Source organism: Streptomyces sp. NPDC033136, from assembly GCF_055578235.1.
In genome coordinates this window covers 308,593-412,666 of record NZ_JBVIPD010000001.1, presented here as the reverse complement: position 1 = coordinate 412,666, position 104,074 = coordinate 308,593, and the positions used below count along the sequence as shown (strand labels likewise).

The following is a 104,074-nucleotide window of genomic DNA, read 5'->3' as shown; positions in this document are numbered from 1 at the left end:
CGACTACACTGTTACCCGGACCCCCGTGGAGCCCCCCATCCTCCCCCCCCCCCCCCCCCCCTCTCCCCTCCCCCCCCCCCCCCCCCCCCCCCCCCACTCCCCACAGATCGCCTACTTCGGCTGCGGCTTGCGCACCGACAGGTGCAGCTCCTTCAGCCGCGCCTCCTCCAGCTCCGTCGGCGCGCCCATCATCAGGTCCTGGGCGTTGCCGTTGAGCGGGAAGGCGATGGTCTCGCGGATGTTGGGCTCGTCGGCGAGCAGCATGACGATGCGGTCGACGCCGGGGGCGATGCCGCCGTGCGGCGGGGCGCCGAAGCGGAAGGCGCGCAGCATGCCGGCGAACTTCTCCTCGACGGTCTCCCTGTCGTATCCGGCGATCTCGAAGGCCTTGAGCATGATCTCCGGCTCGTGGTTCCGGATCGCGCCCGAGGACAGCTCGACGCCGTTGCAGACGATGTCGTACTGCCAGCCGAGGATGTCCAGCGGGTCCTGGGTCTCCAGGGCCTCCAGGCCGCCCTGCGGCATCGAGAAGGGGTTGTGCGAGAAGTCGATCGCGCCGGTCTCCTCGTCCTTCTCGTACATCGGGAAGTCGACGATCCAGCAGAACCGGAAGACGCCCTCCTCGAAGTGCCCGGCGCGCTTGGCGGCTTCCACGCGGACCGCGCCCATGATCTTGGAGACCTCGTCGAAGTCGCCCGCGCCGAAGAAGACGGCGTGGCCGGCCGCCAGCGACAGGCGCTTGGTCAGCTCGGCGACGTTCTCCTCGGTGAGGAACTTGGCGATCGGGCCGGACAGCGAGCCGTCCTCGGCGACGCGGACCCAGGCCAGGCCCTTGGCGCCCTGCGAGACGGCGTAGTCGCCGAGCTGGTCGAAGAACTTGCGGGGCTGGCCCGAGACGTCCGGCACCGGCAGGGCCCGCACGTGCTTGCCGGCGAAGGCCTTGAACTCCGAGCCCTCGAAGATGTCGGTGATGTCGACGAGTTCGAGCTGGGCGCGCAGGTCGGGCTTGTCGGAGCCGTACTTCAGCATCGCCTCGCGGAACGGGATCCGCGGGAACGGCGAGGTGACGTGGCGGCCGCCGCCGAACTCCTCGAACAGCTCCGTCATCAGCTTCTCGACGGGCCGGAAGACGTCCTCCTGCTCGACGAAGCTCATCTCGACGTCGAGCTGGTAGAACTCGCCCGGCGAGCGGTCGGCGCGCGCGTCCTCGTCACGGAAGCAGGGCGCGATCTGGAAGTAGCGGTCGAAGCCGGAGATCATCAGCAGCTGCTTGAACTGCTGGGGCGCCTGGGGGAGGGCGTAGAACTTGCCCGGGTGCAGGCGGGACGGGACGACGAAGTCGCGGGCCCCCTCGGGGGAGGTCGCGGACAGGATCGGCGTCGCCATCTCGTTGAAGCCCAGCGCCGTCATCTTGTGGCGGATGGCCGAGATGACCGCCGTGCGCAGCATGATGTTGCGGTGCATGCGCTCGCGGCGCAGGTCCAGGAAGCGGTACTCCAGGCGCCGCTCCTCGTTGACCCCGTCCTCGGCGTTGATCGTGAAGGGCAGCGGGGCGGCCGCGCCGAGCAGCTCGACCTCGCCGACCTCGACCTCAACCTCACCGGTGGGCAGGTCGGGGTTGACGTTCTCGGCGCCGCGGGAGACGACCTTGCCGTCGACGCGGACGGTCGACTCCTTGGAGAGCTTGTCGAGGGCCTCGTAGGCGGGGGTGCCGGGACGGGCCACGAGCTGCGTGATGCCGTAGTGGTCGCGCAGATCGATGAAGAGGATGCCGCCCAGGTCGCGCCGATTGTGCAGCCAGCCACTCAGCCGGACGTCGGTGCCGACGTCAGAGGAGCGGAGCTCGCCGCAGGTGTGGGACCTGTACCGATGCATCGTCGTTCATCCAGTCTTCGCTGATCGGGGTCTGTGTTTCACGTGAAACTGGTCCCCAGCGTACCGGGCAGGCGAAGATCGGCTCTCCACAGTTATCGATACAGTTGTCGTTCGCGCACGCCGCGGAAGTGATCGTGCGCGTGCCGGCCTTCGGTGGCAGTGTTCGATCGACTCTTCTTAAAGTAGGTCAATGCGCACTGGCGAGCCCCTGCCCGCCGTGGGGGAGGCCCTCGCCGCCCTCGCGACCGGCCTGTGGCACTGGGACACCGCCACCGGGCTGGTCACGGTCGACGCCGAGGCGGCTCGGTTGCTCGGGCTGCCCGCCGAGCAGGTCAGCCTCACGGAGGCCCAGGCCCGGGCCCGGCTGCACCCGGTCGACTGGAACGAGATCACCGGAGTGATCCAGCTCGCCGTCGCCGAGGGCACCCTCGCCGAGGTGCGGATCCGGATCATGGACGAGCAGGGCCGGGTCGTCCGGGTCGTCCGCAGCCGCTCCAAGCCGGCCTTCGACCGGGTCCGCAAGGCGTACCGCCTGATCGGCACCCTCCAGGAGGTCACCGAGCCGACGCCGGGCACTCCGGCCGGGCGCAGCGCGGTCACCGGCGACTGGCGGCGCTCGCGGGAGGCGTTCCTGCTGGACGCGGGCCGGGCGCTGGCCGAGGCGCGTTCCACCCAGGAGGTCCTGCGGGTCACGGCCAATCTGTCGATGCCCGGGTTCTCGCCGGACGGGCTGGCGGTGTTCGGCGTGGAGGGCGACCGGCTCACGGTCATCGGCCATCACGGGCAGCAGCGGGGCACCGAGAGCCCCTTCTCGGACATGCCGCTGGACACGGACTACCCGGCCGCCGAGGTGGTGCGGACCGGCCGGGCCGTGTACCTGTCCTCCGCCGAGCAGTACAAGGCCCGCTATCCGCTGACCTGGCCGCTGGCCGAGCGCTTCGGCCGCCGGTCCTGGGCGTTCCTCCCGCTGACCGTGGCCGGCCGCACGATGGGCGCCTGGATGGCGGCGTTCACCTATCCGGTCGCGTTCACCCCGGACGAGCGGTCCGTGCTGGCGACCGTGGCGCGGATGCTGGCGCAGGCCCTGACCCGGGCGGGCGTGGCCGAGAGCGAGCGGGCGCTGACCGACGGACTCCAGCGGACGATGCTGCCGAGGCTCGGCCCGCAGCGCATCCCGGGCATGAGTGTCGCCGCCCGCTACGTCCCCACCGGCGGCGGACTCCAGGTCGGCGGTGACTGGTACGACGTGATCCCGCTGCCGAGTGGACGGTTCGCGCTGGTCATCGGTGACGTCCAGGGCCATGACGTCCGGGCGGCGGGTCTGATGGGCCAGCTGCGGATCGCCCTGCGGGCCTACGCCTCGGAGGGCCACCGCCCGGACGCGGTGCTGTCCCGAGCCTCCCGTTTCCTGCACGGCATCAGCGACGAGGACCCGGCCGACGCACGCTTCGCGACCTGCGTCTACGTCGAGGTCGACCCGGCGACGGGCCTGCTGGACATCGCCCGTGCCGGGCACCCGGACCCGGCGATCCGGATGGCCGACGGCACGGTACTGACGCGGCCGACGTCGGGCGGTCTGCCGCTGGGCATCGACCCGGACGCCGACTACCCGACGACCCGGCTCGCGCTGGAACCCGGCGAGACCATGCTGATCTGCACCGACGGCCTGATCGAGACCGGCGGCCACGACCTGGACACCGGCTGGCGGCGGCTGCGCGTGATCCTCGAGGAGCACAAGGGGGATCTGGAGGAACTCGCCGACACCCTGGTGCAGGCCGTGCACGGGCCGTCCTCGCACCACACCACCGGCCCGCTGGCCGACCGTCGCGAGGACGACATCGCGATGCTGCTGCTGAGCCGGGACGGCGAGGGCTGCGGCTGCGGTGGGTCCACGTCCGTACGGCCTCCGGTCCGGCGCTCGGTGCTGACGGTCGCGCAGGCCGAGCCCGAGCGGGTCGCGGTGTCCCGGCAGCAGCTGCGGGAACTGCTGCACGACTGGACCACGCCGGACCAGGTCGACTCGGCGGTGCTGCTGCTGTCCGAGCTGCTGACGAACGTCCTCGTGCACACCGACTCCGACGCGCTGCTCGTCGCCGAGATCACCGGGGAGGTGGGGGAACGGCGGCTGCGGATCGAGGTAGCGGACACCGGCGACGAGCTGCCGCACAAGCGCAGGCCCGGGGAGCTGGCGTCCTCCGGCCGCGGCCTGGTGCTGATCGAACTGCTCGCGCACACCTGGGGGGTGGACCCGCGCGGCCAGGGCAAGAGCATCTGGTTCGAGCTCTACGAGTCCGTGAACGGTTCGGGCGACGGGTCGTGGCCGCCGTAGTGGGGCACGGCTCCCCGGGCGGCGTGGCGCCGGGGCGGCTTCGGGCAGCAGGGGGTGAAGCCCCGCACCGGCCCACCCGAGCACCCGCCTGGCGGGCCGTCCCGTCAGGAGGGCCCGCAAGGGTGACAGGGCGTCAGCGGCCCCGGGTGCCGGCTCAGTCCTGCGGACCGCTCTCCGTCATCCCGTGCACCGCCGGGACCGTGCCCAGGCGGCCCTTCTGGAAGTCCTCGAAGGCCTGCATGAGTTCGTCCTTGGTGTTCATCACGAACGGGCCGTAGTGGGCCATCGGCTCCCGGATCGGCTGCCCGCCGAGCAGGACTACCTCGAGGTCCGGCGTGTGGGAGTCCTGCTTCTCGTCCGCGCGGACGGTCAGGGAGCCGCCCGCGCCGAAGACCGCCGTCTGGCCGAGGTGGATCGGGCGGCGCTCGGCACCGACCGAGCCCTTGCCCGCCAGCACGTACGCCAGGCCGTTGAAGTCCTCCCGCCAGGGCAGCGTGACCTCCGCACCCGGCGCCACCGTCGCGTGGATCATCGCGATCGGCGTGTGCGTGATGCCGGGGCCGGCGTGCCCGTCCAGCTCACCGGCGATCACTCGCAGCAGCGCGCCGCCGTCGGGCGTGGTCAGCAGCTGGACGTTGCCGCCGCGGATGTCCTGGTAGCGCGGAGGCATCATCTTGTCCCTGGCCGGGAGGTTCACCCACAGCTGGAGGCCGTGGAAGAGACCGCCGGACATGACCAGGTGCTCCGGCGGGGCCTCGATGTGCAGCAGGCCCGAGCCGGCCGTCATCCACTGGGTGTCCCCGTTGGTGATGGTGCCGCCACCGCCCTGGGAGTCCTGGTGGTCGAAGATCCCGTCGATGATGTAGGTGACGGTCTCGAAGCCGCGGTGCGGGTGCCAGGGCGTGCCTTTGGGCTCGCCCGGCGCGTAGTCCACCTCACCCATCTGGTCCATCATGATGAACGGGTCGAGATGGCGGTAGTTGATTCCCGCGAACGCCCGGCGCACCGGGAAGCCCTCGCCCTCGAAACCGCTCGGAGCGGTCGTGACGGCGAGCACGGGACGTGCCGCGGCATCGGCAGGCGCGGTCACACGGGGCAGCGTCAACGGGTTCTCGACGGTCACAGCAGGCATGTCGGTTCCTCCTCGGGTACACCCAGTTTAGTTGAGCGTTGAACTTCCTGCCACCCCAACAGAGAAAACCGGGCCGGCATTCCCGGGCGACGGCGCAGCGAACCACGGGGCACCGGCATGACGAAAGGCCGCCGCCCCGCTGCGGGGTGACGGCCTTCGTACATCCCGTGCCCAGGATGCCCAGCGCCACGGCCGGGACCGGCCTGGAGCTCGGCCTGGAGGGCCTGGCGCTACGCCTGCCGAAGCCGAAGGAGGTCAGCCGCTCTCTGCGCGGCGATGGCGTCAGCCGTACATCCGGCGCATCGCGAACTCGACCATCTGCTCCACGGCCTTCGCGTCGAACACCATGCGGTGCTCGCCCTCCATGTCGATGACGAAGCCGTAGCCGGTCGGCAGCAGGTCCAGCACCTCGGCGCCGGTGATCACGAAGTACTTGGACTCCTTGCCGGCGTACCGGCGCAGCTCCTTGAGCGTGCTGAACATCGGGATCACCGGCTGCTGGGTGTTGTGCAGCGCGAGGAAGCCGGGGTTGTCGCCGCGCGGGCAGTAGACCTTCGACGTCGCGAAGACCTGCTGGAAGTCCTCGGCGGCCATCTGCCCGGTGGTGAACGCGCGCACCGCGTCCGTGAGCGAGGGCGGGGACGGCTCGGGGTACAGCGGCGGCTGCTGCCCGTACCCGCCGGACATCGGCTGCTGCGGAGGGGCGTACTGCCCTTGCGGGCCCGCTGTCTGGTCGTAGCCGTACATGGGCGCAAGCGTACCGAGAGCGACCGGGCGCCGGGCCGGTACGGGCTCCCTGGCAGAACCGACAGCGGCTTGACAGCGAACCGACAGCGGCCGCCCTGGCTTCCCACAGTTGCCGCTCATAGCGTCTGCCGTGCACGGGCCAGCACCTGAGACGGCAGCACACAGCGAGGAGACAGCCATGCACCGACACCACGACGACGAGGTCCACGAGCACGACAGAGGGCTCTCCTACGACCTTCCCGTTCTCGCCCGCCGCCGCATGATCCGGCTGCTGGCCGGCGCGAGCCTGGTCCCGCTGGTGGGCTGCGCCTCGGACGAGGGCACCTCGGCGTCCTCCTCTTCCTCGTCCGCCTCGTCCGCCGAGTGCGCGACCATCCCGAGCGAGACCGCCGGCCCCTACCCCGGCGACGGCTCGAACGGCGTGAACGTCCTGAAGGAGAGCGGTGTCGTCCGCAGCGACATCACCAAGAGCTTCGGCGACTCCGCGGGCGGCACCGCCGAGGGCGTGCCTCTGACGGTCACCCTGACGGTCGTGGACGCCGCCTCCGGCTGCGGCACACCGAAGAAGGGCGCCGCCGTCTACCTGTGGCACGCCGACCGGGACGGCAAGTACTCCCTGTACTCGGACGGCGTCACGGACGAGAACTACCTGCGGGGCGTGCAGGAGACGGACGACAAGGGCCAGGTCACGTTCAAGAGCGTCTTCCCCGGCTGCTACGACGGCCGCTGGCCGCACATCCACTTCGAGGTCTACGGCAGCCTGGCCGACGCCACGGCGGCCACCTCCATCACGAACACCTCGCAGCTCGCCTTCCCGAAGGACACCTGCGAGGAGGCGTACGCGGCGGAGGGCTACGGCCAGAGCGTGACGAACCTCGACCGGGTCTCCCTGGAGACGGACAACATCTTCAGCGACGGCTACGGCCGGCAGCTGGCGACGGTGAAGGGCAGCGCGACGGAGGGTTACACGGCGACACTGACGGTTCCGGTGTGACCTGTCACAGATGACCGGATCGGGGTTGCGTCTTATTACTGACGGGTAGCATCATCGTAGCTACTTGTTGGTATATGACTAGCGCGAGGATCCAGTGCCTCGCCGATCTCTCTAGGGAGCCGGGAGCCGTCGCCATGGGGCACTACAAGTCGAATCTCCGCGACATCGAGTTCAACCTCTTCGAAGTACTCGGGCGCGACAAGGTGTACGGCACCGGCCCGTTCGAGGAGACGGACGTCGAGACCGCGAAGAGCATCCTCGAGGAGATGACCCGCCTCTCGGAGAACGAGCTGGCCGAGTCCTTCATCGACGCCGACCGCAACCCGCCGGTCTTCGACCCCGAGACCAGCACCGCGCCGGTCCCGGCCTCCTTCAAGAAGAGCTACCAGGCCTTCATGGACTCCGAGTACTGGCGCCTCGGCCTGCCCGAGGAGATCGGCGGCACCACCTCGCCCCGCTCCCTGATCTGGGCGTACGCCGAACTGATCCTGGGCGCCAACCCGGCCGTGTGGATGTACTCCTCGGGCCCGGCCTTCGCCGGCATCCTCTTCGAGGAGGGCAACGAGGTCCAGAAGCACATAGCCAAGTTCGCCACCGAGAAGCAGTGGGGCTCCACGATGGTGCTCACCGAGCCCGACGCGGGCTCCGACGTGGGCGCCGGCCGCACCAAGGCCGTGCAGCAGGAGGACGGCTCCTGGCACATCGAGGGCGTGAAGCGCTTCATCACCTCCGGTGAGCACGACATGTCCGAGAACATCCTCCACTACGTGCTGGCCCGCCCCGAGGGCGCCGGCCCCGGCACCAAGGGCCTGTCCCTCTTCCTCGTCCCGAAGTACCTCTTCGACTTCGAGACCGGCGAGCTGGGCGAGCGCAACGGCGTCTACGCCACCAACGTCGAGCACAAGATGGGCCTGAAGGCCTCCAACACCTGCGAGATGACCTTCGGCGACCGGCACCCCGCCAAGGGCTGGCTGATCGGCGACAAGCACGACGGCATCCGCCAGATGTTCCGCATCATCGAGTTCGCCCGCATGATGGTCGGCACGAAGGCGATCTCCACGCTGTCCACGGGCTACCTGAACGCGCTGGAGTACGCCAAGGAGCGCGTCCAGGGTCCCGACCTGGCGAACTTCATGGACAAGACCGCGCCGAAGGTCACCATCACCCACCACCCGGACGTGCGCCGCGCGCTGATCACGCAGAAGGCGTACGCGGAGGGCATGCGCGCCCTGGTGATGTACACGGCCTCGATCCAGGACGCGATCCAGATCAAGGAGGCCGCGGGCGAGGACGCCGCCACCGAGCACGCGCTGAACGACCTGCTCCTGCCCATCGTCAAGGGCTACGGCTCCGAGAAGGGCTACGAGCAGCTCGCCCAGTCGCTGCAGACCTTCGGCGGCTCCGGCTTCCTGCAGGAGTACCCGATCGAGCAGTACATCCGGGACTCCAAGATCGACACCCTCTACGAGGGCACCACGGCGATCCAGGGCCAGGACTTCTTCTTCCGGAAGATCGTCCGCAACCAGGGCGCCGCGCTGAACTCCCTCGCCGAGGACATCAAGAAGTTCCTGGCCCTCGGCACGGGCGGCGAGGAGCTGGCCGGTGCCCGCGAGCACCTCGCCAAGGCCGCGGTCGAGCTGGAGGCCATCGTCGGCGTGATGCTCACCGACCTCGCGGCCACCGAGCAGGACGTCAAGAACATCTACAAGGTCGGGCTCAACACCACCCGCCTGCTGATGGCCTCCGGTGACGTGGTCGTCGGCTACCTGCTGCTCAAGGGCGCCGCGATCGCCGCCGAGAAGCTGGAGACCGCCTCCGCCAAGGACAAGGCCTTCTACACAGGCAAGATCGCCGCGGCCAAGTTCTTCGCCGCGAACGTGCTGCCGGGCGTCACCCTGGCCCGCAAGGTCGCCGAGGGCGTCGAGCTGGACCTGATGGAGCTGGACGAGGCCGCGTTCTAGGACCCCTCACGTCCGCTGTTCGAGGGCCTGTTCCCTTCCCGGGGGAACGGGCCCTCGTCCGTCGTTAAGGTGAACCCATGACCGAACCAGCCCGCTTCGACCGCGGCCACACCGACGACCTCATGACCTTCCTGGCGGCGAGCCCCTCGCCGTACCACGCCGTGGCCACGGCTGCCGAACGGCTGGAGAAGGCCGGCTTCCGGCAGGTCGCCGAGACGGACGCCTGGGACGGGACCACCGGCGGCAAGTACGTGCTGCGCGGCGGCGCGATCGTCGCCTGGTACGTGCCCGAGGGCGCCGCGCCCCACACGCCCTTCCGGATCGTCGGCGCCCACACCGACTCCCCCAACCTGCGCGTCAAGCCGCTCCCCGACAGCGGGGCGCACGGCTGGCGCCAGGTCGCCGTGGAGATCTACGGCGGACCGCTGCTCAACTCCTGGCTGGACCGCGACCTGGGCCTCGCCGGCCGGCTGACCCTGCGCGACGGCTCGACGCGCCTGGTCAACGTCGACCGGCCGCTGCTGCGCGTGCCCCAGCTCGCCATCCACCTGGACCGCTCGGTGACGGCCGACGGCCTCAAGCTCGACAAGCAGCGGCACATGCAGCCCGTCTGGGGCCTGGGCCACGACGTCCGCGACGGCGACCTGATCGCCTTCCTGGAGGAGACGGCCGGCATTCCCGCGGGCGAGGTCACCGGCTGGGACCTCATGACGCACTCCGTGGAACCGCCCGCCTACCTGGGCCGCGACCGCGACCTGCTGGCCGGCCCGCGCATGGACAACCTGCTGTCGGTGCACGCCGGCACCGCGGCCCTCGCGGCCGTCGCCTCGTCGTCGTCCCAACCGGCCTCCATCCCGGTCCTGGCCGCCTTCGACCACGAGGAGAACGGCTCCCAGTCCGACACAGGCGCGGACGGGCCGCTGCTCGGCAACGTGCTGGAGCGCTCGGTGTTCGCCCGCGGCGGCTCCTACGAGGACCGGGCCCGCGCCTTCGCCGGCACGGTCTGCCTGTCCTCCGACACCGGCCACGCCGTCCACCCCAACTACGCGGAGCGGCACGACCCGACGCACCACCCGCGCGTCAACGGCGGCCCGATCCTCAAGGTCAACGTCAACAACCGCTACGCCACGGACGGTTCGGGCCGCGCGGAGTTCACGGCGGCCTGCGAGGCGGCCGACGTGCCCTTCCAGTCCTTCGTCTCCAACAACTCCATGCCCTGCGGCACCACGATCGGCCCGATCACCGCCGCCCGGCACGGCATCAGGACCGTCGACATCGGCGTGGCCATCCTGTCGATGCACAGCGCACGCGAACTGTGCGGCGCCGACGACCCGTTCCTCCTCGCGGGCGCGCTGACCGCGTTCCTGGAGAAGTAGAACAGGCCACCACCGCATGGGTGTTCCCCGCCGGGGTACCCGGTGTGCGGGACCGGAACGACCGGACCGTACAGGGAGGCGACACTCATGGGCCTCGGCGGATGCATCATCCTCATCGCCGTGGGAGCCATCCTCACGTTCGCGACCGACTGGGACATGCAGGGGGTCAACCTCGACCTGGTCGGCATCATCCTGATGATCGTCGGACTGATCGGCGTCACCACGTTCAGCAGCATCGCCAGGCGTCGGCGCGTGGTGGTGCCCCCCACGACGCAGGTCGTCGAAGACCCGGCGGCACACCACCGCCGCGACGGATACAGCGACGGATACGGCGTGTGACGCCCGAGGCGGTCAGGCATCCGTCCCGGCCTGCACGAGGGAAAGCCGGTCCGCCCCCGCCCCGGTGAGGCGGACGGGCACGCTCCAGGGTTCGGGTTCGAGGGCGCGGGGACACATCCGTCCCCGCGCCCTCGCCGCTGCCCGGCGGCTCCGGCGGGGTCGCCCCAGGCCGGCGACTGACCTTCCGGCACCTGCGGTCAGCCGAGCGCGTGCCCCGTCGTGGCGTCCACGTGGCCGGGTACCTCGTCGTGACGGTCGCCCACCGTCAGGGTGCCGGTCGGTTCGAACATGAGGATCGCGGTCGGGACGGGGGCGTACGGCTTGTGTTCGGTGCCGCGGGGGACCGTGAAGACGCTGCCCTTGGGGAGGACGACCGTGCGCTCTCCGGCCGGCTCGCGCAGGCCGATGTGCAGCTCGCCGTCGAGGACGAGGAAGAACTCATCGGTGTGGTCGTGGACGTGCCAGACGTGCTCGCCCTCGACCTTGGCGATCCGGACGTCGTAGTCGTTGACAGCGGTGGCGATGCGGGGGCTCCACTGCTCCGAGAAGGAGTCCAGGGCAGCGGCGAGGGAGACGGGTTCCTGGGTCATGAGGCGATCCTGCGGGGTGCCGTACGCGGGGCGCGAGTGCTAGGAATCGCACATGCCGCAAGAATCCTCGCAGCGCCTCCAGCGTCTCCACCGGGTCGTGCTGCTGGTCGACGAGAACTCCAACCCGTTCGAGATGAGCTGCGCCATCGAGGTGTTCGGGCTGCGCAGACCGGAGCTGGGGCGGGAGCTGTACGACTTCCGGCTGTGTGCCGCCGCGCCGCACACCCGGATGCGGGACGGTTTCTTCACGCTGACCGGCGTGGCCGGGCCGGAGGCCGCCGAGGACGCGGACACCCTGATCGTGCCGAACCGGCCCGACACCGGCACGCCCCGTGCGCCGCGCGTCCTGGACGTCGTACGCCGGGCACACGCGCGTGGTGCGCGGCTCGTCGGATTCTGCTCGGGCGCGTTCACGCTCGCGGAGGCCGGACTGCTGGACGGGCGGCGGGCGGCCTGTCACTGGATGTGGGCGCAGTCGTTCCGGGCGCGGTTCCCGGAGGTCCGGCTGGAGCCGGACGTGCTGTTCGTGGACGACGGCGACATCCTGACCGCGTCCGGCAGCGCCTCGGCGCTGGACCTGGGACTGCACCTCGTACGGCGTGATCACGGCGCGGAGGTCGCCAACCACGTCTCCCGCCGGCTGGTGTTCGCCGCACACCGGGACGGCGGGCAGCGGCAGTTCTTGGAGCGGCCGGTGCCGGAGGTGCGGGACGAGTCCCTGGCGCCCCTGCTGGCGTGGGCGCAGGAGCGGCTGGGCGAGCCGCTGACGGTGGCGGAGCTGGCCGCACGCGCACGGGTCAGCCCGGCCACGCTGCACCGCCGTTTCCGCGCCCAGCTCGGAACGACGCCGCTGGCGTGGCTCACCGGGGAGCGCGTGGCGCTGGCCTGCCGGCTGATCGAGCGGGGCGAGGAGCGGCTGGACGTGGTGGCGGCCCGGAGCGGGCTCGGTACGGGCGCCAACCTGCGGGCGCGACTGCGGCGGGCGACCGGGCTCAGCCCGTCGGCCTACAGACGGCGTTTCGGAACCGGTGGCGGGGAAGCCCTGGTCTCATGAGATTCCTCGTGTACGACCGGCTCCTCGGCTTCGGTGACGACTACTGGATCGAGGACGAGCACGGCAGCAAGGTGTTCCTCGTCGACGGCAAGGCCCTGCGGCTGCGGGACACCTGGGAGCTGAAGGACACCCAGGGGCACGTCCTCGTCGACATCCACCAGAAGATGCTCGCCCTGCGCGACACGATGGTGCTCCAGCGCGCCGGGGAGCCGCTGGCGACGATCCGCAGGAAACGCCTGTCCCTGCTGCGCAACCACTACCGGGTCTCCCTGGCCGACGGCAACGAACTCGACGTCAGCGGCAAGGTCCTCGACCGGGAGTTCGCCGTCGAGTACGACGGGGAGCTGCTGGCGGTGATCTCCCGGCGGTGGCTCACCCTGCGGGACACCTACGGCGTGGACGTCGTCCGCGACGACGCGGACCCGGCGCTGCTGATCGCGGTGGCGGTGTGCGTGATCCACCTGGCGGAGAAGGAGCGGGAGGACTGAGGGGTCCTCTCACCATGAACGCCGGTCAGGGCCGGCGCGGGGGCTGGAGTCCCAGCACCCGGTCCTTCAGCGCCGGGAACTGCTCCCGGGTCGTCGCGACCTTCCCCGGGTCGAACTCCACCGTGAGGACCTCCTCGCCGGCGCCGGCCTCGGCCAGCACCTCGCCCCACGGGTCGACCACGATCGAGTGACCGGCCTGGGGAACTCCGGCGTGCGTCCCGGCCGTTCCGCAGGCGACGACGAACGACTGGTTCTCGACCGCGCGGGCCTGGGCCAGCAGCGTCCAGTGGGACCGGCGGCGTTCCGGCCAGCCCGCCGGCACCACCAGCGTCTCGGCACCGGCGTCGACGAGAGAGCGGAAGAGTTCGGGGAAGCGGAGGTCGTAGCAGGTGGCCAGCCCCAGGGTGGTCGACGGCAGACGAACCGTCACCGGTTCGGTGCCCGCGCCCATGAGCACGGCTTCGCCCTTGTCGAAGCCGAAGCGGTGGATCTTGCGGTAGGCGGCGGCCAGATCGCCGGAGGGCGAGAAGACGAGGGAGGTGTTGTACAGGGGACCGTCCGGATCGCGCTCGGGAATCGACCCCGCGTGCAGCCACACGCCCGCGTCGCTCGCGGCCTTCGCCATCGCCTCGTACGTCGGCCCTTCGAGCGGCTCGGCCTCGCGCCCGAAGTCCTCGTAGGCGAAGGCGCCCGTGGTCCACAGCTCCGGCAGGACGACGAGATCGGCTCCGGCCTGCTCCCGGACCGACGCGACCACGCGCCGGCGGCGCGCTTCGACCGATTCGTCCTCGTTCACGGCGATCTGGATCACAGAGGCGCGCACACTACCACCGTCCTGGCATTCGAGCCGTCCACACGGGCCTACGATCGTCACACGAAAGCACTGCCGGGGTGCCTCACAGCAGCGTAACTTAGCTCGCAAGACGCCCGCCGACAGCCGCCACCTCCCACTGGCAACGCCGCCACCACCTGCCCGTGCACCGACCGCCGAGGGGTCCCGTTCCGTGAGTCTGCATCCCACCCTCCAGCCCTACGCCGACGCCTGGACCCACTCCATCGAAGCGATATCCGAGCTGGTGGGGCCGCTCGCGGAGGCAGAGTGGAACCGGCGCACGCCCTGCCCGGGGTGGTCGGTGCGGGACGTGGTCTCCCATGTCATCGGCCTGGACTGCGAGATGCTCGGCGACCCGCGCCCCATCCACAGCCTCCCGCGCGACCTCTTCCACGTCACCAACGAGCACCAGCGTTACATGGAGATGCAGGTCGACGTCCGCCGCCACCACACGGCGCCGGAGATGACCTCCGAGCTGGAGTACGTGATCATCCGCCGCAACCGGCAGCTGCGCAACGAGTCGCGTGACCCGGGCACGAAGGTGCGGGGGCCACTCGGCAGCGAGCTCACGCTCGAGGAGTCGATGCGGCGCCACGCGTTCGACGTGTGGGTGCACGAGCAGGACCTGCGCACGGCCCTCGGCCGGCCCGGCAGCCTCGACTCCCCCGGCGCGCACGTCGCCCGTGACGTGCTCCTCGGCGAACTTCCGCGCGTGGTGGCCGAGGACGCGCAGGCACCGCGCAGTTCGGCGGTCGTCTTCGACGTCCACGGTCCCCTCGAGTTCCTGCGCACGATCCGCGTCGACATCCAGGGCCGGGGCACCCTGGAGACGGCCCCCGCACTCGGCCCCGCCGCGACCCTCACCCTCGACTGGGAGACGTACGTACGCCTGGCCTGCGGCCGCGTCACGCCGGAGTCGGTGACCGACCGGGTGAAGACGGAGGGCGACCCGGAACTGACGGCGGCGATCCTGCGCAACTTCACGGTGACGCAGTAATCCCGCTGCGGGCAGTCGTGCCACTGGGGCGTCGGGGTCCCCCCTGCTGGAAGAGCTTGGGGGGAGGCCCCCCCGCTTTGCCGGGCGGCGCATCCACCCGCCCCCAGCACCGGCGGACAGTGCGGCAAAACCCCGTGCCGGCCACTCGCCGGTCCCCGTAGCGTCCCTGAGCATGACAACCCCACCCCGCCACACCCGTCTCACCTTCCACGGCCCCCTGTCCGAGGCACGGGCCGAGCAACTCGTGACCCGCCTGACGGGCAACGCCCCCACAACCGTCCTCGACATCGGCTGCGGCTGGGGCGAGCTGATGCTCCGCATCCTGGCCACCGCTGCGAAGGCAACCGGCACCGGCATCGACATCAACCCCGAGGACCTGGCCCGCGCCCGCCGGGCCGCCGAGGAACGGGGGCTGACCGACCGGGTCCGTTTCCTCGAGGAATCCGCCACCGAGACCTCCCACGGCCCCGCCGACCTCGTCCTGTGCGTGGGCGCGAGCCAGGCCCTCGGCAGCCACCTGCCCCAAGCCCTCGGCGAACTACGCGGGCTCGTCTCCGACCACGGCCGTGTCCTGCTCGGCGAGGGCTTCTGGCAACGCCCTCCGACCCCGGCCGAACTGTCCCGCATGTGGCCGGGCGCCGCCCCCACCGACCACCACGACCTCGCGACCGTGGTGGACCTGGCGATCGACGCCGGGTTCCGGCCGGAGTGGACGGAGACCGCGAGCCTCGACGAATGGGAGGAGTTCGAGTCGGCGTACCTCGCGGACGTCGAGGTGTGGCTCGCCGAACACCCGGGGCACCAGCTCGCGGCCGAGACCCGGGAGCGCGCCGACCGCCACCGAGCCGCCTGGCTCACCTACCGCGGCGTCCTCGGCCTCGCCTACCTCACCCTCGTACCCGTGGCGGCCCGCTGACCTACGCCGGGACGTGCACCGTCTCCACCCGGCTCGCCACCAGCCGCTCCCGCTCCCGCCGGGCCGCCTGCCGGCGCAGTCGCAGGATCTGCGCGGCCCCGAAGGCCTGGAGCACGAACACCGCCGAGAAGGCCACGGTGTAGTCGTCGCCGGTGGCGTCCAGCAGCATCCCGATCGCGAACAGCGTGGTCATGGAGGCCACGAAGCCGCCCATGTTGGTGATGCCGGAGGCGGTGCCCTGCCGCTCGGGCGGGTTCGCCGGGCGGGCGAAGTCGAAGCCGATCATCGACGCGGGCCCGCACGCCCCGAGCACCGTGCACAGCACGATCAGCAGCCACATCGGGGCGTGCGCGCCGGGGTAGGCCAGCGTCGCCGCCCACAGGGCCGCCGTCGTCCCGACCGTGCCCAGCGCGAGCGGCAGCCGCGCCCCGTGGTGCCGGGCGACGACCTGCCCGTAGACCAGGCCGACGACCATGTTCGAGAGCACGACGAGCGTGAGGAGTTCGCCGGCCGCGGCGCGGGAGAGCCCCTGCGCCTCGACCAGGAAGGGCAGGCCCCAGAGCAGCAGGAACACCATCGCCGGGAACTGGGTGGTGAAGTGCACCCACAGGCCGAGCCGGGTCCCCGGCTCCCGCCAGGCCGCGGCGATCTGCCGCCGTACGTAGGCGGCGCCCTGGTGCGGGAGCGGCTCCGGCTCGTGGCCCTCCGGGTGGTCCTTCAGGAACAGCAGCACCAGCACGAACACCACGGCCCCGGCGATCGCGCTGCCCGCGAACGCCGCCGTCCAGCCGATCCCGTGCAGCAGCCGGGCGAGGACGAGCGTGGAGACCAGGTTGCCCGCCATGCCGACCAGCCCCGCGAACTGGGCGACGAGCGGCCCGCGCCGGGCCGGGAACCACCGACTGCCCAGGCGCAGCACGCTGATGAACGTCAGCGCGTCACCGCAGCCGAGCAGCGCCCGGGAGGCGAGCGCCATGCCGTACGAGGGGGAGAACGCGAAGCCCAGCTGCCCAGCCGTGAACAGCACCGCGCCGAGCGCCAGCACCTTCTTGGTGCCGAGCCGGTCGACCAGCAGCCCGACGGGTATCTGCATGCCCGCGTAGACCAGCAGCTGGAGGATCGAGAACGTGGCGAGCGCGGAGGCGTTGACGTGGAAGCGGTCGGCGGCGTCGAGGCCGGCGACGCCCAGGGACGTGCGGAAGATGACGGCGACGAAGTAGACCGAGACGCCGACGCCCCAGACGGCCAGGGCCCGCCGGCCGCCCGGAGGATCGTCAGGCAGCGTGGTGGAGCTCATCGGACCTCCCCCCGGGCCAGGTGCGAGAACCAGCCGACGTGCCGGTGGACGAGCCCGACGGCCGCCTCGGCGTCCCCGGCGCGCAGCGCGTCGAGGATCTCCCCGTGTTCGGCGAGGGTCTTGGCGATCCGGTCGGGGTGGGAGTGCATGACCGCGACGCCCATGCGCAGCTGGCGGTCGCGCAGCTGGTCGTAGAGGCGGGAGAGGATCTCGTTGCCGCCGCTGCGGACGATCTCGGCGTGGAAGCAGCGGTCGGTGACGGCGGCGCCCGCGAGGTCCCCGGCGGCGGCCTGCTTCTTCTGCCGGGCCAGCAGCTCCTCCAGTCGCTCGATGAGCCCGGGGGGCGCGGGGACGGCCTTGCGCGCCGCGTGCTCCTCGACGAGCAGCCGGGTCTCCACCACGTCGGCGATCTCCTGCGCGGAGACGGGCAGTACCAGGGCGCCCTTCTTGGGGTAGAGCCGGATGAGCCCCTCGGCCTCCAGCCGGAGCAGCGCCTCGCGTACCGGTGTGCGCGAGACCCCGACGGCCTCCGCGAGCTCGCCCTCGGTGAGGAGGGTGCCGCCCTCGTAGCGGCGCTCCAGGACACCCTGTTTGACGTGGGTGTAGACGCGGTCGGCGGCGGGCGGTTGCTTCACGGCCAAGGTCATGCCCACAGCATAGATACAACAGGTGTGCATGGATGCATCTGTCCAGTATGCGGAAGCGAATGTCACACGTCTGTGGCAAAGGAGGGGACCCCCTCGTCAACGGCGCATCCTTCTGTGCTAGTTACGAGTCAGACACGTGCGGCCTCCTTCCCCTCGTCCTCAACTCGGTCGCACCCTTGGGGCACTCGACATAATCGGGGTACTTCACTTGATAACCGGCATTCAGGGCACCCGTCTCCGCAGAGCCGCGGCCGTCGCCGTCACCACCGGCGCCATGCTCGCGACCGGTGCCCTCACCGTCGCGCCGGCGCAGGCCGCCTCGGCGCCCACGATCGCCGCCAAGGGCGGCTACGTGATGAACAGCGCGACCGGCAAGTCGCTCTACACCAAGGCTGCCGACACGCGCCGTTCGACCGGCTCGACCACCAAGATCATGACCGCCCTGGTGGTACTGAAGCAGTCGAACCTCAATCTGAACAGCAAGGTCACGGTCCAGAAGGCGTACAGCGACTACATCGTCGACAACAACTGGGCGTCGAACGCCAAGCTGATCGTCGGCGACAAGGTCACCGTCCGCCAGCTGCTGTACGGGCTGATGCTGCCGTCCGGCTGCGACGCGGCGTACGCCCTCGCCGACAAGTTCGGCTCGGGCTCGACGCGGGCGAAACGCGTGAAGTCGTTCATCGGCAAGATGAACACCACCGCCAAGGACCTGGGTCTGAAGAACACCCACTTCGACTCGTTCGACGGCATCGGCAAGGGCGCCAACTACTCCACGCCGCGCGACCTGACGAAGCTCGCCCGCGCGGCGATGAAGAACTCCACGTTCCGCACGGTCGTCAAGACGAAGAAGTACACGGCGAAGACGACCACCAAGTCCGGCGGCACGCGGACGATGGCACCCTGGCAGAACACCAACCCGCTGCTCGCGAGCTACACCGGCGCGATCGGTGTGAAGACCGGTTCGGGCCCGGAGGCCAAGTACTGCCTGGTCTTCGCCGCGACGCGGAACGGCAAGACGGTCATCGGCACGATCCTCGCCTCGACCAACGCGACCACGCGCAAGTCGGACGCGACGAAGCTGCTCAACTACGGCTTCACCAAGTAGGACAGCGCGCGAAGAGGGGGGCTCACCGCCGATGGCGGTGAGCCCCCCTTCCGCTGGTCAGGCAGCGGTGCGCTGGCGGCGCTCCAGCGCCCTGGCCGCCTTGCGGCGGCCGCCGGACAGCACGTTCACCGGGGCGCCCGCCCCGGCTCCCGGCTCCAGCCGCCACCCGCGGATCCGCGCCGCGGCCTGGGCGAGGCGCCGGTCACCGGGCCGTACGTCGATGGAGAACAGGGACTCGTCCGGCGTACGGTCGTCGCCGCCCCAGCGGACGACGCCGTCGAGCTCGGCGAGGATGTCGCGGATCACGACCTCCTGCTGCGGGAAGAAGCCGCCCCGGGCGCCGCGCGGGTAGAAGCCCGGCCGGATCCGCACCGCGGTGCCGGACGCCAGGTTGGACTCGGGCCTGCCCCGGCCGAGGCCGGACGGGTCGTGCCAGCCGACGACGTCGCCCCGGCGCAGGGTGTCGACCTCGTAGTGGAACCGGCGCAGCAGATGGACGAGGACGGTCTCCACGTCGCCCATGCGCACGGCGACCCCCTTGAGCGGGGTGCCGGGCACGGGGCGGGTGTAGACGGTGCCGCCGTCGTCGGCGACGTTCTCCATCTCCCAGCCGTTGTGGGAGCGCGTACCGGCCAGCACGCGCCGGGCGCGGTCCTGCGCGCTGCGCAGCGCGTCCCGTACGCGGGCCGGTATGGGGTTGTTCGCGTCGGCGTAGGCCTGGGACAGGAAGTGGGAGAGGGGCAGGGCGGCGACTCCCACGGCGCCGCCGACGGCGGCGACACGGCCGAGCAGGGCCCGGCGGGACAGACCGCGGCGGTGCGCGGCACCGGACACGGAGGTTCTGCGGGGAAGGAGGTTGAGCTTCAACGGAGTCTCTTCCTGGAGTTCTCCGCGCACACGCGCTCAGGCGTTGCGGAGGATGCTGTTGTACTTCTCGAAGATCTGGTAGACGGCCAGGCTCTGGTGCGTCTGGGACTCCACGTCGGGGTCCCAGGCCCGGTAGCGGCGCAGGAGCTCGGTGATCTCGAACTCGGCGAGGCCGAGGCGCATGGACCGCGGGGTGGTGACACGGTCGCCGGGCGGCAGTTGGCCGCCGGGCCTGCCCCGGGTGCCCCACAGGTGCATCAGGGCCGCGGTGCGCACGCTGAAGGCGTTGTCCTTGTTCAGCTGCCGCCACACGGCCCAGAGGTCGGCGTCCTTGGCCGGGTCGCGGTGGTCGCCGGTGGCGAAACCCCAGCCGACGCAGTGGTTCCAGGCCTGGATGGCGTCGGCCGCGCTGATCTCGCCGATGCCGGTGTGGGAGTCCCGCACGGAGCCGGAGCCCGTGAGGTGGTGGTCGGCGACCCGCTGGTCGGTGGCCTGGTCGGCGAGGCTGTAGTCGCGCATGGCCCAGTAGACGGCCGTCTGGATCAGCGCCTTGCGCATGGAGTACGTGCGTGACAGCTCGGTGATCAGCTCGTCCTGGCCCTGGATCGCCCCGACGGCCTGGGCGTTGGTGTAGAGCCGCGCGTCGTCGCCGATGCCGCCCAGGTCCGGGCGCCCGATCGACCGCATGTACCGGGCGAGGTCGGCCCGCAGCGCCGGTACCTGGCGGGCGTCGAAGGCGACGTCCGGGACGGGCGGCCGCGGCCGGTCGAAGGAGCCCTGCCCGGTGTCCCGCCCGGAGGTGATGTTCGCGTCGATCTCCAGCTGCCCGTCCCCGGAGCCGAGGGTGCGGATGACGAACTGGTCGTAGGCCCAGTCCTGCGGCAGCGGGTGCCCGGCGTTGCCCTCGAAGCCCGAGGACATGTCGGCCACGAAACTCGCCGTCGAGTAACCGGCCGCCCCGACCCGCGCGCACACGTTCCGGGAGCCGTACACCCCGATCTCGTACGGGTGGCCGGAGTCCGCCATCGCTTCCTTGATCCCCTTGAAGTGGGGCAGGACGTGCGCGGTGATCTCGGCGTCTATCGCGTCGAAGTCGACGGCGAAGAAGATCCGGGTGCCCTTCTTGAAGCCGTGGTCGAGGGCGGCGTTGACCGCCGCGTACCCGGCGGTGCGGCCGGCGACGTAGTCGAAGTCGGCTGCCTCGTTGTTGACGGTCTGGTAGATCGGGAAGCAGCGCAGGCCGTGCTGGGCGATGGTCTGCAACTCGCCCGGTTGGACGGCCTTCTCTGGCAGGGACTTGGCGCTCGGGTTGGTGAGGTAGCGGCCGACGTAGGCGATGCCGGCCGCCTTGAGGGTCGCCGCACGGGCCGGGGTGATCTTCGTGATGGTGTCGCAGGCCCGGGCGGGGCGGGACTGGTCGCCGTGGGACGCCAGGAGGGAGGCGAAGGTGGCGAAGTCGCCGTCACCGGTGACCGGGAGCGCCGCGAAGGTCTGGAAGGCCCGGACGGCCGAGGCGAGGGCGGAGTCGAAGGTGTCGGTGAGGGCGGCGGGCCGCCGGTTGAGCACCATCCCGGCGGAGAACAGCTGCACGTAGGCGCCCTTGTCGCCCTGCTTGACCGGGTGCGACTTCAGGGCCGACTGGGTGCCGGGCCCGAAGTTGCCGTTGGCGGTGCCGTCCGCCATGCCGGCCTCGTACTGCACGCCGAACACCAGCGCCCGGACCGTGTCCCGGGACACGCGCCCGTCGCAGGCGATCGCCAGGAAGTCCTGCCGGCCCAGGCAACGGCCGTTGAGCCACCGCTGGACGTCCCGCACCTGCTCGCTGCCCGAGGGGGCGAGGACGTACGCGTCCATCGTGAGCAGCGCCTTGAACACCTTGGGCGTCAAGCCGGCGCCCGGGAAGGCCCGTTCGACACCCATGTCCGTCTTGAGCCGCGTGACGGCCGCCCGGGTCCGGGCGCCGTAGGTGCCGTCGAGGTCGCCGCCGTCGTAGCCCTTGCAGTACAGGCCGGACTGGATGATGCGGCAGAAGTCGGGTGAGGGGACGGTGTCCGCGTTCAGCTCGGGATACTTCGCGGTCAGCGTGGAGAGCGTGGTGGGGCCGAAGTTGTCGGAGAGCGCCGTGATGCCCAGCTCGTACTGCAGAGCACGGGTCAGGGCGTACAGGGTGGGCCAGTCGGCTTCGCCGGTCTCCTCGACGGTCGTGCCGATACGGCTGCCGTAGACGGAGTTCACGAATCTCTGGGCCTTGAGCACCATAGGGTCGCGCATGGGGGGTTTGACTCTCTGTCAAGGACCGGGTTTCCCCCCTGGACACCGGGCCAGGTCCATCTTCTGGTGAGAGTGATCGTATGTCCGGCCAAACCGCTTACTGGTGGGGTACTTGGGCGGATCCGAGGAGCTTCCTGTGTGCATCGGCCCCCTCCCGTCAACCTCGCGGACACACGCCTGCGGCCCCCCGCCCGGCTGGGGCAGGGGGCCGCACCGGCGGGCTCACGCCCAGGTGATCAGGCGCTTCGGCTGCTCCAGGATCGCGGCCACGTCGGCCAGGACCTTCGAGCCCAGCTCGCCGTCGACCAGGCGGTGGTCGAAGGAGAGGGCCAGGGTGGTGACCTGGCGGGGCTTGACCTTGCCCTTGTGGACCCACGGCTGGAGCTTGATCGCGCCGACCGCGAGGATCGCCGACTCGCCCGGGTTGAGGAGCGGCGTGCCCGTGTCGACGCCGAAGACGCCGACGTTGGTGATCGTCACCGTGCCGCCCTGCATGGCCGCCGGGGACGTCTTGCCGTCCCTGGCCGTCGACACCAGCTCACCCAGCGACTCGGCCAGCTGCGGCAGGGTCTTGGCGTGCGCGTCCTTGATGTTCGGCACGAGCAGGCCGCGCGGGGTGGCGGCCGCGATGCCCAGGTTCACGTAGTGCTTGATCACGATCTCCTGGGCGGCCTCGTCCCAGGAGGCGTTGATCTCCGGGTGGCGCCGGATCGCGACGAGCAGGGCCTTGGCGATCAGCAGGAGGGGATTCACGCGCAGGCCCGCGAACTCCTTGTCCTCCTTCAGCTCCTCGACCAGCTTCATCGTGCGCGTCACGTCGACCGTCACGAACTCCGTGACGTGCGGCGCCGTGAACGCCGAGCCGACCATCGCCGCCGCCGTCGCCTTGCGGACCCCCTTGACCGGGACGCGGGTCTCACGGGCGGTGTCGTAGGAGGCCGGGGCCGAGGCGGAGACCGAGGCGGGTGCCGCCGGCTCGGCCGCCGGGGACGTGGCGGCGGCCACCGCCGCGTGCACGTCCTCGCGCGTGATGATGCCGTCCGGGCCGGTCGGAGTGACCGTCGTCAGGTCGACTCCCAGGTCCTTGGCGAGCTTGCGGACCGGGGGCTTGGCCAGCGGACGGTCCGCGCCCGCCGGGGCCGGGACGGTCGCGGCGGGCGCCGGGGCCGCCGGCGTGTGGCCGTTCAGCTCCGCCTGGATCGCCGGCGAGGCCTGCTGGACCGGGACCTCCGGGCCCTTGCGGGGGCGACGGCGGGTGGACGACGTCGCCACCCCGTAGCCCACCAGGACCGGCTGGCGGCCCGAGCCCGCGGCCTTGGGCTCCTCGGCGGGCTTCGCCGCGGTGGGCTGAGCGGTCGCGGACTGAGCGGTCGCGGTCTGCTCGGCGGCGGGCTGTTCGGCGGCGGGCGCGGGGGCGCCGCCGCTCACGTCCACCGCGATGATCGCCGTGCCCACGTCGACCGTGGTGCCCTCGGGGAAGTGCAGGTCCCGGACCACGCCGTCGTACGGGATGGGCAGCTCGACGGCCGCCTTCGCCGTCTCGACCTCGCACACCACCTGGCCGTCGGTGACCGTGTCACCGGGCTGGACGTACCACTTGAGGATCTCGGCCTCGGTGAGTCCCTCGCCCACGTCGGGCATCTTGAACTCGCGTACGGACGCTTCCGTCATCGTCGTCACGACCCTCTCCTCAGTACGCCAGCGAGCGGTCGACGGCATCCAGCACCCGGTCCAGGTTCGGCAGGTACTCCTCCTCCAGACGGGCCGGCGGGTACGGCGCGTGGTAGCCGCCGACCCGGAGCACCGGGGCCTCCAGGTGGTAGAAGCAGCGCTCCGTGATCCGCGCGGCGATCTCCGCGCCCGAGCCGAAGAACACCGGCGCCTCGTGGACGACGACCAGGTGGCGCGTCTTCTCCACCGACGCCTGGATCGAGTCGAAGTCGACCGGGGAGACCGAGCGCAGGTCCAGGACCTCCAGGTTCCTGCCCTCCTCGGCGGCCGCGTCGGCGGCCTCCTGGCAGAGCTTCACCATCGGGCCGTAGGCGGCGAGGGTCAGGTCGGTGCCCGCGCGGACCACCTGGGCCTTGTGCAGCGGGCCCGGGATCGCCTCCGTGTTGACCTCGCCCTTGTCCCAGTAGCGGCGCTTGGGCTCGAAGAAGATCACCGGGTCGTCGCTCTGGATGGCCTGCTGCATCATCCAGTACGCGTCCGACGCGTTCGACGGGCTGACCACCTTCAGGCCCGCCACGTGCGCGAAGAGCGCCTCCGGGGACTCCGAGTGGTGCTCCACCGCGCCGATGCCGCCGCCGTAGGGGATGCGCACGACGACCGGCATCTTGACCTTGCCCAGCGAGCGGGCGTGCATCTTCGCGAGCTGCGTGACGATCTGGTCGTACGCCGGGAAGACGAAGCCGTCGAACTGGATCTCCACGACCGGGCGGTAGCCGCGCAGGGCCAGGCCGATCGCGGTGCCCACGATGCCCGATTCGGCGAGCGGGGTGTCGATGACGCGGCTCTCGCCGAAGTCCTTCTGCAGGCCGTCCGTCACCCGGAACACGCCGCCGAGCTTGCCGACGTCCTCGCCCATGATCAGGACCTTGGGGTCGGACTCCAGGGCGCGGCGCAGCGACTCGTTGATCGCCTTGGCCAGAGCCATCTTGTCGGCCATCTCAGTTACCCCCCTCGTCGGCGAACGACGCCTGGTACGCGGCGAACTGGGCGCGCTCCTCGTCGACGAGCGCGTGGCCGTCCGCGTAGACGTTCTCGAAGATGGCGAAGTGGTCCGGGTCCGGCATGGCTCGGACCGCCTCGCGCACTCGCCTGCCCAACGCCTCGGACTCGGTCTCCAGTTCCGCGAAGAATCCCTCGTCCGCGTGGTTCGAGGCCTCCAGGTAGCGGCGCAGGCGCAGGATCGGGTCCTTGGCCTCCCAGGCCTGGCGCTCCTCGTCACCCCGGTAGCGGCTGGGGTCGTCGGAGGTGGTGTGGGCGCCCATGCGGTACGTGAACGCCTCGACGAGGGTCGGGCCCTCGCCGCCGCGGGCCCGCTCCAGGGCCCACCGGGTGACCGCGAGGCAGCCGAGCACGTCGTTGCCGTCGACCCGGACGCCCGGGAAGCCGAAGCCCTGCGCGCGCTGGTAGATCGGGACGCGGGACTGCTTCTCGGTCGGCTCGGAGATGGCCCACTGGTTGTTCTGGCAGAAGAACACGACCGGGGCGTTGTAGACCGCGGAGAAGGTGAACGATTCGGCCACGTCGCCCTGGCTGGAGGCGCCGTCGCCGAAGTAGGCGATCACCGCGCCGTCCGTGCCGTCCTTGGCGACGCCCATGGCGTAGCCGGTGGCGTGCAGCGTCTGGGAGCCGATGACGATCGTGTAGAGGTGGAAGTTGTTGCCGTTGGGGTCCCAGCCTCCGTTGTTCACGCCGCGGAACATGCCGAGCAGGTTGGTCGGGTCCACCCCGCGGCACCACGCGACGCCGTGCTCGCGATAGGTGGGGAAGACGTAGTCGTCGTCGCGCAGGGCCCGTCCGGAGCCGATCTGCGCGGCCTCCTGGCCGAGCAGCGAGGCCCACAGGCCCAGCTCGCCCTGACGCTGCAGGGCGGTGGCCTCGGCGTCGAAGCGGCGGGTGAGCACCATGTCGCGGTACAGGCCGCGGAGCTCGTCCGGGGTGACACCGGCGACGTACTTGTCGAACTCGGCGTTCTTGACGCGCTTGCCCTCGGGCGTCAGCAGCTGCACGAGCTGGGGCTCGGTGCCCTTCGCGCCGGCGTCCTTCTTGGCGGTGGTGCGGGTGGTGCGCTTGGTGCCGGTGGTGCCGGCCTTGCTTCCGGCGCTGCGTCGCGGTGTGCGCGCGGCAGTGCTCTCCACGGTCACGTGTGCTCCTCCGTCGGTCCGGGCCACGGGGTTGCCGGTAGGCCTGGGGGTCCCCCCTGCTCTTTTGAGCTTGGGGGAGCGGCTCACCTGTTCTCGACCACCGGGGCACGGGGTGGGTGCCACTCGGCCGGGAACAGGTGTGACAGGTGCCCCGGCGAGCGCCCTGCAACAGGCACGTTACCCAGTGCTCCACATTTCTGTGAAACCCCACCTGACCTGCGATTTTGCTTGGATATCCAAGTAAATCGGGAAGGCGCGGAAGGGGCCCTGGTCACAGCCTTGCAGGAGGCCGGAGCTACCGCACGTTAACCCGGTGACCCAGGTCACGGGAAGAGTCCACTTTCCGGCGCGGCGAAACGCCACGCGCGCGTGGGTCCCGTTTCCGGGTCCCACGCGCGCGTGGATCATCGGTTTCTCGTGCCGGCCGTCCGGCCCGGGGGCCGGGCTTTCTCAGCTGCCGCCTTCGCCACCCGCGCCGCCGACGACACCGGTCGCGCCGCCCGCGTCGGCGCCGCCCGTGTCGTCCGGCGGCGTCTCCGGGTCACTGGGCGCCTCGTCGGTCGGCTCGCCGCTCGGTTCCGCGGAGGTCGGCTGGTCCGACGGCTCGCCGGTGGGCGACTGGGGAGCGCTCTGCGACGGCGTGTAGGACGGCGTGGACGACGGCACCCAGTTGCCGTTGCCGTTGCCCGTGCCGGTCCCGTCGTCCGTGGACGTGTCGGTCGGCTCGTCGCTCGGCTCGTCGCTCGGCGTCTCGCTGGGCGTCTTCTCCTCGGCCGTCTGCGAGGAGGTCGGCGACTGCTTCTTGCTCGGGTCGTCCGTGTCACCGCCGCCGTTCTGCAGCGCCAGGGCGACGCCCGCGGCGATCGCGATCACCGCGAGCACGGCGAGGATCCACAGCTTGCCGCGGCCGCTGCCCCGGTTGCCCTGACCCTCGAAGCCCCCGTCGTCCCCGTTGCCGTAACCGGCGGGCAGGATCGGCGAGGGGATCTGCGTGGTGCCGGAGACGTCCCCGGGGTGACCCATCACGGCGGTCTGGGCGAAGCCGCCCGACGGGGTGTGCCGGCCCTCGTGCATGCCGACCGGACCGGTGTTCCAGGTGCCGGTGTGGCCGCCCTGGTCGTAGAGCATCTGGAGCCCGTACTGGACCAGCCCGCGCATCTCCTCGGCCGTCTGGAAGCGGTCGTCGGGCTCCTTGGCGAGGGAGCGCATGACCAGGCCGTCCAGCTCCGGCGGGCAGGCGTCGGAGGCCTCGGACGGCGGGGTCGGGATGTCCTGGACGTGCTGGTAGACCACCGACAGCGGGGTCTCGCCGGTGAACGGCGGGCGCAGCGCGAGGAGTTCGTACAGCAGGCAGCCCGTCGCGTACAGGTCGGAGCGGTGGTCGACGGCCTTGCCGAGCGCCTGCTCGGGCGAGAGGTACTGCGGGGTGCCCATGACCATGCCGGTCTGCGTCATCGTCGTGGACGCGCCGTGCAGGGCGCGGGCGATGCCGAAGTCCATCACCTTCACGGCGCCGTTGTGCGTGATGATGACGTTGGCGGGCTTGATGTCGCGGTGCACGATGCCGTGCTGGTGCGAGTAGGCGAGCGCCTCCAGGACACCGGAGACGATGATCAGCGCCTGCTCGGGGCCGGGCGCCTCGGCGTTCAGCAGCAGGTCGCGGATGGTGCGGCCCTCGACCAGCTCCATCACGATGTACGGCACGGACTGGCCGCCGACGAAGTCCTCGCCGGAGTCGTACACGGCGACGATCGCGTGGTGGTTGAGGCCCGCGACCGACTGGGCCTCGCGAGTGAAACGCGCCTTGGACACCGGGTCCTCGGCGAGGTCGGAGCGGAGCAGCTTGACGGCTACGGTGCGCCCGAGGCGGACGTCCTCGGCTGCGAACACCTCGGCCATGCCGCCCCGGCCGAGTCTGTGGGTCAGCCGGTACCGGCCGTCCCCGACCAACCCGCCGTTACCCCAGTTGTCCGGCGCGTCCGACATGCCGCCGCCAGTCGCCTCGGGGTCGGACGGGCCCTGAGCGCGCTGCTGCTGTGCCATCAGTCCTCGCCGTCGTTTCTGCCCGCGGTGCGCGCGGTGTTGTTACGGTCTCCGTCGGCCACGCTACAGCCTCCGCGCAAGCCTCCGGTCCGAGACGGTTGCCAGGACCGGCACGAGACGGACCGGCCATGAAACCTTCACGCCGTACCGTCGTGCAAATTCTGTGTGCCGGCCGTACGCCCGCTGTAACGCTTCCGCGACGCTTCTTTCGCGTACGGTCACGGAACGGGCACCGAGCTTGACGTGTCAGTGCCCTGGGGCAGACTTGGCCGGGAATAGCGGTTGGATCAACGACGGATCACCGGCGGATCAGCGGCAGTCGGCGGCGCCTGCAGGGGCTACGGGGGACGGGGAACATGAGCCAGGACGGCGCACAGGGCCAGTACACGGGGCGGGCGCTCGCCAGTGGCCGCTATCAGCTGCGGGACCTGCTCGGCCAGGGCGGCATGGCCTCGGTGCACCTCGCCTACGACAGCGTGCTCGACCGGCAGGTCGCGATCAAGACACTCCACACCGAACTCGGGCGCGAACAGGCCTTCCGCGAGAGGTTCCGCCGCGAGGCCCAGGCCGTGGCCAAGCTCACGCACACCAACATCGTCTCGGTCTTCGACACCGGCGAGGACACCCTCGACGGCATGACGACGCCGTACATCGTCATGGAGTACGTCGAGGGCCGCCCGCTCGGCTCGGTGCTCGACGAGGACGTGCGGCAGCAGGGCGCGATGCCCGCCGACAAGGCGCTGAAGATCACCGGGGACGTGCTGGCCGCGCTGGAGATCAGCCACGAGATGGGCCTGGTCCACCGCGACATCAAGCCGGGCAACGTGATGATGACCAAGCGCGGCGTGGTCAAGGTCATGGACTTCGGCATCGCCCGCGCCATGCAGTCCGGTGTGACGTCGATGACGCAGACCGGCATGGTGGTCGGCACCCCGCAGTACCTCTCGCCGGAACAGGCCCTCGGCCGCGGGGTGGACGCCCGCTCCGACCTGTACTCGGTCGGCATCATGCTGTTCCAACTGGTCACCGGGCGCCTGCCGTTCGACGCGGACTCGCCGCTGGCCATCGCGTACGCGCATGTGCAGGAGGAGCCGCCGGTTCCGTCCTCGGTCAACCGCGCGCTGCCCCCGGCCGTGGACGCGCTGATCGCCCGCGCGCTGAAGAAGAACCCGAACGAGCGCTTTCCGAGCGCCGAGGCCATGCGCGACGAGTGCCTGCGGGTGGCGGCCTCCTTCCAGGCCGCGGCGCCGAACATCGTCCCGGGCACCCAGGCGCCGAGCGGCGCGGGCGTCGGCTCCGCCGTGTTCCCGCCGGTCGGCCAGGCGGCTCCGGCGTCCTCGGGCCAGGTCCAGACGCCGTACCAGCCGGCCCCGCCCCCGAACCCGTACGGCACTCCGGCGCCGCCCTCGTCCTACGGCTATCCGCAGCAGGGCGGCTACCAGACGCCGTCGCCGGCCGCGTACGCGCAGCAGCCCGGCCCGTCGACGCCGCCGCCGTACCACCTCACCCCGCAGACCGCGCCCTCCTCCCCGGGCGGCGGCAAGAGCAACAAGCCGGTGATCATCGGCTCGGTCGTCGTGTCGGTCGTCGCCGTCGGCGGACTGGTCGCGGCGCTGCTGGTGAACGGCGGCGGCGAGGACGACAAGGGCGGCGGCGGCAGCAGCGCGAGCGCGTCGGCCTCGGCGGAGAAGAAGCCCGGGTACCGCGGGCCGGACACGACGAGGACGATCGACACCGAGGAGTGCACCGAGCCTCAGGAGTCGTACAACGACCCCGACAAGATCGAGATCCCGAACTTCAAGTTCAAGAACATCCAGTCGGTCAAGGCCTGCGCCCAGGCGGCCGGCTGGCAGATCAACGCCAAGAACGTGGACGAGAACACCTACGGCGAGGGCACGGTCATGAACCAGTTCCCGTCCAAGGGCACCGACGTCGACCCGAAGGACATGCCGACGATCGAGCTCAACGTCTCGACGGGCAACCCGCCGGGCTGACCTGCTCGGACGAGAGGCCCGGCGGCCGAAGCTGCCGGGCCCCTCGTATGCCGGGGAAGCGGAGGCGTTACAGGTACGGACCGCCCGACCGGCCGCCCGGGTGCTGCTCGTCGAGGCCGTCCTGGCCGACGCCCGGCGGCAGGGCCCGGCGCATCTGCTCCAGCTGGGCGCGGGCCGCCATCTGCTGGGCGAACAGCGTCGTCTGGATCCCGTGGAACAGCCCTTCCAGCCAGCCGACCAGCTGGGCCTGCGCGATGCGCAGCTCCGCGTCGCTCGGGGTCGTCTCGTCCGTGAACGGCAGGGAGAGCCGCTCCAGCTCCTCGACCAGCTCGGGCGCCAGACCGTCCTCCAGCTCCTTCACCGAGCTGGCGTGGATCTCCTTGAGCCGGACCCGGCTGGCCTCGTCCAGGGGAGCCACGCGCACCTCTTCGAGAAGCTGCTTGATCATGCTGCCGATGCGCATGACCTTCGCGGGCTGCTCCACCTGTTCGGTGATCGGGGTCTCGCGGGAGTCCTCGTCTCCGCCGCCGCCGCTGAGCGCCATGCCGTCCTGGCCAACGACCAGGATCTGCGGGTTCTCCGGCGACCTTTCGTTCCTCGGCATCTCCATGCCGCCATTCTCTCGCACGCCTGCGTCTCACTTCCGTGGTGCCCCCGCGGGACGCTGATCCACCGTGCTGGAGGAGACGTGTCGCTCAGGCTCCTGGTTGCTCCGGCGCGGGCGGTTCCCCCTCGCGGGTGAGACGGAGCAGCCGGCCCTCGCGGTGATCCAGCCGGCGATTTCCGCCCGTCGGCCGAACCCGGAGTGCCGGACGCGTGAGGCGGTGTGAGGCTGAGGGCCTCGATATGACCGAACGTGCCGTTTCTGCCCTACCGGGCACGGCGGGAGGGGGTCACCCACGTGACTCCATGGCAACGCGCACTGCGGGCGACGGGACTGGTGGCCGCCCTGGGGGCGGGTGCGGTCGTCGCACCGTACGGGGCTGCTCCGTCCTACGGTGCGTCCTACGGTGCCGTCCACGCGTCCGACGAGGAGACGGGGTCCGGCGCCATCGCCGCCCCGTCGCCCCTGTCGGTCCCCTCGCCCCTGGCCGCTCCTACGCCCCCGGCCGTCCCCTCGGCCCTGGCTGCTCCCTCAGCCCTGGCCGTCCGGTCGCCCCTGGCCGCCCCTTCGGCCTGGGCCGTGCCCTCGGCCCTGGCCGCCCCGTCCACGGCCGGTGAGCCGTCGCCGGCCGGAAGCAGGGCCGGGAAGCCGTCGCCGGCCGGAAGCAGGGCCGGGGAGCCGTCGCGGGCCGGGAGCAGGGCCGGGGAGGGGCGGGCACGGCCGGGCCGCCCGGTGGACGCCGGGGAGTGGCCGGGGGTCACCGACGCCACGTCGGCCCCCGAGGCACTCCTGGAGCCCGTCCCGGAGCCCCCCGCGCCGACGGACCAGCCGGTACGCCAGGCCGCGACCACGGAACGCCCCGCCGGCCCGGTCCTGCGCATCCTGCCCCTGGGCAGCGGGCTGGTGCTGATCGGCCTGGGGCTGGGCCTGGCGTTCGTGGGGCTGCGGCTGCGGCGGGCGTAGGACCGGTTTCCGCAGGCCGCGGCAGGGCCGGCCGCAGGGCCGCGACGGGCTCGTTCCCGGGGTCAGGCGCCCCGCGGTGCGATCAGCAGCACCTTGCCGACGTGGCCGCTCTCCTCCACCACCCGGTGTGCGGCTGCGGCGTCCGGCATCGGGATCTCGCGGTCGACGACCGGGCGCAGGTGGCCGCCGCCGAACAGGGGCCAGACGTGTTCGCGTACGGCCGCGACGATGGCCGCCTTCTCCTCCAGCGGGCGGGCGCGCAGGGACGTCGCGCTGAGGGCGGCGCGCTTGGCGAGCAGGGCACCGATGTTCAGCTCGCCCTTGACCCCGCCCTGCATGCCGATGATCGCGAGGCGGCCGTTGACCGCGAGGGCCCTGACGTTGCGCTCCAGGTACTTCGCGCCCATGTTGTCGAGGATGACGTCGGCCCCCGCGCCGTCCGTCGCCTTCCTGACCTCCTCGACGAAGTCCTGCTCGCGGTAGTTCACCAGGATGTCCGCGCCCAGCTCGGCACACCGGTCCAGCTTCTCCGTGGTGCCGGCCGTGACGGCCACCCGTGCGCCGACGGCCTTGGCCAGCTGGATGGCCATCGTGCCGATGCCGCTGGAGCCGCCGTGCACGAGCAGCGTCTCGCCGGGACGCAGGTGGGCGATCATGAAGACGTTCGACCAGACCGTGCAGGCCACCTCGGGCAGCGCCGCGGCCTGCTTCAGGTCCACGCCGTCGGGCACCGGCAGCAGCTGCCCCGCCGGGGCGACCACCTTCTCGGCGTAACCGCCGCCGGACAGCAGCGCGCACACCTCGTCGCCGACGTTCCAGCCGGAGACGCCCGTGCCGGTCCCGGCGATCCGCCCGGAGCACTCCAGGCCGGGGTACGGGGACGTACCGGGCGGCGGATCGTAGAAGCCCTGCCGCTGCAGGATGTCGGCCCGGTTGACGGCCCCGGCCGTCACCTCGACCAGTACCTCGCCCTCGCCGGGCACGGGATCCGGGACCTCGTCCCAGACCAGCGCCTCGGGCCCACCAGGTTCGGGAATCGTGATCGCATACATGCAAGGGACCGTACCCGTCGGCCACCGGGCCGAGTCCGGTCCGTCCCCGGGACCGCCTTGCCTACTCGTTGGTCCGGTCCTGGCGAAAATCCATGTGCGGGACCGATGAGTTTGGGCGACGGTGTAGGTCTCCCCATGCGTAGCCCACGTACTCGGAAGGACCCGAAGCATGAGCACGCAGACGTCCGGCCTGGCGATCGAGACCGCGGGCCTGGTGAAAACGTTCGGCGAGACCCGGGCCGTGGACGGAGTCGACCTGTCCGTGCCCGCGGGCACGGTCTACGGCGTCCTCGGCCCGAACGGCGCCGGCAAGACCACCACCGTGAAGATGCTCGCCACCCTCCTGCGGCCGGACGGCGGCGAGGCTCATGTCTTCGGCCACGACATCGTCCGCGAGGCCGACGAGGTGCGCAGCAGGGTGAGCCTCACCGGCCAGTACGCGTCGGTGGACGAGGACCTCACCGGCACCGAGAACCTGGTCCTGCTGGGCCGCCTCCTCGGCCACCACAAGAAGGCCGCCCGGGACCGCGCCGCCCAGCTGCTGGAGGCCTTCGGGCTGACGGAGGCGGCCGGCAAGCAGGTCAAGCAGTACTCGGGCGGCATGCGACGCCGCATCGACATCGCCGCGTCCATCCTCAACACCCCGGACCTGCTGTTCCTCGACGAGCCGACGACCGGCCTGGACCCGCGCAGCCGCAACCAGGTGTGGGACATCGTGCGTGCCGTCGTCGCCCAGGGCACCACCGTGCTGCTGACCACGCAGTACCTGGACGAGGCCGACCAGCTGGCCTCCCGGATCGCCGTGATCGACCGCGGCCGGGTGATCGCCGAGGGCACCAAGGGCGAACTCAAGTCGTCCGTCGGCGCCGGATCCGTCCATCTGCGGCTACGAGATCCCGACCAACGCGATCTCGCGGCCGGCCTGCTGCGCCGGGCCCTGGCCGCCCAGGTGCAGCTGGAGCCCGACCCGGTGGCCCTGACCGCCCGGCTGGGTGCGGCGGCGAGCGACGACTCCGCCGCCGAGCAGGCCTCCCGCGCGCTGGGCGAGCTGGCCCGGTCCGGGATCACGGTCGACAACTTCTCCCTGGGCCAGCCCAGCCTGGACGAGGTCTTCCTCGCCCTCACCGGCCATGACACGCACGACTCCTCCGGCCGCTCCGACGACTCCGGCCAGTCCCACGACCCGAAGGACGAGGTGGCGGCATGAGCACCGCGACGACCACCGAGAGCAAGGAACTCGCCCCGGTCAGCACCGAGTCCCTCGCCGCGCTGCTCATCGCCAAGGACCGGCCGCCGCGGCCCAGCGCGTGGTCGGCCTCGATGACCTTCGGCTGGCGGGCGATGCTCAAGATCAAGCACGTGCCGGAGCAGCTCTTCGACGTCACGGCGTTCCCGATCATGATGGTGCTGATGTACACGTACCTGTTCGGCGGGGCGCTGGCCGGCTCGCCGAAGGAGTACATCCAGTTCCTGCTGCCGGGCATCCTCGTGATGTCGGTCGTGATGATCACGATGTACACGGGCGTCTCGGTCAACACCGACATCGAGAAGGGCGTCTTCGACCGGTTCCGCACCCTGCCGATCTGGCGGCCGTCGACGATGGTCGGCTATCTGCTCGGCGACGCCCTGCGCTACACGATCGCGTCGGTCGTGATGCTCACGGTCGGCATCGTCCTCGGCTTCCGGCCGGACGGCGGAGTCGCCGGTGTGCTCGCCGGAATCGCCCTGCTGGTGCTGTTCTCGTTCGCGTTCTCGTGGATATGGACGATGTTCGGGCTGCTGCTGCGCACCGAGAAGTCGGTGATGGGCGTCAGCATGATGGTGATCTTCCCGCTCACCTTCCTGTCCAACGTCTTCGTCGACCCGAAGACGATGCCGGGCTGGCTGCAGGCGTTCGTCAACAACAGCCCCATCACTCATCTGGCGTCGGCGGTGCGCGGCCTGATGGGCGGCGACTGGCCGGCCGCCGAGGTCGCCTGGTCGCTGGGCTGGGCCGGGCTGTTCGTGCTGGTCTTCGGGCCGATCACGATGCGGCTGTACAACCGGAAGTAGCCGCCGGGGCCATGGCCGGCCGTCCGCACCGGGTGGGTGCGGACGGCCGGCCTCTGTCTACCGGGCCGGTCAGTTGTTGCGCGGCATGGGTGGCATCGGACGGATGTCCGGCGCGACCTGGGTGGCCGGTGTCTTCCGCACGATGGTGATGAGCCGGTCGGTCAACTCCAGTTTCCCGACGGCCGCGTCGTCGTAGCCGAGCACCCGATGACCACGTATGACGCTCACGACCAGCTCGGCGACCTCCCGCGGCGTCCTGCCCACCTCCGCCTTGACGACCGGCCGTTCCACGATGTCGAGCCCGCTGCCCTGCTGGATGAGGTCCTCCAGCACCATGCCGGCCGAGGGGCTGAGCACGGAGAGGCCGAGCAGACGGCCGGCGGCGCTGGCGCTGGTGATGACGGCGTCGGCACCGGACTGCTTCAGCAGCGGCGCGTTCTCCTCCTCGCGCACGGCGGCCACGATGTTCGCCCCGCGGTTGAGCTGCCGGGCCGTCAGCGCCACCAGGACCGCCGTGTCGTCCCGCTGGGTGGCGATGATGATCTGCCGCGCCTTGTGCACCTCTGCCTGCTTGAGCACCTCGCTGCGCGTCGCGTCCCCGACGATGCCCGCGTACCCCTCGGCGGTCGCGGCGTCGATCACCTTGGAACTGGGATCGACCACGACGACCTGCTCCTTCTTCAGCCCCGTCGCGCAGACGGTCCGGATCGCCGACCTGCCCTTCGTGCCAAAGCCGATGACGACGGTGTGATCGCGCAACGTGGACCTCCAGCGGGTCAGTCGCCACTCCTCCCGAGTGCGTTCGGTGAGGGCTTCGAGCGTGGTGCCGACCAGGATGATCAGGAACAGCACGCGCAGGGGCGTGATGACGAGGATATTCGTCAGCCGGGCGCCGTCACTGGCGGGAATGATGTCACCGTAGCCGGTGGTGGAGAGAGTGACGGTCGCGTAGTAGAAGGCGTCGAGAAGATCGACGCCGCCGCCCGCGTTGTCGCTGTAGCCGTCGCGGTCGGCGTAGACGATCAGCGCGGTCGAGACGAGCACCACCAGTGCCATCGACAACCGTCTGGCGACCTGGCGGACCGGGTGCTCCACCATTTTCCTCGGGAGCTTCACCCGGTGGGTCACCAGATGCTCGTCGGCCTGGCGGGCGATCGCGTCCTGGCCCGGAAGTTTCACGTGAAACACACCCCGATTCCACCGGACGCCCAGGGCAGGTCGAGCAGTTCCGCCTCCTGCCCCGGACGTGCGCCGCCCGGTGGGACGACGGCGAGAGCGTCGGCCGCCGCGATGCCACGCAGCATGGCGGGGCCGTTGTAGTGCAGCGGCGCCGCCTGGTCGCCGCGCAGGACGACCGGGACGAGCCGGGTGTCGTGCGGGTGTCCGTGCACGGCGTCCCTGAGGGGCAGCGTGTACGGCTCCAGGGCCGGACGGGCCGCGAGGGTCCGCAACAGCGGCTCGGCGAGCGTCAGCAGGCCCGAGACGGCGGCGAGCGGGTTGCCCGGCAGGCCGACCAGGTGCTGGGTCTCGCTGATGCGGGCCAGCAGCATGGGATGGCCCGGGCGGACCTTGACGCCGTCCACGAGGAGCTCGGCGCCGATCCTGCGCAGGGTGGGGTGTACGTGGTCGACGGGGCCCGCGGCGGTGCCGCCGGTGGTGACGACCACCTCGGCGTCGGAGGTGGTGATCGCCTCGTGCAAGGCGTCGGCATCGTCCCGGACGCGCTGTACGGCGGTGACCTCGGCGCCGAGTGCCCGCAGCCAGGGCGGCAGCATCGGACCGAGCGCGTCCCGGATCAGCCCGTCGTGCGGCAGTCCCCCGGTGAGCAACTCGTCGCCGAGGACCAGGACGTCCACGCGGGGGCGGGGGACGGCGGTGACGGTGTCGTATCCGGCTGCGGCGGCGAGACCCAGGACGGCCGGGGTGACGAGGGTGCCGGCCGGGAGGAGCTGGTCGCCGCTGCGGCACTCCTGGCCGCGCGGGCGGATGTCCTGACCCGGGGCGGCCTCCCTGGTCGCGTACAGCCGGCCCTTGTCGTCGGTGCGGCCGTGCTCGCTGCGCAGGACGGCGGTGGTGTCCGGGGGGATCCGGGCGCCGGTGGCGATCCGGACGGCCTCGCCGTCGGTGAGCGGCGCGGGGGCGGCGTGCCCGGCGAGGACGCCCTCGTCCCGGACGCCCCAGGGGGCGGGACCGGCCACCGCCCAGCCGTCCATCGCGGAGGTGTCGAAGGAGGGGAGGTCGGTGAGGGCGTCGAGCGGGACGGCCAGGGTGAGGCCGAGGGCGGCTTCGAGGGGCACGGACACGGGGGCGCGGCGGGCGGCCCGGACGGTGGCCCGGGCGGCGCGCCCGGCGACGGAACGGGCCTCCGGCCAGGGGGTGGCGTGGTGGCGGGTGTCCGGCCGGGCGGATGTGCCGGTGCTGTCAGGCTCACCTCGCGCGGCGGAGCCGGTGGGGTGGTCGCTGCTGCGGTTGTTCACGAGGGCGAGCACATCCTCGACATCAAGCTCCTCAGCGTCCTCACCGGCCCGGGTGCCGTGGGGGGTCATCCGGCGTCCGGGCGGGTGTCGGGCGTCGCGTCGGGGGCGGCGTCCCCCTGGGGGCGGGAAGGCTGCGGCAGGACGCCGGAGGGCCGGTCCTCGGAGGTGCTCTCCTCCGCCCAGCGCGCGGCGAGGGCGGCGGCCCTGCGGGCGGCTTCGGCTACCGCCTCGGGTCCCCCTCCGGCCCGTGCTGCCGCGTAGCCGACGAGGAAGGTGGTCAGCGGCGCCGCGGGCCTGGCCACGCCGTGGGCGGCGTCGCGGGCGAGGTCGAGCAGGACGCCGGTGTCGACGTCCAGGTCGATCCCCAGTTCGTCCTTGACGGCGGAAATCCATTCATCCAACACGTGCCCATGCTCCCTGATACGTGCCCTGGCTGTGGCGATGTCGTCCCAGGTGTCGCAGTCGAACGACGCGACGGGGTCCAGGACGCGGGTGAGGTTCAGCTCGGCGACGAGGCGCCGCAGGGGGAGACCGGCGAGACCGCCGTGACGTTGGTCGAGAAGCGCGAGCAGTTCGCGCAGCCGCGGGGCGCGGTACGCGGCCACGAGCGGCTGGTCGCGGCCCCCGGGGTCGGTGAGCAGCACGCCGTCGGCGGCGCCTGCCCGGAGTGTGTCCAGGAGCCGGCCGACGGTCGGCTCCTGGAGGAACGGCAGGTCGGCGGAGAGCACCACGACGTACTCGGCCGTGGTGTGCCGGAGCCCGGCGTCGAGCGCGGCGAGCGGGCCGCCGCCGGGCGGGTCCTCGCGGGCCCAGCTCACGGGCCGTGCGGTCGGCCTCGGCGCGGCGACGACGACGGTGGTACGGGCGTCCGCGCAGGCGGCGAGCACCCGGTCGAGCAGGGCCCGCCCGCCCACGCGCACCCCTGGTTTGTCCGCGCCGCCGAGGCGCCGGGCGGCACCGCCGGCGAGCACGACGGCGTCGTACACGGCCGGGTCCGCCCCCTGCGCGGGGGCGGTGCCGGCGCCGGGTTCACCGGGGAGCTCGTAGGCGGTCACCCCCCGAGTATCACCGCCCTCACGATCACAGGGAACGCGGGGGAAGCGACGCGATCACGGGCGCCTGCTCGTGCGGGGCCAGGAATCCCCGCCTCCGCGAGGCGGCCGGACGGGATCACAGCGTCCGCAGCAGCACCGCCGGCTGTTCCACGCAGTCCGCCACGAACCGCAGGAAGCCGCCCGCCACGCCGCCGTCGCACACCCGGTGGTCGAAGGTGAGCGAGAGCTGGACGACCTGGCGCACGGCCAGCTCGCCCTCGTGCACCCACGGCTTGGGGACGATGCGGCCGACGCCGAGCATGGCGGCCTCGGGGTGGTTGATGATCGGGGTGGAGCCGTCGACGCCGAAGACGCCGTAGTTGTTCAGCGTGAAGGTCCCGCCGGTCAGTTCCGCGGGCGTCAGCGTCCCGGCCCGGCCCGCCTCGGTCAGCCGGGCGAACTCCGCGGTCAGCGACTCGGCGTCGCGCGCGTGCGCGTCCCGCACGACCGGGACGACCAGTCCCCGGTCGGTCTGCGCCGCGAAGCCCAGGTGGACGTGGTCGAACCGGACGACCTCCCTGGCCTCCGTGTCCACGGTGGAGTTGAGCTCGGGGAAGCGCGCCAGGGCCGCGGTGCAGATCCGGGCCAGCAGGGCCAGGAGGGAGATCTTCGGCCCGCCGGCCGCGTTCATGGCCGTGCGTGCCCGCATCAGCTCCGTGGCGTCGGCGTCCACCCAGCAGGTCGCGTCCGGGATCTCACGGCGGCTGCGGGCCAGCTTGTCGGCGACGGCGCCGCGGACGCCCTTGAGAGGCGTTCGGATCTCCCCGGGGGCCGCGGTCGAGGAGGCCCGGGGCGCGGGGGCGGCCGTTCCGGCGGCCTGTGCCCCGGCGGCCATCCCGGCGGTCGGCGCTCCGGCGGTCTGCCCCCCGGCGGCCGTGCTCGCCGCCAGCGGCGCGCGTGCGTGCGGTTCCGCCGCAGGGGCCGCCGTGGTGGCCCGGCCCGCGGCGCGCAGCGCGTACTCGACGTCCGCGCGCAGGATCAGCCCGTCGGGGCCGGAGCCGGTCAGCTCCCGCAGGTCGAGGCCGTTCTGCCGGGCCAGTCGGCGGACCAGGGGCGAGATCACGGGCACGGGGCGGTCCTCGCTCTCGCGACCACCGGCATTTCCGGCCCCCGTCGCACCGGCATCCGCCTGCCCGGTCACCACCGCTCCGCCAGCCGCCTGCCCGGTCACCGCCGCGCCGCCGTCCGCCCGCCCGGTCACCGCCGCGCCGCCGTCGGCCTGTCCATTCACCGCCCGGGAGCCTGCCGCAGGCGTTCCGGACACCGGCCGTTCCTGCCGCACCCTGCGTCGCCGCGCCGGCGCCTCGGACGTGCCGTACCCGACCAGGACGTTCCCGGAGCCCTCGGCACCGGCGCTCCCGGCGCCATCGCTCCCGGACGCCGGGCGCTCCCCCACCGCCACCGTGATCAGCGGGGCCCCCACGGGCAGTTCCGTGCCTTCCTCGCCGAAACGGGCCGTGACCACACCGCCGTAGGGGCAGGGCACCTCGACCATCGCCTTGGCCGTCTCGACCTCGACGACCGGCTGGTCGATCGCGACGACGTCACCGACCTCGACCAGCCAGCGCACGATCTCCGCCTCGGTGAGCCCCTCACCGAGGTCGGGCAGCTTGAACTCCAGGACCTGTGCCATCAGCTCTCGGCCTCCCACTGCAGACGCCCCACGGCGTCCAGGATCCGGTCCACACCGGGCAGGTGGTGGCGCTCCAGCATCGGCGGCGGATACGGGACGTCGAACCCGGCCACGCGCAGCACCGGCGCCTCCAGGTGGTGGAAGCAGCGCTCCGTGACCCGGGCGGCGATCTCCCCGCCCGGGCCCCCGAAGGAGCCCGACTCGTGGACGACGACCGCGCGTCCCGTGCGCCGCACCGAGGCGCACACCGTCTCGTCGTCGAACGGCACCAGGGAGCGCAGGTCGACGACCTCGAGGTCCCAGCCCTCGGCGCGGGCCGCCTCGGCCGCCTCCATGCAGACGGGCACGGACGGCCCGTACGTGAGGAGCGTGGCGCTCCGGCCCGGGCGCCGCACCGCCGCGCGGCCGATCGGCTCGACGGGCGCGGGCTCCTCGGGGTTCCAGGAGTCCTTCGACCAGTAGAGCCGCTTCGGCTCCAGGAAGACGACCGGGTCGTCGGAGGCGATGGCGGCGCGCAGCAGCCCGTAGGCGTCGGCGACGGTGGCGGGCGTGACGACATGGAGCCCCGGAGTCGCCATGTAGTACGCCTCGGAGGAGTCGCTGTGGTGCTCGACGCCACCGATGCCGCCGCCGTAGGGGACGCGGATGGTGATCGGCAGGGGCACCCTGCCGCGGGTGCGGTTGCGCATCCGGGCCACGTGCGAGATGAGCTGCTCGAACGCCGGGTAGGCGAACGCGTCGAACTGCATCTCCACGACCGGCCTGAGGCCGTACATGGCCATGCCGACCGCGGTGCCGAGAATGCCCGCCTCGGCGAGCGGCGTGTCCGTGCAGCGGTCCTCGCCGAACTCCTCGGCGAGTCCGTCGGTGACGCGGAAGACGCCGCCGAGAGTGCCGACGTCCTCGCCCATGACGTGCACGGCGGGGTCGGCGGCCATGGCGTCGCGGAGCGCGCGCGTGAGGGCCTGCGCCATGGTGGCCGGCCTGACGGCGACGGTGGTCATCGGTGCGTGCCCCCTTCCGCCTCGGCCTCGGCCTCCAGCTCGGCCCGCAGCTGGTCCCGCTGCTCGCGCAGTTGGCCGGTGGGCTCGGCGTAGACGTGGCTGAACAGGTCCATCGGGTCGAGAGCCGCGTCCTGGTTCATCTGCTCGCGCAGGGCCGCCGCCATGGTCTCTGCGTCCTGGCGGGCGGCCTCGATGCCGGCCTCGTCGAGCAGGCCGCGCGCGGTCAGCTCGCGCTCCAGCAGCTGGATCGGGTCGTGCTCCCGCCAGGTCTCGACCTCGGCGTCGCCGCGGTAGCGGGTCGCGTCGTCGGCGTTGGTGTGGGCGTCGACGCGGTAGGTGATCGCCTCGACGAGGGTGGGTCCGCCGCCCGCGCGCGCGTGGCGTACGGCGTCGGAGAGCACCTCGTGGACGGCTGCCGCGTCGTTGCCGTCGACCAGGCGGCCGGGCATGCCGTAGCCGACGGCCTTGTGGGCCAGTGACGGGGCCGCGGTCTGCTTGGCGAGCGGGACGGAGATCGCGAAGCCGTTGTTCTGCACGAGGAAGACGACCGGGGCCTGCCAGACGGCGGCGAAGTTCAGCGCCTCGTGGAAGTCGCCCTCGCTGGTGCCGCCGTCGCCGACCATGGCCAGCGCGACGACGTCGTCGCCCTTGAGGCGGGCGGCGTGCGCGAGGCCCACGGCGTGCGGCAGCTGGGTGGCGAGGGGGGTGCACAGGGGGGCGACCCGGTGCTCGTAGGGGTCGTAGCCGGTGTGCCAGTCGCCGCGCAGCAGCGTGAGCGCCTCGACCGGGTCCACGCCCCGGGCGACCACGGCGAGCGTGTCGCGGTAGCTCGGGAAGAGCCAGTCGCGTTCCTCCAGCACCAGCGCGGCGGCGACCTCGCAGGCCTCCTGGCCGGTGGTGGAGGGGTAGACCGCGAGACGGCCCTGCTTGGTGAGGGCGGTGGCCTGCGCGTTGTAGCGGCGGCCGCGGACCAGCTGGGCGTACAGCGTCCGCAGCAGCTCCGGGTCGGCCTGCTCCACCGCCTCGGTGCCGAGGACGCGGTACGGCTCCGCATCGGGCAGCAGCGGCGCGGGGTCGGTACGGGGCTGCCAGGCGGGCGGCGGTGTGGGCCGGTATGCGCCCCGCTGCTCCATGACCGTCATGACGGCACCTCCTCGTGGGAGCGGCTCGGAGAGACGCATCGGCTGTGATGCGCCTCACCTACCGATTGTTCGGTCGCCGGCACATTTTGGCTACGGGTGACCCCAGGCTGTGGACAAACGGTTCTCCACGGCCTGTGATGGACGCAGTACGTCCACGGCGGAGAGGCGGGGGCAGGTGGCATCTGAACAAATGGCCGACGGCCAGGGCGACAACGGGGTGCTGCCGCCGGCGCGGCCCCTGGACGCCATCGACCAGGACATCCTGCACATGCTCCAGGCGGACGGCCGCGCCTCGATACGGTCGGTCGCCGAGCGGGTCCACGTCTCGCGCGCCAACGCCTACGCCCGCATCAACCGGCTCGTCGAGGACGGCGTCATCCGCGGCTTCGGCGCCCGGGTCAACCACGAGCGGGCGGGGCAGGGAACGTCCGCGTACGTCACCCTGAAGATCGTCCAGAACTCCTGGCGCACGGTCCGCGAGCAGCTCAGACAGCTGCCAGGCGCCTCCCACATCGCCCTGGTGGGCGGGGACTTCGACGTGCTGCTGCTGGTGCACGTGTCCGACAACCGGGCGCTGCGCGAGCTGGTCCTGACCCGGCTCCAGGCGATCCCGGAGGTGCTGAGCTCGCGCACGCTGCTGGTGTTCGAGGAGGAGGACCTGGAGCCCCAGAGCTGAGCTCAGGCGCTCTTGCGAAGCCCTCCGAACGCCAGCTGCACCACCGCGTCGGCCACCTCGCGCTCGTTCATGCCCCGCCCGTCCGGCCGGTACCACTCGACGATCGAGTTGATCATGCCGAAGACCAGCCTGGTCACCAGCCGGACCTCCACGTCGCCGCGCACGTCCCCGTCGGCCGCCGCGGCCTTCAGCAGGTCCGCGACCCGGTGGTCGAAGTCGCGGCGCCGCTCCAGGGCCCACCGCTCGGTGTCGGTGTTGCCGCGCACCCGCAGCAGCAGCGTCACGTAGGGCAGCTCGGCTATGAGCACCTCGACCATGCGCCGGACGACGTACTCCAGGCGCTCCGCGGCCCTCCCCACACGCGCGTGCTCCTCGTCGAGGATCCCGAACAGGCCGTCCAGGGCCCGGCTCACGGCCCGTTGCAGCAGCTCCTCCTTGCCGGTGACGTGGTGGTAGATCGACGACTTGGAGATGCCGGCCGCCTTGGAGAGGTGCTCCATGGAGGTGCCGTCGTACCCGCGCTCGTTGAACACCCGGACGGCGACGGACAGCAGCGTGTCCGGTGTGTAGGTGTCGCGCCTGGCGGTGGTCATGAGGTGTTGCCCTCCCGCTGGTCGGAGGCGTGGGCGTGGCGGTACAGCGCGAGGGACGGCGCGTAACGCCCGGAGGGGTCGCGCAGGTGCAGGTCGTCCAGCAGGGAGTAGGCCCAGTGGCGGCCGAGCTTGCGGCTCCACTCGAAGGGACCCAGAGGATAGTTCACGCCGAGGCGCATCGCGGTGTCGATGTCCTCCTCGGTGGCCACCCCCTTGGCGACCGCGTCGTGCGCCAGGTCGATGATCCGCGCGACCGTACGGGCGACGATCATGCCGGGGACGTCGCCGATGACACTGACCTTCTTGCCGAGCGCCTGGAACAGGCCGGTGGCCTCGGCGAGGGTCCGCGGGGAGGTGTCCTGGGAGGCGGACAGGGCGATCCGGGTGGCCCCCCGGTAGTCCAGGGCGAGGTCGAAGTAGACGACGTCCCGGAACTCCACGGAGGTCTGCCCGTCGGCGAGGACGAGCTGGCCGCCGCTCGGCAGGATCAGGCGGGAGCCGTTGTCCTCGTCCTCGTCGCGGACCGGGATGCCCGCCTCGCGGATCAGCGGGAGCAGGTCGGAGGCCGGGCCCAGGTCTCCCTCGGCGACGACGTACGCGGGCGGCTGCCGCTGCTCGGCCGTGTCCGCCTCGGGGCGCTCGGCGCCCTCCCGGTGGTCGAACCAGCCGTGGCCGGTCTTGCGGCCCAGCCGGCCGGACTCGACCAGGCGCCGCTGGGCGAGGGACGGGGTGAAGCGCACGTCCTGGAAGAAGGACTGCCAGACCGACTGCGTGACGGACTCGTTGACGTCCTGGCCGATCAGGTCGGTCAGCTCGAACGCGCCCATCCGGAAGCCGCCCGACTCCCGCAGCACGGCGTCGATGGTGGCCGGGTCGGCGCCCTGCGACTCGTACACCGCGAAGGCCTCGGCGTAGAAGGGCCGGGCGATGCGGTTGACGATGAAGCCGGGGGTGTCCGCGCAGGCCACCGGCGTCTTGCCCCAGGCGCGGGCGGTCTCGTACGCGCGCGTGGCGTACGAGACGTCGGTGGCGAACCCGGAGACGACCTCGACCAGCGGCAGCAGCGGCGCCGGGTTGAAGAAGTGCAGGCCGACGAAGCGGCCCGGGACGCGCAGGGCGCCGCCGATGGCGGTGACGGACAGGGACGAGGTGTTGGTCGCGAGCAGGCAGTCGCCGTCGACGACGTCCTCCAGTTCGCGGAACAGCTGCTGCTTGACGTCCAGCCGCTCCAGGACCGCCTCGACGACCAGGGAGCAGTCGGCGAGTTCGGCGAGGGTCCCGGCGGGCAGCAGCCGGGCGCGGGCCGCATCCCGGTCGGCGCCGGTGAGCCGGTCCTTCTCGACGAGCCGGTCCAGACGGGCGCCGATCGCGTCGGCGGCCTCCCGGGCGCGCCCGGGGATGGCGTCGTACAGCCGTACGGGATGGCCCGCGACCAGCGCGACCTGGGCGATTCCCTGGCCCATGGTGCCGGTGCCGATGACGGACACGGGGCTGCTGAGGTCGAGTGCTGTCATGTGCGCGATCCTCCCGCACGGGGTTTTCCACAGATGCGGCGGACCCCCTTGAACCGACCGATCGTTCGGTTACTCTAGCTCTGTCCGAGTGTTCCTGCCCAGGTTTCTGCCCAGGTCATGAACTCGACGAAGAGTTCTTGAGACGAGGAGATGGTCACCCATGACCGCCGCACTCTCGGCGCACGAGCTGATCGCCCGGCACCGGTCCACCCTCGACCAGGCGCTGGAAGCGATCCGCACGCGCGCGTACTGGTCCCCGCACCCCGAGCACCCGAAGGCCTACGGGGAGAACGGCAGCCTGGACGCGGCCGCGGGCAAGGCCGCCTTCGACGCCCTGCTCGGCTCCCGCCTCGACCTCGGCCAGCCGGGCACGGACGACTGGGTGGGCGGCGAGACGTCCCCGTACGGCGTCGACCTGGGCGTGACGTACCCGCACGCGGACCTCGACGTGCTGCTGCCCGCCATGAAGGCCGGACAGCGGGCCTGGCGGGACGCGGGCGCGGAGCAGCGCGCGATGGTCTGCCTGGAGATCCTCAAGCGCGTCAGCGACCGGACGCACGAGTTCGCGCACGCGGTCATGCACACCTCCGGCCAGGCATTCATGATGGCGTTCCAGGCGGGCGGGCCGCACGCCCAGGACCGCGGCCTGGAAGCGGTGGCGTACGCCTACGTGGAGCAGGCGCGCACCCCCGACAACGCCGAGTGGGCCAAGCCCCAGGGCAAGCGCGACCCGCTGGCCATGACCAAGCAGTTCACGCCGGTGCCCCGCGGCATCGCCCTGCTGATCGGCTGCAACACCTTCCCCACATGGAACGGCTACCCCGGCCTGTTCGCCTCCCTCGCCACCGGCAACGCGGTCCTGGTCAAGCCCCACCCGCGCGCGGTGCTGCCGCTCGCGCTCACCGTGCAGGTCGCGCGCGAGGTGCTCGCCGAGACCGGCTTCGACCCGAACCTGATCGCGCTGGCCGCCGAGCGCCCCGGCGAGGGCATCGCGAAGACCCTGGCCACGCGCCCCGAGATCCGGATCATCGACTACACGGGCTCGACCGAGTTCGGCGACTGGCTGGAGGCCAACGCCCGCCAGGCACAGGTCTACACGGAGAAGGCCGGCGTCAACACGGTCGTCGTCCACTCCACGTCCGACTACAAGGGCATGCTCTCCAACCTGGCGTTCTCGCTGTCCCTGTACAGCGGCCAGATGTGCACGACCCCGCAGAACCTGCTGGTCCCCCGGGAGGGCATCGCCACGGACCAGGGCACCAAGTCGTACGACGAGGTGGTCGCGGATCTCGCGAAGGCGGTGGACGGGCTGCTGGGCGACGACGCCCGGGCGAACGCGCTGCTGGGCGCGATCGTCAACCCGGAGGTGAAGGCCCGGGTGGAGGCCGCGGCGGGGCTGGGCGAGGTCGCCCTGGCCTCCCGGGAGATCACCAACCCGGACTTCCCGGGGGCGGTCGTCCGTACGCCGGTGATCGTGAAGCTGGACGGGGCCAAGCCGGACGCGGAGGCCGCGTACATGAGCGAGTGCTTCGGGCCGGTGTCCTTCGCCGTGGCCGTCGACTCGGCCTCGGACGCGGTGGAACTGCTGCGGCGGACCGTCCGCGAGAAGGGCGCGATGACCGTCGGGGCGTACACGACCGACCCGGAGGTCGAGCAGGAGGTGCAGGAGGCCTGCCTGGAGGAGGCGGCGCAGTTGTCGCTGAACCTGACGGGCGGGGTGTATGTGAACCAGACGGCCGCGTTCTCCGACTTCCACGGCTCGGGGGGCAACCCGGCGGCGAGTGCGGCGCTGTGCGACGGGGCGTTCGTCGCCAACCGGTTCAGGGTGGTCGAGGTGCGGCGGGACGCCTAGGATCCCGGCGGGTGCGGTGATCGCGCGGGCGCGGGCGCGGGCCGTTCGTGGCCGCTCCCGCCGTTCACCGCGTCCCTGTCAGATGTGCCGACCCGCACCGCAGCTCCAGTGGTACAGCGTCATCGCCACACTCGTCGCCAGGTTGTAGCTGCTGACCTGGGGGCGCATCGGCAGGGACAGCAAGTGGCCGGCGCGGGCGCGGAGTTCCGGCGACAGGCCGGTGCGTTCGGAGCCGAAGGCGAGGACGGCGTCGTCCGGGAGCTTCACGGACCGGATGTCGTCGCCCTCCGGGTCGAGGGCGAACAGGGGGCCGGGCGGCAGGTCGGACACCGCCAGCCGTTCCACCGCCGTCGCGAAGTGCAGCCCGGCCCCGCCGCGTACGACCGTGGGGTGCCAGGGGTCGACCGTCCCGGTGGTGATCACTCCCGTCGCCCCGAAACCGGCGGCCAGGCGGATCACCGCCCCCGCGTTGCCGAGGTTGCGCGGGTTGTCGAGCACCACGACCGGGGCCGTGCGGGGCTCCCGCGCCAGCTTCCCGAGGTTGGAGGCGCGGGAGGGGCGTACGGCCAGGGCTGCCACCGCGGTGGGGTGCGGGCGCGGGACGAACGACGCGTACGTCTCGTGCGGCACCTCCGCCAGCAGCCCGGCCATCGCGTCCCGCACGTCCGGGGCCAGCTCGTCCGCGAGGGCGAGCGTGGCCGCACGGTCGGCCGCGACCGCCACCGGCACCTCGGCGCCGAACCGCAGCGCGTGCTTGAGGGCGTGGAAACCGTCCAGCAGGACGGTGTCGCCGGCGAGCCGGTGCCAGGCGGTCACGGGGTCGGTCATGCCCCGAAGCCTACGTGCGTGGTCTCGGGACTCTCCCGCGCGTGCCGCTGGGGAGCGGCCCGGGCCGGTCGCGGCGCGGGAGGCGGTCCCGCGCGCGTGCCGTCCAGCCGCCGAGGCGGCGCAGGAAGCCCGTCGGCAGGAACACCGCGTCCGTCGCGATCATCGCCAGCGAGAAGAACGGCAGGCCGAGGACGACGGCGATCACCGCGTGCTCGGTGATCATGACCGCGAGCAGGACGTTCTTGACCCGCCGGTTGAACAGGGTGAACGGGAAGGCGACCTGCACGAGGACCGTGCCGTAGGTCACGAGCATCACCATCGTGCCGCTGGCGGACAACAGGTCGGCGAGCGCGGGCCAGGGCGAGAAGTACTCCAGGTGGAGCGGGTAGTAGACCGCGGTGCCGTCCTGCCAGCGGGAGCCCTGGATCTTGTACCAGCCGGCCGTCGCGTAGATCAGGCACGCCTCGGCCATGATCACGAGCAGGGCGCCGTTGTGCACGACGTTGGCGACCACGTCGAGCAGGATCCGCGGCTCCCCGGACCTGGCCCTGCGGCCGACCAGCCACCACAGGGCCTGCGCCACCCACACGGTCCACAGCAGGGCCGGTATCAGCCAGTCGCCCTCCATCCGGCCGGCCAGGGTCACCGCGATCAGCACGAATCCGAGGACGCCCCACAGGGCCGGCCCGGTCCGGTCCGTGACCCGCTCCCCACGCGCGCGTGCCGCCCGGTTCCGCGCCGCCCGCCGGGCGTCCAACGACCACACCTGGGCGCAGCGCGTGAACACCAGGTAGATCGACATCAGGTGCAGCACGTTGTCGCCGCCGTCGCCCATGAAGACGCTGCGGTTCTGCAGCGACAGGACACCGACCATGAACAGCACCGACATGGTGCGGGTGCGCCAGCCCAGCATCAGCAGAGCACCGGCGAGGATCGCGAGGGCGTAGACGATCTCGAACCAGAGGCGGCCGTCGGACCACATCAGGGTGGTGAAAGCGCCGTTCGTCCCGATCAGCTGCTCGGCGAGATCCCAGCTCCAGGGGCCGTCGGGGCCGTAGAGCTCGTGGCGGTGGGGCAGTTCGCGCAGGAGGAACAGCAGCCAGGTGGCGCTGAAGCCGATGCGGACGACGGCGGTCTGGTACGGGCCGAGGGCCGCCTCGGTGACGCCGGCGACGCCGCGCGAGACAGCCAGGGAGAAGCGGTTCACCCGACGCCCCCCTCGGCCTCGTCCCGCGGCACCTTCCACCACGGCAGCTCACGGTAGGACGGCGTCGTGGAGACCTTCTCCCGGCTCCACTCGGGCGGCGGCACGTTGCTGGTGCGGGACCGGACCTGCACGCGCTCCATGACACCGCCGCCCCCGCCGGTGGCTCGCACCGCGTCGTCGCGGCCGAGGCGCAGCACCGTGATCCGGCGCAGATACGACTCGGAGAGCGCGCCGCGCAGGCCCACCGGCTGGTTCTCGCCGTCATGGGTGGCGACGAAGAAGTCCCAGGCGCGGCGCAGTTCGTTCTGCTGGGTGTGACTGGGCAGCAGGTTGCCGTCGATGGCCCGGCCGTCCTCGGCGGACAGGTCGTACCAGCCGGTGGTCAGCGTCATGCCGTCCGGCCCGCGGACCTGGGCACGGACCTGGATGGAGATGTTCTGCTGCAGCGGGTTCGGCGCGAAGAGCTTCCAGTTCTGCTCGAACTCCGGGTAGATCCAGTCGTCCACGGCCTCGCCGTGCTCCCGGGTGACCGTGTTCGCCGGCGCGACGTGCAGGAACGTCATCCCGAGATGCGCACAGACCCCGACCGCGACGACCGCGACCGCCAGCGCGACGGCGATCCGGAAGGGGAGGGACAGCGCGGCTATCCCGGCAGGGGGGCCCACGGGCGGGTGCCGCTCCGGGGACGGGCCGGGCTGGGCAGGCACGGACGGGACCGGGGGCTGGTCAGGCGGCTCGGCAGGCGCGGACGACACCGGGAACGGGCCGCGCGGGTCGGCAGGCGCGTACCGGACCGGTGGCTGGTCAGGCGGCTCGGCAGGCGGGCCCGGCTCGGCCGGCGCACCCGGCCCGTGCCGGGCGTCCGAGCCCTCGTCGTACGCGTTCATTCCGCCCCGTTCCCGATCCCCGGTCCCTCGTTACGCCCACCAGCCCACCCGGCTTCCCGGCCACCGGCCGCGAGGGCGTCGTACCGCCCGCGCACCGCCGTGCGATGTCGGCACCCGGGCACGGTACTCAGGCCGCCCACCCGGGCACAGCCCCTTCCGCCGGTCCCGGCCGTGGCCGTCGCCACACCGCGCGAGCCGACCGTACGGCGACCGCGACCGCGCAGGAGCGGCAGTCCCCCTGGTCCACAGGGGACCCCCGCAGGTTATCCACAGGGCGCCCGGGCCGGTCGTCCACAGGAGTGACACCCTACGGCGCCCGCCCGCACGCCCATTCCCTTCTTCTAGAACCTGTTCTATCTTGACGCCCCGTCAGCTCAACGGGATCGCCGGGAGGACAGCCACCGTGGACTTCACCTTCACCGAGGAGCAGCAGGCGGCGGCCGAGGCGGCGAAGGGCGTGTTCGCCGGAGTCGCCCCGGACACCGTGCCCAGCCCGGCCCTCACCCCGGGAGCCGTCGCCGATGCGTACGACCATGCTCTGTGGGCCAGGCTCGCCGACGCGGACCTGCTGAGCCTGCTCCTCGACGAGCGGTACGGCGGAGCCGGCCTGGACGCCATCGCCCTGTGCCTGGTGCTGCGGGAGTCGGCACGGGTGCTGGCCAGGGTCCCGCTACTGGAGAGCAGCGCGGCAGCGGCGGCCGTCCAGGCCCACGGCGGTGACGAGGCGAAGGCGGCCCTGCTCGCCCGGGCCGGCCGGGGCGAACTCGTGCTGACCGTCGCCGCACACGGCCGCACCGGCCACGACCCGGCCGAGCAGGCCGTGACCGCACGGCGGGACGGCGAGGCGTGGGTACTGGACGGAGTGCAGACGGCGGTGCCCTGGGCCCACGACGCCGACGTCACGGTCGTCCCGGCGCACACCGGGACCGGCCGGACCGTACTCGCCCTGGTCCCGCGCGGGCACCAGGGCGTCGTCCTCGCCGAGCAGTTCTCCACCAGCGGCGAGCGGCTCGGCGAACTGCGGCTGGAATCGGCGCGGCTCGCCGCCGGGGAGGTGATCGACGCCGACGGGGCATGGGAGGGGCTGCGGGACCTGCTGACCACCGGCACGTGCGCGCTGGCGCTGGGGCTCGGGGAACGCGTGCTGCGGATGACCGGGGAGTACACCGGCAAGCGGGAGCAGTTCGGCTTCCCCCTCGCGACCTTCCAGGCCGTCGCCGTGCAGGCCGCCGACCGCTACATCGACCTGCGCGCGATGGAGGCCACCCTCTGGCAGGCCGCGTGGCGGATCACCTCGGGTGCCCCGGGGGCACTGCCCGCCGCAGGTGACGTCGCCGTCGCCAAGATCTGGGCCGCGGAGGGGGTACGCCGGGTCGTGCAGACCGCGCAGCATCTGCACGGCGGGTTCGGCGCCGACGTCGACTACCCCCTGCACCGCTACCACGCCTGGGCCAAGCACCTGGAGCTGTCCCTCGGGCCGGCCGCGGCGCACGAGGAGGCCCTGGGCGACCTGCTGGCTACACACCCCCTGGCCTGACCAGGGCCTGACGCGATGGGCCGGAGGACGAGCTCGGCGACGAGCTAGAGGACGAACCCCTGCTGCCCGTCGTCCGTCACGACGGGACGGCCCGCCGCCTCCCACACCTGCATGCCGCCGTCGACGTTCACCGCGTCGATGCCCTGCTGGGCCAGGTACATCGTGACCTGGGCGGAACGGCCGCCGGAACGGCAGATCACATGGACCCGGCCGTCCTGCGGGGCTGCCTGGGACAGCTCGCCGTACCGGGCGACGAACTCACTGATCGGGATGTGCAGCGCCCCTTGGGCATGACCAGCCTTCCACTCGTCGTCCTCCCGGACGTCCAGCAGGAAGTCGCCGTCCTTGAGGTCCGCGACCGCGACGGTGGGCACACCAGCTCCGAAAGTCATGCGTCCGACGCTACCCGAACCGCCCCCCGGGCCGGACGGGACGCGGCTCAGCCCTCGCCCGCGCCCTCACCGAGCAGCACGGCCAGTTCCGTCTCGCGCTCGGCGACCTGGGTGAGCAGCTGCTGCCCGATCTCCTCCAGCAGACGGTCCGGGTCGTCCGGGGCCAGCTGGAGCATGTGGCCGATGGCGCTGTCCTCCAGCTCCCGGGCGAGCAGGGCGAGCAGTTCCTTGCGCTGGGCGAGCCATTCGAGGCGGGCGTAGAGCTCCTCGGCGCGGCTCGGGCCCCGCTTCAGCTCGGGTCCCCTGGCCCACTCCTCGGCGAGCTCGCGCAGCTCCGCCTCGTCGCCGCGGGCGTAGGCGGCGTTGACCCGGGTGATGAACTCCTCGCGCCGCTCGCACTCCTTCTCCTCCTGCGCCAGGTCCGGGTGGGCCTTGCGGGCCAGGTCGCGGTAGAGCTTGCGGGCCTCCTCGCTGGGGCGGACCCGCTGCGGAGGCCGGACCGCCCGGTCCGTGAGCATCGCCGCGGCCTCCGGGAAGAGGCCGCTGTCGTCCATCCAGCCGTTGAGCAGCTCCTCGACACCGGGGATCGGGGCGAGGCGGGCCCGGGCCTCCTCCGCCCGGCGCCGGTCGTCGGGGTCGCCGCTGCGAGCGGCCCTGGCCTCCAGGATCCGGGCGTCCAGATCCTCGAGTCGGGCGTACAGCGGACCGAGCTTCTGTTCGTGCAGCCGGGAGAAGTTCTCCACCTCGACCCGGAAGGTCTCGACGGCGATCTCGTACTCGATCAACGCCTGCTCGGCGGCCCGTACGGCCCGCTCCAGCCGCGCCTCGGGGCGGGCGGCGTCGCCACCGTCCTGCTCAGCTTCGGGGGTCGTCACCCGACCAGCGTAGGCCACGGCCCGACCCCGTCCGCGCCCCGGACCGCCGGCCTGCCCCCGACCTCCGGCAGGCCATGCTCCGACCTCCGGTTTGAGCCCTGCCCCGCCATACGGTGAGCCCTGCCCCGACCTCCGGCGGGCCCTGCCCCACCACGGCCCGGCCGGGGCGCTGCGCGACCCCTCACCTCAACCCCAGCCCAAGCCTCAACCCGAACCCGAACCCGAATCCACACCCGCACCCGCACCCGCACCCGAGTCGAGCCAGGCCGAGCCGAGCCGACCGGAGGGTGGCCCCGCCCCTACACCCCCATCTCCGCCGCGACCTTCCCCGCCCTCACCCCCGCCACCAGCTCCGCGTGATCCGCCTCGGTCCGGTCCGCATAGGCCACGGCGAACCCCGCTATCGCCTCGTCCAGCTCCTCGTTCTTCCCGCAGTACCCGGCGATGAGCCGCGGATCGGCGCTGTGGGCGTGGGCCCGGGCCAGGAGCGCGCCGGTCATGCGGCCGTAGTCGTCAATCTGGTCGGCTGCCAGAGCGGCCGGATCCACGCTGCCCTTGCGGTTGCGGAACTGGCGGACCTGGAAGGGGAAGCCGTCGACCGTCGTCCAGCCCAGCAGGTTGTCGCTCACGACCTGCATCCGCTTCTGGCCCAGCACGACCCGGCGGCCCTCGTGGCCGGCCTCGGGCACCTCGAAACCGGCCGTCGGCAGATGCGGCACCAGTGCCGAGGCCCGCGCCTCCTTCACCTGGAGCACCAGCGGCTCACCCCGGTGGTCCAGGAGCAGGACGACGTAGGACCGGGTGCCGACACTGCCGGTGCCGACGACGCGGAACGCCACGTCCTGCACCGCGTACCGGGCGAGGAGCGGCAGGCGGTCCTCCGGCAGGGTGCCGACGTACTCCTCCAGGGACGCCGCCACCACCGCGGCCTCCGTGCCCGGGACGCGCCGCAGCACCGGCGGGGCGTCGACGAAGCGGCGTCCGCCGTCCTCGGCGGCCTCGGTCGACTTGGCCGCGAAACGGCCGCTCGTGTTGAGGCGGGCCTTCTCGGAGACCCGCTCCAGCGTGCCGAGCAGGTCATGGGCGTCCGCGTGGGAGACGAGCTCCTCGTCCGCGATGGCGTTCCAGGCGTCCAGCACCGGGAGCCTGGCCAGCAGCCGCATGGTCCTGCGGTAGGCGCCCGCCGTGTCGTACGCCGCCTTGCGGCACTGGTCCTCGTCGGCTCCGGCCTCCCGGCCCGCGAGCACCAGGGACGTCGCGAGGCGCTTGAGGTCCCACTCCCAGGGGCCGTGCACCGTTTCGTCGAAGTCGTTCAGATCGATGACGAGGCCGCCGCGCGCGTCGCCGTACAGGCCGAAGTTGGCCGCGTGGGCGTCGCCGCAGATCTGCGCCCGGATCCTGGTCATCGGCGTGCGCGCCAGGTCGTATGCCATGAGGCCCGCCGAGCCGCGCAGGAATGCGAACGGGGTGGCGGCCATGCGGCCCACCCGGATCGGGGCGAGCCCGGGCAGCCGTCCGCGGCCCGACTCCTCGACCGCGCTCACCGCGCCGGGCCGGGACTCGTCCGGGTCGAGGGTGGCGTGCGCGCTGCGCGGGACCCGCTTGCGCAGAGCCTTGCCCTCGTCCTTGGGCGAGCCCTCGGCCGGCCACTCGGCGAAGCCGCGCACCCGGGGCAGCCGCCGCGCCGCCTTCTCCGCAGCCGTGGTCCCGTCCTCAGCCCTGGTCATCCCGACCGCCTCCCCCACACGCGCACGAACATCAACTCGTGCCGACCGTACAACCGGCGGCCGAAACGCGTCAGACCCTGTGGACAACTCCGCAGGTGTGGACAACACGTACGACAACGGCCGAGAGCTCCGAAAGCCCCACCACCCCCACGCCCCCGAAGACGCCCGCACCGGCAGGGCCTACGCTCCCGAAAACGCCCGTACCAACACGGCCCACGCCCCCGAAGACCCCCGTACCAACACGGCCCACGCCCTCGAAGACCCCCGTCAACACGGCCTACGCCCCCGAGGGCGCCTCCGCCGGCACAGCCGCTGCCGCCTCAGCCGACACCGCCGAGGAAGCCGAGGACGCCGGCACCGCCTCCGCCGCGCCCCCCTCCGCCAGCAACCGCTCCCCCCGGTCCGCCGAGATCTCCAGCCGGGCCAGCACCGCGGGGACGGCGATGCTCGGCAGGAAGTGCTCGAACAGCACGACGACACGGCGTTCCAGATCCTGCCGCTGGCAGCGCAGCTGGGACAGCAGCTGCACCCCCGAGAAGCTGCCGACCAGCAGCTCCGCCGTGTCCGCCACGTCGACGTGCGGCAGCAGTTCGCCCCGTGCCTTCGCCTCGCCCAGGACCTGCACGTTCTGGTCGATCCACATCCGGAAGGCCGGGGTGCGGTCGAGGTCCATGGCCCCCTGGTCGAGGGCGAGTCCCACGCTGGCCCGCACCAGTGGTTCGGAGCGCAGCCGGCGGGCCAGCACCAGACCCGAGTCGACCAGTTCCTGGAGCTTGCTGGGCTGGGGAGGGAGCGTGATCGCGAGCTGTTCCTCGAACACCCCCACCGCCAGTTCCTCCTTGGAACCGAAGTGGAAGTACAGGGCGCCCTTGGTGACGCCTGCCCGGTCCAGGATCTCGCCGATGGTCGCCGAGGTGTATCCGCGTTCGTCGAAGACGGCCGCGGCCGCCTCCAGGATGGTCCGCCGGGTGCGGATCGCGCGCTCCTGTCGCATCATCGGGTGCCTCCTGATCTCCGTCGATCTCTGTGAAGTCGCCGTGCAGCGAGGGCGCGAGAGCCTGTCCGCGCGGGGGTGTCCCACCCTTTGAAAAAGACCGACTCGTCCGTACCTTAGTCGGACGCCGACCGCAGCCGGGTAGTCGACCCTGGGGGTTCTCATGCTGGAGACAGGCCCTTCAAGCGCACTCACGGACGATCAGACCGGATACGGGGGCCGACCGCCAAACGAGACCTCCGCGGCCGTCGAGAACGCGCCACGCACCGCCCCTCCACCGGCGCACACCCCCGTCACCGGAGAACTCGCTCACCGCACCACCGACAGGGACGTTTTCCCCGCCCGCTGGACCCGAATCTCCGACACCCGCTTCCGCTTCACCGCGTACTGGCCGGCCGCCCACCCCTTCTTCGGTCCCGTCGACGACCGCCACCAGGACCCGATGGTCGTGGGCGAAACGTTACGGCAGGCCTCCATGGTGCTCGCGCACGCCGAGTTCGGTGTCCCGGCCGACACTCACTTCGTCATGTGGGACCTGACGGTCTCCGCCGACCCGTCCGCGCTGCTGCTGAGGGACGCCGCCGAGCCGGTGGAGATCGACGTCGTGTGCTCCGAGATACGCCGACGCGGTCGCGGCCTGGCGAGCATGCGCACCACGATGGAGTTCCGCCGCGCGGGGCGCTTCGTCGCCCGCGGCACCGGCAGCACCGGCTGCACCTCGCCCCTCGCCTACCGCCGCCTGCGGGCGGGGAGAACGGCCGCCGCGGACACCCCGGTCGCGCTGCTGCCCGGCATCACGCCGGAACTCGTCGGCCGCTCCCGCGCCGAGGACGTGGTCCTCGCCCCCGCCGACCGCCCCGGCGTCTGGCACCTGCGCGTGGACACCGGCCACCCGGTCCTCTTCCCCCGGCCCAACGACCACGTCCCCGGCATGGTCCTGTTCGAGGCGGCCCGCCAGGCCGCGGCCGCCGCATCCGGCCGGCGCCCCTTCCTGCCCCGCACGATGACGGCCGTCTTCGCCCGCTACACCGAGCTGCACAGCCCCTGCCGGCTGGAGACAGAGCTGCTCGACGAGGACCGGGACGAGGTGACCGTACGGGTCTCGGGGCGCCAGGACGGCGAGTCCGTCTTCACCGCCACACTGACCTCTGCGCAGCAGTCCGCGCGGGTACGGTCCCTGCCGTGACGGTCAATCTTCTGATCACGGGGGCGAGCGGCTTCGTCGGCGGCCGGGTCGCCGCCACGGCCCAGCGGCAGCCGGGCGTCCGCGTACGCCTGATGTCCCGGCACGCCCCGCCCGGGCCCGAGTTCGTCCACGGCGACCTCTGCGCCCCGCCCTCCCTGCGCGGCGCCTGCGCCGACACCGACGTCCTGGTGCACTGCGCCAGCCGGATCGGCGGCGACGCCGAGACCGCCGAGGCCGTCAACGGCCACGGCACCCGGACCCTGGTCGAGGAGGCCGTGCGCGCCGGGGTGCGCCGGATCGTCTACGTGAGCACCGCCGCCGTCCACGGCCGGGGCCCCTTCCGCGGCGTACGTCCCGGGGAGGCGCCGATCGCGCCGGCCTCGGCCACCAGCCGCACCCGGGCGGCCGCCGAGCGGCACGTCCTCGACGCGGGCGGCCTGGTGCTGCGCCCGCACCTCGTGTACGGCGAGGGCGACCGCTGGGTGATCCCCGGACTGGTGTGGCTGATGCACGAACTGTCGGCCACCCTGACCGGCTGCGAGGCCCTCCAGTCGATGATCGACGTGGACACCCTGGGCCGTGCGGTGGTGGCCGCGGCCCTCTCCCCGGCGCACGAGGGCGGTGCCCACCACGTCGGCCACCCCGAGCCGGTGCCCGTGGCGGAGCTGCTCGGGGCCGTGTGCGCGCAGGTGGAGGAGCCCGGCGGCGGTGCCGCGGTGGACGTCGCCACCGCACTGGAGCGGGCCGCCGGATCGCCGCTCGCCCTCCATCATCTGGGCATGCTCACGGTCGACCACTGGTTCGTGGACGACGCGTTCTGGAAGGACCTCGACTGCTCGCCCGGCGCGGGGTTCGCGGCCGCGTTCAGCCGCGCGGCACCCTGGTACCGCGCGTTCCTCCGGGGCCGGGCGGCTTCCTGACGGCGTCCGCCTCGTCCGGCCGCGGGCCCGGGCCCCTGCCGTGCAGCAGCACCGGAAGCTCCTCGTGGCCCGTGGAGATGATCGACCGCAGTCGCCTCGGCGGACGCGACGGATCGGCCAGGGCCAGCCGCGGGAAACGCTCGAACAGCGACCTCAGGGCCACCGTCGCCTCGACCATGGCGAGGGGGCGGCCCAGGCAGTGGTGCACGCCGTGGCCGAAGGACACATGGTCGCGGCTGGTCGCGCGCGTGACGTCGAACCGGTCGGCGTCCGGTCCGTGGCGCTCGGGGTCGCGTCCGGCCCCAGCGAAGGAGACGACGACCGGGTCGCCCTTCGGGATGGTCAGACCCGGCTCGATCTCGATGTCCTCCACGGCGTAGCGCAGGCCCGACATGGCGCCCGGGGCCTCGTGACGCAGTGCCTCCTCCAGGGCGTCCTCCCAAGCCACCTGCCCGGAGCGGACGAGTTCGAGCTGGCCGGGGTGGGCGAGCAGGCTGTGCGCGGTGTTGTCGATGAGGTTGACGGTCGTCTCGAAGCCCGCGGTGAGCAGCAGGATCAGGTTGTCCATCAGCTCCTGTTCGCTGAGGCCGCCTTCGTCGCGGGCGGCGATGAGCGCGGTCGTCAGGTCGTCGGCCGGGTGCTCCCGCTTGTCCCGCAGGAACGCGGTCAGCGTGCCGTAGAGGTCGACGGCGTTGGCCTGGGCGTCCTCCAGGGAGATCGCCGTGTCGAAGAAGCGGCTGATGATGCGGTAGAGCGCCGTGCGCGGGCCGTCCTCGCCGTGCGGTACGCCGAAGAGCTCGCACACCACCTCGTGCGGCACCGGTGCCGCGAACGCGGCCCGCAGGTCGACGACTTCGCCCTCAGGAACCCTTTCCAAGCCATCCAGCGCGCGGTCGACGATCTCCTGGACGCGCGGCAGCAGCGCGTCGACGCGGCGCTTGGTGAAGGCGGCGGCCATCGGCTTGCGCAGCCGGCTGTGGTCGGTGCCGTAGGCGGTGACCATGTTGCGCACCGAGACCCAGATGGCGAGCGGCCAGGTGCGGGAGATGTCCCCGTTGATCCAGGCCGGCCAGTGCTGGTACGCGTCCTTGCTCGTCTCGGGACCGGCCAGGAGCCGCTTGTTCAGCTCCAGGCCGTTGATCCACCACGCCCGTACACCGCCGGGGAGTTCCACCTCCACGGCCGGGCCCTGGGCGCGGATCCGGGCTATCTCGCCGTAGAGGTCCTGGCCGGACGGGTCGATCGACAGGAAGGGGCAGGCCTGCTGTGCCATGACGCATCGCTCCTTGGTCCGGTGGCTGGGGATCCATGGTGCGATCCGGGTGCCGGAAAAACTTGGCAACCGGCTTGTTTGGGCCATGACTTCACTCACGGTCGGTCGGCGGTGGGTGGCTACCGCACGGCGAGCCCCATCCGCCCGGCGTCCGACTGCCCGCCCGGGGCGGCCGGTTCACTCCCCGCCGGACGCAGCGCCCCGGCAGACGCGGCGCGGCCGCACAGGGCAGCGGCAACTGCCACGGGTCGGTCAGCGAGGGCCGCTCCGGCCGACCGTGGTCCTCCCGGGCCGGCACCCTGATGACGAGGCGATGGAACCAGCTCATCTCGACATCACCGGTTTTCGTACAACGGGTCGGCAGCAGTCGGCCTTCCGGGCCGCCCTACGCCCGCAGGTACGCCAGCACCGCCAGCACCCGGCGGTGGGTCTCGTGCGCCGGAGGCAGGTCCAGCTTGGCCAGGATGCCGGAGATGTGCTTGCCCACGGCCGCCTCGGAGACGACCAGTTCGCGGGCGATGGCGCTGTTGGACCGGCCCTCGGCGATCAGCGCCAGCACCTCCCGCTCACGCGGGGTGAGCCGCTCCAGCGGGTCGCGGCGGCGGCGCAGCAACTGCCGTACGACCTCGGGGTCGACGACCGTGCCGCCGTCGGCCACCTCGCCGAGCGCCTCGACGAACTCCTCGACCTGGCCGACCCGGTCCTTGAGCAGATAGCCGACGCCCGTACCGTCGCCGGAGTCCAGCAGCTCGGCGGCGTACCGGCGCTGCACGTACTGGCTGAGGACCAGCACCGGCAGGGTGGGCCGCTCCTGGCGCAGCCGTACGGCCGCGTGCAGGCCCTCGTCCTGGAAGCCGGGCGGCATCCGCACGTCCGTCACGACCACGTCGGGCGCGTGCTCCCGGACGGCCGAGACCAGCGCCCCGGCGTCCCCCACGGCCGCGACGACCTCGTGCCCGCAGCGTCCGAGCAGCCCGACGAGCCCGTCCCGCAGCAGCACGCCGTCCTCGGCCAGGACGACCCGCAGCGGCCGCTCAACTCGCAGGGTCACAAGGGATCTCCACACACAGCAGGGTCGGTCCGCCGGGCGGACTGGACAGGGCGAGTCTGCCATCGAGCACCGACACCCGGTCGGCGAGCCCGGTCAGCCCGCTGCCCTCCCCGGCCCGTGCGCCACCGCGCCCGTCGTCGCGTATCCGCAGCAGCAGCCGCCCGTCGCGGTGCTCTCCGCTCACCGCCGCCCGGCTCGCCCCGCTGTGCCTGTCCACGTTGGCGAGCGCCTCGCACACCACGAAGTACGCGGCGGCCTCGACGGCCCGGGGCAGCCGCCCGGGCAGCTCCAGGCCGACGTCCACGGGCACGGCCGTGCGGTCGGCGGCGTCGGCGACGGCGGCTTCGAGGCCGTAGTCGGCGAGGACCTTGGGGTGGATGCCCCGGATGAGCTCGCGCAGTTCCGCCAGGGCCGTGCCCGCCTCCTGGTGCGCCTTGGCGAGCTGGTCGGCGAGCGGCCCGGGCGGGGCGTCCAGCCGGGCCAGCCCGAGCGTCATCGTCAGGGCGACGAGCCGCTGCTGCGCCCCGTCGTGCAGATCCCGCTCGATCCGCCGCCGCTCCGCATCGAAGGCGTCCACCAACCGCACCCGGGACCGGGCCAGTTCGGCCACCCTGGCCCCCAGATCGGCCTCCGGCGGCGCGACCAGCAGCCGGGCCAGCCCGGCTCGGGCCCCGGCCGCCACGCCCAGCAGCCAGCCGCCCACGGCCAGCAGGACCAGCCCCAGGACGGCGCACCCGGCGGCAGCCGGCCAGGTGGTGACCAGCCACACCTTGAGCACCTTCGCCTCGCCGAAGACCCCGAGGAACACCGGAGTCGCGACCACGGACAACGGGCCCGCCAGAAAGACGGCCAGCGCGAGAGCGTCGACCGGTCACAACAGCCCCGCGAACAGCAGGGCGTGGCCCAGCTCCCGCCAGGTGGCCCGCTCCCGCACCCGTGTGGACAGCCACGCACGCAGCCCCGGCTCCCCGGGCGGCTCGTGCGGGTCGGACGCCGGCTCCGCGTCGACCAGCCGCAGCCGGAACCGCTCCAGCGCCGCCACCGGAATGCCCGCCAGGGCGGTGCCAAGCAGCAACGGCAGCCCGACCAGCGCGAGTGCGAGCACCCCGCCGGCCGCCACCGACGTCACGAAACCCACGAGGACGACGACGCCGAGGACCGCGCCCGTGAGCAGGTAACCGGCCGACCGCCACGGCCAGGCCGAGAGCAGATAGCCGGGGCGGGACATGGCCTGCCACACGTTCCGAGGGCGCATGGGGATCACCGTAGAAGGCCCGCGGGGCCCGGGCGATGGGCCCAGGGGGATGCCCGGAGGTAGGCCTGGCCCTACCCCAGGTCTAGGTCCCGCCGCACTGCGCCGGCCCGCCTCCGCCCGGTTACGTGGGAGGCGACATCGACACCAGGGGGATCCCATGAGCCACCACGCCATCCGGCTGGACTCCGTCACCAGGACGTACGGACCGTTGACCGCACTGGACGGGGTCTCGCTCGCCTTCCCCGCGGGAAGCTTCACCGCCGTGATGGGCCCCTCCGGCTCCGGCAAGTCCACCCTGCTCCAGTGCGCCGCCGGCCTGGACCGGCCCACCTCCGGCTCGGTCACCCTGGGCGGCACCGAACTGACCGGCCTGAGCGAGCGGCGGCTGACCCTGCTGCGCCGTGAGCGCGTCGGGTTCGTCTTCCAGGCGTTCAACCTGCTGCCCTCGCTGACCGCCGAGCAGAACGTGGCTCTGCCCCTGCGCCTGGCCGGCCGCCGCGTCCCCAGGGCCCGGGTCCGCCAGGCGCTCCAGCAGGTCGGCCTGGCCGAGCGGGCCCGGCACAGACCCTCCCAGCTGTCCGGCGGCCAGCAGCAACGCGTCGCCCTGGCCCGCGCGTTGATCACCCGCCCCGATGTGCTGTTCGGTGACGAACCGACCGGCGCCCTGGACACGCGGACCGGCCTCGAGGTGCTGGGGCTGCTGCGCGGCATGGCCGACCACGAGGGCCAGACGGTCGTCATGGTCACGCACGACCCGGTCGCCGCCGCGCACGCCGACCGCGTGCTCTTCCTCGTCGACGGGCGCGTGAGCGGGGAGTTGACCGGCGCCGGCGCCGACACCATCGCCACGCGCATGACCCGCCTGGAGGCCGTGCCGTGCTGAGCGTCGCCCTGCGCACCCTGCGCGCCCGCTGGATCACCTTCACCGGCAGCTTCGTCGCCCTCTCCCTGGGCGTGGCCCTGCTGACGGTGACGGGCCTGGCCCTGGCCTCGTCGTCCACCGCCCCACAGCGCGGCTTTGACCGCCTGGCCGCCGCCCCGGTCGTCGTCAAGAGCCGGGACACGCTGCGCGTGCCGACCCTCGTCGGTGACCGCGATGCCCGGCTCGCCCACCCCCGCCCGATCCCCGCCGCGACCGTCGCCGAGTTGCGGAAACTGGGCCCGGTGGTCGTGGACCGGCCCGCCGCCGGGTCCGTCGCGGTCCACCGGCTGGGGATCGACGCCGACGCCACGGCCGTACGGAAGGTCGTGGGCACCGGCGCCCAGGTCCTCACCGGCACCGCACGCCGCCTCGCCGACCCCGGCGCGGACCGCGACAGCGAGGCGCTCACCGCGATGAACGCCCTGTTCGGCACCGCCGGCGGTGTCACCACCTTCGTGTCGGTCTTCGTCGTGGCGTCGACCTTCGCCTTCGCGGTCGCCCAGCGCCGCCGGGAGTTCGCGCTCCTGCGCACCGCCGGGGCCACCCCGGGCCAGATCCGCCGGACCGTCCTCACCGAGGCCCTGGCCGTCGGCACCCTCGCCTCGGCCACCGGCTGCGCCCTCGGCTCCTACGGCGCACCGCTGCTGGCCGCCCGGGTGGCCGACGAGGGCCTGGCCCCGGCGTGGTTCACCATCGGGGACCACACCTGGCCCTACCACGCGGCCTTCTGGACGGGCCTGCTCGTCGCCCTGTGCGGAGCGGCCGCGGCCTCCTGGCGGGCGGGCCGCACCGCCCCCACCGCGGCCCTGCGCGAGGCGGCCGCGGACAGGACGCCGACCCGAGGACGCCTGCTGTGCGGCACGGCCCTCCTGCTCACGGCCGCCATCACCCTGGCCCTCTCCCTCACCGGCGACCCGGGTGACCTGCTCCACCGCAAGACCTACATCAGCCGCCCCATGCTGCTGATCACCGCCGCCGCCCTGCTCGCACCCCTCGTCCTGGGCCCCCTGATCCGCCTGCTGACCTGCCTGCCCTCGGCCACCGGCATGCTGGTGCGCGAGAACACCGCCACCGGAATACGCCGCACCGCCGCTCTCGCCGCCCCCGTCCTGGTCACGGTCGCCCTGGCCGGTTCACTCCTCGGCACCACCGCGACCCTGAACCAGGCGAAGACCAGCGAGACCCGGGACCGCACCACCGCCGCCTTCGTCCTCACCCCGCCCCCCGGAACGGGCTTCGACGACACCACCCTGCGCGCACTGCGCGCGATCCCGGGCACGGTGATCTCCCCGACGTCGTCGACAGCCGTCCACGTCCTGGAGGACGGGGTGGCCCTGCTCCGCTCCGAGGCCCGTGCCGCGACCCCGGGCAGCCTGGCGGCCACCGCGCGCCTCCCGCTCACCGCGGGCGAGGCCGGCGACCTCGACGACGACTCGATCATCGTCAACGAGGAGTGGCAACGGCACCGAGTGGGCGAACGGGTCCGGGTCTGGCTCGGCGACGGGACGCCCCGCACCCTGCGCATCGCCGCCGTGATGACCACCGGCACCGGCGACAACGGCGTCTACGTCACCCCCCGCAACGCCCCGGGCGCCGGGGTCGACCGGATCGACGTGGCCCTCGTGGACGGCACCGCCCCGGCAGCCGTGGCCGACGCCCTCCGCAGCGCCGTCGGCACCGGTCGCGGCGAGGTCCTCACCCGCGAGGCGTGGATCGAGGCCACGCGCCCCGACACCGACCACACCACCCGCCTCGGCCTGCTCCTGGTGCTCGGCATCGCCCTTCTCCACACCGGCATCTCCGTGGCCAACACCACGGTCATGGGGACCTCCGACCGGCTGCGCGACCTGGCGGTGCTGCGGCTGGCCGGCGCCACCCGATGGCAGGTGCTGCGGCTGACCGGCGCCGAGGCCCTGACCGTCGTCACGGCCGGCGCGCTCCTCGGCCTCCTGGTCACCGGCGTCAACCTGGCCGGCCTGTGGAGCGCCCTCGCGCTGCTGTCGGTCCGTCCCCCCGTCGCCCTCCCGTGGCAGGCCCTCGGCACGACGGTGACGGCCTGCGCGCTCCTGGCCGTGACCTCCGCGCTCGTCCCGACGGCCCTCGCCCTGCGCCGCAGTCCGGTGGACCTGGCGGGCGTACGGGAGTGAGGTATCGGCCTGCCAGACCGAGCCCCCGCCGGCAGGCCGGGAGCGCTACGTCCCCGGCCGGGTCCTGAGGGGCCGGGTCCTGAGGGAGGCCGTCCCCTCCGGAAGCAGCACCACGGCCCCGGCCAGGGGTGCAGGGCCCTGCCCCTGCTGCCGGACCAGCACATCTGCGTGGGCCGGGCGGACCAGATCGCCCCCGATGTGCCTGAGGCGCTGAGCCAGCTCGACCCTTACCGGCCGCTGCCGCTCATCTCCGGGCCCCTGCGACCAGCGACATCGAACTCGACAGTGTCGAGGACGTGCACGGGCCACGGACCCTGGAAGACGGAGCCGCTGGTTGTTGCCGCCGCCATGAGCCCACTGGCGCGGCTCGTACGTCCGGCCGGCGGGATGCGTGGAGGGCCAGGATTCGGCCGTCATCGAGAGCGGTCACTGCCGTCGGGATCGTTTGCTTTCGGTGACGAGAGCAACTTCTCCGGCGAACATCACAGTCGGAAAGGGTTCTCGCCCGAGGAGGACGAAAAGTACCTTGTGCTGCTGATCAGCATGTTCTTCTGGTAAGCGAAAGAGGCTTCGCCATGGGGCGCCCCGAACTACCGGTCGACCCGGCGGCCGGTCCCGTGCAGCGACTCGCCCATGATCTTCGGGAGCTGCGCCGTTCGGCGGGTGGCGTGTCGTACCGGGCCATGGCGAAGAAGGCCGGCTTCTCGGTGACGACCCTGGCGAAAGCGGCGAGCGGCGAGCGGCTGCCGTCGTTGGCCGTGCTCCAGGCGTACGTCCAGGCATGCGGCGCCGACCCCGTTCCGTGGGAGGCACGGTGGGCGGAGGCCGAGGCGCTCGCCGGGGAGGAGAGGCAGGAGGATGCCGACGCCGCACCGCCCTACCGTGGCCTCGCGCGCTTCGAACCGGACGACCGTGAGCTGTTCTTCGGCCGGGACCGACTGATCGACGAGCTGAGCGAGCTGGGGTGCGGGTCCCCGTTCACCGTGGTGTTCGGGGCGTCCGGCAGCGGCAAGTCCTCCCTGCTGCGGGCCGGTCTGATTCCGCTGCTGCGGGAGAAGATCGCACAACAGGGGCGTACGGCGGTGCTTCGTATCCTCACTCCGGGAGCCCGGCCCGCCACCACCTACGCACACCTGCTGACGCCGACGGCCGACGATCCGGAGAGCTGGGTGGTGGTGGATCAGTTCGAGGAGGTCTTCACCCTCTGCCGCGAACGCGCCGAGCGGGACCGCTTCCTCGAACTTCTGCTCGCCGCGCGCGACCCGGGAAGCCGACTGCGCGTGCTCATCGCCGTACGGTCCGACTTCTATGCGCGGTGCGCCGAGCACCCGCGACTGGCGGAGGCGCTGCACGGGAGCGGGCTCCTGGTCGGGCCCATGAACGCGGACGAGCTGCGCGAGGCAGTGGTCGGCCCCGCGCAGGCGGCCGGGCTCATCGTGGAGCGGACACTGACCGCACGGATCGTCGAGGACGTGCTCGACGAGCCCGGCGGAATGCCGATGCTGTCCCACGCCCTGTTGGAGACCTGGCGGCGGCGCAAGGGACGGATGCTGACCCTGGCCGCGTACGAAGCGGCCGGCGGGGTACGCGGCGCGATCGCGGCCAGCGCCGAGGAGGCGTTCGGGGAACTCTCACCGGCGCAGGCGCACGCCGCGCGGCACCTGCTCCTGCGGATGGTCGAGCCCGGCCAGGGCAACGCCGACACGCGCCGCCCGCTCAGCTGGGAGGAAATGGCCGGCTGGGAGGACCCAGAAGTGCGAGCCGTCGCCGGGCGGCTGACCCGGGCCCGGCTGCTGACCACGGACGACGACGGAGTGCAGCTCGCCCACGAGGCGCTCATCACCTGCTGGCCGCGGCTGCGCGAGTGGATCGACGCGGACCGGGAGCGGCTGCGCCACCACCGGCAGCTGACCGACGCCGCCCGCACCTGGCTGGAGCACGACCGTGACCCGGGCACGCTCTACCGGGGCACCCGCCTGGCGCGGGCCGAGGAACTGTTCGCGGGCGACGACCGCGGCTACGACGGTCTGACGTCCGAGGAGACGGCCTTCCTGGTCACCGCGGCGGAGCAGCGGGCGGCGGAGGAGCGGGCCGCCACCCGGGCCCGGCGGCGGAGCCGCACCCTCGCGGCCTCGCTCTGCGCCGTGCTGGCGGTGGCCCTGGTCGTCGGCCTGACCGCCGTGCGACTGCGTCAGGACAGCGAGAAGCAGACCACCGACACGGCGGCCCGCCGGGTGGCCTCGGTCGCCGAAGCGCTGCGCACCACCGACCCGCGCACCGCGATGCTGCTCGGTGTCGCCGCATGGCGGATCTCTCCGCTGCCGGAGTCCCGCCGAGCCCTGCTGGGCGCGCTGGCCCAGCCCGAACTGGGCAACTTCACCGACCCGGCGCCCGGTGACACACCGGAGCGGTTCCTCGACGTCTCCGGGCGCACTCTGCTCAGCATCAGCGACGACACCTGGCGGACGTGGGATGTGGGCACCCACCGCCGTACCGCCTCGGGGCCGGTACCTCACGGGGCGGTGCTCGCCGCGGATCCGGGCGGCCGGGTGCTCGTCATCCACCAGGCCGCTGACAGGACCCAACGGTTGTGGGACACCCGAACGAGGCGCTGGCTCGGGGATCCCCTGCCGTTCAGGGACACCGTGACCTTCGGGGCAAGTGGCCGCAATTACCTGGTGAGGAGCCCGGACGACGACCGGGCCGGGCTTTACTCGGTCACCGACGGCCGTCTGGTCTTCCGGACCCCGTCGGCCGGCCGGGGGGAGCTCACCCACGCGGCGGCCGACGACCGGCTGCTGGCCGTCTGTCCGCGCGGCCGGGCCCCGCAGGTCTGGGACACCTCCACGCGCAGCGTCCGCTCCGGCGCCTGGACGAGCGCTCGCGACGTCTGTCGTGACGACATCGGCACCCTCCTGACCCTCACCGGCGGCCGGCTCCTCGCTCTCGCCGGGGACCGGGTGCGTGTATGGGACACCACGTCGGGACGAGAGCTCGCCGACGTCGCCCACCAGGGTGCCGACGCCGCCGTCGTGAGCGCGGACGGTTCGTTTCTGGCGACCGGCGGCGGCCAGGAGATCAGGGTGTGGCGTCTGCCCAGCGGCGGCGCCCCCGTTTTCCGGCACTCCTTGGACAACGAGACGCTCTCCGGTCTCGCCTGGGACTCCTCCCGGCCCCTGCTGCGGTATCTCGAAGGGGGCACGGTCCACACCCTCGACCTCACCACGACGCTCACCCGCGCCTGGCGCACGAGTCCGCTCACCGGGGTCCGGCTCAGCCCCGACGGCAGGATGCTCGCCACCGCCGAACGTATCGGTGACCGCTACGTCTTCCGGCTGCGGAGCACACGCGACGGCCGTCTGCTGCGCACCCTGCCGGAACCTTCTCATCCCGTCTTCCGCACCGGCGTACCGACGGTCCCCGCGGACGGCACCGAGCCCTTGCTGTCCTTCAGCCCCGACGGCGGCATGTTCGCGTACGGAGTCTCCGGCCTCGGCTGGGGCACGGTGCCTCAGCGTCTGACGGTGTGGGACGTGGCCGCCGGACGGGCGAAGACCACTGTGGACCTGGCGAGGGCGTCCGCGATGCCGCCGGACGCGATCGCCCTGGGACCGGGCGGTCGTACGCTCCTCACCGCACGTCTGACCGAGGACGGTTTCGTCAACGAGACATGGGACACCACGCAGCGGCGGAGGACGGCGCTCCTCCCCGGCCCGGCCGGCCGTCATCTGGCCGTCAGCCGGGACGGGAGGCTCCTCGTGACCGACAACCGCGTCGTCCGAGCGGGCCGGTCCCACGCCCATGACCTCGTCCAGCACGACGGCATCGCAGCCATCGCCTTCGCTCCCGACGGCTCCGGCCTGGCGGCCGGCGACTGGACGGGGCGGGTGGCCGTCTGGGACGGCGACCTCCGCCATCGAGCGGGCATCCTGAGGAACGTCTTCCCGGGACCCGTCGATCCGTCCTCCGACTCAGCTGAGTCGATCACGGCTCTCGCCTTCAGTCCGGACGGCAGCACGCTCGCCGTGGGCGGCGACGAGGGCACCGTCCAACTCTGGGACATCTCGACCCAGCAACCTCTCGGTCCTTCTCTGCCCACCTCCGGTGAGAGCGTCGACACGCTCGCCTTCAGCCAGGACAGCACCATGCTGTACGCCGGCGGCAAGCACGTCCCGCTCCAGCGGTACGTCGTGGATCCGGACCGAGCGGTGTCCCTTGTCTGCGCCCGTGCCGGGAACGCGGAGCTGACCCGGGGGCAGTGGCGCACCTATGTTCCGGACCGGCCGTACCGGCGGGTCTGCCCCTGACCATCTCGTTGGATCATGAAAGTGGCCGGGTCAGCAGTGCGATCCAGCCCCGCAGCGACGGGTCGATCGTCAAGGGCCCGGGAGTTGTCCCTCCAACCATCCCACCGGGTCAAACAGTCCCCCTCACCGGCGACCCACCGCCGACGGCCGGCGTGCTCCCGCCTCGCCGAAGTCCTCAGCGCCGGGTCCGGTGCCGTACGGCTTTGGTCTTCGGCGCCGTCCCGGAACGTGAGGCGACGGCGGACGCCCGGTCGCCGGAGCCGAGAACCGCAAGCGGGCGCCGGGCAAGCAATCTCCAGGGGGCGTCCCGTTAGAGGCAGAAAGCCTGCCGCCGGCCAGCCCGTACGCCCACCGAATTGTCTGACCTGGCAAAAGGGACGTGCCAAACAACATTCCGGTTGCGAGCGTCTGTGCAGCAAGGCCGGATCCCGGCACCCTGAGTCACCCGGAGCCGCACGTGCGCATCGCCTTCCTGCTGCACAACGCCTACGCGATGGGCGGCACCGTACGGACCACAATGACGCTCGCCGACACGCTCGCCGGGCGACACCAGGTGGAACTCGTGTCGGTCTTCCGGCACCGCGAGAAACCACACCTGGGGCGGTCGCCAGAGGTGCCGCTGCGGGCCCTGGTGGACCGGCGCAAGGGATCCGCGGACGGGGCGGACCCTCTCGCCCGGCGGGCCGGAGAGGTCTTCCCGAAGGGGGACAGCCGCTCGCACCAGTACCACCGACTCGCCGAGCAGCGGGTCATCGGCTGGCTGCGGGAGACGGACGCCGACGTCGTCGTGGGCACCAGGGCCGGACTCAACGCGCTGCTGGCCCGGTTCGGGCCACGACATGCCGTACGTGTCGGCCAGGAGCACCTCACCCACGACAACCACCCGCACCGACTGCGGAAGGAACTCCAGCGCTGGTACGGCGGTCTCGACGCGCTGGTCACCATGACCGAGGCGGACGCGCGCGACCACCGGCGCGGCATGCGGCTGCCGCGCACCCGGATGCTGGCCATCCCCAACAGCGTCCCCGAACCCCCGGTGCCACCGGCCGACGCGGCGGCCAAGGTGGTCGTCGCGGCAGGACGGTTGGCCCGCGTCAAGCGGTACGAGATGCTGGTCGACGCGTTCGCCCTGGCCGGTGCGGTCTGCCCCGACTGGTCCCTGCGCATCTACGGGGACGGCCCGGAGCGAGCCCGGATAGCCGACCGGATAGCCCACCACGGGCTGGGAGAACGGGTCTTCCTGATGGGTTCGGTCACGCCCATCGAGGCCGAGTGGGTCAGGGGCTCCATCGCCGCGGTGACCTCCGCGCACGAGTCGTTCGGAATGACGATCGTGGAGGCCATGCGCTGCGGCCTGCCCGTGGTGAGCACCGACTGCCCCCACGGGCCCGGCGAGATCATCCGCCACGGTGTGGACGGTTGTCTCGTCCCGCGCGACAGCACCCGGGGCGTGGCCGACGCACTCCTGGCACTGATGCGGGACGACGGACGGCGTGCGGAGATGGGCAGGGCCGCCCGGGCCGGTGCGGCGAAACGATTCACCCCGGATGGCGTCGCCGACCGGTACGAGCGCCTGTTCAGCACCCTGGTGGAGGAGCGGGCCGGGCGGTCCGCTCCTCCACCGCCCGGCCCGGCCGACTGGCGCGACCGTGCCACCGTGCTCGCCGCCACGGCAGGCATCCTCGCCCGCGGAGCGGTGCGCCGCGGGCGGCGCAAGCTGGGCCGGGTCGGATGAACGCGGACCGCACAGCGGCCTCGGCACAGCGGATGCTGTGGATCGTGGCCGCCGGGTTCTGTCTGCTGTCAGCCGTCCTCGTACCGCTCACACTGCCGCTCGGCTGGGACGAGATCGTGTACGCCAGCCGCTTCGGGCCGTACGCTCCCGCGACCCCGTTCAGCGCCCCGCGTACCCGCGGGGTCCCCCTGCTGCTCGCTCCGATCGCCTCCTGGAGCGACTCCACGGTGCTGCTCAGGATGTGGTTGCTCCTGCTGGCCGGCGGTGCGCTCTGGCTGGGATTCCGACCCTGGCTGCGGATCCTGCACCGCCCGGCGGCGGTGTGGGTGGCGGCCGGGCTGTACGGCAGCCTGTGGATCACTCTGTTCTACGCCGGTTCCGCGATGCCGAACCACTACACCGCGATGGGTGCCACCGCCGCGGTGGGCTGTTTCCTCGGGCCGCGTCCCCGGTACGCCGGTGTCGCGGCAGGCCTGGCGGTGGTGACCCTGATGCGGCCCAACGACGGTGTGGCCGTCGCCGTGCCGCTGCTCCTGGCCGCCGTACTGATGCCCACACTGCGCGGCCACGGCCCCCTCCCGGGGCGTCTGTCGGCCGTGGTGGCCGGACTCGTGGCGGGTGCGCTGTCCTGGGTCGTCGAGGCCGAGGTGCGGTTCGGCGGGGTGCGGAACCGGCTCGCGGAGGCCGACGACGTCCAGGGCGGCCTGCGGGCCGTCTTCTCCCTGCGCGCCCATCTCACCGCGCTGGACGGCCCGCTGCTGTGCCGTCCCTGTACGGGCGACAGCGTACGGCTGCCCGTGACGGAGTGGTGGGTGCTGCTGCCGCTGCTGGTCGGCCTGGGGCTGTGGGCGGAGCGCCGGGCGCGCCGGTCCGCTGCACCGCTGTGGCTGGCGGTGGCGGTGGCGGCGGCCACGGCGGCGCCGTATCTCTTCCTCGTCCCCTACGCCGCACCGCGGTTCCTGCTGCCGGCCTACGCCCTGCTGACGCTCCCTGCCGCTGTCGGGCTCCTCGCCGTCGTACAACGGGCCCGCACCCGCCGCTCGCTGCCGACAGCCGCGGTGCTCGCCCTGGCACTCCTGGGGCACTGGGGCATCCAGATCGGGCTCGTCCACACCCATGCGGGCATCCAGCAGCGGGCCCGCGGAGACTGGGACCGGATCGTCTCCGTGCTGCGCGAGCACGGGGTGCACCCGCCGTGTGTCCTCGCGGGGAACAGTTCGACGATTCCCATCGCCCACACCGCGGGCTGCACTGTCACGGAGACGGATCCCCCGGCGCACCCCAGCGCGGTGGTCCTTCGCGAGCGGAAGCCACCGCACTGGGCGCGCGACTGGCAACGTTTCCCGGTGCCGGACACCTACAACCCCGGATGGACCGTCGTCGTGCGTCCATGACGGCCGGCTGTGCGCCTCAGGGCGGTAGGGCTATGCGGCCCCCCACTGCGGCGCCGGCGGCTCCCGAGGTGCCACCGCCCCGGCTGTGTCCTTTGGCCGGCTGATCCCTCTCAGCGCGAGGGCTTCGGCCCCCGGCGCGAAGAGGCGGGCGGCGAAGGCCAGTGAGGTAGAGGCGTGGAGCGACGACAGTGTTACGTCCGGACAAGTAATGCGGAATTCGATCCTCCGGAATTGTATGCGGCGGCAAAAGGGGCCTGCCGAACAACCTCCTGGCTGTGAGCGTCGGTCGTGACATCGCTGCACGTCGAACAACCGGAGCACACCATGCCCACCAGCGTTCTGATCGCGGTCGCCTTGTCCGTCCTTCTCGGGATCCTGGTGCTCTTCACAGTGCCCAGGGAGACCGAGACATCCGCCTCGACGGCGGGGGACCATGTGACGATCAACGCCGAGACCGTCGCCGGCAAGAAACACGTCGACTTCCCACAGGTCCCCTGGAACATCAATCGCGGCTCGGGCGCCTATCTGACGATGCTCGACCAGTTGCGCAATCTCGCCGAGACCTCGGCCAACGGCCGCGTCATGCCCAACTTCGACACCGAGGTGAACGTCGTCGCCATCACCGGCAACACGGAGAGCCAGAGTTTCGCCGACATCGTGATCAGCAGCGGCAACCACACCCCCGCGGTGCATGCGATCGTACGGCTCAGCGACTTCTGCGTCGTGCGGTTCTTCTCCAGCGACACCCCGCACGACTTCGTACTGAACCTCGCCTCCAACGTCCCCGACCATGGGGACGCCGACGACAACTGGTTCCTCGGCAAGGAGGGCTACGACGCCCTCACCCGCGTCGCGAACCAGTCGCTGACCGCCGTCAACCTGAACGAGTTCAGCCTTGAGAGCAGCCTCAGGGACCTCGGCATCCGCGACACCGACCGCACCACCCAGGCGCGCGGCATGCTGCGCTACATCATCGCCATCACCGAGGCCTCCCGGTTCCGCCCCATCGCCAACCGCATCGCCAACGGCATGGACAACGGGTCCGACGTCTTCATCACCGCACAGCAGCTCGGCCTGATACGTAACTAGGCCGGCATCAGCGATGTCTTCATCGGCCACACCGCACGATCACCGTCAGCCCTGGAGCCGGCGCCAAGCAGTGGCAAGCCCTGGGCTACGGCGGTCCGGAGTGGCAGAGGGTCTACTTCCGGCTCCGCAACAGCGTCGATGGCTACAACGGCTACGCCGAGAACCCCCTCGCCGAGGGCATCGAACCAGCGGGCTCCCGCCGTATCCGCGGCATCGCGGCCCGAACGATCCTGCTCGCCTTCCAGCCCGCCCACGCCAACCGCCGCAAGATCAAGAAGTGGCTGGACACGCTGTCACTCGGCGGCGAACGCCCCCGCCGACGCACCCACCACCGCCGTCAGAAGAAAGAGGTGAGGAGCTGGACCCAGACCGGCCACCTGGCGCCAGCGGCATAGATCAATCCGACTCCGGCGCTCCAGCACAACAAAGACAGGCCCCACCCGTGAGATAGCTCACGTGTCGGGGCCTGCAGTGCGGCCCGGCCAGGCTGTGTGACGCCTCACAACGATCATGAAAACGAGAAACGGGCCCCTGCGGTGACTTCCGTCACCTGCAGAGACCCGTTCCGTCGGTTTCTCACGGTGTGCGCGAGGGGGGAGTTGAACCCCCACGCCCTTGCGGGCACTGGAACCTGAATCCAGCGCGTCTGCCTATTCCGCCACCCGCGCATTGGGTGTGTCCTGGGCGTCTTCCCCTGAGGTTCGGCGCCTTCCGACACCCAGAACACTAGCACGCTGGAAGGGGTGGGTTCACATCCCTTATCGCCGCAGGCAGACCCGCCGCCGGACCATCGGTGTCCCCGCCACGTATCAACGCGTACCGGTTCACGTATCAACCTCGTACCGGTACCCGCCGTCTCCCCGGGAGGGGTCCCGGGTCCACGGTCAGGTGCGGGACACTGGTCTTCCGCCGCCTCTACGATCCTTGGCAGGAGTACCTGAAGCAGTTGCGCGCAGCAGTACTCCCGTAAGAGTTCGAAGAGGAGCTCCACAGGGAACTTCGTCATCCGTCGACACCCGTCGGCCGGCCTGACAGGGGGAACCAGCCGATCGAGCGGCGCGTGGATACGATCAGTAAGCAGTACCAGGCAAGCGGCCCGCAGGGCAGTACACAGGACGGCAACGACGGAGGAGGTGCCCCATGGGAGTCCTGAAGAAGTTCGAGCAGCGTCTCGAAGGTCTGGTCAACGGCACCTTCGCCAAGGTGTTCAAGTCCGAGGTCCAGCCCGTGGAGATCGCCGGCGCGCTCCAGCGCGAGTGCGACAACAACGCCACCATCTGGAACCGCGACCGCACGGTCGTGCCCAACGACTTCATCGTGGAGCTGAGCACGCCGGACTTCGAGCGGCTCAGCCCCTACTCCGGCCAGCTCGGCGACGAGCTCGCCGGCATGGTGCGCGACTACGCCAAGCAGCAGCGCTACACCTTCATGGGCCCGATCAAGGTGAACCTGGAGAAGGCGGACGACCTCGACACCGGCCTGTACCGGGTGCGCAGCCGTACGCTCGCCTCCTCCAGCAGCCAGCAGGGCGGCCCAGGAGGCGGCGGCGCCGCGCCCGCCGCCCCGCAGGCCGGCAGCCCCGGCGGCTACGGCTACCCGCCGGCCGGCGCGCCCGCCGGCGCCCCGCCCATTCCGGCCGCGCCGCCACCCGGCGGCCGCCCCGGCGGATACGGCTATCCCCAGCCCGCGGGGGGCCAGCGGCCCCCGGCCGCCCCGGCCGCCGGCGGACGCACCCGCCACTGGATCGAGATCAACGGCACCCGCCACCAGATCTCCCGCCCGACGCTGGTGCTGGGCCGCAGCACCGATGCCGACGTGCGGATCGACGACCCCGGCGTGAGCCGCCGGCACTGCGAGATCCGGACCGGAACGCCCTCGACGATCCAGGATCTCGGGTCCACCAACGGCATCGTGGTGGACGGGCAGCACACCACCCGCGCTACGCTCCGCGACGGCTCGCGGATCGTCGTGGGCAGCACCACCATCATTTACCGGCAAGCCGAAGGGTGAAGCGGGGGCAATGTCAGAGCTGACCCTCACGGTCATGCGGCTGGGTTTCCTGGCCGTTCTGTGGCTGTTCGTGATCGTGGCCGTGCAGGTCATCCGAAGCGACCTGTTCGGTACGCGGGTCACCCAGCGCGGAGCGCGCCGCGAGGCCGGCCGCCAGCAGCAGGCCGCCCGCCAGGCACCGCCGCCGCAGCGCCAGCAGCCCGCCGGCGGCCGGCGCGGCCGTAACGCCCCCACCAAGCTGGTCGTGACCGAGGGCACCCTCACCGGCACGACGGTCGCACTCCAGGGCCAGACCATCACCCTGGGCCGGGCGCACGACTCGACGATCGTGCTGGACGACGACTACGCCTCCAGCCGCCATGCCAGGATCTACCCGGACCGCGACGGTCAGTGGATCGTCGAGGACCTCGGCTCCACCAACGGCACCTACCTCGACCGGAACCGGCTGACGACTCCCACACCGATCGCGCCGGGCGCGCCGATCCGCATCGGCAAGACCGTCATCGAGCTGCGGAAGTAGTGCTACATCATGGATAGGCGCGAGCGGAGCGAGCACGCAGTGGCGGGCCCCACCCCGGCCCCCCGCGCGCTCCCGACCGGAGGGTGGGCAGTGTGGCTCGACACGACCGGCTGTACCCGGAGCCGACAGGCGAGGTGCGCATGAGTCTGTCACTGCGCTTCGCGGCCGGATCGCACAAGGGCATGATCCGGGAGGGCAACGAGGACTCCGGGTACGCCGGCCCGCGCCTGCTCGCCATCGCCGACGGCATGGGCGGCGCCGCCGCCGGTGAGGTCGCCTCCTCCGAGGCCATCTCCACCATCGTCGCGCTCGACGACGACGTCCCCGGCTCCGACCTCCTCACCTCGCTCGGCACGGCGGTGCAGCGCGCCAACGACCAGTTGCGCTCGATGGTCGAGGACGACCCCCAGCTGGAGGGCATGGGGACCACCCTGACCGCCCTGCTCTGGACGGGCCAGCGCCTCGGCCTGGTGCACGTCGGCGACTCGCGCGCGTACCTGCTCCGCGACGGCGTCCTGACACAGATCACGCAGGACCACACCTGGGTGCAGCGCCTCGTCGACGAGGGCCGCATCACCGAGGAGGAGGCGACCACGCACCCGCAGCGCTCCCTCCTCATGCGCGCGCTCGGCTCCGGCGACCACGTCGAGCCCGACCTCTCCATCCGCGAGGTCCGGGCCGGCGACCGCTACCTGATCTGCTCCGACGGCCTGTCCGGCGTGGTGTCCCACCAGACCCTGGAGGACACCCTCGCCAGCTACCAGGGCCCCCAGGAGACCGTCCAGAACCTCATCGAGCTGGCGCTGCGCGGCGGCGGCCCGGACAACATCACGGTCATCGTCGCCGACGTCCTGGACCTCGACACCGGTGACACCCTCGCGGGGCAGCTTTCCGACACCCCGGTCGTGGTCGGCGCCGTCGCCGAGAACCAGCACCAGCTGCACGACAACGGCATCATGCAGACCCCCGCCGGCCGCGCCTCCGGGCTCGGCCGCCAGGGGCACGGCCAGGGCGGCGGGGGCGGCCAGTTCGGCCCGCCCGGCTCCGGCGACACCACCGGCTACATCCCGGCGGCCGGCTTCGACTACGGCGACGACGACTTCACCAAGCCCCGCAAGAAGGGCCGTTGGCTGAAGAGATCCCTCTACGGCGCCCTCGCGCTCGCCGTCATCGGCGGCGGTCTGTACGGCGGCTGGCGCTGGACGCAGACGCAGTACTACGTCGGCGTCGAGGGCGAGCACGTCGCGCTGTACCGGGGCATCAGCCAGGACCTGGCGTGGGTGTCGCTCTCGAAGGTCGAGAAGGACCACCCCGAGATCGAACTCAAGTACCTGCCGCCCTACCAGCAGAAGCTGGTCGAAGCGACCATCGCCGAGGGCGGGCTGAAGAACGCCCAGGCGAAGATCCAGGAACTGTCGGTGCAGGCCTCCGCGTGCAAGAAGCAGGCGCAGCGGCGCGAAGCCGAGAGCCAGAACAACGCCAGGACCGGCGAAGGCGAGGCCGGGGGCACCACGGGAACCACTCCCGCCTCCTTCACGTCCAAGGCCACACCGACACCGAACCCGTCGAACCCGTCGGGTTCACCGTCGACGCCTGAGAAGTCCACGCCCCCGACCACGACCGCACCCAGTCCCAGCCCCGGCCCCAGCCTCTCGGAGGAAGAGCAGAAGGTCGTCTCGCTGTGCGGTAAGCAGTAGGCAAGCCGTGAGAGGCCCTGTCACACGATGAGCACTACAAACTCGCCGACGCACCACACGTCCACGATCGGCGCGATCGGCGCCCCGAGCCGCCGCAACACCGAGCTGGCACTGCTGGCGTTCGCCGTGGTCATTCCGGTGTTCGCCTATGCCAACGTCGGGCTGGCCCTCAACGACTCGGTGCCTCCGGGTCTGTTGAGCTACGGGCTCGGGCTCGGACTGCTCGCCGGCGTCGGGCATCTCGTCGTCCGGAAGTTCGCGCCGTACGCGGACCCGCTGATGCTGCCGCTGGCGACGCTGCTGAACGGGCTGGGACTGGTGGCTATCTGGCGCCTGGACCAGTCCAAGCGACTCAGCAACTACGCCGAGGCCGCGCCACGCCAACTGCTGTACTCGGCACTGGGTGTCGCCCTGCTCGTGGTCGTGCTGATCTTCCTCAAGGACCACCGCGTCCTCCAGCGCTACACGTACATCTCCATGGCGGGTGCGCTGTTCCTGCTGGTCCTGCCGCTCGTGCCCGGACTCGGCGCGAACATCTACGGCGCCAAGATCTGGATCAAGATCCCCGGCCTCGGCACGCTGCAGCCCGGTGAGTTCGCGAAGATCGTCCTCGCGGTCTTCTTCGCCGGCTACCTCATGGTCAAGCGGGACGCCCTGGCCCTGGCCAGCCGCCGCTTCATGGGCCTGTACCTGCCCCGCGGCCGCGACCTCGGTCCGATCCTCGTCGTCTGGGTGATCTCGATCCTCATCCTGGTCTTCGAGACCGACCTCGGTACGTCCCTGCTGTTCTTCGGGATGTTCATCATCATGCTGTACGTCGCCACCGAGCGGACCAGCTGGATCGTCTTCGGTCTGCTGATGTCCGCGGTCGGCGCCGTCGGCGTGGCGAGCTTCGAGCCGCACATCCAGACACGCGTCCAGGCCTGGCTCGACCCGATGCGCGAGTTCGAGCTCTCCCGGGCCGGCGTCCAGGACGGCATCGTCCACTCCGAGCAGGCCATGCAGGCCCTGTGGGCCTTCGGCTCCGGCGGCACTCTCGGCACCGGCCTCGGGCAGGGCAACTCCGACCTCATCGGCTTCGCCGCCAACTCCGACTTCATCCTCGCCACCTTCGGCGAGGAACTGGGCCTCGCCGGTGTCATGGCGATCCTGCTGCTCTACGGCCTGATCGTCGAGCGGGGTGTGCGCACCGCGCTCGCGGCCCGCGACCCGTTCGGCAAGCTGCTGGCCATCGGCCTGTCCGGCGCCTTCGCCCTCCAGGTCTTCGTCGTGGCCGGCGGCGTCATGGGCCTCATCCCGCTGACCGGTATGACGCTGCCGTTCCTGGCGTACGGCGGTTCCTCCGTGATCGCCAACTGGGCCCTGATCGGCATCCTGCTGCGCATCAGCGACACCGCGCGCCGCCCGGCTCCCGCTCCCGCCGCCAACCCCGACGCCGAGATGACCCAGGTGGTCCGCCCGTCATGAACAAGCCCCTGCGCCGGATCGCGATCTTCTGCGGCCTGCTCGTCCTGGCCCTGCTGATCCGCGACAACTGGATCCAGTACGTCATGGCCGACGAGCTCAGGACCGACAAGAACAACCGTCGCGTCACCATCGAGCGCTACGCCTCCCCGCGCGGCAACATCATCGTCGACGGAACGCCGATCACCGGCTCCGCCGAGACGCCGGGCAGCGACTACAAGTTCAAGCGCACCTACAAGAACGGCCCCATGTGGGCGCCGGTCACCGGCTACGCCTCGCAGGCCTTCGGCGCCACCCAGCTGGAGTCCATCGAGGACGGCATCCTCACCGGCAACGACGACCGGCTCTTCTTCCGCAACACCCTCGACATGCTCACGGGCGAGAAGCAGCAGGGCGGCAACGTCGTCACGACGCTGAACGCCGCCGCGCAGAAGGCCGCGTACAACGGTCTGAAGAGGCAGGGCGGCAAGGGTGCCGTCGCCGCCATCGAGCCGTCGACGGGCAAGATCCTGGCGCTCGCCTCCTACCCCTCGTACGACCCCTCGTCCTTCGCGGGCAACTCCACGACCACGGACACCAAGGCCTGGCAGAAGCTGCAGAAGAAGAGCAACCCCAACGACCCGATGCTCAACCGGGCACTGCGGGAGACCTATCCGCCCGGCTCCACCTTCAAGGTGGTCACGGCGGCCGCCGCCCTGGAGGACGGCCTGTACTCGGAGGCGGACCAGAAGACGGACTCGCCGGACCCGTGGGTCATGACGGGCACCACCACCAAGCTGCCCAACGAGGGCGACATCCCCTGCGAGAACGCGACGCTCCGGGTCGCCCTGCAGTACTCCTGCAACACCGTCTTCGGCAAGATCGGCGCCGACCTCGGCAACGACAAGATGCTGGACATGGCCAAGAAGTTCGGCTTCACCGAGGAGCAGTTCACCCCCGTCCGCTCCAACGCCTCGGTGTTCTCGGACGACATGAACCCGTCGGAGACCGCGCTGTCGTCGATCGGCCAGTTCAACACCGCCGCGACCCCGCTCCAGATGGCCATGGTGGCCTCGGCCGTCGCCAACGACGGCAAGCTGATGAAGCCGTACATGGTCGACGAGCTCCAGTCGCCCGGCCTCGACCCGATCGAGAAGACCGATCCGGAAGAGCTGAGCGAGCCGCTGTCCCCGGAGAACGCCCAGATACTCCAGTCGATGATGGAGACGGTCGTCGACAAGGGCACGGGCTCGAACGCCAAGATCGATGGGGTCAAGGTCGGCGGCAAGACCGGTACCGCCCAGCACGGCGTGGACAACAAAGAGAACCCCTACGCATGGTTCATCTCGTACGCGAAGTCCGACGACGACAGCTCGCCGGTCGCCGTGGCGGTCGTGATCGAGGACGACAACGCCGTCCGTGACGACATCTCCGGCGGCGGCCTCGCGGCGCCGATCGCGAAGAGCGTGATGGAGGCGGTCCTCAAGAGCAAGCAGTGACTCCGCTCACGTCTGCTTCGCAACGGTGCACGTTGCGATACCGGTCCTGTATCGGCTGACGGGCTTGGCCAGGTCACACAAAGCGAGCCGGGTACGGTAGGCCCGGACGGCAGCCTCCGACCGTACAAGCTTGTGGTCGGGACCGACGGAGAGGGCTGGTAGGTAGCTATGGAAGAGCCGCGTCGCCTCGGCGGCCGGTACGAACTGGGCCAGGTGCTCGGGCGTGGTGGCATGGCGGAGGTCTACCTCGCGCATGACACCCGCCTCGGCCGCACCGTGGCGGTGAAGACGCTGCGCGCGGATCTCGCGCGTGACCCTTCCTTCCAGGCCCGGTTCCGCCGGGAGGCCCAGTCGGCCGCCTCGCTCAACCATCCCGCGATCGTCGCGGTCTACGACACGGGCGAGGACTACATCGACAACGTGTCGATTCCGTACATCGTCATGGAGTACGTGGACGGCTCGACGCTCCGTGAACTGCTCCACTCCGGCCGCAAGCTGCTGCCGGAGCGGTCCATGGAGATGACCATCGGCATCCTCCAGGGCCTGGAGTACGCCCACCGCAGCGGCATCGTCCACCGCGACATCAAGCCCGCGAACGTCATGCTGACGCGCAACGGCCAGGTCAAGGTGATGGACTTCGGCATCGCCCGCGCCATGGGCGACTCCGGCATGACGATGACGCAGACCGCGGCCGTCATCGGCACCGCCCAGTACCTCTCGCCGGAGCAGGCCAAGGGCGAGCAGGTGGACGCCCGGTCGGACCTCTACTCCACCGGCTGCCTGCTGTACGAGCTCCTGACCGTGAGGCCCCCCTTCGTCGGCGACTCCCCGGTGGCCGTGGCCTACCAGCACGTCCGCGAGGAGCCACAGGCCCCGTCCGTCTTCGACCCCGAGATCACGCCCGAGACGGACGCGATCGTCCTGAAGGCCCTCACCAAGGACCCGGACTACCGCTACCAGTCGGCCGACGAGATGCGCGCCGACATCGAGGCCTGCCTCGACGGCCAGCCGGTCGCGGCCACGGCCGCGATGGGCGCGGCGGGTTACGGCGGCTACCCCGACGACCAGCCGACGACGGCCCTGCGCGCGGACTCCGGCGCGGGCGCCACGTCCATGCTGCCCCCCATGAACCCGGACGACGGCGGCTTCGGCTACGACGACCGCCCCGACCGGCGCCGCGGCCAGCAGCGCAAGTCCAACACCTCGACGATCCTGCTCGTGGTGGCCGGCATCCTCGTCCTGGTCGGGGCCATCCTGATCGGGCGCTGGGCGTTCAGCGGCGAGGGAGGCCCTGGCAACGAGACGATCCCGGCGCCCAACTTCATCGGTGAGACCAAACAGAGCGCCGAGAAGCAAGCCGAGAACGTCGACCTCAAGCTGACCTTCTCCGACAAACCCTGCGAGAACCAGGCCAAGGGCAAGATCTGCTCCCAGGACCCGAAGCCAGAGGTGGAGGTCAAGAAGGGCGACACCATCGCCCTGGTCGTGTCCACGGGGGCGCCGAAGGTCGCGGTGCCGAGTGTCGTGGGCGACAGCCTGGAGGACGCCAAGGCGAAGCTGGAGGACGACGAGTACGACTTCGTGGTCGAGACGAAGTCGAAGGATTCCACGGAGGAACCCGGCACCGTCCTCGAGCAGAACCCGCGCCTGGGCGAGGAGGTGGAGAAGGGCTCCACGATCACCCTCACCGTCGCCAAGGAGGCGGAGAAGTCCACCGTCCCGGACGTGCTCGGCCAGAGCTGTGACGCGGCCAAGCAGCAGATGCAGGCCAGCAACCTGGTCGGCAACTGCACCGAGGTGGAGACCGACGACGACAACCAGGTCGGCAAGGTCATCCAGACCACACCGCAGGCCGGCACGTCGGTCGACCCGAACTCGTCGGTCAACATCCAGATCGGCAAGAAGAAGGAACAGCAGAAGGTCAAGATGCCGCAGGTGGTCGGCCAGACGCTCGGTAAGGCCAAGCAGATCCTCGCGCAGGCCGGCTTCCGGACCATCCAGTTCGCGCCCGGCAGCGACCAGAGCGACAACGCCCGCGTGGTCGGCCAGAACCCCCCGGCCGACCAGGAGATCGACGACCCGGCGGGCACGACGATCACGATCCAGACCGTCGGCTTCGGCAACGACGGCGGCAACAACAACGGCGGCGGCGGAAACGGCGGCATCTTCGGCGGCCTCAACGGCAGCAACGAGGACGACTGACCGATCGCTTCTCGTACACGGCGAGCGCCCCAGCACTCTCAGAGCGCTGGGGCGCTGTGCTGCCCGCGGCCGCCATCGGGGCTGAGGACGACGCAGCCCGCCCTGCCGCACAAGTACCAGTGCTTCGGGAGCCAAGTGCCCGAGAACATCAAGATCGGCGTGCGTGTCCGCTCATCAGGAGCGGCGACAAGTTCAGCGGCTTCACGTACAACCTCTCTGCAGGGAGCCATCGCCCTCAACGTCGATCGCGTGCGTCGGCAGCGTAATGGGCGGGTGTCCAGTGGTCACTCACCAAGGCATTCAACCGCCACCGCAACACGTCCGCCAGCGACGAGCTATGCCACCAGTCACCAATTGAGACGGCGTCCAAGGGGCCCTGCCCGCATGTCCTGCGGGCAGGACCCTCCATACAGGATGTGCTATGCCGCGCGTCGTGCGAAGGAGCGGGCCCTGCCGCGCCGCTTGGGGTCGAACGCGTCCGTCGCCCCCTCGTCCCCGGGCCCTTCCACCCAGCCGACGATCTTCCGGGCAACGCCCTTCAGCCGAGGATGCCCCGGCTTGACGCCGATCTCGAATGTACTCCATCACGAGCTGACTGCGCTTCTGACCGCTTGCTCCGTAGGAGCCGGCCAGGTCGTACAGCTTCTGGACCTAGGCGATGAAACCGTCCGCCGGTTCGGCCTTGTCGTTGACCGATGGCACACCTTTGTCGAGCCCGGAGACGACGTCCCGGTCGAGGTCGAAGGTGTCGGTCCCGTTCTGGACCTTGAACTCCTCTTGACGAGGCGGGCCATGACTCGAACCCGGCGGGGCGATCCCGGTGCGGTCGGGTCGCCGCACGACGATCAGCCCCATGGCCGCCGTGCGGCGCAAGGGGCCGGGACCGTCGTTTCGATCAGGTCGCAGGGAGCTGGCGCATCTCATCGGAGACCCGTTCCACTCCGCCCACCGTCACGGATCAGCAGCGCGACCCGTAGCTGCGCTTGCCGTTGATGAGCCAGACGGTGTCCTTCTCGTTCCGCATCTTGTACGCGGCAGTGAAGCAGCCTGTGTCGGAGATCGTGATCGGACCGGCGTGTGAAGCGAACTTCCCGGCGTCGGTGCCGCATCCGGGACCGCTCGTCTTGCCCGGGCAGACGTTGAAGTACATCTCGTTCGCCCCACCCGGCGTCTCGTTGTAGAAGACGACGCAGAGGTAGCCGGTGCCGCCCGCGTAGGCGACCATGCTGCCGTCGTCGTTGCCTCCGTCTCCCGGCAGGCGTCCGTCGACGTAAGCGATGGTCTGGTAGGGGCCACCGCAGGGGTTGGCCGCGGCGCGCAGCATGGCGGCGTTGTTCTCGACCCACTGCCGAGTCTCGGTGTCGGCCCCGGCGGCCACACCCGGCGCGCGGGTCGACTCGCTGGGGGCTGCGGCCTGGGCCGAAGCGCTGCCCAGGGTGAGGAGGGCGGCGGTCAGAGCGGAGACGCCGACGGTTACGGACTTCTTGATCATGCGTATACCCTTCTTGGCGTGCACCTGACACGCCACAACGCGGGATTGCGGGAACGCCCCGCCGATACGGTCAGGAAAACGCCGACGTTCCAGGGACGACCGGCACTGAGCGGCCAGGCACGGTCACGTCGGCGGCATGGCCATGGAGATGAGACGCGCTACGACGCCACCGGCCCCGGGTGCACCGAGGAAGGACCCCGTCGAACTGGCCGCGACAACGCCCGGAAGAAGAGGACGATCACCTCCACCGGATGCACCGATGACTTTGGTGTCGACAGCACAGCGAGATCCACAGAATCCCATTCCCTCAGGTGGTCAACCGTACGATTACCCTACCAATGGCGCTCGCGAAATCCCCGCGAATTTCGGCCTCCCGCAGCAGGGCAACACGCCCTGGGAAGTCCCGCGTCGCATGTCAGGCCGACGACCGGCTCACCATCCGGAAGAGGCGTATCGCGGCGCTCCGCGCCGGGGCGAGGGGGCGTCGGGCGCGTACCTCACGGTCATCAGTCGGTTCTGGCCCAGGACCCCTTGGCCCCAAGCCCGACATGCGCCTGGCACTCGGCGCACTGCTCTGCGCCGGAGCTCCGTCATGGCCTTCACCGGGTGGAAGACCGTCGCGTTCTGGCGTAGCAGCCGGACCACGGCACAAAGGCCCGACGCCGCACAGGATGGTTGCTTTTTCAGGTCTCCGTCATGCTGACGACTGACCTCCGACAAGGAGCGCGGTCAGCCCAGCTCCTTCGGCGGTGTCCGGTCCGCGTTCACCTTCTCCACCCGCTCGAGTTCGCCCCACACGATGTAGCGGTACGTGCTCGTGTACACCGGCGTACAGGTCGTCAGCGTGATGTAGTGGCCCGGCTTCTTCTTACCGGACTCCTTCGGGACCGGGGCGATGACCTTGACGTTGTACTTCGAGGTCTCGGGAAGGATGCCGTAGACCTTGTAGACGTACCACTTGTCCTTCGTCTCGAAGACGATCGGGTCGCCCTTCTTGATCTTGTCGATGTCGTGGAAGGCGGCGCCGTGGCCGTCCCGGTGAGCGGCGAGGGAGAAGTTGCCCTTCTTGCCCGACATCGGGAGGGCCGACTTGACGGGTTCGGTGTAGTAACCGGCGACGCCGTCGTTGAGGATCTTGTTCGAGGTGCCCTTCTCGACCAGGACCTCACCGCTGTTCATCGCGGGCACGTGCAGGAAGCCGATGCCGTTCTTGGTGTCGAACACGGCGGGGTCGCCCCCGCTCTGAGCCCAGTCGTCACGGACCTTGTCCGCCTGCTTCCCGGCCGCACGGTCGGCGACCACGTTCGTCCACCAGAGCGAGTAGGCGACGAACAGGCCCAGGATCAGGCCCACGGTGATGAGGAGTTCCCCGAAGACGCTCACCGCCATGGCGATCGGGCCGGGACGGCGCCGGGCCGCGGGCGGCCGGGACGCCCCCGCGCCGGTGTGCTCTTCGTGGTCCGTTTCGGTGGTCGCTGCCACTGGTCATCTGCCCTTAACTGACGAGCGCATCCGGCTTGCCCTTGCTGCGCGGCCGTTCCTCGACCATCTTGCCCCAGACGATCATCCGGTACTTGCTGGTGAACTCCGGCGTGCACGTGGTCAGCGTGATGTAGCGGCCGGGCTCGGTGAATCCCGACCCCGCGGGAATCGGGTTCAGGACGCTCGTGTTGCTGGGCGACGTCACCGGCAGGATCGAGGCCATCTTGTAGACGTAGTACTCGTCCTGGGTCTCCACGACGATCGGATCGCCGGGAGAGAGCTTGTTGATGTACCGGAACGGCTCTCCGTGGGTGTTGCGGTGGCCGGCGAGCCCGAAGTTCCCGGTCTTGTCACCGGGCATCGCGGTCTTCAGCGCACCCTCCGCGTAATGGCCGACCATGCCCCGGTCGAGCACGCCCTTGCTGCTGATGCCCTCGGCGATCGGCACCACCACGTCCAGCTTCGGAATGTGCAGGAGGGCGAAGCCCTGCCCCGGTTCGAACGCCCCGGGGCTGCGTTTACCGCTCGCCCAGTCGTCCTGGAGGCTGCTGGCCTCCTTGCCGGCCTGCGCGTACGCCCGGACGTTCGTCCACCACAACTGGTAGGTGACGAACAGCAGCATCAGCACGCCGGTGGTGATGAACACCTCGCCTATCGCCCGGCTCGCCACGACCGCCGCACCCGGCTTGCGCGCCCGAGCCTGCCGCCGCGCCTCGACCCGCGACAGCGGCGCCCGGGACACCTCCCGGGACTCCTCCCGCGCATCCCGAGCCTCCTGCGCCTCCCGAGCCGAGGAGGCGCCCGGAGCGCCGCCATGGCGCCCGTGACGGCGTTTGGCGGCCTTCCTGCGGGCCGCCCGTCCACCGGAGGCCGATCCGTCCTGCCGCACCGCCGAGGAGCCCGCAGAGCCCGCTCCGGCGTCACCGGCCGCGGGCGGCGGATCCGGTATCCGCAGCGCCACCGTCTCCTCGTCGATCCGGGGCGGAGGCGAGTAGGGCTCGTCCGGAGCGGCCTCGTACGACGCCGCGTACGGCTCCGGCGCGGACGGGAAGGGCTGGGCCCCGGGCGGGAAGGACCGAGGCTCCGGCGGGTGCGGCCGTGGCTGCGTCTCCTGCTGCGGAGCGGCACCGTGCCGTCCTCCGCCCGACCGTTCCTCGAACGCGCCCGGCACCCCGTACGGCTGGTGCCCGTACGGGGTGTCGGACTCGCGCTCGGGGCGCAGCGCGGTCACGCCGTGGCCCTGCCCACCACCGGGGCGAGCCCGGCCGACCTCGCCACCGCGCCCTCGTCGCCGCACTCCACCAACCAGTTGGCCAGCATCCGGTGCCCGTGCTCCGTCAGCACCGACTCGGGGTGGAACTGCACACCCTCCACCGGCAGTTCACGATGCCTCAGGCCCATCACGATGCCGTCGTGCGTCCGGGCGGTGACCTCCAGCTCGGCCGGGACCGTGGCCGGCTCGGCGGCCAGCGAGTGGTAGCGCGTCGCCGTGAAGGGCGAGGGGAGACCCGCGAAGACGCCCCCGCCACCGTGCTCGACCAGCGAGGTCTTGCCGTGCAGCAGCTCGGGCGCCCGGTCCACCACACCGCCGTACGCCACCTGCATCGACTGCATGCCGAGGCACACGCCGAAGACCGGGACGCCCGTCGCGGCGCAGTGCCGGACCATGTCGACACACACGCCGGCCTGCTCCGGGGTGCCGGGGCCCGGGGAGAGCAGCACACCGTCGAAACCGTCCTGGGCGTGCGCCGTCGACACCTCGTCGTTGCGCAGGACCTCGCACTCGGCGCCCAGCTGGTAGAGGTACTGGACCAGGTTGAAGACGAAGCTGTCGTAGTTGTCGACGACGAGAATGCGCGCGCTCACTGGTTGTCCACCGTCACATCGTTGAAGGGCAGCAGCGGTTCCGCCCACGGGAAGACGTACTGGAAGAGGACGTAGACCACGGCCACGACCAGGGCGAGTGAGATCACTGCCTTCACCCACGTGTTCCCCGGCAGATGCCGCCAGATCCAGCCGTACATGCCGTCCCTTCCGTCGTACCACGGCACCAGACCCACGCCGTACAGCCACCAGACTAACGGCGCAGCGCCTCAGGTTCCCCGGCCTCCACAGGCTGGGTGGAGTCCAGGTGCGCCCAGACGATCAGCCGATGACTGTGTCCCCATTCCGGTTCGCACGTGGTCAGCGTCAGATACCGCCCCGGGCGCGTGTACCCGGAAGTACGTGGGACAGGGTCGATCACCTCGACGTCCGAGGGCACTGTTTTGTACGGGCCTTTGTCGATCCGATACGTGAACCAGGTCGTGCCGTCGGTCAGCACCACGGCGTCACCCCGCCTGAGCTGGGGAAAGTCCTTGAAGGGGTCACCGTGGGTACGGCGGTGGCCGGCGACCGCGAAATTCCCCCTCTGCCCGAGCTGCGCGGTCTCGGCGTAGTGCCCGAGGCCCTTCTTCAGAGTGCTGGTGGCGGTGCCCTCGAGCACCGGCTTGTTCCACGTGAAACCAAGACGCGGGATGTACATGATCGCGAAGGGCTTGCCCTTGGCGTAGGGCGAGGGCTTGGGAGGATGCACGGAGGAAACTGCCGCCGCAGGAGCCTTCGACCACTGCTTCTTCAGCAGGTCGATCTGGTCGTCCATGACGCCGCCGGCCCGCACGCCGGTCCAGAAGAGCACGTAGACGACGAACAGCACGATCACGCTGCCGACGGTGATGCACAGCTCGCTGACGGTCCTGACGATCACGCGCACCGGCGGCTCCCCCGGCCTGTCTCCTACTCCACGGGCTTCGCGTAATGCAGATCCACTGTGCCCGAGTAGCCGGGAAGAGTCACCGGGCCGTTCTCCTCGACTTTCCAGCCGAGCCCGTAGACGTTGACGTAGACCATGTAGTTCTGGATCGCCGGGGACGCCGCGAGCGCCTTCTGCAGCTTGCCCGGGTCACCGACCGCCGTGATCTTGTACGGCGGCGAGTAGACGCGACCTTGGAGGATCAGGGTGTTGCCCACGCAGCGCACCGCGCTGGTGGAGATCAGCCGCTGGTCCATGACCTTGATGCCCTTGGCCCCGCCCTGCCACAGCGCGTTCACCACGGCCTGGAGGTCCTGCTGGTGGATGACCAGGTAGTCCGGCTGCGGCTCGGGGTAGCCGGGAAGCTTGGCGGTGGCGTTCGGCGGGGCGTCGTTGAGCGTGACGGTGAGCGAGTCGCCCTTGAGCTTCTGCGTGCCCGCGCGCTTCTCCAGGGCCGCGAGCTTGTCGTCCTCCGCCTTGGTGCTGCCGTCGTCCCGCTCGGCGAGCGCCTCTATGTCCTGGCGCAGGGCCGCATTGGTCTCGTCCAGCTCGCCGTTCTCCCGGCTGCGTTCCTGGATGAGGTCGGACAGCTTCAGCAGAGAGTCGTCCGTGCGGATGTTGGTGCCCTTGGCGGTGTCGAAGCTGGTGAAGAAGATGAGCCCGGCGAGAGCGAAGACGGCCGCCGTGAGGATCCGCACGGGCCGGAAGCGGCGCGCGGGCTCAGGGGTGGATCCCTTCCCGGGGAAGTCGGCAGAATTGCTCAACGTACCCTTATCTCCTTCGGCGCGGCGGAAGCACTACGCTAACGGACGCCCGGGGGAGCAATCGGAGTCCCCTTACGCTGCCCCGAGACCGACTCAGTTACCTGCGCGGCCACGCAGCGCATCGACAGGAGAGACCCTCGTGCCGAAGTCACGTATCCGCAAGAAGGCCGACTACACGCCGCCGCCTGCCAAGCAGACGACCGCCATCAAACTGACCAATCGGTCCTGGGTCGCGCCGGTCATGCTGGCCATGTTCCTCATCGGCCTGGCCTGGATCGTCGTCTTCTACGTCACCGACGGCTCGCTGCCCATCGACTCGCTGGGCAACTGGAACATCGTGGTGGGCTTCGGCTTCATCGCCGCCGGATTCGGTGTCTCGACCCAGTGGAAGTAGCGGTCACCGGAAGGTGAACGCAGCTCTGCCCAGGGCTGTTCGCTGAGTTATCCACAGCGGTTTTCCACATGGGGAAAAGAAAGACGATCTGTGGATAACTCGCTGGACGTTGACGCCGGTATGACGGAAGTACCGGCAGTCGAAAACTTGTTCGCCCCCTGTCTGACCTGGGGAAACTCGGGTCGACGGCAGGGGGCACACATGTTCCCGCACACTGTGCACAAGATCCGCCACCCGCTGTGGACAAACCGCTCAGGTGAGCTGTGCCGTCCTCAGCACGGTCAGCAGGACGATCACGCCCAGAACCAGGGCGCAGGTGCCGTACTGCACCAGCGCGCGGCGCTCGCGCGGGGCGTGGACCATGGCGTATCCGACGACGCCACCGGCGACGAGACCGCCGATGTGGGCCTGCCAGGAGATGTTGAAGCCCGGGCTGAAAGTGAAGATCAGGTTGATCACCAGCAGGGCGATGACCGGCCGCAGGTCGTAGTTGAGCCGGCGCATCAGCACGGCTGTCGCCCCGAAGAGACCGAAGATCGCGCCGGAGGCACCCAGCGTGGCTGTGTTCGGTGAGGCCAGCAGATAGGCCAGGGCGCTGCCCGCGAGTCCGGAGACGAAGTAGAGCGCGAGATAGCGCACGCGGCCAAGGGCCGCTTCGAGCGGGCCGCCGAGCCACCAGAGGCCGAGCATGTTGAACCCGATGTGCCAGATCTCCTGGTGCGTGAACATCGACGTCACCATGCGGTACCACTCGCCTCCCGCCACGCCCTGCGTGGGTGTGAAGGGCGCGGGCGGCCAGGCGCCGATCAGGGCGATGTCGTTCACGAGCGACTCATGGGCCTGGAGGGCGATGAACACGGCCAGGTTGATCCCGATGAGGATCTTGGTCAGCAGGCGGGGATCGGCGGCGATGGTGCCGCCGGCGAGTGTGCGGGGCATGGCGGCCGTGGGCGCGTGGCCGGTGCCGGAGCCCGTGCGGACGCACTCGGGGCACTGGAAGCCGACCGAGGCGTCGACCATGCACTCGGGGCAGATCGGGCGCTCGCAGCGGGTGCAGCGGATACCGGTCTCGCGGTCCGGGTGGCGATAGCACATGGGGACGCTGTGGGCGTCCTGCGGGCCGCCCGCAGCCTGGTCGTCCATGGGATCCCCTCGATGGTCGTGAAAAAGCCCGCCCTGCCCATCCTTACGGACGAGCAGGGCGATTGGTTCCCTGTGGGGGCTTCGGTACTCGCCTCAGCGGGTCTCGATGACGACCGACTCGATGACCACGTCGTTGAGCGGGCGGTCGGTGCGCGGGTTCGTCTGGATCGTGGCGATGGTGTCCACGACCTTCTGGCTGGCCGCGTCCGTGACCTCGCCGAAGATGGTGTGCTTGCGGTTCAGCCACGCTGTCGGGGAGACGGTGACGAAGAACTGCGAGCCGTTGGTGCCCGGGCCGGCGTTGGCCATCGCCAGCAGGTAGGGCTTGTCGAAGCGCAGGTCCGGGTGGAACTCGTCCTCGAACTGGTAGCCGGGACCGCCGGTGCCGTTGCCCAGCGGGTCACCGCCCTGGATCATGAAGCCGCTGATCACCCGGTGGAAGACCGTGCCGTCGTAGAGCCGGTCCGTGGTCTTCTGGCCCGTCTCCGGGTGGGTCCACTCCCGCTCGCCCTGGGCGAGCTCGACGAAGTTCTTGACCGTCTTGGGGGCGTGGTTCGGCAGAAGCCGGACTTCGATGTCGCCGTGGTTGGTCTTCAGGGTGGCGTAGAGCTGCTCAGCCACGATCTGCCTTCCGTTGTCTTTCTGTGACTCCCTGATCCTCGCATGGAAGGGCCTCGGCGTCGCCCGACCTCGGTTCACCGGCGGGAAACCGGGCCGGGCGGTTGCAGAAAACCAGTCGAGTAGTCCCGCGGCGGGGGCGCGCGACGGCGATCCGTGGCATTGTCGACGACAAGCTGCTGTTGCCCCCTATTCGTCCGCTATTGCACGTGAGCGGCTCTGGATGCCGGCTCCCGTGACCCGGATGCCCGTCCGCGCGTGCCTGGTAGTGCACCGGCAGGCATGATCCGTAAAAGGGTGGAAAGTCGAAATACCGTACGCCACCGAGGAGGAGGAACCCGTGACCCGCATCGACAGCGTGCGCGCCGCGACCGGTTCGGCGAAGGACAGCGTGCTGCACGCCGCGGAAGTGGTGGCGCCCTACGCCGACACGGCCAAGGACAGGGCCGCGCACTACGCACACGAGGCACGCGTACGGCTGGCGCCCAAGGTGACGCAGGCCGCCGGGCAGGCACGCGTCCAGTACGGCACCCATGTGCAGCCGTATCTGGAGCAGGCCCGCACCCATGTGCCGCCGAAGGTCGACCTGGCCGCCCAGGAGGCTGCCGTCCGCACACGCAAGGCCGCCCGTCAGGCGGCGGATTACTCCCGTCCCAGGATCGAGCATGCGGTGGCCGCGGCCGCGCCCGTGACGACCGAGGCCGCGGCCCGGAGTGTGGCCGCGCTGGCCGCGCTGCGCGGTCAGGTCTCGTCGAAGGAGATCCAGAAGCTGGTCCGCAAGCATGAGCGGCGGGCCAAGGCCGGCAAGGCCATGAGGACGCTCGTGATCGTGGGTGCCGTCGCGGGCGGTGCCTTCGCCGCGTGGAAGTGGTGGGACAAGCAGGCCAACCCGGACTGGCTGGTGGAGCCGCCGGCCGCGACGGAGGTTCCCGAGTCGGGCCGTCTGTCCTCTGTGGACGGCACGGGCCAGGCGGTCCTGGATCCGGAGGTCGAGGCCAAGCAGGCCGAGGACGAGGCCGCCCGGCGCGACGACCGTTCCTGACGGGCGCCGGATCCCCCAGCGCAGCGGGGCAGGAGACCCTCAAGTCTCCTACCCCGCTGCGCTGTTTCACGTGAAACACCGCCGACGGCACGGGCGGTGTACCCGCAAAAATGCCCTCCGGCCTGCGTTACCGCAGGCCGGAGGGCATTTCCAGGGTGGAGCCCAGGGGAGTCAAACCTGAGATTGTTACATGCCAGCACGGCCACTGACGTTTGCAATCCGCAAACTACTGACAGAAAGTTCCCTGTTCAATCCACTCATGGACCAGCACGAGGGGCGGTTTGCCGCAAGCAGCGGCCCGCGCCTCGCCGGTGACCGGTTCGGTCAGCGAGCACCCGTCTCCGGTTCGGGCCGTGGCGGCGCTCGCTCTCGGCGACATCACCTACCTGCCCACCTCCGAGGGCTGGCTCTACCTCGCCTGTTGGCTGGCCACCCGCGAGATCCTCGGCTACGCGATGGCCGACCATCACCGCGCTTCCCTCGTCGTGGACGCCCCTGAAGATGGCCCACGCCGGGCGGCACTGCGCCGCATGCGTCATACACAGTGATCGCGGCAGCGAGTACACCTCGGCTGAATCCGCGACAGCGTACGGGAGTTGGGCCTGCGGCAAAGCTTGCGGACGCACCGGATCCTGATTCGACAACGCCTCCGCGGAAAGCTTCTGGGCGCTCCTCAAAGAAGAGATCGGCACCCGCCTCCGGCCCGACCGGGCCACCGCCCGCACTGAGGTCTTCAACTTCATCGAGAGACCCTGGGCAACAGGGTCATCGAGACCTTCTACAACCGCCGCCGCCTACGCAAGCACCAAATCTTCGGCTACCTCACACCGGCTGAGACCAGACAGCGGCATCAACACGCCCTCGCGGCGTAGACATCGAGTTGTCCAAGATCACGAAGAAACGTCATATCGTCTGGCGGGCGCTCACCGGCTTCTGAGAGGTCATGTTCACCGGACGCTGTCGTCGACCTTGAAGTTGTAGTTGACCTGCTTGCCGTTGACCGACGTGGCGGTGACGGTGACGCCGAGGGTGTCGCTGCCGGCGGTGAGCTCGCAGCGGATCGTGGCGCCGACTCGGGCCGGGAGGTGCTCAGGGCAGGTGACCCGGTCGGGGCGCTGACCAGTGTCCGTGGTGAGCTTCTCGGAGATCGTCTGCGCGACCCGAGCCTTGTGCACGGCCCCGTCCTCGCTGACGCCTGCGTTCCCGGGCTCCGCGGGGGCGTCATCAACGGCGGGCGTTTCCTCGTTGGCCGTCGCCTCGCTCTTCTTCTCCGCGTCGCCGATGCTGAAGGAGCATCCGGTGGCGAGAAGCACCGTCAGCGCGGCCGCGGCCGCCATCCTGTTGCGCTGCACGTACTGCATTCCGTCCCATGTTGTGGTGATAAAGGTGCGGTCCTCTGTGTCGCGACGACCGCACCTCCATTACGCCGAGTTCAGTGGAGATCAGGTCGTGGAGTGCCAGTAAACCGCCAGGCGTGCCTGCCCCACGGGAGAGATGCGCTTGTGCCAATCAGTCCATGTCGTGGAGTACTTGATCCTGCCATTGTGCCTTCCGGAGCTGACAGTCCTGAGTTCGTTGTGGCTGATTCCGTCCTTGTACTGGACTTCGTGGTTCGCAGCGCCGGCGATACCGGACGATCCAGAAACGGTCTTGTCGTCCAGCGACGAAACGGTGGTCCAGTCGGTGCTCATGTTGCCGTATCTGGTGGTACTCGGCATCTTGTTCGGGAGATTCTTGAGGAACGCACTGCCCGGCGTCATGTCCTTGCACTGCCGCCACTTCACGGTCGCATTGCAGAGACCGAGCCAATTGCTGATGGCTCCGGCGTGCGGGGTGCCAAGTGTGACGACGTCCTCGATGTAGAGCTTCGTCGGGAAGCCCGCGGCGCGCTGGTGGGTGTAGTGCAGAGCGGCGCGGACGACGAGACCGCCCATGGAGTGGGCGACGACGTCGACCTTCTTGCCGTTCTGCGTGTAGTGCTTGGAGACGTAGTTCGCGAACTTCTTGGCCACTTCCTTGATGGACGTGTCGCGGCTGCCGCCGGCATTGTACGAGCATTTCTTGTTGCCCGAGTAGTAGCCGAAGGTGAGCAAATTTCCCTTCCACCCATTGTTCTCGAAATGCTTGCGGGCGGTGCGGAAGTAATCGGCGCAGTCGTGCGTACCGCCCGGAGCGAATCCGTGAACAAAGATGACCCGGTTTCCGTTCCCGTTCGACCGGGACGGCTTCGTGGCCGCACTGGCCGGTGCGGCGGTGAGCATGGCGATGGCAGTCGCCAGCATCACGGAAAGGAGCAGCGTGAGCCGTCTCTGCAAATCCTGCATGGAAATCCCCCGTTTCCCGTTTCTGAGTGTGGCCTTTCGACGGGCACGTTAGCCCGGCCCGGTCACAGGGTGTGCCGGTCGTTCGCCCCACAGCTGGCCCTGCCTCGTTCGCAGGTCAACTACTCTCGGCCTCATGTGGCTAAGGGGGTACGAGGGGAACAGCGAGCGCCTGCTGATCCGGGCCGTGGAGCGGTACGGGGTATGGCTCAGGTCCGCCGTCGTCTGCCTGTGCGGTGCGCTGGGCCTCGTCTTGGCGGATGGCACGGAGATCCCCCTGGCGACGGCTCTGTTCGTGCCCGCTCTTTTCGCCTGCGGTGTACGCCTCTACTCGCTGCGCCGCCCGCTCCCGTTCGCCCTGCTGTGGCCGTTGGACGCGGCCGTGGTGATGTTGACGGGGCTGTCTCAGCCGGTGCTCGGCGGTGAGGGCGCGGATGTGATGGTGGAGGCGGTCGTCGGCATCAGCCTCATCGCTTTCCAGTTCGAGTGGGCTACGCGCCCTGTGACCGGGGCTGCCCTGGCCGTGTGGGGAGCCGTCGCCTGCGCGCTGGGTGACATCCTCTCCTCGCCCACGTACAGCGCCGACTCGATCCCCCTGGTACGCATGCTGATCCAGGTGGGCCTGTCGAGGGCTGCCTACCTCATCGTTCGGGCGCGGGCCAGAGCGGCTGACCGGTCGGCCGCGAACAGGGCGGCCTTGCGCCGGGAGGCCGAAGTCTCCGCAGCACGGCGGGCGACCGAGCGCGAGTACCTGGCGACCCTGCACGACACGGCGAGCGCGACGCTGCTGATGGTCTCTCAAGGCGACGGCCGGGACTGGTCGTGGCTGCCTCCACGTGCCAGACAAGATCTGGAGGCATTGTCCGCCATGCCCGGATTCGAGACAGGGAGCGTCGACCTCGCGGCGCTTCTCGGTTGCGTGCCCGAGGGCGAGGGACAGGGCAGGGTGCAGCTCAAGAGGCACATAGACGGCCCGCTCGCGATTCCGTCCGGCCCCGGGCTCGCGATATTCAACGGGGTCCGGGAGGCGGTCACCAATGTGGCACGCCATGCCGGGGTGCGGGAAGCGGAGCTCAGGGCATGGACAGAGGGGGACGGCACCGTCGTCGAACTGTCCGACGCGGGACGGGGCTTCGACCCGGAGTCCGTCTCCGCACGGCGCCGGGGCATCTCCGGTTCCATCATCGGCAGGATGCACGCAGTCGGAGGCACCGCTTCCGTCACCTCTCATCCGGGCACCGGAACCCGCGTGCAGTGGCGCTGGCCCGACCGGGTCCAGGCGTCACAGACAGGGGACGGAGCGAAGGCGACCGGCGTACCGCGCCGGCCCCGCGCCCAGGCACAGCACATGGCTGTCGTCCGCTTGTTCCGCGGGCAGTTTCTTCACGGGGCCCAGCAGGTCGCGCTGCTGATCTGCCTGGTGTGGCAGTTCACCATCTCGCTGCGCCGACTCATAGTCCACCAGGACGTGTACCACTCTGCGTGGGCACAGACAGCGGCCTTCGTCTGCCTCGCCGCCGTCGCGGCCGCCGGGGGCGCCTATCTGTGGCGTGACAGGCAGATCCCGCCGAGGGTGCGCGGGTGGAGCCTGGGCTCGGTGCTGGCCGTTTCGGCGGTATGCGCGTTCACACTCCCGCCGGAGCAGTCGACGGGTGCGGCGGACTGGGCGTTCGGAGTGGTCGGCTGGCATGCGCTGTTCCTGCTGGCAGACCTGCGGGTCAGGGTGTTCGCGGCGTTCCTCGGGGCGCACATAGCGCTCAACGCGACCGCTGTGGCCCTGTCCGGGGCGCCAACCGCCGCCGAGTCGGCCGTCCTGGGGATTTCCACGATCGGCAGCTGCGGCCTCCAGCTCTCCGTCGGCGTACTGATGACGCACCTGCAACACGGCACGGCACCGGCAGCGGGGTCAGCGGCCGCGCGGGAGGAGGAACTGCGTACCCGGGAACGCATCCACGAGCACTTGCAGAGTGATCACAAGGAGCGCTACCGCGCGCTGACGGCGACGACAGTGCCACTGCTCGTGGGCCTCGGCCACGGTGTGCTGAGTCCGCACGACGAGGAGGTCCGGCTGCGGTGCGGTGTGGAGGCCGCCCGAATGCGCCGCCTGTTCGCCGAGGGCGATGCCGTCGCCGACCCGCTTCTGAACGAGTTGCGGGCATGCATCGAGGTGGCCGAACACCAGGGGGTGAGGGTGAGCCTGGCCGTACGCGGCCGACCAGGTGAGGTGCCTGTGGAGGTACGCAGGGAGCTGATCGACCCGGTGGCGGTGACGCTGGGCCGCACCCGCTCGACCGCGCGGGTGACTGCCGTATGGACCCCCCGCACGGTACGGGTCAGCGTCGTCGGCGTGGACTGCGTCGACGGCCGCGACCCGGGAGAGACCGCCGCCTCGCACGGCCGTGCCACGGAGTCGAACGTGTCCGTGGTCAGAACCACGCGTGGCGAAAGTGTGTGGGCGGAAGCCAGTTGGAGCAGATCGGCGGCCTCAGGAGTTGCCCTGACATGAGTAGCGACGCAGCAGTCAGCGTAGTCATCATCGACGATCATCCCGCCATCCTCGCGGGCGTGGAGATGTGGTACGCCGCATCGCCGCGGCCCGTCACGGTGGTCGCGGCAGGCGGCTCTGTTGGGGACGCCTGGACCGCGCCGGGCAGCACGGCCGATGTCGTCATCCTGGATCTGCAACTGGGCGATGACGGCCTCGCCTTCGGCGACCTTCGAAGACTCGTCGACGCCGGGAGACAGGTGGTCGTCTATACGATGCGGGACGACGAGAAGACAGCGCTCACCTGCCTGGACCTGGGAGCCGCGACCTTCCTGACCAAGAGTGAGGGCCAGGACCACTTGGTCGAGGCGACGCTGGCAGCAGCCGACGAGCGGCCCTACATGCCGCCCGCCCTGGCCGGCGCGCTGGGAACGAACGCCCGTGCCGACCGCCCCCAGCTCTCCGCGCGTGAGGAGAACGTGCTCATAGAGTGGTTCCAGTCCGAGTCGAAGGAACTGGTCGCGCAGCGCCTCGGCATCTCCGTGCGGACGGTCAACTCGTATCTGGACCGGGTGCGGATCAAGTACGCGAACGTCGGCCGCCCCGCACGAACCAAGGCAAGCCTGGTCGCCCGGGCCATCCAGGACGGGCTGGTCGACGTTGACGACCTCTGAGCCTGCCGCTGAAGCTCAGACCGTCGCTGTGTTTCCGTCCATGCCGGCGGACCAGAGCGCGGTCATGAGCCGAATCACGGGAAGCAGCCGGTTGATTCCCCGCCCTCAGCCGGGCAGGGCGTGCAGCCTCTTGCCGTGCAGGGCGAAGACGTGGGTGCCGTCGGTGGCCACAAGCCATGCGTGGTGATCGCCGGAGTTGTCGTTGAACGTCCAGCGCAGGGCGCCGGTTTTCATATCGAAAGCGTGGATACCGCCATGCTTGTCGAGGTCGGTGGCGCCGTAGAGGGTGCCGCCCGCCTTGACGAACTGCCGGGGCACCTGGGCCCTCGCGTCCGCCAGGGCCTTGGACTGCCAGATCTGCCTGCCGGTCTGCGGCTCGATGGCCCAGAGCGTTCTACCGCTGTCCGCGACATACAGCACATCTTCCAGGACGGCCGGCTCCTTGAAGGCGTTGAACCTCCCGGTCCGCAAGGACCACTTCTCGGCGCCGTCGGAGAGGTTGAAGGCCTGGAGCTTCGGCCCTTGCGGGATGATCACCAGGTCCTGGTGGACGGCGAAGAAACCGTAGTTCCCCTTTGTCGTCTTATGGGTCCACACCTGCCTGCCGGTGGCGGTGTCGCGAACCGTGAGATTCTTCTTGAAGTCGGTGTAGAGGAGGTAACGGCCCTGTACGGCGGCCTGCACGCCGTTCTGCTGGGTGCCGAGGTCCCGCTGCTCCTTCCACGCCACCTGGCCCGTACTGCTGTTCAGCGCGGCGATCACGTTGGCGCGGGACGAACCGTCGTCCTCAAGGATCTCGGCAATGACGTACACCTGCTCCTCATCCACCGCGACCGGCCTCGGCTGCCGGTGCTCCTTGCCCAGGTGGCTGCGCCACGTCTCCTTGCCCGAGGCCGGGTCGTATCCGCCGACGGTGCCGTCGTACTTGCCGCTGGCCAGGTACAGGGTGCCGTTGCCGAGCAGGAGCGGCGCACCGGGCACCGTACCGCCCTCCAGCGACCACCGCTCCTGTCCGGTCGCCGCGTCGAGGCCTGCAAGCGGATTACCAGTCGCGATCACCACGCCCTCCGCGGCCACGAGCTCGTCGTTGTCCCCGTACGTCTGCGCAGAGGTCTGCGTCGTCCACAGCGCCTTAGGGGCCTGCCCGTCCTCGGCGGTGGCGCCAGGGCTGCCGGTGCCCTCGCGGCGCGAGCCGGCGCTGTCTGCGGCGTCTGCGCCGCCGGTCACGTCCTCGCGGCAGCCGACGGCTCCGGCTCCCAGTGCGGCCAGTACGAGGCCGCCCCCCGCCAGCCGAAGTGCCTGCCGCCGGGAAGGCGTTCCGCACCCTGCACTGTGCCCTGTAGGCATGTCGACTTACCCCCGTCAACCAGAAAGATGAGTTAGGTCACTCCGGTCGGCTTTACACAAGCCGCTGACCAGATCCGACAGCGCCGGAGCAAGTGACACAGAGGGACTCACGAGACACCAGCCTCGTACTTCGCAGGCCACCCGAGAGGTTCGCCACAGCGGCATGCCGAGCGCCTGATCGTGACCGAGGTGGACCGGGACAGCCGGAGTCCCTGCGGTTCCGACCGTCGGACGATCGGATGTGGCCCCTTGATTTCATGGTCGGGTGATCTGCGAAGTACTACCGGGTCAGCGCGTCGTAGCGCTGCCTAGGCGCAGGCCGGCAGAGTGCTGCGCGAGAAGTCGCGCACGTTGGTGGTGGTCTTGTCGTTGCCGTAGTTCCCGATCCAGACCGTGAGGCTCTTGCTGTCGTACGCCCGGGCGTGCACCCGGCCCTGGATGGCGATCCGGTTATTCGCGATGGCATCTCCGAAGACATGACCACCTTCCACGTAGAGCGCCCACCTGGCGCTCTTGCCCGAGTTGTTCCACACGGAGTAGCGGAATTGCGTCGAATTCGCCTCGCACATGTACACCGTGACCCCGGACTTCCATCCCAGCGCCTTGCCGTAGGCCCCCAGCTTCCGCCAGGTCTGAGGTCCGACCTTGCCGTCGACGCTGATGCCGGCATCGGCCTGGAACGCCCGGACGCGGCTCCGCGTCCCCGAGCCGTACACGCCGTCCACACTGAGCGCGCCCAGCCTCCTCTGGAGCACCTTCACACAGGTGCCACGGCTGCCGTAGCTCAGGTAGGTGCTGGAACAGGTCGCTGCCTCCGCGGAGGGCGAGGACGCGGCAGAGAACGCGAACGTCGAGGCGACCACAGTGAGGGCTGCGGGCAATGCCGTCAGCACACGGGCGCGAAGGGTGGCAAACATGGCGGACCTTTCATCGATGATGTCAGAGCGTCCCGAATGGGGCCCTGTCGGACATGGCACCGCATCAATGCACAGGGGCCCGGTACGCAGCACGCACCCTGGCCCGAGTGATGAGCGGAAGAGATAAGAGTGAGGTCATGCACGCCTGCCCTGGTCGGCGGCAGCCCCGTACGACGGGCACGGTAGCCCGGCCCGGTCGCTGAGTGTGCCGGTCGTTTGCCCCACAAGAAACGGTCGCCGCGCATATCGGAATACGCGCAAGGCCGTGGACGAATGGATAGCGTCCCGCTGAGTGGTGCAGCCGATCAAAGCAGCGGAATCCGCAGGTCGGGGACGGCGGCTCTACCGCGGCTGGGTGGTCAATTCGCCTCAGCAGGGCGCCTCGTGGACTGCCGCGTCTACGGAGATCGTCAGCGGCCTCATACCGGAACCCGCAACGCTTGATCGCCTACACCACGACGCGGGACGCGACAGACGACGAAGGTCGTGTCCCGCCGGGTGGTGTAAGCGATCATGCGCCTCGCCCTCCGGAATCTGGCTCGCGAGGATCTCTCCGCTGGGCGCGGCACACGAAGCGGCCCGGTCGGCCGCCGGGAGCGCCCCGGCCGCTCGAAGTCCCCAGCCGTGGCCTGCGAGTTCCGGTCCCTTGATCGGCTGCACCACCCGGCGGGACACCATCTTCGCCGCCGCACCCGCCGCCCAGGCCGCCACGACCTGGAAGCCCATGACAAGTCTGCGAGGCTGTCGCATACGTGTGACCGTGCAGCCCAGCCTCCGTCAACAGCGACGAGGACGCCTTCGCCTCCTCATCACCCACCGGAAGGCCGAAGGCCGGACAGCACCCAGTTCAGCCGGGCCTTGTTCATGCCCGCGTGGACAGCCTCGATGATGGTGAGCGCGCAGACCACCACCTCCATGCCTCCCTTCGGGCAGGGAGAGACTGACCCGCGTCGCCGGCCCCTCGCCGATGCTGTACGCCGTCTCGGACACACCCTCATGGTGTCAAACAAGTAGGAAACCAGAACGCCGCGCACGACCCAGCCGACCCCAGGAGCCTGCCAGGGGCCAAGGAGACCAGCGCCCCCGAGGCTCCGCGTGAGCCCAGGGACCCACCGGGGGAGAAAGAGCCGCCCAAAACCCCTCTCATCACAGGCCTGCGGGGACTCACGTCCCCACCGCCGCGCTGACACGTCAGCACGGAAAATCGGAACAAAAAACACCCCCCTGACTGCTTTTCCACAGGTCAGAGGGGTGCAAGCAAGTGGAGCCTAGGGGAGTCGAACCCCTGACATCTGCCATGCAAAGACAGCGCTCTACCAACTGAGCTAAGGCCCCGGAAGAGGACGTCCGACCGGAGAAACCGCGTCCCGGCGGGCGTCGGAGACCAGAGTACCGGGTCACCCCCGTGGTTCCGCAAAAAGATTGGGGGTCCCCGTTGCCGACCACTCTCCGTAAGATGCTCGGCGTGGTTCGCTACCGCGAACCGCCGTACTTGGGGAAGCGATGGGGAGACGCAATGGACGCCGCACAGCAGGAAGCAACCGCAAGAGCGCGGGAACTGCAGCGGAACTGGTACGGGGAGCCGCTGGGGGCGCTCTTCCGTAGGCTGATCGACGATCTTGGTCTCAACCAGGCTCGTCTCGCGGGGGTGCTGGGACTGTCCGCGCCGATGCTGTCCCAGCTGATGAGCGGTCAGCGGGCGAAGATCGGTAATCCGGCTGTGGTGCAGCGGGTGCAGTTGCTGCAGGACCTGGCGGGGCAGGTCGCGGACGGCAGCGTGAGCGCGGCCGAGGCCACCGAGCGTATGGAGGAGATCAAGAAGTCACAGGGAGGCTCGGTGCTCAGCAACACCACGCAGACGACGAGCAGTTCGGGGGCGCCCACGGTCAAGCGCGTCGTCCGCGAGATCCAGTCGCTGCTCCGGTCGGTCGCGGCGGCCGGCGACATCATCGACGCCGCCGACACCCTCGCCCCGACCCACCCGGAGCTGGCAGAGTTCCTCCGGGTCTACGGCGCCGGCCGCACCTCGGACGCCGTCACGCACTACCAGTCCCACCAGAGCTGATCCCACCGTCCGGCCGCCGAAGGGGGTTCGGCAGCGGGCTGTGAGTGAGGTGACGGGGGATGCGTCACGGTACGGGCGGGCACGAGGGGGCGTGTTCCGTACGGGGGACCGGTCGACGCGAGGGGGACGTGTATCGCTCGTCGGGGGAGCCGTTTCGCCCGTAGGGGAGTCGTAGTGCTCGCCGAGGGGGAGGCAAGGGGGGACACCGCAGGGGGAGGAGCGACGGACAGCCATGGGTGAGGTCTTCGCCGGCCGGTACGAACTGGTCGACCCGATCGGACGCGGAGGGGTCGGCGCCGTCTGGCGCGCCTGGGACCACCGCCGCCGTCGCTACGTGGCCGCCAAGGTCCTGCTCCAGAGCGACGCGCACTCGCTGCTGCGCTTCGTCCGCGAACAGGCCCTGCGGATCGATCACCCCCATGTGCTCGCCCCCACCAGCTGGGCCGCAGACGATGACAAGGTCCTGTTCACCATGGATCTGGTCGCCGGCGGTTCCCTGGCCCATCTCGTCGGGGACTACGGTCCCCTCCCGCCTGCCTTCGTCTGCACCCTGCTCGACCAGTTGCTGGCGGGGCTGGCGGCGGTGCACGCGGAGGATGTCGTCCACCGTGACGTCAAGCCGGCCAACGTGCTGCTGGAGGCCACCGGCACGGGCCGGCCGCGGCTGCGGCTGTCCGACTTCGGCATCGCGATGCGGTTGGGCGAACCGCGCCTGACGGAGACCAACCTCGTGGTGGGGACGCCCGGTTACCTCGCGCCCGAGCAGATGATGGGCGCCGAGCCGGACTTCCCCGCCGACCTGTTCGCCGTAGGACTGGTCGCGCTGTATCTGCTGGAAGGCGCGAAGCCGGACAGCAAGGCGCTCATCCAGTACTTCGCCGAGCACGGGACGCCCGGTGCGCCCAAGGGCATCCCTGAGCCGCTGTGGCAGGTGGTGGCCACACTGCTCCAGCCGGACCCGCAGGCGCGGTTCCGTACGGCCACGGGGGCGCGCAAGGCGCTCGCCGCCGCGGCGGAGCTCCTTCCGGAGCCGGGCCCGGACGACGAACTGATCGAGATCTTCGACCAACTCGGCCCACTGCCACCAGGGTTCGCGCCCGAGGGGCCGCTGGAGCGGGCGAAAGGGCTGGGGCCCGGAGAGGCGCCGTCGGAGCCGGGAGCGGGCGAGGAGCGGCCCGGACAGCAGGCCGGCACGAGTACGGGCGAACAGAGGTTCCAGCAGGAAGAGCCGGTGGCCGGGCACGGCACCGACACCTCGGGCAGCTTCTGGTCCGGCCCGAGCGCACAGGCCGCGTCGTCCGGCCCCCGCCGGGCCTCCGACCCGTCAGTCGCCCCCGCCGGGCTGCCCTCCATGTCGGACACCGGAAGCTTCCACCTGCCGCCTCCGCAGGCCACGGTCACCTCCTCCCCCACGCCCGGACAGCACGTGCGGGCTCAGCCACCGCACCAGCGACCGTCTGTCTCGCACCAGCAGCCGCCTGTCTCCCCCTACGACCCCACGCACCCGCCGTCCCCCGCGCAGCCGCTGCCTCCGGTGTACGCCGCCCAGCCTCTGCCGCCCGCGGAGCAGTACCGCGCCGAGAGCTCCACAGCCTCGTACACCACCCGGAGCCCACAGGCCCCACCGGCGGGCCAGGCGTCCTCACGGCACCGGGCACAACGGCCTCCCCGCCCCGGCCCCCCGGCCAAGGTGGCGATCCCGATCCTTCTCCTGGCGCTCGTCTGCTACGCCGTGGGCTTCTGGGCACTGACCCGCATCTGAGGGCCCCGCAACCCTCGCACGAGCCCCGGAGCCGGTCCTACGCGGCGCTCCTGCGCCGGGCCAGCACGGTCCACACTGCGAGGCCCACCAGCAGCGCGCTCCCGGTGCCGATGCCGCCCACGGCGACAGCCCTCATCGCGGTGTCGTCACCCGCGGGCACGCCCTCCGCGGCCGCCTCCCGGTCCTGCTCCGAGACCTCGAAGACGCCCTTCGGATCGGACTCGCCCGCGTACTCGGGTCCGCCCTGCGCCGTCCCGCTCACCCGGACGCGCAGGGTCATCGGGAACGGCCCGTCCCCGAAGCTGTCGGCGACGTTCTGGGAGAGGTGGGCGACGAGGTAGTAGGAGCCGGCGAAGCGCAGCGCGCCGATCTGGGCCCGGGCTGCGTTGCGGTTGGCATGATCGACCGGCGGCAGGGGAGGCAGGCTGCTGGAGTTCTGGTCGCCGTCGTAGCCGACGCCGAGGTCGGCGACCGGACCGCGCGCGGGGTTGTAGAGGGCCAGGTCCAGCGCGTCCTGCGCGTAGCCGGTGCCGCCGGAGTCGGTGCTGCCCAGGTCGGCGGTGACGGAGAGCTGCTGTCCCCAGTCGACCGGAACCTCGTAGAAGAGCGTCTGGCCGGGCCGGACGTAGTCCCGCCAGACTCCGTGGTCCAGCGGCCGGGCCCGGGAGAACCCCGCACCGCCCGGGCGGCGCTCGGCCTCTCCCTGGAGGGGCTGGGGCGTGGCGGAGTTCCATACCCCAGGCGCGGCGGTCGCCCCGGTCTTCGCCGTCCCCGGTTCCGTCATGGCGAGGAGTTCCAGGTCCCAGGCGTCGGGCGAGGAGCCCTCGCCCTCCGGGTCGACGCGCTCGACGGACACGTAGTAGGCACCGCTCTTCCGGCACAGGGACCTGTTCGGCGCGATCTCGCGCATGCCCCATGCCGCGATCGGGTGGGGGCTGCGGGCGGCGCCGAAGCTCGCGGTGTTATCGGAGCAGGAGTGGCCCTCGGCGTCCTGCACGGACACCTTGACCCCGTCGATGACGGAGACGGTGCTGTCGGGGGAGGGGACGGCGGTGACGGACACGTAAGCGTTCGAGGCGGCGTCGAGTTCGAGGCGGTAGTTGACCTTGCCGCTGCTCGGGAGGGAGCTCCTGTAGGACGTGCCGGGCGTCAGGGCCTCGGCGTCGGCGGTGCTCCGGGCCCCCTCGATGCTCCGGGTACCCTCGGCGAAGGCGTAGGGGCTCGGCGGCCCAGCCGTAGCGGAGGCCCCTGGGGCGGCCAGGGCGGCCTGCCCCGGCGCCACGGCAGCTGTCGCC

85 protein-coding genes, 2 tRNA genes and 2 pseudogenes (1 of these 89 cut by a window edge) are annotated in these 104,074 nt (G+C 71.1%); 38 read left to right on the top strand and 51 right to left on the bottom strand.

The features are described 5' to 3' along the window. Positions 1 to 111: 111 nt before the first annotated feature. A complete protein-coding gene (gene aspS / locus ACZ5TL_RS01890; protein ID WP_468586613.1) occupies positions 112 to 1,875 on the bottom strand; it encodes an aspartate--tRNA ligase in 1,764 nt (587 codons plus the stop codon). 190 nt (positions 1,876 to 2,065) lie between these two features. On the opposite strand from aspS, the gene ACZ5TL_RS01885 reads away from it, so the two are divergent. After that, positions 2,066 to 4,204 (top strand): ATP-binding SpoIIE family protein phosphatase, encoded by a 2,139-nt coding sequence (locus ACZ5TL_RS01885; RefSeq protein ID WP_468586611.1) that lies wholly within the window; start codon positions 2,066 to 2,068, stop codon positions 4,202 to 4,204. 154 nt (positions 4,205 to 4,358) lie between these two features. Here the strand turns inward: ACZ5TL_RS01885 and ACZ5TL_RS01880 are convergent, their stop codons facing one another. Both ACZ5TL_RS01880 and ACZ5TL_RS01875 read right to left on the bottom strand, forming a co-directional pair. Further along, complete coding sequence (locus tag ACZ5TL_RS01880) at positions 4,359 to 5,336, bottom strand: pirin family protein (RefSeq protein ID WP_468586610.1); 978 nt, start codon at positions 5,334 to 5,336, stop codon at positions 4,359 to 4,361. Between the two features lie 282 nt (positions 5,337 to 5,618). After that, entirely contained in the window at positions 5,619 to 6,083 is a 465-nt protein-coding gene (locus ACZ5TL_RS01875; protein ID WP_468586608.1) for an SseB family protein, read from the bottom strand. A 178-nt stretch (positions 6,084 to 6,261) separates the two neighbouring features. Between ACZ5TL_RS01875 and ACZ5TL_RS01870 the strand changes: the two genes are divergently transcribed. From ACZ5TL_RS01870 to ACZ5TL_RS01855, 4 genes are all read left to right on the top strand, one after another. Continuing rightward, entirely contained in the window at positions 6,262 to 7,077 is an 816-nt protein-coding gene (locus ACZ5TL_RS01870) for an intradiol ring-cleavage dioxygenase (protein ID WP_468586606.1), read from the top strand. A 134-nt stretch (positions 7,078 to 7,211) separates the two neighbouring features. Continuing rightward, on the top strand, positions 7,212 to 9,038 hold the full coding sequence (locus ACZ5TL_RS01865) for an acyl-CoA dehydrogenase (RefSeq protein ID WP_468587076.1): 1,827 nt from the start codon (positions 7,212 to 7,214) through the stop codon (positions 9,036 to 9,038). A 77-nt stretch (positions 9,039 to 9,115) separates the two neighbouring features. Further along, a complete protein-coding gene (locus tag ACZ5TL_RS01860; protein ID WP_468586604.1) occupies positions 9,116 to 10,414 on the top strand; it encodes a M18 family aminopeptidase in 1,299 nt (432 codons plus the stop codon). Between the two features lie 87 nt (positions 10,415 to 10,501). After that, positions 10,502 to 10,753 carry a DUF6458 family protein gene (locus ACZ5TL_RS01855; protein ID WP_468586602.1) on the top strand — a complete coding sequence of 84 codons (252 nt, stop codon included), beginning with the start codon at positions 10,502 to 10,504 and terminating at the stop codon, positions 10,751 to 10,753. Positions 10,754 to 10,950: 197 nt separating this feature from the next. Here the strand turns inward: ACZ5TL_RS01855 and ACZ5TL_RS01850 are convergent, their stop codons facing one another. Beyond that, positions 10,951 to 11,343, bottom strand: a complete 393-nt coding sequence (locus tag ACZ5TL_RS01850; protein ID WP_468586601.1) for a cupin domain-containing protein — start codon at positions 11,341 to 11,343, stop codon at positions 10,951 to 10,953. 52 nt (positions 11,344 to 11,395) lie between these two features. Here ACZ5TL_RS01850 and ACZ5TL_RS01845 point away from each other — a divergent pair, with 52 nt between their 5' ends. Continuing rightward, on the top strand, positions 11,396 to 12,397 hold the full coding sequence (locus tag ACZ5TL_RS01845; protein WP_468586599.1) for a GlxA family transcriptional regulator: 1,002 nt from the start codon (positions 11,396 to 11,398) through the stop codon (positions 12,395 to 12,397). Then, on the top strand, positions 12,394 to 12,885 hold the full coding sequence (locus tag ACZ5TL_RS01840; protein ID WP_468586597.1) for an LURP-one-related/scramblase family protein: 492 nt from the start codon (positions 12,394 to 12,396) through the stop codon (positions 12,883 to 12,885). The genes ACZ5TL_RS01845 and ACZ5TL_RS01840 overlap by 4 nt, the downstream gene beginning before the upstream one ends. A 25-nt stretch (positions 12,886 to 12,910) precedes the next feature. Here the strand turns inward: ACZ5TL_RS01840 and ACZ5TL_RS01835 are convergent, their stop codons facing one another. Next, the gene (locus ACZ5TL_RS01835) at positions 12,911 to 13,708 is read right to left on the bottom strand and encodes a carbon-nitrogen family hydrolase (RefSeq protein ID WP_468586596.1); all 798 of its coding nucleotides are present in this window, start codon (positions 13,706 to 13,708) and stop codon (positions 12,911 to 12,913) included. Between the two features lie 181 nt (positions 13,709 to 13,889). On the opposite strand from ACZ5TL_RS01835, the gene ACZ5TL_RS01830 reads away from it, so the two are divergent. After that, positions 13,890 to 14,714, top strand: a complete 825-nt coding sequence (locus tag ACZ5TL_RS01830; protein WP_468586594.1) for a maleylpyruvate isomerase family mycothiol-dependent enzyme — start codon at positions 13,890 to 13,892, stop codon at positions 14,712 to 14,714. A gap of 172 nt (positions 14,715 to 14,886) precedes the next feature. Further along, positions 14,887 to 15,630, top strand: a complete 744-nt coding sequence (locus ACZ5TL_RS01825; protein WP_468586592.1) for an SAM-dependent methyltransferase — start codon at positions 14,887 to 14,889, stop codon at positions 15,628 to 15,630. A 1-nt stretch (position 15,631) separates the two neighbouring features. Here the strand turns inward: ACZ5TL_RS01825 and ACZ5TL_RS01820 are convergent, their stop codons facing one another. After that, complete coding sequence (locus tag ACZ5TL_RS01820; RefSeq protein WP_468586590.1) at positions 15,632 to 16,927, bottom strand: MFS transporter; 1,296 nt, start codon at positions 16,925 to 16,927, stop codon at positions 15,632 to 15,634. Beyond that, positions 16,924 to 17,574, bottom strand: a complete 651-nt coding sequence (locus ACZ5TL_RS01815; protein ID WP_468586588.1) for a GntR family transcriptional regulator — start codon at positions 17,572 to 17,574, stop codon at positions 16,924 to 16,926. Before ACZ5TL_RS01815 ends, ACZ5TL_RS01820 begins: the two co-directional genes overlap by 4 nt. A 208-nt stretch (positions 17,575 to 17,782) precedes the next feature. On the opposite strand from ACZ5TL_RS01815, the gene ACZ5TL_RS01810 reads away from it, so the two are divergent. After that, positions 17,783 to 18,682 carry a D-alanyl-D-alanine carboxypeptidase family protein gene (locus ACZ5TL_RS01810; RefSeq protein WP_468586586.1) on the top strand — a complete coding sequence of 300 codons (900 nt, stop codon included), beginning with the start codon at positions 17,783 to 17,785 and terminating at the stop codon, positions 18,680 to 18,682. 57 nt (positions 18,683 to 18,739) lie between these two features. Here the strand turns inward: ACZ5TL_RS01810 and ACZ5TL_RS01805 are convergent, their stop codons facing one another. The 6 genes from ACZ5TL_RS01805 to ACZ5TL_RS01780 form a co-directional block, all read right to left on the bottom strand. Next, positions 18,740 to 19,549 (bottom strand): twin-arginine translocation signal domain-containing protein, encoded by an 810-nt coding sequence (locus ACZ5TL_RS01805; RefSeq protein WP_468586584.1) that lies wholly within the window; start codon positions 19,547 to 19,549, stop codon positions 18,740 to 18,742. A gap of 36 nt (positions 19,550 to 19,585) precedes the next feature. Then, a complete protein-coding gene (locus tag ACZ5TL_RS01800; RefSeq protein ID WP_468586582.1) occupies positions 19,586 to 21,820 on the bottom strand; it encodes a glycoside hydrolase domain-containing protein in 2,235 nt (744 codons plus the stop codon). Positions 21,821 to 22,042: 222 nt separating this feature from the next. After that, on the bottom strand, positions 22,043 to 23,500 hold the full coding sequence (locus ACZ5TL_RS01795) for a dihydrolipoamide acetyltransferase family protein (RefSeq protein ID WP_468586580.1): 1,458 nt from the start codon (positions 23,498 to 23,500) through the stop codon (positions 22,043 to 22,045). A 10-nt stretch (positions 23,501 to 23,510) separates the two neighbouring features. Continuing rightward, positions 23,511 to 24,488 (bottom strand): alpha-ketoacid dehydrogenase subunit beta, encoded by a 978-nt coding sequence (locus ACZ5TL_RS01790; protein WP_468586578.1) that lies wholly within the window; start codon positions 24,486 to 24,488, stop codon positions 23,511 to 23,513. Position 24,489: 1 nt separating this feature from the next. Further along, positions 24,490 to 25,692 carry a pyruvate dehydrogenase (acetyl-transferring) E1 component subunit alpha gene (gene pdhA / locus ACZ5TL_RS01785; protein ID WP_468586576.1) on the bottom strand — a complete coding sequence of 401 codons (1,203 nt, stop codon included), beginning with the start codon at positions 25,690 to 25,692 and terminating at the stop codon, positions 24,490 to 24,492. 450 nt (positions 25,693 to 26,142) lie between these two features. Then, positions 26,143 to 27,735, bottom strand: a complete 1,593-nt coding sequence (locus ACZ5TL_RS01780; RefSeq protein WP_468586574.1) for a protein kinase domain-containing protein — start codon at positions 27,733 to 27,735, stop codon at positions 26,143 to 26,145. 356 nt (positions 27,736 to 28,091) lie between these two features. Between ACZ5TL_RS01780 and ACZ5TL_RS01775 the strand changes: the two genes are divergently transcribed. Continuing rightward, a complete protein-coding gene (locus tag ACZ5TL_RS01775) occupies positions 28,092 to 29,729 on the top strand; it encodes a Stk1 family PASTA domain-containing Ser/Thr kinase (RefSeq protein ID WP_468586572.1) in 1,638 nt (545 codons plus the stop codon). A 67-nt stretch (positions 29,730 to 29,796) separates the two neighbouring features. On the opposite strand, the gene ACZ5TL_RS01770 is transcribed toward ACZ5TL_RS01775, so the two are convergent. After that, positions 29,797 to 30,339 carry a bacterial proteasome activator family protein gene (locus tag ACZ5TL_RS01770; protein WP_468586570.1) on the bottom strand — a complete coding sequence of 181 codons (543 nt, stop codon included), beginning with the start codon at positions 30,337 to 30,339 and terminating at the stop codon, positions 29,797 to 29,799. 291 nt (positions 30,340 to 30,630) lie between these two features. Here ACZ5TL_RS01770 and ACZ5TL_RS01765 point away from each other — a divergent pair, with 291 nt between their 5' ends. Next, complete coding sequence (locus tag ACZ5TL_RS01765; protein ID WP_468586568.1) at positions 30,631 to 31,296, top strand: hypothetical protein; 666 nt, start codon at positions 30,631 to 30,633, stop codon at positions 31,294 to 31,296. 62 nt (positions 31,297 to 31,358) lie between these two features. On the opposite strand, the gene ACZ5TL_RS01760 is transcribed toward ACZ5TL_RS01765, so the two are convergent. Next, positions 31,359 to 32,348, bottom strand: coding sequence for an NAD(P)H-quinone oxidoreductase (locus ACZ5TL_RS01760; protein WP_468586566.1), 990 nt, complete (start codon positions 32,346 to 32,348; stop codon positions 31,359 to 31,361). 169 nt (positions 32,349 to 32,517) lie between these two features. Between ACZ5TL_RS01760 and ACZ5TL_RS01755 the strand changes: the two genes are divergently transcribed. Together ACZ5TL_RS01755 and ACZ5TL_RS01750 are read left to right on the top strand one after the other, a co-directional pair. Beyond that, positions 32,518 to 33,555, top strand: a complete 1,038-nt coding sequence (locus ACZ5TL_RS01755) for an ATP-binding cassette domain-containing protein (protein ID WP_468586564.1) — start codon at positions 32,518 to 32,520, stop codon at positions 33,553 to 33,555. After that, positions 33,552 to 34,400 carry an ABC transporter permease gene (locus ACZ5TL_RS01750; RefSeq protein ID WP_468586562.1) on the top strand — a complete coding sequence of 283 codons (849 nt, stop codon included), beginning with the start codon at positions 33,552 to 33,554 and terminating at the stop codon, positions 34,398 to 34,400. The genes ACZ5TL_RS01755 and ACZ5TL_RS01750 overlap by 4 nt, the downstream gene beginning before the upstream one ends. A gap of 69 nt (positions 34,401 to 34,469) precedes the next feature. Here the strand turns inward: ACZ5TL_RS01750 and ACZ5TL_RS01745 are convergent, their stop codons facing one another. The 6 genes from ACZ5TL_RS01745 to pdhA (ACZ5TL_RS01720) all read right to left on the bottom strand — a co-directional run bounded on the left by ACZ5TL_RS01745 (position 34,470) and on the right by pdhA (ACZ5TL_RS01720) (position 41,750). Then, positions 34,470 to 35,579, bottom strand: coding sequence for a potassium channel family protein (locus tag ACZ5TL_RS01745; protein ID WP_468586560.1), 1,110 nt, complete (start codon positions 35,577 to 35,579; stop codon positions 34,470 to 34,472). Then, the gene (locus ACZ5TL_RS01740) at positions 35,576 to 36,946 is read right to left on the bottom strand and encodes a molybdopterin molybdotransferase MoeA (RefSeq protein WP_468586558.1); all 1,371 of its coding nucleotides are present in this window, start codon (positions 36,944 to 36,946) and stop codon (positions 35,576 to 35,578) included. Before ACZ5TL_RS01740 ends, ACZ5TL_RS01745 begins: the two co-directional genes overlap by 4 nt. Further along, the gene (locus ACZ5TL_RS01735; RefSeq protein ID WP_468586556.1) at positions 36,943 to 37,932 is read right to left on the bottom strand and encodes an NTP transferase domain-containing protein; all 990 of its coding nucleotides are present in this window, start codon (positions 37,930 to 37,932) and stop codon (positions 36,943 to 36,945) included. Before ACZ5TL_RS01735 ends, ACZ5TL_RS01740 begins: the two co-directional genes overlap by 4 nt. Positions 37,933 to 38,047: 115 nt before the next feature. Beyond that, positions 38,048 to 39,604, bottom strand: a complete 1,557-nt coding sequence (locus tag ACZ5TL_RS01730; RefSeq protein ID WP_468586554.1) for a dihydrolipoamide acetyltransferase family protein — start codon at positions 39,602 to 39,604, stop codon at positions 38,048 to 38,050. Continuing rightward, positions 39,604 to 40,608 carry an alpha-ketoacid dehydrogenase subunit beta gene (locus ACZ5TL_RS01725; protein WP_468586552.1) on the bottom strand — a complete coding sequence of 335 codons (1,005 nt, stop codon included), beginning with the start codon at positions 40,606 to 40,608 and terminating at the stop codon, positions 39,604 to 39,606. The genes ACZ5TL_RS01730 and ACZ5TL_RS01725 overlap by 1 nt, the downstream gene beginning before the upstream one ends. Beyond that, complete coding sequence (pdhA, locus tag ACZ5TL_RS01720) at positions 40,605 to 41,750, bottom strand: pyruvate dehydrogenase (acetyl-transferring) E1 component subunit alpha (protein WP_468586550.1); 1,146 nt, start codon at positions 41,748 to 41,750, stop codon at positions 40,605 to 40,607. Before pdhA (ACZ5TL_RS01720) ends, ACZ5TL_RS01725 begins: the two co-directional genes overlap by 4 nt. A 190-nt stretch (positions 41,751 to 41,940) precedes the next feature. On the opposite strand from pdhA (ACZ5TL_RS01720), the gene ACZ5TL_RS01715 reads away from it, so the two are divergent. Further along, positions 41,941 to 42,426: an Lrp/AsnC family transcriptional regulator gene (locus tag ACZ5TL_RS01715; RefSeq protein WP_468587074.1), complete on the top strand. Its 486-nt coding sequence runs from the start codon at positions 41,941 to 41,943 to the stop codon at positions 42,424 to 42,426. A gap of 2 nt (positions 42,427 to 42,428) precedes the next feature. Here ACZ5TL_RS01715 and ACZ5TL_RS01710 read toward each other — a convergent pair whose 3' ends face one another. Next, on the bottom strand, positions 42,429 to 43,019 hold the full coding sequence (locus tag ACZ5TL_RS01710) for a TetR/AcrR family transcriptional regulator (RefSeq protein ID WP_468586548.1): 591 nt from the start codon (positions 43,017 to 43,019) through the stop codon (positions 42,429 to 42,431). Beyond that, a complete protein-coding gene (locus tag ACZ5TL_RS01705) occupies positions 43,016 to 44,533 on the bottom strand; it encodes a 3-hydroxyacyl-CoA dehydrogenase (RefSeq protein WP_468586546.1) in 1,518 nt (505 codons plus the stop codon). Before ACZ5TL_RS01705 ends, ACZ5TL_RS01710 begins: the two co-directional genes overlap by 4 nt. Before the next feature lie 160 nt (positions 44,534 to 44,693). Here ACZ5TL_RS01705 and paaN point away from each other — a divergent pair, with 160 nt between their 5' ends. Then, entirely contained in the window at positions 44,694 to 46,385 is a 1,692-nt protein-coding gene (gene paaN / locus ACZ5TL_RS01700; protein WP_468586544.1) for a phenylacetic acid degradation protein PaaN, read from the top strand. A gap of 78 nt (positions 46,386 to 46,463) precedes the next feature. Here the strand turns inward: paaN and ACZ5TL_RS01695 are convergent, their stop codons facing one another. The 3 genes from ACZ5TL_RS01695 to ACZ5TL_RS01685 are packed head-to-tail and all read right to left on the bottom strand — an operon-like array spanning position 46,464 to position 49,307. Next, complete coding sequence (locus ACZ5TL_RS01695) at positions 46,464 to 47,213, bottom strand: TrmH family RNA methyltransferase (protein WP_468586542.1); 750 nt, start codon at positions 47,211 to 47,213, stop codon at positions 46,464 to 46,466. A 10-nt stretch (positions 47,214 to 47,223) separates the two neighbouring features. Continuing rightward, positions 47,224 to 48,420 carry an HTTM domain-containing protein gene (locus ACZ5TL_RS01690; RefSeq protein WP_468586540.1) on the bottom strand — a complete coding sequence of 399 codons (1,197 nt, stop codon included), beginning with the start codon at positions 48,418 to 48,420 and terminating at the stop codon, positions 47,224 to 47,226. After that, the gene (locus tag ACZ5TL_RS01685; RefSeq protein ID WP_468586538.1) at positions 48,417 to 49,307 is read right to left on the bottom strand and encodes a DUF5819 family protein; all 891 of its coding nucleotides are present in this window, start codon (positions 49,305 to 49,307) and stop codon (positions 48,417 to 48,419) included. Before ACZ5TL_RS01685 ends, ACZ5TL_RS01690 begins: the two co-directional genes overlap by 4 nt. A gap of 403 nt (positions 49,308 to 49,710) precedes the next feature. On the opposite strand from ACZ5TL_RS01685, the gene ACZ5TL_RS01680 reads away from it, so the two are divergent. Continuing rightward, a complete protein-coding gene (locus tag ACZ5TL_RS01680) occupies positions 49,711 to 50,844 on the top strand; it encodes an acyl-CoA dehydrogenase family protein (RefSeq protein WP_468586536.1) in 1,134 nt (377 codons plus the stop codon). A 44-nt stretch (positions 50,845 to 50,888) separates the two neighbouring features. Here the strand turns inward: ACZ5TL_RS01680 and ACZ5TL_RS01675 are convergent, their stop codons facing one another. The 4 genes from ACZ5TL_RS01675 to ACZ5TL_RS01660 all read right to left on the bottom strand — a co-directional run bounded on the left by ACZ5TL_RS01675 (position 50,889) and on the right by ACZ5TL_RS01660 (position 54,835). Then, entirely contained in the window at positions 50,889 to 51,218 is a 330-nt protein-coding gene (locus ACZ5TL_RS01675; protein ID WP_468587072.1) for a rhodanese-like domain-containing protein, read from the bottom strand. A 65-nt stretch (positions 51,219 to 51,283) separates the two neighbouring features. Continuing rightward, on the bottom strand, positions 51,284 to 52,111 hold the full coding sequence (locus tag ACZ5TL_RS01670; protein WP_468586534.1) for a hypothetical protein: 828 nt from the start codon (positions 52,109 to 52,111) through the stop codon (positions 51,284 to 51,286). A gap of 299 nt (positions 52,112 to 52,410) precedes the next feature. Continuing rightward, positions 52,411 to 53,838, bottom strand: coding sequence for a DUF2252 domain-containing protein (locus ACZ5TL_RS01665; protein ID WP_468586532.1), 1,428 nt, complete (start codon positions 53,836 to 53,838; stop codon positions 52,411 to 52,413). Positions 53,839 to 54,115: 277 nt separating this feature from the next. Continuing rightward, a complete protein-coding gene (locus ACZ5TL_RS01660) occupies positions 54,116 to 54,835 on the bottom strand; it encodes a ScbR family autoregulator-binding transcription factor (protein ID WP_468586530.1) in 720 nt (239 codons plus the stop codon). A gap of 160 nt (positions 54,836 to 54,995) precedes the next feature. Here ACZ5TL_RS01660 and ACZ5TL_RS01655 point away from each other — a divergent pair, with 160 nt between their 5' ends. Both ACZ5TL_RS01655 and ACZ5TL_RS01650 read left to right on the top strand, forming a co-directional pair. Continuing rightward, entirely contained in the window at positions 54,996 to 56,018 is a 1,023-nt protein-coding gene (locus tag ACZ5TL_RS01655; RefSeq protein WP_468586528.1) for a ScbA/BarX family gamma-butyrolactone biosynthesis protein, read from the top strand. Beyond that, positions 56,015 to 56,938, top strand: a complete 924-nt coding sequence (locus ACZ5TL_RS01650; protein ID WP_468586526.1) for an NAD-dependent epimerase/dehydratase family protein — start codon at positions 56,015 to 56,017, stop codon at positions 56,936 to 56,938. Before ACZ5TL_RS01655 ends, ACZ5TL_RS01650 begins: the two co-directional genes overlap by 4 nt. Here the strand turns inward: ACZ5TL_RS01650 and ACZ5TL_RS01645 are convergent. From ACZ5TL_RS01645 to ACZ5TL_RS01635, 3 genes and pseudogenes are all read right to left on the bottom strand, one after another. Further along, complete coding sequence (locus tag ACZ5TL_RS01645; protein ID WP_468586524.1) at positions 56,883 to 58,211, bottom strand: cytochrome P450 family protein; 1,329 nt, start codon at positions 58,209 to 58,211, stop codon at positions 56,883 to 56,885. The genes ACZ5TL_RS01650 and ACZ5TL_RS01645 overlap by 56 nt on opposite strands. A 385-nt stretch (positions 58,212 to 58,596) precedes the next feature. After that, positions 58,597 to 59,256 carry a response regulator gene (locus tag ACZ5TL_RS01640; RefSeq protein WP_468587070.1) on the bottom strand — a complete coding sequence of 220 codons (660 nt, stop codon included), beginning with the start codon at positions 59,254 to 59,256 and terminating at the stop codon, positions 58,597 to 58,599. Then, positions 59,246 to 60,517 (bottom strand): annotated as a pseudogene (locus tag ACZ5TL_RS01635) (sensor histidine kinase). Before ACZ5TL_RS01635 ends, ACZ5TL_RS01640 begins: the two are co-directional and overlap by 11 nt. Positions 60,518 to 60,674: 157 nt before the next feature. Here ACZ5TL_RS01635 and ACZ5TL_RS01630 point away from each other — a divergent pair. The 6 genes from ACZ5TL_RS01630 (at position 60,675) to ACZ5TL_RS01605 (ending at position 72,111) form a co-directional block, all read left to right on the top strand. Then, positions 60,675 to 61,400: an ABC transporter ATP-binding protein gene (locus ACZ5TL_RS01630; RefSeq protein ID WP_468586522.1), complete on the top strand. Its 726-nt coding sequence runs from the start codon at positions 60,675 to 60,677 to the stop codon at positions 61,398 to 61,400. After that, positions 61,394 to 63,586 (top strand): FtsX-like permease family protein, encoded by a 2,193-nt coding sequence (locus ACZ5TL_RS01625; RefSeq protein WP_468586520.1) that lies wholly within the window; start codon positions 61,394 to 61,396, stop codon positions 63,584 to 63,586. Before ACZ5TL_RS01630 ends, ACZ5TL_RS01625 begins: the two co-directional genes overlap by 7 nt. Positions 63,587 to 64,161: 575 nt before the next feature. Then, positions 64,162 to 67,893 (top strand): nSTAND1 domain-containing NTPase, encoded by a 3,732-nt coding sequence (locus tag ACZ5TL_RS01620; protein ID WP_468586518.1) that lies wholly within the window; start codon positions 64,162 to 64,164, stop codon positions 67,891 to 67,893. Between the two features lie 457 nt (positions 67,894 to 68,350). Further along, positions 68,351 to 69,628, top strand: a complete 1,278-nt coding sequence (locus ACZ5TL_RS01615; RefSeq protein WP_468586516.1) for a glycosyltransferase — start codon at positions 68,351 to 68,353, stop codon at positions 69,626 to 69,628. Next, a complete protein-coding gene (locus ACZ5TL_RS01610) occupies positions 69,625 to 71,022 on the top strand; it encodes a hypothetical protein (protein ID WP_468586514.1) in 1,398 nt (465 codons plus the stop codon). The genes ACZ5TL_RS01615 and ACZ5TL_RS01610 overlap by 4 nt, the downstream gene beginning before the upstream one ends. 324 nt (positions 71,023 to 71,346) lie before the next feature. Then, positions 71,347 to 72,111, top strand: a complete 765-nt coding sequence (locus tag ACZ5TL_RS01605; RefSeq protein WP_468586512.1) for a ribosome-inactivating family protein — start codon at positions 71,347 to 71,349, stop codon at positions 72,109 to 72,111. Between the two features lie 584 nt (positions 72,112 to 72,695). Here the strand turns inward: ACZ5TL_RS01605 and ACZ5TL_RS01600 are convergent. Then, positions 72,696 to 72,779, bottom strand: a tRNA-Leu gene (locus tag ACZ5TL_RS01600). 472 nt (positions 72,780 to 73,251) lie between these two features. Between ACZ5TL_RS01600 and ACZ5TL_RS01595 the strand changes: the two genes are divergently transcribed. From ACZ5TL_RS01595 to pknB, 6 genes are all read left to right on the top strand, one after another. Beyond that, entirely contained in the window at positions 73,252 to 74,121 is an 870-nt protein-coding gene (locus ACZ5TL_RS01595; protein WP_468586511.1) for an FhaA domain-containing protein, read from the top strand. 10 nt (positions 74,122 to 74,131) lie between these two features. After that, on the top strand, positions 74,132 to 74,641 hold the full coding sequence (locus ACZ5TL_RS01590; protein ID WP_468586509.1) for an FHA domain-containing protein FhaB/FipA: 510 nt from the start codon (positions 74,132 to 74,134) through the stop codon (positions 74,639 to 74,641). Positions 74,642 to 74,781: 140 nt separating this feature from the next. Continuing rightward, complete coding sequence (locus ACZ5TL_RS01585) at positions 74,782 to 76,338, top strand: Stp1/IreP family PP2C-type Ser/Thr phosphatase (protein WP_468586507.1); 1,557 nt, start codon at positions 74,782 to 74,784, stop codon at positions 76,336 to 76,338. Positions 76,339 to 76,365: 27 nt separating this feature from the next. Continuing rightward, a complete protein-coding gene (locus ACZ5TL_RS01580; protein ID WP_468586505.1) occupies positions 76,366 to 77,805 on the top strand; it encodes an FtsW/RodA/SpoVE family cell cycle protein in 1,440 nt (479 codons plus the stop codon). Then, the gene (locus tag ACZ5TL_RS01575) at positions 77,802 to 79,280 is read left to right on the top strand and encodes a peptidoglycan D,D-transpeptidase FtsI family protein (protein WP_468586503.1); all 1,479 of its coding nucleotides are present in this window, start codon (positions 77,802 to 77,804) and stop codon (positions 79,278 to 79,280) included. Before ACZ5TL_RS01580 ends, ACZ5TL_RS01575 begins: the two co-directional genes overlap by 4 nt. A 168-nt stretch (positions 79,281 to 79,448) precedes the next feature. Further along, complete coding sequence (gene pknB, locus ACZ5TL_RS01570; protein WP_468586501.1) at positions 79,449 to 81,482, top strand: Stk1 family PASTA domain-containing Ser/Thr kinase; 2,034 nt, start codon at positions 79,449 to 79,451, stop codon at positions 81,480 to 81,482. Positions 81,483 to 82,133: 651 nt separating this feature from the next. On the opposite strand, the gene ACZ5TL_RS01565 is transcribed toward pknB, so the two are convergent. The 8 genes from ACZ5TL_RS01565 to ACZ5TL_RS01530 form a co-directional block, all read right to left on the bottom strand. Beyond that, a complete protein-coding gene (locus ACZ5TL_RS01565; RefSeq protein WP_468586499.1) occupies positions 82,134 to 82,355 on the bottom strand; it encodes a hypothetical protein in 222 nt (73 codons plus the stop codon). An 85-nt stretch (positions 82,356 to 82,440) separates the two neighbouring features. Then, complete coding sequence (locus tag ACZ5TL_RS01560) at positions 82,441 to 82,974, bottom strand: hypothetical protein (protein WP_468586497.1); 534 nt, start codon at positions 82,972 to 82,974, stop codon at positions 82,441 to 82,443. Positions 82,975 to 83,703: 729 nt separating this feature from the next. After that, positions 83,704 to 84,456, bottom strand: a complete 753-nt coding sequence (locus ACZ5TL_RS01555; RefSeq protein WP_468586496.1) for a class E sortase — start codon at positions 84,454 to 84,456, stop codon at positions 83,704 to 83,706. Positions 84,457 to 84,469: 13 nt separating this feature from the next. Next, complete coding sequence (locus ACZ5TL_RS01550) at positions 84,470 to 85,687, bottom strand: class E sortase (protein ID WP_468586494.1); 1,218 nt, start codon at positions 85,685 to 85,687, stop codon at positions 84,470 to 84,472. After that, positions 85,684 to 86,322: an aminodeoxychorismate/anthranilate synthase component II gene (locus ACZ5TL_RS01545; protein WP_468586492.1), complete on the bottom strand. Its 639-nt coding sequence runs from the start codon at positions 86,320 to 86,322 to the stop codon at positions 85,684 to 85,686. The genes ACZ5TL_RS01550 and ACZ5TL_RS01545 overlap by 4 nt, the downstream gene beginning before the upstream one ends. Beyond that, positions 86,319 to 86,516, bottom strand: coding sequence for a hypothetical protein (locus ACZ5TL_RS01540; RefSeq protein ID WP_179272487.1), 198 nt, complete (start codon positions 86,514 to 86,516; stop codon positions 86,319 to 86,321). The genes ACZ5TL_RS01545 and ACZ5TL_RS01540 overlap by 4 nt, the downstream gene beginning before the upstream one ends. 17 nt (positions 86,517 to 86,533) lie before the next feature. Next, complete coding sequence (locus ACZ5TL_RS01535; protein WP_468586490.1) at positions 86,534 to 87,208, bottom strand: class E sortase; 675 nt, start codon at positions 87,206 to 87,208, stop codon at positions 86,534 to 86,536. A gap of 23 nt (positions 87,209 to 87,231) precedes the next feature. Then, complete coding sequence (locus ACZ5TL_RS01530) at positions 87,232 to 88,011, bottom strand: DUF881 domain-containing protein (protein WP_468586488.1); 780 nt, start codon at positions 88,009 to 88,011, stop codon at positions 87,232 to 87,234. A gap of 139 nt (positions 88,012 to 88,150) precedes the next feature. On the opposite strand from ACZ5TL_RS01530, the gene crgA reads away from it, so the two are divergent. Then, positions 88,151 to 88,405 carry a cell division protein CrgA gene (gene crgA, locus ACZ5TL_RS01525; protein WP_376325651.1) on the top strand — a complete coding sequence of 85 codons (255 nt, stop codon included), beginning with the start codon at positions 88,151 to 88,153 and terminating at the stop codon, positions 88,403 to 88,405. A gap of 252 nt (positions 88,406 to 88,657) precedes the next feature. On the opposite strand, the gene ACZ5TL_RS01520 is transcribed toward crgA, so the two are convergent. Then, on the bottom strand, positions 88,658 to 89,548 hold the full coding sequence (locus tag ACZ5TL_RS01520) for a rhomboid family intramembrane serine protease (RefSeq protein ID WP_468586485.1): 891 nt from the start codon (positions 89,546 to 89,548) through the stop codon (positions 88,658 to 88,660). Between the two features lie 93 nt (positions 89,549 to 89,641). Beyond that, a complete protein-coding gene (locus tag ACZ5TL_RS01515) occupies positions 89,642 to 90,169 on the bottom strand; it encodes a peptidylprolyl isomerase (protein ID WP_468586484.1) in 528 nt (175 codons plus the stop codon). Between the two features lie 337 nt (positions 90,170 to 90,506). On the opposite strand from ACZ5TL_RS01515, the gene ACZ5TL_RS01510 reads away from it, so the two are divergent. Together ACZ5TL_RS01510 and ACZ5TL_RS01505 are read left to right on the top strand one after the other, a co-directional pair. Beyond that, positions 90,507 to 91,208 (top strand): DUF5324 family protein, encoded by a 702-nt coding sequence (locus ACZ5TL_RS01510; protein WP_468586482.1) that lies wholly within the window; start codon positions 90,507 to 90,509, stop codon positions 91,206 to 91,208. A gap of 353 nt (positions 91,209 to 91,561) precedes the next feature. Continuing rightward, on the top strand, positions 91,562 to 91,756 hold the full coding sequence (locus ACZ5TL_RS01505; RefSeq protein ID WP_468586480.1) for a hypothetical protein: 195 nt from the start codon (positions 91,562 to 91,564) through the stop codon (positions 91,754 to 91,756). 399 nt (positions 91,757 to 92,155) lie between these two features. On the opposite strand, the gene ACZ5TL_RS01500 is transcribed toward ACZ5TL_RS01505, so the two are convergent. Both ACZ5TL_RS01500 and ACZ5TL_RS01495 read right to left on the bottom strand, forming a co-directional pair. Next, entirely contained in the window at positions 92,156 to 92,569 is a 414-nt protein-coding gene (locus ACZ5TL_RS01500; RefSeq protein ID WP_468586478.1) for a DUF4333 domain-containing protein, read from the bottom strand. An 81-nt stretch (positions 92,570 to 92,650) separates the two neighbouring features. Then, entirely contained in the window at positions 92,651 to 93,532 is an 882-nt protein-coding gene (locus tag ACZ5TL_RS01495) for an esterase/lipase family protein (protein ID WP_468586476.1), read from the bottom strand. 133 nt (positions 93,533 to 93,665) lie between these two features. On the opposite strand from ACZ5TL_RS01495, the gene ACZ5TL_RS01490 reads away from it, so the two are divergent. After that, entirely contained in the window at positions 93,666 to 96,035 is a 2,370-nt protein-coding gene (locus ACZ5TL_RS01490) for a sensor histidine kinase (protein ID WP_468586474.1), read from the top strand. Beyond that, the gene (locus ACZ5TL_RS01485; protein ID WP_468586472.1) at positions 96,032 to 96,688 is read left to right on the top strand and encodes a response regulator transcription factor; all 657 of its coding nucleotides are present in this window, start codon (positions 96,032 to 96,034) and stop codon (positions 96,686 to 96,688) included. Before ACZ5TL_RS01490 ends, ACZ5TL_RS01485 begins: the two co-directional genes overlap by 4 nt. A gap of 105 nt (positions 96,689 to 96,793) precedes the next feature. Here ACZ5TL_RS01485 and ACZ5TL_RS01480 read toward each other — a convergent pair whose 3' ends face one another. From ACZ5TL_RS01480 to ACZ5TL_RS01465, 4 genes and pseudogenes are all read right to left on the bottom strand, one after another. Next, positions 96,794 to 98,035, bottom strand: a complete 1,242-nt coding sequence (locus ACZ5TL_RS01480) for a PQQ-binding-like beta-propeller repeat protein (protein ID WP_468586470.1) — start codon at positions 98,033 to 98,035, stop codon at positions 96,794 to 96,796. A gap of 308 nt (positions 98,036 to 98,343) precedes the next feature. After that, entirely contained in the window at positions 98,344 to 98,952 is a 609-nt protein-coding gene (locus tag ACZ5TL_RS01475; protein ID WP_468586468.1) for a peptidoglycan-binding domain-containing protein, read from the bottom strand. A 745-nt stretch (positions 98,953 to 99,697) separates the two neighbouring features. Next, positions 99,698 to 99,869: pseudogene (locus tag ACZ5TL_RS01470) on the bottom strand (DNA-binding protein); the annotation flags it as partial. A gap of 345 nt (positions 99,870 to 100,214) precedes the next feature. After that, positions 100,215 to 100,287 (bottom strand) — tRNA-Ala (locus ACZ5TL_RS01465). A gap of 181 nt (positions 100,288 to 100,468) precedes the next feature. Here ACZ5TL_RS01465 and ACZ5TL_RS01460 point away from each other — a divergent pair. Next, positions 100,469 to 101,017 carry a helix-turn-helix domain-containing protein gene (locus ACZ5TL_RS01460; RefSeq protein ID WP_190900819.1) on the top strand — a complete coding sequence of 183 codons (549 nt, stop codon included), beginning with the start codon at positions 100,469 to 100,471 and terminating at the stop codon, positions 101,015 to 101,017. Positions 101,018 to 101,249: 232 nt separating this feature from the next. Beyond that, complete coding sequence (locus ACZ5TL_RS01455) at positions 101,250 to 102,779, top strand: serine/threonine-protein kinase (protein ID WP_468586466.1); 1,530 nt, start codon at positions 101,250 to 101,252, stop codon at positions 102,777 to 102,779. Between the two features lie 37 nt (positions 102,780 to 102,816). Here ACZ5TL_RS01455 and ACZ5TL_RS01450 read toward each other — a convergent pair whose 3' ends face one another. Continuing rightward, positions 102,817 to 104,074, bottom strand: the 3' portion of a protein-coding gene (locus ACZ5TL_RS01450; protein ID WP_468586464.1) for a hypothetical protein. It continues 38 nt past the right edge of the window; 1,258 of the gene's 1,296 nt are visible here — the last part of the coding sequence; the start codon falls outside the window, past its right edge; its stop codon occupies positions 102,817 to 102,819.

Excerpts from the sequence above, each read along its gene's own strand:
- aspS (WP_468586613.1), bottom strand. The coding sequence starts at position 1,875 with ATGCATCGGTACAGGTCCCACACCTGCGGCGAGCTCCGCTCCTCTGAC.
- ACZ5TL_RS01885 (WP_468586611.1), top strand. The coding sequence starts at position 2,066 with ATGCGCACTGGCGAGCCCCTGCCCGCCGTGGGGGAGGCCCTCGCCGCC.
- ACZ5TL_RS01880 (WP_468586610.1), bottom strand. The coding sequence starts at position 5,336 with ATGCCTGCTGTGACCGTCGAGAACCCGTTGACGCTGCCCCGTGTGACC.
- ACZ5TL_RS01875 (WP_468586608.1), bottom strand. The coding sequence starts at position 6,083 with ATGTACGGCTACGACCAGACAGCGGGCCCGCAAGGGCAGTACGCCCCT.
- ACZ5TL_RS01870 (WP_468586606.1), top strand. The coding sequence starts at position 6,262 with ATGCACCGACACCACGACGACGAGGTCCACGAGCACGACAGAGGGCTC.
- ACZ5TL_RS01865 (WP_468587076.1), top strand. The coding sequence starts at position 7,212 with ATGGGGCACTACAAGTCGAATCTCCGCGACATCGAGTTCAACCTCTTC.
- ACZ5TL_RS01860 (WP_468586604.1), top strand. The coding sequence starts at position 9,116 with ATGACCGAACCAGCCCGCTTCGACCGCGGCCACACCGACGACCTCATG.
- ACZ5TL_RS01855 (WP_468586602.1), top strand. The coding sequence starts at position 10,502 with ATGGGCCTCGGCGGATGCATCATCCTCATCGCCGTGGGAGCCATCCTC.
- ACZ5TL_RS01850 (WP_468586601.1), bottom strand. The coding sequence starts at position 11,343 with ATGACCCAGGAACCCGTCTCCCTCGCCGCTGCCCTGGACTCCTTCTCG.
- ACZ5TL_RS01845 (WP_468586599.1), top strand. The coding sequence starts at position 11,396 with ATGCCGCAAGAATCCTCGCAGCGCCTCCAGCGTCTCCACCGGGTCGTG.
- ACZ5TL_RS01840 (WP_468586597.1), top strand. The coding sequence starts at position 12,394 with ATGAGATTCCTCGTGTACGACCGGCTCCTCGGCTTCGGTGACGACTAC.
- ACZ5TL_RS01825 (WP_468586592.1), top strand. The coding sequence starts at position 14,887 with ATGACAACCCCACCCCGCCACACCCGTCTCACCTTCCACGGCCCCCTG.
- ACZ5TL_RS01820 (WP_468586590.1), bottom strand. The coding sequence starts at position 16,927 with ATGAGCTCCACCACGCTGCCTGACGATCCTCCGGGCGGCCGGCGGGCC.
- ACZ5TL_RS01815 (WP_468586588.1), bottom strand. The coding sequence starts at position 17,574 with ATGACCTTGGCCGTGAAGCAACCGCCCGCCGCCGACCGCGTCTACACC.
- ACZ5TL_RS01800 (WP_468586582.1), bottom strand. The coding sequence starts at position 21,820 with ATGCGCGACCCTATGGTGCTCAAGGCCCAGAGATTCGTGAACTCCGTC.
- ACZ5TL_RS01790 (WP_468586578.1), bottom strand. The coding sequence starts at position 24,488 with ATGGCCGACAAGATGGCTCTGGCCAAGGCGATCAACGAGTCGCTGCGC.
- ACZ5TL_RS01780 (WP_468586574.1), bottom strand. The coding sequence starts at position 27,735 with ATGGCACAGCAGCAGCGCGCTCAGGGCCCGTCCGACCCCGAGGCGACT.
- ACZ5TL_RS01775 (WP_468586572.1), top strand. The coding sequence starts at position 28,092 with ATGAGCCAGGACGGCGCACAGGGCCAGTACACGGGGCGGGCGCTCGCC.
- ACZ5TL_RS01770 (WP_468586570.1), bottom strand. The coding sequence starts at position 30,339 with ATGGAGATGCCGAGGAACGAAAGGTCGCCGGAGAACCCGCAGATCCTG.
- ACZ5TL_RS01760 (WP_468586566.1), bottom strand. The coding sequence starts at position 32,348 with ATGTATGCGATCACGATTCCCGAACCTGGTGGGCCCGAGGCGCTGGTC.
- ACZ5TL_RS01755 (WP_468586564.1), top strand. The coding sequence starts at position 32,518 with ATGAGCACGCAGACGTCCGGCCTGGCGATCGAGACCGCGGGCCTGGTG.
- ACZ5TL_RS01750 (WP_468586562.1), top strand. The coding sequence starts at position 33,552 with ATGAGCACCGCGACGACCACCGAGAGCAAGGAACTCGCCCCGGTCAGC.
- ACZ5TL_RS01740 (WP_468586558.1), bottom strand. The coding sequence starts at position 36,946 with ATGACCCCCCACGGCACCCGGGCCGGTGAGGACGCTGAGGAGCTTGAT.
- ACZ5TL_RS01730 (WP_468586554.1), bottom strand. The coding sequence starts at position 39,604 with ATGGCACAGGTCCTGGAGTTCAAGCTGCCCGACCTCGGTGAGGGGCTC.
- ACZ5TL_RS01725 (WP_468586552.1), bottom strand. The coding sequence starts at position 40,608 with ATGACCACCGTCGCCGTCAGGCCGGCCACCATGGCGCAGGCCCTCACG.
- pdhA (WP_468586550.1), bottom strand. The coding sequence starts at position 41,750 with ATGACGGTCATGGAGCAGCGGGGCGCATACCGGCCCACACCGCCGCCC.
- ACZ5TL_RS01715 (WP_468587074.1), top strand. The coding sequence starts at position 41,941 with ATGGCCGACGGCCAGGGCGACAACGGGGTGCTGCCGCCGGCGCGGCCC.
- ACZ5TL_RS01710 (WP_468586548.1), bottom strand. The coding sequence starts at position 43,019 with ATGACCACCGCCAGGCGCGACACCTACACACCGGACACGCTGCTGTCC.
- ACZ5TL_RS01705 (WP_468586546.1), bottom strand. The coding sequence starts at position 44,533 with ATGACAGCACTCGACCTCAGCAGCCCCGTGTCCGTCATCGGCACCGGC.
- paaN (WP_468586544.1), top strand. The coding sequence starts at position 44,694 with ATGACCGCCGCACTCTCGGCGCACGAGCTGATCGCCCGGCACCGGTCC.
- ACZ5TL_RS01695 (WP_468586542.1), bottom strand. The coding sequence starts at position 47,213 with ATGACCGACCCCGTGACCGCCTGGCACCGGCTCGCCGGCGACACCGTC.
- ACZ5TL_RS01685 (WP_468586538.1), bottom strand. The coding sequence starts at position 49,307 with ATGAACGCGTACGACGAGGGCTCGGACGCCCGGCACGGGCCGGGTGCG.
- ACZ5TL_RS01665 (WP_468586532.1), bottom strand. The coding sequence starts at position 53,838 with ATGACCAGGGCTGAGGACGGGACCACGGCTGCGGAGAAGGCGGCGCGG.
- ACZ5TL_RS01660 (WP_468586530.1), bottom strand. The coding sequence starts at position 54,835 with ATGATGCGACAGGAGCGCGCGATCCGCACCCGGCGGACCATCCTGGAG.
- ACZ5TL_RS01655 (WP_468586528.1), top strand. The coding sequence starts at position 54,996 with ATGCTGGAGACAGGCCCTTCAAGCGCACTCACGGACGATCAGACCGGA.
- ACZ5TL_RS01645 (WP_468586524.1), bottom strand. The coding sequence starts at position 58,211 with ATGGCACAGCAGGCCTGCCCCTTCCTGTCGATCGACCCGTCCGGCCAG.
- ACZ5TL_RS01630 (WP_468586522.1), top strand. The coding sequence starts at position 60,675 with ATGAGCCACCACGCCATCCGGCTGGACTCCGTCACCAGGACGTACGGA.
- ACZ5TL_RS01620 (WP_468586518.1), top strand. The coding sequence starts at position 64,162 with ATGGGGCGCCCCGAACTACCGGTCGACCCGGCGGCCGGTCCCGTGCAG.
- ACZ5TL_RS01610 (WP_468586514.1), top strand. The coding sequence starts at position 69,625 with ATGAACGCGGACCGCACAGCGGCCTCGGCACAGCGGATGCTGTGGATC.
- ACZ5TL_RS01605 (WP_468586512.1), top strand. The coding sequence starts at position 71,347 with ATGCCCACCAGCGTTCTGATCGCGGTCGCCTTGTCCGTCCTTCTCGGG.
- ACZ5TL_RS01595 (WP_468586511.1), top strand. The coding sequence starts at position 73,252 with ATGGGAGTCCTGAAGAAGTTCGAGCAGCGTCTCGAAGGTCTGGTCAAC.
- ACZ5TL_RS01590 (WP_468586509.1), top strand. The coding sequence starts at position 74,132 with ATGTCAGAGCTGACCCTCACGGTCATGCGGCTGGGTTTCCTGGCCGTT.
- ACZ5TL_RS01585 (WP_468586507.1), top strand. The coding sequence starts at position 74,782 with ATGAGTCTGTCACTGCGCTTCGCGGCCGGATCGCACAAGGGCATGATC.
- ACZ5TL_RS01580 (WP_468586505.1), top strand. The coding sequence starts at position 76,366 with ATGAGCACTACAAACTCGCCGACGCACCACACGTCCACGATCGGCGCG.
- ACZ5TL_RS01575 (WP_468586503.1), top strand. The coding sequence starts at position 77,802 with ATGAACAAGCCCCTGCGCCGGATCGCGATCTTCTGCGGCCTGCTCGTC.
- pknB (WP_468586501.1), top strand. The coding sequence starts at position 79,449 with ATGGAAGAGCCGCGTCGCCTCGGCGGCCGGTACGAACTGGGCCAGGTG.
- ACZ5TL_RS01560 (WP_468586497.1), bottom strand. The coding sequence starts at position 82,974 with ATGATCAAGAAGTCCGTAACCGTCGGCGTCTCCGCTCTGACCGCCGCC.
- ACZ5TL_RS01520 (WP_468586485.1), bottom strand. The coding sequence starts at position 89,548 with ATGGACGACCAGGCTGCGGGCGGCCCGCAGGACGCCCACAGCGTCCCC.
- ACZ5TL_RS01500 (WP_468586478.1), bottom strand. The coding sequence starts at position 92,569 with ATGCAGTACGTGCAGCGCAACAGGATGGCGGCCGCGGCCGCGCTGACG.
- ACZ5TL_RS01495 (WP_468586476.1), bottom strand. The coding sequence starts at position 93,532 with ATGCAGGATTTGCAGAGACGGCTCACGCTGCTCCTTTCCGTGATGCTG.
- ACZ5TL_RS01490 (WP_468586474.1), top strand. The coding sequence starts at position 93,666 with ATGTGGCTAAGGGGGTACGAGGGGAACAGCGAGCGCCTGCTGATCCGG.
- ACZ5TL_RS01485 (WP_468586472.1), top strand. The coding sequence starts at position 96,032 with ATGAGTAGCGACGCAGCAGTCAGCGTAGTCATCATCGACGATCATCCC.
- ACZ5TL_RS01480 (WP_468586470.1), bottom strand. The coding sequence starts at position 98,035 with ATGCCTACAGGGCACAGTGCAGGGTGCGGAACGCCTTCCCGGCGGCAG.
- ACZ5TL_RS01475 (WP_468586468.1), bottom strand. The coding sequence starts at position 98,952 with ATGTTTGCCACCCTTCGCGCCCGTGTGCTGACGGCATTGCCCGCAGCC.
- ACZ5TL_RS01460 (WP_190900819.1), top strand. The coding sequence starts at position 100,469 with ATGGACGCCGCACAGCAGGAAGCAACCGCAAGAGCGCGGGAACTGCAG.
- ACZ5TL_RS01455 (WP_468586466.1), top strand. The coding sequence starts at position 101,250 with ATGGGTGAGGTCTTCGCCGGCCGGTACGAACTGGTCGACCCGATCGGA.